This window comes from Pseudomonas sp. 02C 26 (assembly GCF_002843585.1).
Lineage (GTDB): Bacteria > Pseudomonadota > Gammaproteobacteria > Pseudomonadales > Pseudomonadaceae > Aquipseudomonas > Aquipseudomonas shirazensis.
The window spans coordinates 5158836-5272805 of sequence record NZ_CP025262.1; the positions used below are offsets into that span (position 1 = coordinate 5158836).

A 113970-nucleotide genomic window follows, 5' to 3' on the forward strand; every position below is an offset into this window, starting at 1 on the left:
GAGCAGCAACAGTACGGCCGTGACCAGTAGTGCACCCAGCCGATGGCTGATATGAATCGCCGTGCGCGCATCACTGTCGAGCTGGCCACCGAGGTAATTGGGGCCGACATGCTGAGTCAGGTGAAAGCCATTGCTGAAGTCAGCCGCAGGCCACCACTGGCCATGGCAAGTCGGCAGGTCGATGCAGGCGACGGCGGCATAGTTGGCACTGACCCAACCGCCCAGAGCGACTTGGCCAATCACGGTCAGCAGCCCCAGCGCGGCGACTCGGCGCAGGCTCAACGGCAGTTTCGGCAATGGCGCAAAGGCCCGGGATAGACGCAGTGATAGCAGCAACAGCAGGCTCAACGTAGTGAAGCCGCCAAGCAGGTGCGCTGTGACCACCTGCGGCCACAGCTTCAAGGTCACCGTCCACATACCAAACGCCGCTTGCGCCAGCACCACCCCCAGCAACAGCAGTGGCAGACGGTAGGGCTGGCCGTCACGGGCGTGCCGGCGCAGCGCCTGCAACGCCAGCCAGGCAATCACCAGCGCCAGGCCACCGGCAAAGTAGCGATGGACCATCTCGGCCCAGCCCTTGGCTGCTTCAACGGGATGCTCAGGGAAGTGCAGCTCGGCATGGGCCAGCTGCGCGTCGCTTTTGGGCACGCTGATAAAGCCGTAGCAACCGGGCCAGTCCGGGCAGCCGAGACCAGCATGGGTCAGCCGGGTATAGGCGCCCAGCAGTACCACCACCAGCGCCAGCAAGGTTGCGAACACAGCGAGGCGATAGCCGGGTCTGGCCATGGCAGAGCTCCTATCCGATGTTGGACAGCTTGAGCAGATGACGCAGGTCGTCGAGCACGTGCTTGCCCTTGACCGTGGCGTCGTAGCGCAGCACCAGGTTGCCGTGGGGGTCGACGATCCACAGTTGCGGCCCCGGCTCGTTGACGTGCTCGCCGTAGCGCTGCAGGTCCAGCGAATAACGCTGCAACTGCGGGTACTCGCGGGTGAGCAGCTGCTGGTAATCGCTGCTCAGTGGCTGCGCAGCCGCCAGCGCATGGCTGGCGCGGCTGGCATCGCGGCCCAGGCCGATCTGGATCTGCCGCGCCAGGTACACAAGGTTCTGACAGGGCTGATCACACGCCGCCGGTGCGCTGACCAGCAGTTGCCAGCGCTGCTCCTGCGCCGGGATACCAATGTCGGCCCGGCTCAGGCCGTTGCCGATCATTGCACCGTGATAACTGCGGCCGTCCGGCACCCAGAACTTGAACTTGTACATGCTGGTGGCAAGGATCATCGGGCCGAGGGTGACCAGCAAGATCAGCAACAGCTGCCAGCGTCCGCGGCTGCGGGGCTTGCGGCCTTCAGGCACGTCCAGTGGACTCGTGGCGGCGCTCATGGTGATGCTCCTTGTTGTTATGCCAGCCGAAGTACAGGTACAGCAGCACCAATGCCGCCGCCAGGGCGAACCACTGCACGGCGTAGCCCAGGTGCTTTTCCGGGCCCATGGCGACTATCGGCCAGTCCAGCCGGTAGCTGGCTGGCCCGCCGAGCAGGCGCAGTTCGTGGCCATAACCGTCACGCCCCAACTGCTGCCAGAGCGCAGCGGGGTCGATGGCAGTGAGCAGGTGCGGCCACTGCCCGCCGACCGGGTCCGGGTGCAGTTGGAAGGCCGCGCCGGGGGCGATGTAGACCAGCGCCTGCAGCGCCAGCGTTTGCGAAGGGGTATCGAAGCGCGCCGGCACACGCCGATCGGGCCAGGGCAGCCAGCCGCGATTGATCAACATCCAGTGGCCGCTGGCCTGATCGAGAAACGGTTGCAGCAGCTCGACGCCGACCTGGCCGTCGCGCAGGCGGTTGTCCAGCAGCACGCTGTGATTGGCGTCAAAGTGGCCAAACAGCTGCACCCGATGAAAAGCCGGATCGGCCAGCGACTGCAGCTCGGCCAGCGCCAGCGGCGCTTCGACCTGGCGTTCGGCGTAGGTCGCCAGCAGTTCGCGCTTCTGCTCGGCGCGGCTCAGTTGCCAGCAACCCAGCGCGATCAACCCCGGCAGCAGTGCAAGCACCACCAGAGTCGGCACCAGCCCGGGGCGAAACGGCTTCACCTTGGGCCACGCTGTGCGAACGCTATACTTGCCTGCATCACCAAGCCCCCCGGGGAGTGCCGCCATGCTCAAGGCCGCCATTGTTTTGCTGTTGTTGGCCACTGTTGCCAGCCTGTTCAGTGGCCTGGTGTTTCTGGTCAAGGACGACCAAGACTCGACCCGCCTGCTCAAGGCCCTGACCGTGCGCGTCAGCCTCGCAGCGCTGACCATCGGTCTGATCGCCTGGGGCTTCATGAGCGGGCAACTGGTCTCCCACGCGCCCTTCTAATTGCATCCCACGCGCCCTGTGTAGGAGCGGCCTTGTGTCGCGATTGGGGCGCGCAGCGGCCCCATAAATCGTGCAGCCACCACAGATCGCCGGGCCCGCTACGCGCGCCTATCGCGACACAAGGCCGCTCCTACAGGGTCCGCGCAAGCCGTTACAGCACATAAACAAATACAAACAAGCCAACCCAAACCACGTCTACAAAATGCCAATACCAACTGGCCGCCTCGAAACCGAAATGCTGGTTGGCATCAAAATGCCCACGCAGCACGCGCACGAACATCACGATCAAAATCACCGTCCCCAAGGTCACGTGCGCGCCGTGGAACCCGGTCAGCATGAAGAACGTCGCACCATAGATCCCCGAGCCCAACGTCAGCCCCAGATGCACATAAGCTTCGTAGTACTCGTAGGCCTGCAATGCCAGAAACGACAGCCCCAGCAGGATGGTCAGTCCCAGCCACAACTTCAGCGGCCCGCGATGGCCTTTGCGTAATGCGTGGTGGGCGATGGTAATGGTCACACTCGAGCTGACCAGCAGCAGGGTGTTGATCAACGGCAGGTGCCAAGGGTCGATGACATCCTTGGGCGGCGGAAACAGCTTCGGGTCCGGTGTGTGCAAAAGCGGCCAGGCAAACTCGAAGTTCGGCCAGAGCATGTGCGCCACACCCTTGGCGCCGTCACCGCCCAACCACGGCCCGGCCAGCACGCGCACATAGAACAGCGCGCCAAAGAAAGCCAGAAAGAACATCACCTCGGAGAAGATGAACCAGCCCATACCCCAGCGGAACGAGCGGTTCATTTGCGCGCTGTACAGCCCCGCCTTGTTCTCCCTGATCACCGCACCGAACCAGCCGAACAGCATGTAGGCCAGGCACAGCGCACCGAAGAAAAAGATCAGCGGCCCGTGCGAATCCGGGTGGCCGGCCTTCAGATCATTGAACCAGGTGCCCAGGCCGAACACCGTGACGAACATGCCGATGGTGGCGATGATCGGCCATTTGCTCTGCGCCGGGACGTAGTAGTGATCGTGATGTGCCATTGCTGTTCTCCTTCCCTCAGCGGGCGCGCTGGACGCCCTCGGTGCTCAACTGGGCAACCGGCGGGTGGCGAGCGGTGATGTCGAACAAGGTGTAGGCCAGAGTCAGGTGCTTGACGTTGCCCGGCAGGTCGCGGTCGACGATGAACCGCACCGGCATCTCAATGCGCTCACCCGGCTGCAGCACCTGCTGGGTAAAGCAGAAGCATTCGGTCTTGTGGAAATACGCCGCCGCCTCGGCCGGCGTGATGCTCGGTACCGCCTGAGCGCTCATCGGCTTGTCGGTCGGGTTGTGCGCCACAAAGATCATCTGGTTGACCGCGCCCGGGTTGACCTCGACCTGGTCGGCACGCGAGTAGAAGTCCCAGCTCATGTCACCAGCATTGGTCGACATGAACTGCACCCGCACCGTGCGCGAAGGGTCGCTGACCTGGCTGCCTTCATATTGCCCGCCGGTCTTGCCATTGATGCCGAACGCCTTGCACATCACGTCGTACAGCGGCACCAGGGCAAAGCCGAAGGCAAACATCACCACCGTCAGCAGTAGCAGGCGGCGCACCAGGCGTTTCAGTGGCAGGCTGGTCATGGCAAGGCCCTATTTCACTTCCGGCGGCGTCTGGAAGGTGTGGTACGGCGCCGGCGATGGCACCGACCACTCCAGCCCTTCGGCGCCATCCCACGGTTTGGCCGGCGCTGGCCGGCCTCCACGGATGGTCTTGATGACGATGAACAAGAAGAAGATCTGCGTAGCGCCGAACAGGAATGCACCAATCGACGAGACCATGTTGAAGTCGGCGAACTGCAGGTTGTAGTCGGGGATGCGCCGGGGCATGCCGGCCAGGCCAACGAAGTGCATCGGGAAGAAGGCCAGGTTCATGCCGATGAACGACAGCCAAAAGTGCAGCTTGCCGAGGGTTTCGTCGTACATGTGGCCAGTCCATTTCGGCAGCCAGTAGTAGGCCGACGCGAAGATGCCAAAGATCGCCCCAGGCACCAGCACATAGTGGAAGTGCGCCACCACGAAGTAGGTGTCGTGGTACTGGAAGTCCGCCGGGGCAATCGCCAGCATCAGCCCGGAGAAACCGCCGATGGTGAACAGGATGACAAAGGCAATGGCGAACAGCATCGGCGTCTCGAAGGTCAGCGAGCCTTCCCACATGGTGCTGACCCAGTTGAACACCTTGACCCCGGTCGGCACCGCAATCAGCATCGTCGCGTACATGAAGAACAGCTCGCCCACCACCGGGATGCCGACCACGAACATGTGGTGCGCCCAGACAATGAACGACAGAAACGCGATCGCCCCGGTGGCGTACACCATCGAGGTGTAGCCAAACAGCGGCTTGCGTGAAAACGCCGGGATGATCGAGCTGACTGCGCCGAACGCCGGCAGGATCATGATGTACACCTCGGGGTGGCCGAAGAACCAGAACACATGCTGGAACAACACCGGATCACCACCGCCGGCCGCGCTGAAGAAGCTGGTGCCGAAGTGAATATCCATCAGCATCATCGTCACCACCCCGGCCAGCACCGGCATCACGGCGATCAGCAGGAAGGCGGTGATCAGCCAGGTCCAGACGAACAGCGGCATTTTCATCAGGGTCATGCCCGGCGCGCGCAGGTTGAGAATGGTCGCGATCACGTTGATCGCGCCCATGATCGAGCTGACGCCCATCAGGTGGATAGCAAAGATGAAGAAGGTCACGCTGGCCGGCGCATAGGTGGTGGATAACGGCGCGTAGAAGGTCCAGCCGAAGTTGGGCCCGCCACCGGCGCTGAACAGGGTCGATACCAACAGCAGAAACGCCGCCGGCAGCAGCCAGAAACTGAAGTTGTTCATCCGCGGCAGGGCCATGTCCGGGGCGCCGATCATCAATGGGATCATCCAGTTGGCCAGGCCGACAAACGCCGGCATCACCGCGCCGAATACCATGATCAGGCCGTGCATGGTGGTCATCTGGTTGAAGAAAGCCGGTTCGACGATCTGCAGCCCCGGCTGGAACAGCTCGGCGCGAATGACCATGGCGAACGAGCCGCCGAGCAGGAACATGCAGAAGCTGAACCACAGGTACATCGTGCCGATGTCCTTGTGGTTGGTGGTCAACACCCAGCGCATCAAGCCCTTGGCCGGGCCGTGGGCATGGTCGTGGCCATGCTCGTCGATCACTGCACTCATGTCCTGTCTCCTGCCAGCCACTGGCTGCGGCGCAATTTACGGCTCATTTGGCTTCTGCCTGCTTGAGCGCGAGCACGTCTTTAGGCGTGACCATGTCGCCTTTGTTGTTGCCCCAGGCGTTGCGCTCATAGGTGACCACGGCGGCGATATCGACTTCCGAGAGCTGTTTGCCAAACGCGGCCATGGCCGTGCCGGGCTTGCCGTGGAAGACAATGCCCAAGTGGCCTTCGATAGGCCCGGTAGCGATTTTCGAGCCCTTGAGTGCCGGGAACATTGGCGGCAAGCCCTGGCCCTCGGCCTGGTGACAGGCGACGCAAGTGGTGTGATAGACCTTGTCGCCGCGCTCGACCAGCTCTTGCAGGGTCCATTCCTTGCTGGTCAGCTCTTTGAGCTTGGCCGCTTCGGCCTTGCGCTCGCCCAGCCAGGTGTCGTAATCGGCCTGCGACTTGACCTCGACCACCACCGGCATGAAGCCGTGGTCCTTGCCGCACAGCTCGGTACACTGGCCGCGGTAGATGCCGGGTTCCTCGACCCGGGTCCAGGCTTCGTTGACGAAGCCGGGGATGGCGTCACGCTTGACCGCAAAGGCCGGTACCCACCAGGAGTGGATCACGTCGGCGGCCGTGACCAGAAAACGCACCTTGGCGCCCACCGGGATCACCAGCGGCTGGTCGACCTCGAGCAGGTAATGCTCGTCCTTGGGCGCCTTGTTGTTGATCTGTTCCGCGGGGGTGGCAAGGTTGCTGAAGAACTCGACATCCTGCCCCAGGTATTTGTAATGCCACTTCCACTGGTATCCGGTGACCTGGATATCGATATCCGATTCACTGGCGTCGTAGATTTCGATCAGGGTCTTGGTGGCAGGGATGGCCATGACGATGAGGATCAGCAGCGGCACCACGGTCCACATGATCTCGACCCAGGTGTGCTCGTGGAAGTGCGCGGCCTGCTGGCCGGTTGAGCGGCGGTGGATCACCATCGACCAGAACATCGCGCCAAACACCACGATGCCGATAACGACGCAGATCCAGAAGATGATCATGTGCAGGTCGAACACTGCGTGGGAGACTTCGGTAGCCCCGGGCGCCATGTTGACGGTCCATGCGCCATGCGCCTGACCGATAACCGACCACAACAGAAGGCCCATCCAGACATGTGGATGTCGCATCATTGCGGGTTCCCCTTATCATTCTTGTAATCCCGGAGGCATAGACCTTGGGCAAGGGGGGGCGGCGGTCAAGACAGCCTGCTTCGACGACCGAGCTCCTCTGCAAACTGCAGGTGGGCCTCATCAACCAATCACGTTCAACCCGAGTATAGACAGCGCTCTAGGCCACGCAACGCGGCCTATGAAAACATCGTCACAAAGCCACAAAAGCCAGCAAACCCGCGCCATTGCTGGGTCATGGCATAATGATGGCATGGCTATATTCTTGAGCTCGCACACGTTTGCGTTGCTTATAACAAATGCGTCTTAGGCATCCGGTATACCGAGCTAACTTAGAGCTTTCCGTAAGTACTGTCTTCCGTTTGTCACCCAATGTCCCTGGAGTTGTCATGAACATCGCCGCTGTACGCGAGCAGATCAAACAAGCCCATCAACATGAGAGCCAGAGCGGCCAATTGAAACAGCGCCTCGAAGCGCAACTGCCGCACCTGCATCCGTCCATCCAACTCCCTGAGAAAGATGCTCAGGGCACCCTGGCGCGCTTTGTTGGCGCTTATATCGATGAGGTTCCAGAGCTACTCGAAGCTGCCCATGCGGTCGCGCTCGAAGCTGGCATCGAGTCGCAGATCAAACCGGTATTGAAGATCGCCGAAGCCTATTTCATGCAACCGCCCAGCGTCATGCAAGGGCATGTCGGCCTCGATTGCCTGCTCGATGAAGCCTACCTGGCCCATCGTCTGGTAGAAGAGGTCAACGATCTGTACATCAAGCACTTCGGGCAGCCGCTGATTCCGGCGGACACCACCGTGGCCAACCTGATCGCCCATCAACTGATCGGCGAAGAGTTTGCCAACCAACTGGATGAAGTGGTGCATCACTCGGTCGACGAGATGCTCGACGACGACAGCTTCGCCCTGGAATCGGTCGAAGCCTACCGCGCCACGCTGAGCAGCCCGGCGACCGGTGAAGCCTGGAAACGCTGGCCGTGCCTGTCGCGCCAGCTGGGGGTCGAGCTCGGCCAACCGGCTTGAGCTGACGCAGTGTGAACCGGCCGGTCGCGGGCAACCCGCGACCGGCCAATACTGTTTAGGTGCAGTGCCCGCTCAGGCACCCACGCCCGCCGTGGTCCGCAGCCGCCCCTCGATCCGCCGCTTCAAGCGCCACTGCTCGATCTTCAAGCGTGAGCCCTTGGCGGCATTGCTGCGCCCCCAGTCTTCCAGCAGTTCCAGGCACGAGTGGTCGATGTAGCTCAGGTTGCCCAGCGGCACATGCAGGGTCGTGCCCGCAGGCACCTGCTCAAGTACCTGGGTCAGGGCCGGCACCTTGAGGAAGGTGGCCGCGCCGCTCAGGCGCAACTCCATATGCCCAGGCTTGGCCAGGTCGACCAGATTGATTTTCAGCCGGGCCGCCTTGAACGCCAGCTTCAACAGAGTCAAGGCAAAGCCCAGCAAGACCCCGGTCAGCAGGTCGGTGAAGATGATCGCCAGCGCTGTTGCGGCATAGGTGAACATCGGCATCCGGCCATATCGGCCAAGGCTGCGAAACGCCTTGAAATCAACCAGCTTGATCCCGGTATACACCAGCACCCCGGCCAGGCTCGCCACCGGAATCTGCTGCAGCACGCTGCTCAGCACTACCACAAAGCCCAGCAGCCAGACACCATGCAGGATCGCCGAAGCGCGAGTCTGCGCGCCGGCCTGGACGTTGGCCGAGCTGCGCACGATCACCCCGGTCATCGGCAGCGCACCGAGCACGCCGCAGAGCATGTTGCCGATGCCTTGCGCCGAAAGCTCCTTGTCGAAGTCCGAGCGCTGCCCGCTGTGCATGCGGTCTACCGCTGCAGCAGACAGCAGCGTTTCAGCACTGGCGATGAAGGCCAGGGCAAAGGCGGCGACCAGCAAGGTCGGGTCGGCCAGCTTCAGCAGGTCATCCGGGCGCAGCCAGTCGATCGCTTCGGACAGGTCCGCCGGCACCACCACGCGGTTGACCGGCAGTGCCAGCCACATGGCGATTGCGGTCATGCTTGCCACACCGAGCAGCGCGCCCGGCACAAAGCGCAGCCGCTGCGGCCGGAAGCGCTCCCAGGCCCACATCATGGCGATGGTGCCCAAGCCAAGCGCACCGGCCTGCCAGCCATTCCCCGCGTTTTCCAGCGGCAGCGCTGCCAGCAGCGTTTCGGGGAAGGCCAGCAGGTTGTTCAGGCCCGAAGGCTGCGGCGCGGTGTCGAACATCACATGCACCTGCGACAGCACAATCAGCACGCCAATCCCGGCGAGCATGCCGTACACCACCGCCGGTGCCGTAACCCGAAACCAGCAGCCCAAACGAAAACGCCCGGCCAATAGCTGCAGCAAGCCCGCCAGCAGCAGAATCGGCCCAAGCATGGCCATGCCATGCTGGCGCACCAGCTCGAACACCAGCACCGCCAGGCCCGCCGCCGGGCCACTGACCTGCAGCGGCGAACCGGCAATGAAGCCGACCACGATGCCGCCGATAATGCCGGTAATCAGCCCCTTGGCAGGCGGCATGCCGGATGCGATGGCGATACCCATACAAAGGGGCAGGGCCACCAGAAACACCACCACTGAAGCCAGTAATTCTCGCGGCAACGCCGCCTTGATCTGTGTTTTGTTCACCGTATTTCTCCTTTCTAGACACATGGTCGGTCCGCTGGCCATGGGCACAATGGGCCCCTGACAGGCGCGCAGGCGCCCGCCGCCAGCGCAGATGCCGGCAACTCGGTCAGGGAAATTCAAGGCAGCCGAAGGCCGCACCGCGCCCCTTAGGGTGCGCGGTCGGCTATCAAGGTTTTGCGGGTGTCAGGGTCGCTTAGTAGCGGCCTCTCGGCGTGGCGCTCGGGATCGGCTGGCCAGCCTCCAACGGCAGGAAGCTGTCGCTGACGGCGTCATAGGCTTCGATCCGGCTGGTCTCGATGTCGTAAATCCAACCGTGGATGTGCAACTGGCCAGCGGCCAGGCGCGAAGCGACCGACGGGTGCGTGCGCAGGTGCTGCAGCTGGGCGATGACGTTTTCTTTGGTCACGACCTGCATGGTCTCGTGCTCGCTGCCGCACGAGCAGTTGTCTTCAACCACGGTGCGGGCGACTTCGGCGTGGCGCAGCCAGGCCTTTACGGTCGGCATCTTTTCCAGCGAAGCGGGGTTGAGCACCGCACGCATGGCGCCGCAGTCGGAGTGGCCACAGATGATGATGTGGTGCACACCGAGGGCCAGCACGGCGTACTCGATGGCTGTCGAAACACCACCGTTCATCTGGCCATAAGGCGGGACCACGTTACCGACGTTACGGGTCACGAACAGGTCGCCTGGCGAGCTCTGGGTGATCAGTTCGGGAACAATCCGTGAGTCGGCACAGGTAATGAACATAGCGCGTGGGGTTTGCGCTGTGGCGAGCTTCTTGAACAGCTCTTGCTGCTCTGGAAACACATCGTGATGAAACTTCAGGAAGCCGTCGACGATATGCTTAAGGGCGGCATCGGCGCTTTCGGCCGGGACAGCAGCCGGGGCGGCTTTGGATGGGTCCTTGATGGGCATGATTCATCCTCTAGACGGTGTGGGTAAGTTCCATATTACCGGTTAAAGATTCTGGCTATGCGGGGAATTAGATGACACGCACGGGCCATGAATCACAGTCGGTGTGGACTGATTTCCTACGCTACCGGGGAAAACTTAACTGAAACTTAATTTGAAGGCTCTAGAACGGGCGTTCCAGCTTCATTTGGCGGGACTTTGATAATAGCAAAAAAACATCAGAGGCCAAGGGTCATTAGTAAAAATATTGTGCAGTATTAGTTGGGCTGAAGGGTAACTGCCTGGGCTCAAAACAGTGCCATCTGCCCGCCGGGCCGACAGAACGCCGAGCAGTCCAGCGTTTGCGCCTCGCGGCCGGCAAAATCCAGCCGGCGCATGGCCCGAGAGAAGCGCTGCTGCAACAATTCGGCAAACACTCCTTCACCGCGCATGCGGCTGCCGAACCGGCTGTCGTAAAGTTCGCCGCCGCGGCTCTGGCGGATCAGGCTGAGCACGTGCGCGGCGCGCTGCGGGTAATGATCCTGCAACCACTGTTCGAACAACGGCGCTACTTCCAACGGCAAACGCAACATCATGTACGCCGCACTTTGCGCTCCGGCCTCCTTGGCCGCTTCAAGCAGATGCTCCAGCTCGCTGTCGTTGATCATCGGGATCATCGGCGAGCACAGCACGCCGACCGGGATACCCGCTGCGCGCATCACCCGGATCGCCCGCAGGCGTGCCTTGGGCGCTGCCGCACGCGGCTCGAGCACACGTTTGAGCTCATCATCGAGGGTGGTCAGGCTGATCATTACCCGCACCAGGCGCTGCTGAGCCAGCTCGGTGAGCAGGTCGAGGTCACGCAGAATCAACGAGCCTTTGGTGACGATGGTGACCGGATGGCGAAAGCGCAGCAGTACCTCCAGCAAGCGCCGGGTCAGCAACTGCTCACGCTCGATGGGCTGGTACGGGTCGGTGTTGGAGCCAAGGTTGATCGGTGCACAGACATATCCCGGCTTGCTCAGCTGTTGTTCGAGCACTTCGGCAGCGTTGGTCTTGGCAATCAGCTTGGTTTCGAAATCCAGCCCTGGGGACAAATCCCAGTAAGCATGGCTGGGCCGCGCATAGCAGTAGATGCAGCCGTGCTCGCAACCGCGATAGGGGTTGATCGAACGGTCGAAGGGCAGGTCGGGGGAGGTGTTGCGGGTGATGATGGTCTTGGCGGTTTCGCTGCGGATCTCGGTGCCCTGGGTGAGCGGCACCTCTTGATACCAGCCGTCATCCTCCGCCACCGATACGCTTGGCGCAAATCGGTTGTGAGGATTGTCGGCGGTGCCACGACCGCGCACAGGAGAGACTGACATGGGCATATCCGGGGCACTGTTTTTATATACAGTACTCCGATTGGGCGGCCAATGCCATGACCGCCCGGCGTCTGCTGCAATCAGCCATATCTGCGCAAATAGGCGTTCAATGAAGGAGGCCGTCCCAGGTAGGCCTGCAACGAAGCACTCAGCGAGCGTTTGCCAGCCTGGGCGAGCAGTTCCTCGAGGACGCACTGCGCCGGAGGCTGCTGACCTGGAGGTGCAGTCAGATAATGCTCGAACGCATCGAGCGCATAGGCCTCGGCCAATTTATAACCGAAATAGCTCGCCTCGTAGCCCGTGACCAAGTAGTCAAAACTTTCAATGAACGCCTCTTCATCATGCATCGTCAGCAGGCCGGTTCGCCGAGTAGCAGTCATTGCCAGCTGACGCAGATCACGATGAGCGGTAACTTCACAATGCGCGACAAAGTCAAACAGCGACAGCCTCAGCTGCTGTGCCTGGGACACTGCTTGCCAGCTGCTGCGGCTGTGCAGCCAGTTCTGAACCTGCTGCAAAGACGCTTGTTGACCCGTTTGCACATGGCGCGACAAGACCTGCAAAGTACTTGCGGACCAGCACCATTGCTCGAAGAACTTGCCGACGAATTCGCATCCATCTACGCCCAGCGCATCGATTGCCACGCGGTTCAACCGGCGGTGCGGGTTGCCCGCCAGGATCTGATGCAGCGCGTGGCCAAACTCATGCAGCAATTTGCACAGGTCTTCGTGGGTCAGCATCGGCTCAGCCTGCCCATCACCTGGCTCCAGGCAGCATGAGATCATGGCCACCGGCAGGGTTGTGTGGTTATCCACATGTCGCGGGCGCATTGGATAAAAGTATGGCCAGGGTGCCTTCAGCGGGCGGGCGAACAAATCCAGATAGATATAGCCAAGCTGTTCGCCGTCGATGTAGAAATGCAGCGCCTGCACCTTGCTGTCCCAACTGTGAACGTTGATGGACGTCGCCCGGATGCCAAACTCCCGCTCCAGCAATTGATAGATACCCCTGAGGGTCTCTTGCAGCGGGAAGTAGGCAGCCATGATTTGCTCCGCATCGGTGCCGTCTGTACGCCTGGCCTGCTGGGCAAAATACGCCAGATCCCATGCGCCAAGTTCATCGATACCCTGCTCACGAGCAAGATGGGCGAGCAGGTGGAGCTCTTCCTTGGCCTTGATCTGAGCCCGCTGCACTAGTTGAGCAAGCAACGCCTCGACCTCAACAACCGAGTCGTCATGATTGACCCAGGCGGCCATCGACGCTGCGTTATCCCACCCCAGCAGCTGCGCACGCTCTTGGCGTAGACGCAGCAGCGCTTGCAGCACCGGGGCGTTGTCCAGTCCGGGGTCGCCCAGCGACGACGCTAGGCTTGCAGCGGCTCGGTAGACCTTTTCGCGCAGAGCCCGATCGTCGGCATAAGCCAGAATCGTGGTAACGGTGGTTTCCCGCAGATCGAGCTGCCAATGGCCGCCATCGTCAGCCAATGCGTCAAGTGCAGCATCAGGCAGCCCAGCCAGTGCAGCTCTTTCTGTCAGCGTACAGGTCCAGCTACCACGAGCAGTATCCAGGTTCGCCAAAAACTGTTGTTCGAGCGCGCTGATTGCCGCGTCGGTTTTCTGCAACTGCTCAAGCTCGGCCGGCGCCAGCGCACTTCCAGCCGGATGAAACTGGCGCAGAATCTGCGCGAGTATCAGGCGTTGATCGGCATTGGTCGCTTCGGTTTCCAGCCTGCGGTAGGCGTCGAGCAACTGCTTGTTACCGAGCTTGGTGCGAGTCCAAGTCTGCAGAAGTTGATCACAAGCATCCACTGCAGCGGCCCATTCACTGCTCACGCTAGCCATCGGCGTCAGGGCATGGAACGTATCATCGAGCTGCTGATCAAGCAGTTCGATCGGCAATACGAATGTGTCCCAGGCGGGGCTTGCAGCATGATCTCGAACGAGATCCTCCAACACGGTACCGCTATGCTCGAACAGTTCTTTGAAAGCAGGTTCGAGTTGCCCAACATCCAGTTTGGAATAGTCGAGCAAATCGCAATTGTCCATCAGTGCAAAAGCAGCGGTCATCAGAGGCCCCAGGAATTAACGGTAAGGACCGTTACCCTAAGTGCCAGCTGCCGTGTGCAACGCAGCCATGATTACCACCCGCAGCTACGGACGCTCGCGAAGAGCGTCCGCCGTGCGCTTACTCGCTGGGCTTTTTCAACTTCGGGTTGGGGAAAAACTGCACAGTCTGCACCTTGACCGGCTCAGCCTTGACCGCCTGTTGATTGACCCGCGTGCCCAGCTCCTTGGGCACCGACAGGCCTTGCTCGTTGAGCGTATCGGTAAACCCGCAGGCGACGCACTCTCGGTGCGGGACGCCATCTTCGCTCCACATGGTCAAGCGATCCGGCTCGCTGCACGCCGGGCAGACCGCCCCGGCGATAAAGCGTTTTTTGGTCTTGCTCACAGGCACCTCACTCATGCCGCTGCATCCTCGCTCAAGCCGCAGTGACGCAGCAGAGCATCGATCGACGGCTCGCGGCCACGGAAGTCGACAAACAGTACCATCGGCTCACGCGAACCACCGCGGGCGAGGATCGCCTCACGGAAGGCGCGGCCAGTTTCGGCATTGAGTACGCCTTCTTCTTCGAAGCGCGAGAAGGCATCAGCCGACAGCACTTCGGCCCATTTATAGCTGTAGTAACCGGCAGCGTAACCGCCGGCAAAGATGTGTGCGAAGCTGTTCGGGAAGCGGTTGTAGGCCGGCGGACGCATAACCGTGACTTCATCACGCACGCCTTCCAGCACCTCCAGCGCGCTGCGACCGTCGCCGTGGGTGGCGTGCAGCTCGAAATCGAACAGCGAGAACTCGAGCTGGCGCACCATCATCATGCCGGACTGGAAGTTCTTCGCTGCGAGCATCTTGTCGAGCAGGTCCTGCGGCAGTGGCTCGGCGGTCTCGAAGTGGCCCGAGATCAACGCCAGGCCCTCGGGCTCCCAGCACCAGTTTTCCATGAACTGACTTGGCAGCTCGACCGCATCCCAAGCCACACCGTTGATGCCGGATACGCCGGCATGCTCGATGCGGGTCAGCAGGTGATGCAGGCCGTGGCCGAATTCGTGGAACAGAGTGGTGACTTCATCGTGGGTCAGCAGCGCCGGCTTGCCAGGCGCGGCCGGGGTGAAGTTGCACACCAGGTTGGCCACCGGGCTCTGCAGGCTGCCAGCCTCGGTACGACGGCGGTCGCGCGCGCCGTCCATCCAGGCACCGCCACGCTTGTTGGCGCGTGCATAGAGGTCGAAGAAGAAGCGCCCGACGTGCTCGCCGTTCTCCTTGATCTCGAACAGGCGCACGTCCGGGTGCCAGCTGTCGAAGCCCTTGAGTTCGGCGATTTCGATGCCGTACAGGCGCTGGACGATGGCGAACAGGCCAGACAGCACCTTGTCGATCGGGAAGTAGGCACGCAGGGTTTCCTGCGAAACGCTGTAGCGCTGCTCGCGCAGCTTCTCGCCGAAGTAACCGACGTCCCAGCTGGCCAGTTCAGGGCAGCCTTGCTCGGCAGCGTAGGCCTTGAGCTGTGCCAGGTCCTGCGCGGCAAACGGCTTGCTGCGCTTGGCCAGGTCCCGCAGGAAGCTCAGCACCTGGTCGCTGGACTCGGCCATCTTGGTCGCCAGGCTCAGCTCGGCGAAGTTCGGGTAACCGAGCAGCTGCGCCAGCTCCTGACGCAGGTCGAGGATCTCGTTCATGACCGGGCCGTTGTCGAACTGGCCGGCGTTCGGGCCTTGGTCCGAAGCGCGGGTGCAGTAAGCGGCGTACAGTTCTTCACGCAGGGCGCGGTCGTTGGCGTAGGTCATCACCGCGTAGTAGCTGGGGAATTCCAGGGTGATCAGCCAGCCATCGAGGCCCTTGGCTTGCGCAGCGGCAGCCATCTGCGCCTTGGCCGATTCGGTCAGGCCGGCGAGGGCGGCTTCGTCGCTGACGTGCTTGCTCCAGGCCTGGGTGGCGTCGAGCAATTGGTTGGAAAAGCGGCTGCCCAGCTCGCTGAGCTTGCTCTGCACTTCAGCATAGCGCTGCTGTTTGTCCGCCGGCAGGTCGATACCCGACAGGCGGAAGTCACGCAGGGCGTGCTCGAGGATGGTCTTTTGGGCGACGTCGAAGGTCGCCGACTCGGGGCTGTTGGCCAGGGCTTCATAGGCCTGGAACAGCTCGCGGTTCTGGCCCATCTCGGTGGAGTAGGCGCTCAAGGCCGGCAGGCACGACTCATAGGCCTCGCGCAGCTCGGCGCTGTTGCACACCGCATTGAGGTGGCTGACCGGGCTCCAGGCCGCGCCGAGGCGGTCGTTGAGTTCGTCCATCGCCAGCACCAGGCCAGCCCAGGTAGGGTGCTGGCCCTGGCTTTTGAGAATTTCAGCGATGGCTTTACGGTTATCGGCAAGGATCTGTTCGATCGCCGGCAACACGTGTTCGGCACGGATTGCCGAGAAGGGCGGCAGATCGTAGGACTGCAGAAGCGGGTTGTTCGCACTCACGGTTTGGATACCTTGGCAGGAGAAACATGGGACCATCTTAATTACAATCGACGCCGTCCGCAGCAGGCAGCCCGCCTATTGGCATTCAAGAGAGGCGCTATCATGGCCATTCGTAGCTTTCAGCAACACACTCCGATAGTTGGACCCCGGGCCTTTGTCGACCGTTCGGCGGTGGTGCTGGGCGACGTGCAGATCGGCGAGGACAGCTCGGTATGGCCGCTGACCGTGGTGCGCGGCGACATGCACCGCATCCGCATCGGTGCGCGCACCAGCGTGCAGGACGGCAGCGTGCTGCACATCACCCATGCCGGCCCGTTCAACCCGGACGGCTTCCCACTGATCATCGGCGACGAGGTGACCATCGGTCACAAAGTCATGCTGCATGGCTGCACCCTGGGCAATCGCATCCTGGTCGGCATGGGCAGCACCATCATGGATGGCGCGGTGGTCGAGGACGAGGTGATCATCGGCGCCGGCAGCCTGGTGCCGCCGGGCAAGCGCCTGCAAAGCGGTTACCTGTATGTCGGCAGCCCGGTCAAACAGGCGCGGGCACTGACTGACAAGGAGCGGGCGTTTTTCCCGTACAGTGCCGCCAACTACGTCAAGCTCAAGGACCTGCACCTGGCCGAAGGCTACGACCGCCCGGAATGACGCCTTCGCGGCGCCCATCCGCACAACCGAGAGACTCCATGCACCAGCAGACCATTCTTTTCGACCTGGACGGCACCCTGACCGACCCGCGTCTGGGCATTACCCGTTCGATCCAGTACGCCCTGGCCAAACTGGGCATCGACGAGCCGGACCTGACCCGCCTCGAACACTTCATCGGCCCGCCCTTGCTGCAGGCCTTCATGCAGTTCTACGAGTTCGACGAGGCCAAGGCCTGGCAGGCGGTGAACTTCTACCGCGAGCGCTTCAAGGTCACCGGGCTCTATGAAAACAGCGTGTATGCCGGCGTGCCCGAGCTGCTCCAAGCGCTCAACGAGCAAGGCCGCACGCTGTATGTAGCCACCTCGAAGCCGTGGGAATTTGCCCGCGAAATTGCCCGCCACTTTGCCTTCGACCATCACTTCAAGGTGATCTACGGCAGCGAGCTGGATGGCACCCGCACCAACAAGGTCGAGCTGATCGCCCACCTGCTCGAGCAGGAAGGCCTCGACCCGGCGCATACCCTGATGATCGGTGACCGCAAGCACGACCTGATCGGCGCGCGCAGCAACGGCGTGCAGGCCGTGGCGGTGGGCTACGGCTTCGGCAGCCGCGAAGAGCTGACGGCAGAAGCGCCAGCCTTCCATTTCGAAACGCTGGCTGAACTTCATCAGGCGTTTATCAGGGCCTGATCGGCTTCGCCGACGGCTGCGCAAGCTTGTCCAGCTCAGCTTTACGCTGTGCCAGGGGCAGCTTGCCCAGCTGTTCAACCGCCTGATAGAACCGCGGCCAATCCCCGCCGACCTGCTGGAACAATGCCGCAAAGGCCGGCACCCATTGGTCATAAAGGCCGAAGGGCAACAGCTTGGCATTGCTCATTGGTGCGTAGATCCAGGCGTCATAGCGTTTGTCGCCCGCCCATTGACCATCGCGCAGCTGCCGGTACTCGGCGCGCAGACGGGCAAACTCGGCTTGCTTGGCCGCTCGCTTGGCGGCATCGGACAGTTGCCCCGCGTAGAGCTGCTGCAATCGCTCACGGCTATCGAGCACCAACTGAATGAACTGCTCGCGTTGCCGTGAAGTGTCTTCGCCAACCGCTGCAAGGCCACGGGCGGCGCGCCATTGCCGCGTGCCTTGCTGCTCGACAAAAGTGGCAAAGGACTCGTTGAACTCGGTGTCATCCTTCACGTAAAAGCGCTGGTGTGCCAGCTCGTGAAAGATCAACGAAGCCAGCCGCTCGTCACCCCAGCCAAGCATCGACGACAGCAGCGGGTCATCGAACCAGCCCAAGGTCGAGTAGGCTTCGACACCGCCGACATACACGTCCAGCCCTTGCTGGCGCATCAACGCCGCCGCACCGCGCGCTGCGCCTTGGCGGTAGTAACCGCGATAGGCCACGCAGCCGGCAATCGGGAAGCAGTGGGTGATCGGCTGCAGCGACAGCTCAGGCGTGGCGAACACATTCCATACCACGTACGGCCGGCCCAGATCGGCATACACCCGGTAGCTGCGGTTATCCGGCAGCTTCAGCACATCGCTGGCAAACACTCGGGCCCTCTCGGCGTGCTCAAGCCGCTCGCGCAACACCGGATCTGTCGCCGGGTCGCGCAGCAGCTGCTCGACCGGCTGGCGCGCACGCAGCAACTGCAATTGGCCCGCGGCCAGTTGGCTGTAGTAACTCACGCTGCTGCAACCGCTCAGCAGAACAAGCGCCAGTACGGGAACCAAAGGTGAGAAAACGCGGTCGAGTGCCCCAAGGCCTGAGCGCTGACTAAAAAGATCGTAAAGCATCGCCGCTGTTCATCTCGCTCAAGGTTGTGCAAAGCCACAGACTATCTCGCCAAGAGGGAGTATCGCCATGCGTGCACCGATAGCCATCGGCGCCTTACTGCTGTTGTCGGGTTGCTCGACCCTGCCCGATGCCGACCCGAGCAAAGCCTGGGTCGACCTCGAACCGAGCGATGACACGGCGCTGCACGCCGTGCAGGTCGACGAGCGCGACTGGCAAGACAACCGTTACTTCGAGGTCGAGCCCGGCAAGCATGAGCTGACCGTGCGCTATCAATTCCCGGTAGCGCCGAGCAACATTGGCCCGGTGGCCGAGCCGCTCTGGCGGGACTGTCAGCTGAATGTCGACTTCAAGGACTTCAATGCTGGCCAGCGCTACAGCCTGCAAGCAGGCAGCATCGGCTTCAGGCCATGGCTGAAACTCTACGATGAGCGACAAAAGCTGGTAGGCCAGGGTGAACCGGCGGGCTGCCAACGCAGCTGATGGCGACGATTGGCGCTATGCTCAAGGCTTGTAACCTGCAAGTCGGAGTTCCACCATGCGCCAGCCCATGATGCTGATCGCCCTGAGTACACTTGGGGCCTGCGCCAGCCCCTTGCCCCCCGTTGACCCAAAACAGGCGTGGGTCGACCTCTACACCATGACCCCCGGTAAGGTGATCATGGCTGACCGCCTCGATGGCAAGCGCCTCGACGACGGCCGCTACTTTCAGGTACCCCCCGGCCAACACGAGCTGAGAGTGCGTTTTGACTATGAGCTCAGTGGCGGGCTGTTCACTACTGACCCCACCCAGCGCACCTGCTACCTGACCGTACGTTTCGACAACTTCGAAGCCGGCCAGCGCTATCGCCTGGAGGCCAGGGCACCAGCCATGCAGCCGCAGGTGTACCTCTACGACACCAGTCGCAAAGTGTTGGTAGATGAGCCCAGCGACGTGTTTTGCATCCCGTAACGAAAATGGGGCTGCTCGAGTCCGAGCAGCCCCATGGCATCAACCGTTACTGATCATTCTTTTGATAAATGATCTTCTTGCTGCCACCTTCACAGCTGCCCACCACCATGTTCTGGTCGGTGACCTCACTGTTGGCAACAATCTCCAGGGTGTAGGAGGCTACGCCTCGGGCCTGGATCTTCGCTTCGATTTCAGCTTTGAGCTCTTCGCAGGGCTTCACTGCAGCTAACGCAGAGGTAGCGAGCAGCGAAGCCAGCAGGGCGATTGCAACGCGAATCATGGGACAGCTCCTGGAGCGGCAGGCCAACTGCCGACAATCCTTAGACTACAACAAACCGCCCCAGTTGCGCCGCCTCAGCCCTCCAGTGTGGCGTTGAGGCTGATTTGCGCATTGAGCACTTTCGACACCGGGCAACCGGCCTTGGCCTTGTTGGCGATCTCGGTGAACTGCTCTTGGCTGGCACCTGGCACCTTGGCCTTGAGGATCAGGTGCACGGCGGTGATGGCGAAGCCGTCGTCCTGCTTGTCGAGGGTGACCTCGGCGGTGGTGTCGATGCGCTCTGCGGTCAGGCCAGCCTCACCGAGCATCATCGACAGTGCCATCGAGAAGCAGCCGGCGTGGGCAGCGCCGATCAGTTCTTCAGGATTGGTGCCGGGGGTGTCTTCAAAGCGGGTATTGAAGCCATAAGGGTTCTGCTTGAGCGCGCCGCTCTCGGTGGACAGCATGCCTTTGCCATCCTTCAGACCACCTTGCCATACCGCTGATGCTGTCTTTTTCATGGTGTCCCCTGAACATTTGCTTGCGTGTAGGTAAAGATTGAGAGGACACCACCTACGGCAAGTTCAGAACAATCCGCAGGCAAACATTGAATACATCGAATCTGCCCATACAGAGTCTACAAGGCTAACGCCCTTTACTTTTTTGCGGAGGCAGCGATGACGCAGTTGCGTGATCTGAAGATTTCAACCCTCGACCTGGTCCCGGTACGCGCCGACGCCGGCCCAGCCCAATCCCTGCACAATTCACTGGACCTGGCGCGCCACGTCGAGCGCTTTGGCTACAACCGCTTCTGGGTGGCTGAACACCACAACATGGACGGCATCGCCAGCTCGGCCACCTCGGTGCTGCTCGGCTACCTGGCCGGCGGCACCTCGACCATCCGTGTCGGCGCCGGCGGGGTGATGCTGCCCAACCACGCACCACTGGTGATCGCCGAGCAGTTCGGCACCCTGGCCAGCCTCTATCCCGGCCGTATCGACCTTGGCCTGGGGCGTGCGCCCGGCTCTGACCAGATGACCGCCCGCGCCCTGCGCCGCGAGCGCTCGGGCAGCGCAGACGACTTCCCAGATGATGTCGAAGAACTGGTGCGCTACCTCGGCCCACGCACGCCTGATCAAAAAGTGATCGCCGTGCCGGGGTATGACACCGAGGTGCCGATCTGGCTGCTCGGTTCCAGCCTGTTCAGCGCCCAGCTGGCTGGCATACGCGGCTTGCCTTACGCCTTTGCCTCGCACTTTGCGCCGCGCTACATGCATGAGGCGATTCGCACCTACCGTAATCACTTCAAGCCGTCGACGGTGCTCGACAAGCCCTATGTGATGCTCGGCGTGCCGATGGTGGTCGCTGATACCGACGAGACAGCCGAGTATCTGGCGACCTCGGTATATCAACGCATCCTCGCACTGATGCGTGGCCAGAGCCTGATGCAGCGTCCACCGGTGAGCACCATGGACGGCCTGTGGCTGCCCCATGAGCGCGAAGCGGTGATGAGTTTCCTGGGTCTGGCGATGATCGGCAGCCCGCAGAAGGTGCGGGCCAAGGTCGAGGTGCTGCTGGAGCAGACCGGTGCTGATGAGCTGATCTTCACCTGTGACCTTTACGAGCACGCCGACCGCATCCGGTCGTACGAACTGCTCGCGCAGGCGCTCCAGGGCGACTGAGTGCAGATGCGATTGGGGCTGCTTAGCGGCCCCAATTGGCCATTACGCAGGCAATATTACTTGCGCGTGTAGACGATTTCCTTGGTGCCGCCCTCGCAAGAGCCCACCACTTTGCCCGCTGGATCACCCTTGTCGATGATCTCCAGCGTGTAACCGCTCACCCCTTTGGCATCCAGCTTCGCCGCAATCTCTGCCTTGAGCTCCTCGCACGGTTTGCCTGCGGCCATGGCACCACCGGCCAGCATCAGCAAACCCATCGCCATCAGTAGCTTGTTCATCGATCGCTCTCCTTGTTCAGATCAATCAAACAGGGCGCAACGCGCGCCCCTGAACTGTATTACCCCATCCCGCACGGACACTCTAGCCCGGTAGTGTTTCAGCTCTCGGCAATACGGAAGCCAACCTTCAAGGTGACCTGGAAGTGCGCGACCTTGCCATTCTCGATATGGCCGCGGGTTTCGGTGACTTCGAACCATTCCAGATGCTTGAGGCTCTTGCCGGCCTCGGCGATAGCGTTGTTGATGGCGTCCTCTACACTGGTCGTGGAAGACCCAACCAGCTCGATTTTCTTGTACGTACGATGCTCAGACATTAGCGCGTTCCTCGAGTGATTACCGCAGATGAGCCTAGCAGTGCAGGCCTGATTTACCTGCGAGCGGTCAATTCGAGAAAAAGTTCGATCGCACTTTTGCCGCGCGGCACAGTCGCACTAGTTACTGCCACTTACCATTGCGAAGGAGAGTCAACATGGCCCGCAACACCCTGCGTAAGACATCGCTGCAAAGCATGGAAGCCGAGATCGAGAGCCTCCTCAACACCCTCGAGACGCTCAAGAATGACGCCTCCGAAGAATCGCAAAAGTCCCTCAAGGCCATTCGCGGCAACGCCGAAAACGCCCTGAAACACTCGCGCAGCGTCATCAGCGACGCCTATGACGAGGTCAAGACCCGCACCCGTCAAACCGGCATCGCTACCCGTGACTACGCCCAAGAGCACCCATGGACTGCCGCCGGCGTTGCCGTTGGCGCACTGGGCCTGCTGGCGGCTTACCTACTGACCAAACGCAACTAAGCCATCTGCTCCAGCTCGCGGCGCAGCCACTGCGCCAGTTGCTCGGCGCGCCCATCTGCGGCGCGCCGCGGCACCCACAGCGCCAGCGCGGCGTTGGTGGGCGAGAACCCCCAGGGTGCAATCAAACGCCCGGCACGCAAGTCGTCCGCTACCAACGGTTGCGGTGCAATCGCCACGCCCAGGCCTGCCACGGCCGCCTCCAGCAAATAATACAAATGCTCGAACGCCTGCCCCAGCTGTAGCTCGCCCGTGCTCAGCCCATGCTGCGCCGCCCAGGTAGGCCAGGCTTGTGGTCGCGAGGTGGTGTGCAGCAACGCTTGCTGCAGCAATGCTGCGGCTGGAGCGTTGCGCAGGCTCTGCGAACCGGCAAAGTGCGGGCTGAGCACCGGGCCGATGCGTTCTGCAGCCAGGACATGGACCTGCATATCTGCCGGCCACGGCGGCTCGGCGTACACCAGCAGCGCATCCAGCCCCGGCCGGCGCGGATCCAGGTCGCCTTCACCCGCCGACAGGTGCAGGCGCAGCGCCGGCAGCTCGGCATTCAGTCGCCCAAGCCTGGGGATAAACCAGCGCGCGAGCAGGCTGCCCGAGCAGCCCAGCACGAACGGCGCTTCGCTGACATCCCGGCTCAGCTCGGCACACACGCCGCGCAGGCGGTCGAAGGCATCGACACTGGCATCGCGCAGGCGCACGCCGGCATCTGTGAGTTTGACGCCACGCCCATCCTTGACGAACAACGCCACCCCAAGATGCTCTTCCAGCACCTTGATCTGCCGGCTGACCGCGCCGTGGGTCACGTGCAGCTGTTCGGCGGCCTGGCTGACGCTGTTCAGCCGGGCGGTCGCTTCAAATGCCCGCAGAGCATTCAGGGGAGGGAGGTCGTGGCGCATAACCCGTGAGATTTCCTGACATGTTTGCGCAATCTTATCGGTTTTCAGCCGGACGCAGTGAAGTTAGAGTAAAGCCCATCAGTCATCCATATCGCCTTGGAGCGCTCCATGACCCAGACCCAATTCCGCGCTGGCCCCGACGCCGACGGCCTGTTCGGCTCGTTCGGTGGCCGCTACGTGGCAGAAACCCTGATGCCGCTGGTGCTGGACCTGGCCCGCGAATACGAAGCGGCCAAGGCCGACCCGGCGTTCATCGAGCAGCTGGCGTACTTCCAACGTGATTACATCGGCCGGCCCAACCCGCTGTACTTCGCCGAGCGCCTGACCGAGCACTGCGGCGGCGCGCAGATCTACTTCAAGCGCGAAGAGCTCAACCACACCGGCGCGCACAAGGTGAACAACTGCATCGGCCAGGTACTGCTGGCCAAGCGCATGGGCAAAAAACGCCTGATCGCCGAAACCGGCGCCGGCATGCACGGTGTTGCGACTGCCACTGTGGCTGCCCGTTTCGGCCTGCCGTGCGTGATCTACATGGGCGCCACCGACATCGAGCGCCAGCAAGCCAACGTGTTCCGCATGAAGCTGCTGGGCGCCGAGATCGTTCCGGTTACCTCCGGCACCGGCACCCTCAAAGACGCCATGAATGAAGCGCTGCGCGACTGGGTCACCAACGTCGACGATACCTTCTACCTGATCGGCACCGTTGCTGGCCCGCACCCCTATCCTGCGATGGTGCGCGACTTCCAGTCGATCATCGGCAAGGAAACTCGCGCCCAGATGCAGGAAAAACAAGGCCGTCTGCCAGACAGTCTGGTGGCCTGCGTCGGTGGTGGCTCCAACGCCATGGGCCTGTTCCACGAATTCCTCGATGACGCCAGCGTGCAGATCATCGGCGTTGAAGCCGGCGGCCATGGCGTCGACACCGACAAGCACGCCGCCAGCCTCAACGGCGGCGTACCGGGCGTGCTGCACGGCAACCGCACCTACCTGCTGCAGGACGGCGACGGTCAGATCACCGATGCCCACTCGATTTCGGCAGGCCTGGACTACCCCGGCATTGGCCCGGAGCATGCCTTCCTGCACGAAGTGAAGCGGGTCGAGTACGTCAGCATCACCGACGACGAAGCGATCGATGCGTTCCACGCCACGTGCCGTCTGGAAGGCATCATCCCGGCGCTGGAAACTGCCCACGCCCTGGCTGAAGCCATCAAGCGCGCGCCGACCCTGCCTAGCGACCACTTGATGGTGGTGTGCCTGTCCGGCCGTGGCGACAAAGACATGCAAACCGTGATGAACCACATGGCCGCCCAGGAGAAACAGGCATGAGCCGTCTCGAACAACGCTTTGCCGACCTCAAGGCCGAAGGCCGCTCGGCGCTGGTCACTTTCATCACTGCCGGCGACCCTGGCTACGACACCTCACTGGCCATCCTCAAGGGCCTGCCAGCCGCCGGTGCCGACGTGATCGAGCTGGGCATGCCGTTCACCGACCCGATGGCTGACGGCGTGGCGATCCAACTGGCGACCTTGCGCGCCCTGGACGCCGGCCAGACCCTGGCAAAAACCTTGCAGATGGTTCGCGAGTTCCGCGTCGACAACCAGACCACGCCAATCGTGCTGATGGGTTACTACAATCCGATCCACCGCTTTGGCGTAGAGAAGTTTGTTGCCGAGGCCAACGAGGCTGGCGTTGACGGCTTGATCATCGTCGACCTGCCGCCTGAACATGACGCCGAGCTGGCTACCCCGGCGCAGGTAGCAGGCATCGACTTCATTCGCCTGACCACACCGACCACCGACGATGCGCGCCTGCCGCGCGTGCTCGAGCGCAGCTCGGGGTTCGTCTACTACGTTTCGGTGGCCGGCGTCACCGGTGCCGGTTCTGCTACCAGCGAGCACGTCAGCGAGGCGCTGGCGCGTCTGCGTCGCCATACTGACCTGCCGATCAGCGTCGGCTTTGGTATCCGCACCCCTGAGCAAGCAGCGGCGATCGCGCGCCTGGCTGAAGGTGTGGTGGTTGGCTCGGCGCTGGTCGACAAGATCGCCAACGCCAGCAGCAACGAGCAGGCCGTCAACGATGTGCTGAGCCTGTGCTCGGCGCTGGCTGAAGGCGTACGCTCGGCTCGTCGCTGAGTTGACCTGGGCCACTCGCGCTGCTGCAGCGCGGCTGGCCCTGCTTCACTCCTCGAAGATCGACAGGTCCAACGGTCGTAAAGCGCCCATCCAGATCGCATGATCACGGTGATCGGCCAGCTCATCGCCAGTCAGCGGGTGCAGAAACACCACCAGCCCGCGCCGATATAACGCCAACCACGGCAGCACCACGCCCACCACCTCCGGCGCAAACGCCAGCTGGCAGCTCCAGTCCGGGTGCGGCCCTACTGGCTTCTGATGCATGCGCCCCATGCTCACGGGAAACAGCCGTGTCGCCTCCTCGCACAGCTCCCGCGCCTGCTCCATGCTCTGCGCGTCGTAATAGACGTGCGCGTGGTAACCCTTGATTCTCTGCACGATAGCTCCTGATTACGCTTCCACCGCCACCGCCGGCAAGGCAGTGATGCAATGAAAAGATAGCCGAGACCGCAGAGCAGCCCAACCTCTTAACGGTTGCGCTCTTGCTCCAGCCAATCCACAAACCGCTCGATCAACGCCCCACGGCGCTTGCGCGGCGGTAATACCACGTAATACCCGCGGTCCGAGCGCAAACTCCCCGCCAATGGCCGGCACAACAACCCTTGTTCCACCAGCCCGTCCACCAAATGCCCCCAGCCAATCGCCACGCCTTGCCCGGCAATCGCCGCCTGAATCAGCAGCGTGTAGTTATCAAAGCGCAATTGCCCAGCCGGCGCTGGGCTGGACACGCCAAAGCCGCGAAACACCCCCGCCCAGTCAAACCAGCGGCTGGCCTGCTCGCCCTTCAAATGCAGCAACGGCAACCGTTGCAAAGCCGAGGCTGACAAGGGTTTGCCATCAGTCATCCGCGGGCTGCACACCGGGAAAACCTCCTCATCGAACAACCAGCGGCTCTCCCCCTGATGGAAACGCCCATCGCCGAACAGCACCGCCACGTCGATGTCAGGGCGCAACATGCCCTGACTACGTTCACCGGTCACCAGGCTTACATCCACCTGTGGATAAGCCTCATGAAAGCGCTGCAGCCGCGGCATCAGCCAGAATGCTGCGAAGGCAAAGTCAGTGGCCACCTGCAGCACCTCGCGTTGGCCGCGGCCGCTGGCCTGGGCGATGCCGTCATCCATCGCCTGCAGGCCCTGGTGCACCTGTTCGAACAACAACTGGCCGGCTTCGGTGAGCTCAATGCCCCGATAAATACGGTCGAACAGGCGCGTGCCAAGGGTTGCTTCCAGGCGCTTTACCTGCTGACTGACTGCCGGCTGGGTAGTGCCAAGCTCCAATGCAGCGGGGGTAAAGCCACGCAGGCGCGCGGCCGCTTCGAACACGCGCAAGGTATCCAGCGACAGCGCGGCAAGGTGCTCAAACATAAGCTCAGCTAATCCCAGTCATTGCCCGCCATGGGCTTTACCCATGTTATCGGAAGTCGCATCTTGAAAGGCACGCGGATCGCATAACCTTCGACAATGGAAGCCAACATGACGCGCCCGAATATCCTGTTCATCATGGCCGACCAAATGGCCGCACCCCTGCTGCCAATCTATGCCCCTTCGCCTGTGCAGATGCCTCATCTGAGCCGGCTGGCGGAACAGGCGGTAGTGTTCGATTCAGCCTACTGCAACAGCCCATTGTGCGCGCCGTCCCGCTTCACGCTGGTCAGCGGCCAACTGCCCAGTCGCATCGGCGCCTACGACAATGCTGCCGATTTTCCCGCCGATGTACCGACCTATGCGCACTACCTGCGCCGCTTGGGTTACCGCACTGCGCTGTCAGGCAAAATGCACTTCTGCGGCCCAGACCAGCTGCACGGTTACGAAGAGCGGCTGACCAGCGACATCTACCCAGCCGACTATGGCTGGGCGGTGAACTGGGACGAACCGCACGTGCGTCCGAGCTGGTTCCACAACATGTCTTCGGTGCTGCAGGCGGGGCCGTGCGTGCGCACCAACCAGCTGGATTTCGACGAAGAGGTGGTGTTCAAAGCGCGCCAGTACTTGTACGACCATGTGCGCGAGAACGATGGGCGACCGTTCTGCCTGACGGTGTCCATGACCCACCCGCACGACCCCTACACCATCCCCAAGCGATATTGGGACCGCTATGAGGGTGTAGATATTCCGATGCCCACCGGGCTCAGTCAGGCAGAACAGGACCCCCACTCACAGCGCCTGCTGAAGGTTTATGACCTGTGGGACAAGCCGCTACCTGTGGATAAAATTCGCGATGCCCGCCGAGCCTACTTTGGCGCCTGCAGCTACATCGACGACAACATCGGCCAGCTGCTGCAGACCCTAGAGGAGTGCAACCTGGCCGACGACACCTTGATCGTGTTCTCCGGCGACCACGGCGACATGCTGGGCGAGCGAGGCCTCTGGTACAAGATGCACTGGTTCGAGATGTCGGCGCGGGTTCCGCTGCTGATCCATGCGCCCCGGCGCTTTGCTGCAAGCCGGGTGAGCGCCTCGGTATCAACCTGTGATCTGCTGCCGACATTGGTAGAGCTGGCCGGTGGCGCTGTGGATAAAGACCTGCACCTTGACGGCCGCTCACTGCTCGGCCATCTGCAAGGGCAGGGCGGTCACGACGAAGTGATCGGCGAATACATGGCTGAGGGCACGGTCGGCCCACTGATGATGATCCGCCGCGGACCACACAAGTTCGTGTACAGCGAAGACGACCCCTGTCTACTCTATGACCTGAGCCGCGACCCGCACGAGCGGGAGAACCTCACGGGCAGCCCGGACCACCAGGCGCTGCTGCAGGCGTTTATCGATGAAGCACAAGAGCGCTGGGATGTCGCCAGCCTGCGCCAGCAGGTACTGGCCAGCCAGCGCCGCCGCCGGCTGGTCGGCGCAGCGCTCGCCATCGGCAAGCTGAACAGCTGGGACCATCAACCCTGGGTAGATGCCAGCCAACAGTACATGCGCAACCACATCGATCTCGACGACCTCGAGCGCAAGGCACGTTATCCACAGCCCGCACCCCTGGATTGAGAAGAGAGGCCGCCATGCACATGTTCTCCACCGCCGTACTTGCCCTGGCTCTGGGCGTTGCCACAGCCAACGCAGCCGACAGCGACGCGCAATGCAGCACCGTAAAACTAGCCGACCCTGGCTGGAGTGATATTGCCTCGACCAACGCAGTAGCCCGGCTGCTGCTGGAAAGCCTGGGCTACCAGGTAAAAGTAGATAGTCTGGCCGTGCCGATCATCTACGGCGGCCTCAAGGATGGGAGGGTCGACGCCTTTCTTGGCAACTGGATGCCGGCGCACCAGAGCTTCCATGACAAGTTCGTCGCCAACGGCGATGTCCAGCAGCTGTCACGCAACCTGGAAGGAACCGAGTTCACCCTGGCAGTGCCCGACTACGTGTGGAACGCCGGGGTCAAGAGCTTCGCTGACCTGCAGAAACACGCCGACCAGTTCGACCACAAGCTGTACGGTATCGGCTCCGGCGCCCCAGCCAATCTCTCGTTGAAAGAAATCATCGACAAGAATGAATTCAACCTTGGCCAGTGGAAGCTGGTGGAATCCAGCGAGCAGGCGATGCTGGCCCAGGTCGATCGGGCGATCAAGAAACAGCAGTTCATCACCTTTCTTGGCTGGACCCCGCACCCGATGAACGTGAAACTGAAGATGCATTACCTGACCGGCGGGGAGAAGTGGTTCGGCAGCAAAGGCGAGGTATACACGCTGACCCGCAAGGGTTATCCACAAGCGTGCCCGAATGCGGCGAAGCTGCTGGGGAATCTCAAGTTCACACTGGACATGGAAAACAGCATCATGGCCCAGGTTGTGGATAACAAGATCAGCTTCGATCAAGCGGCCAAGGCATGGGTGAGAGCGCACCCCGAATCGCTGGACGAATGGTTGCTCGGCGTGACCACCAAAGCCGATAGCAATGCGCTTGAGGCAGTCAAAGCCAAGCTCTGAACGACCCCAAAGAACTGGGGCTAGGCGCTATAGCCGGGATGCCCCACTGCGATGAATCTCGGCGAAATCTAAGGATTGTGGACAACTCATGCACCGCCTCAGTCACCTGCTGCCTTTCCTCAAGTGGCTGCCCCGGCAAACGCCGCGCAGTATGCGCCAGGACCTGCTGGTCGGCCTGAGCGGTGCCATCCTCGCCTTGCCGCAATCCATCGCCTACGCGCTGATCGCTGGCCTGCCGGCCGAGTACGGCCTGTACGCGGCCATCGTGCCGGTGATCATCGCCTGTCTGTGGGGATCTTCGTGGCACCTGATCTGCGGCCCGACCGCGGCCATCTCGATCGTGCTGTATGCCAGTGTCAGCCCGCTGGCCGTCAGTGGCAGCAGCGACTACATCAGCCTGATCCTGCTGCTGACGTTTCTAGCCGGCGCCTTCCAACTGGTGCTCGGACTGGTGCGCTTTGGCGCACTGGTCAATTTTGTCTCGCACTCGGTGGTGCTCGGCTTCACCCTTGGTGCGGCTGTGGTCATTGCCCTGGGGCAACTGCCAAACCTGCTCGGCATCGAACTGGTGAGCCAGGCCACCGCGCTGAAAACCCTGCAGGATCTGCTCAGTCACGCTGGCGAAATCGACCTGCCAGCGCTGACGCTGGGCTTGGCGACGTTGCTGCTTGGCCTGCTGCTGAAGCTTTGGCGGCCGCGCTGGCCGAGCCTGTTGATAAGTCTGCTGCTGGTCAGCCTGATCGCCTGGTTGCTGCCGCAATGGTTTGGCCAGGTGGCGCGGGTGCCGGCGTTCAGCGGCCAGCTACCACCCTTGAGCCCGTTGCCATTGCTGGATTTCGAACTGATCCTGCACTTGCTGCCAAGCGCCGTGGCGGTGGGCATGCTCGGCTTGGTCACCAGCCTGTCGATTGCCCGCTCGCTGGCGTCGCGCTCCGAGCAAATGATCGATGCCAATCAGGAAATCCGCGCCCAAGGCCTGTCGAACATGGTCGGCAGCGTATTCTCCGGTTACCTCTCGTCCGGCTCATTCACCCGCTCGGGCTTGAGCTACGATGCGGGCGCACGTTCGCCGCTGGCCGGGGTGTTTTCCGCGCTGTGGTTGGCGCTGTTCGCAGTGACCGGCGCCGGCCTGATTGCGCACCTGCCGATCCCGGCCATGGCCGGCAGCATTTTGCTGATCTGCTGGGGTTTGATCGATGTGCGCGGCATCCGCGCGCTGTTTCGGGTCAGCCGCGCCGAGTTTCTGGTGATGGCCCTGACCGCTATGGCAACGCTGCTGCTGGAGCTGCAGACCGCGATCTATGCCGGCGTACTGGCCTCGCTGTTCTTCTACCTCAAGCGCACCTCACAGCCCCGCGTGCTGCAAAGCCGCGAAGGCGAGACAGATGTACTGCGGGTGGGTGGGTCGATCTTCTTTGGCGCAGCGCACTACCTGCAAGTGCGCCTGCAACGCTGCCAAGGGCCGCATGTACTGATCGATGCGCGGCAGGTCAACTTTATCGACTATTCGGGCGTTGACATGCTCCACCGTGAAGCACGGAGGCTGATGCGTAATGGCGGTAGCCTGACGCTGCACCGCGCGCGGCCACAGGTAGTCGAGGAATTGCAGAAGCTGGAAGGGGCGCAGGCGTGTCCAATACGCTTTGAGGATTGATTGGGACTTTCGGATGCTGGGGGCGCTTTGCGCCCCTTTCGCGACACAAGGCCGCTCCTACAGGGGACCGCGTCAGACTGGCTGGACACGGTAGGTGTAGGAGCGGCCTTGTGTCGCGAAAGGGCTGCAAAGCAGCCCCGACATTCTCAAACCCCACACAATTTGAGACCCTGCCCGATCCCCGGCCTAGGCCTCAGCCCCGCGCCAACTGGCGACGCAGCTCATCCAGTACTGGCGCTGTATCCGGCCGCACCCCACGCCAGATGAAGAACGCCTCGGCCGCCTGCTCGGCGAGCATGCCCAGGCCATCGAGTACCTTGGCTGCCTGCAGGCGAGTCGCCCACTGGCAAAACGGGGTCGGCTCCTTGCCGTACATCATGTCGTAGCACACGGTGCGGCCAGCTTCGACCAGGCTGTCGGCAATCGGCGGCATCTGCCCGGCAAGGCTGGCCGAGGTGGCGTTGATGATCACGTCTACCGGCTCGCTGAGCCAGGCAAAACCACTGGCCACCACCGGCCCCAGCGCATCGAACTCATGCGCCAGCTGCTCGGCCTTTTCTTCCGTCCGGTTAGCGATCACCAGCGCCTGCGGGTTATGCGCCAGAATCGGCTCGAGTACACCGCGCACTGCGCCGCCCGCACCAAGGATGAGGATGCGCTTGCCCTTGAGCTCGACCCCGGCGTTTTGCGTGAGGTCGCGCACCAGACCGGCGCCGTCGGTGTTGTCACCTTGCAGGCTGCCGTCGGCCAGCTTGGTCAGGGTGTTGACCGCGCCGGCGCGCTGGGCACGCTCGGTGAGACTGTCGCACAGGCGGTAGGCTTCTTCCTTGAACGGCACGGTGACGTTGGCACCCTGGCCCTGCTTGAAGAAGCCGCGAGCGCAGTCGCTGAACTCGTCCAGCGGCGCCAGCAGGGTGTTGTATTCGATGTGCTGGCCGGTCTGATCGGCAAACAGGCGGTGGATCAGCGGCGACTTGCTGTGGCCGATCGGGTTGCCGAAAACGACGTATTGGTCCATGGCGCTTCCTCGGTTATCCACAGGGCTTACTGGCCAAGCCAGTCGCGGTCTTGCAGGTAGTAGTCGGTCAGGCGCGCTTCTTCGCTGCCTGGCGCCGGCTTCCAGTCATAGCCCCAGCGCACTTGCGGCGGCAGCGACATCAGGATCGACTCGGTACGCCCACCCGATTGCAGGCCGAACAAGGTGCCACGGTCGTATACCAGGTTGAACTCGACATAGCGCCCACGGCGGTACTCCTGGAATTCGCGCTGCTCAGCGGTATAAGGCGTGGCCTTGCGCCGCTGCACGATCGGCAGGTAGGCGTCGATATAGGCATCGCCGATCGCCCGAATGAAGGCGAAGCAGGTGTCGAAGTCCCACTCGTTGAGGTCATCGAAGAACAGCCCACCAATGCCACGCGGCTCGCCGCGGTGCTTGAGGTGGAAGTAGCGGTCGCACCAGGCTTTGTAACGCGGGTAGACGTCGGCGCCGAACGGCGCGCAGGCCTGCTCGGCGACGCGGTGCCAGTGCACGCAGTCTTCCTCGTTGCCGTAGTAGGGGGTGAGGTCAAAGCCGCCGCCAAACCACCAGACTGCCTCTTCGCCTTCTTTTTCGGCGATGAAAAACCGCACATTGGCGTGCGAAGTCGGCACATGCGGGTTATGCGGGTGGATCACCAGCGACACCCCCAGCGCCTCGAAGCCGCGCCCGGCCAGCTCTGGCCGGTGAGCACTGGCCGACGGCGGCAGGCCGCTGCCGAACACGTGGGAGAAGTTGACCCCGCCTTTTTCGATCAGCGCGCCATCCCCGATCACCCGCGTGCGCCCGCCGCCACCGGCTTCGCGCACCCACGCGTCCTCGACGAAGCGGGCGCCGCCGTCTTCGCGTTCGAGGGCAGAGCAGATGCGGTCTTGCAGGTCGAGCAGATAGGCCTTCACGGCCTCGGTGCGGCTGGTCATGGGGGGTCACCTGGGAGGAGCAGGGAAGAATTCGCCGCGTAGCATACCACCGGCAACCGGCGCGTCGCAGTTGACGGCAGTCAAGCAAAGGCGTCCGATAGAAGGCCTGCATCCAATCCGACAACAGGAGTGCGAGATGGCCCAGCGTATCCAGTTCAGCCAGCATGGCGGCCCCGAAGTACTGCAACTGGTCGAGTTCGACCCGGCCCCACCCGGCCCTCAGCAGGTTCGTGTGCGCAACCAGGCGATTGGCCTGAACTTCATCGACACGTATTTCCGCAGCGGCCTGTACCCACCGCCAGCACTGCCCTCGGGCCTGGGCACCGAAGGTGCCGGCATCGTCGATGCGGTCGGCGAAGGTGTCACCCGGCTCAAGGTCGGCGACCGCGTCGCCTACGTCGGCGGCCCGCTGGGCGCCTACAGCCAAGTGCACACGCTGCCCGAAGCCAACCTGGTCAAACTGCCCGACAGCATCAGCTTCGAGCAGGCTGCCGCAGTGATGCTCAAAGGCCTGACCGTGCAGTACCTGCTCAAACAGACCTACGCCGTGCAGCCGGGCGAAGTGATCCTGTTCCACGCCGCAGCTGGTGGGGTTGGCTCGCTGGCGTGCCAGTGGGCTAAAGCGCTGGGCGCCAAGCTGATCGGCACGGTCAGCTCGGCGGAAAAAGCCGAGCGGGCCAAGGCCCTCGGCGCCTGGGAGACTATCGACTACAGCCACGAAGACGTCGCCAAGCGCGTGCTTGAGCTGACTGACGGCAAAAAGGTTGCGGTGGTATACGACGGCGTTGGCGCCGATACCTGGCTGACCTCGCTGGACTGCCTACAGCCACGCGGCTTGATGGTCAGCTTCGGCAACGCCTCCGGCGCGGTCAGTGGCGTCAACCTGGGCATTCTGGCGCAGAAGGGTTCGCTTTACGTGACCCGGCCGACCTTGGCCACTTACGCCAACAACGCCGAAAACACCCAGGCCATGGCCGATGACCTGTTCGCCATGATCGCCAGCGGCCAGCTGACGGTGGATATCCAGCAACGCTACCCGCTCAGCGAAGCGGCCAAGGCGCAGAGCGAGCTGTCGGCGCGGCGCACGGTCGGCTCGACGGTGCTGTTGCCCTGAGCTGCGGGGCCGCTATGCGGCCCTTCGCGGGTAAACCCGCTCCCACAGGATTATGAGCTGCCGCTCAGCCTGGTATCCGGCAGGTACACCCCTTTACAGCGATCACGCTCAACTCCCTGTGGGAGCGGGTTCACCCGCGAAGGGCCGCGGAGCGGCCCCAATACAGCCAGCACCGGGCGTCAGGTCAACGACATCCTCTTGCTCAATGTCCCGGATTCGAAGCTGTCGAGTAAAGACTCAACCACACCCTCAGCCGCTTCCACCGCGTGCAGGTTGGCCCAGTACAGGCCACGGCCTTCTTCGCGCATGTGTTCCATGGCTTGCATGCCGGTTTCATAGGCACAGCGCAGGTGCAGCGCTACGTGGACCAGAGCGTCTTCGATGGAGATGTTTGGGTTTACTGAGAAAAGCGGAGGATGGCCGGCTTCGCAGCGGCCGAAGGGGTGGGCGGTGGTGGAGGGTAAGGGTGGATCTGGGACGATTTTCTTGGCCACTGGAAAATGCTCCTAAGCTTTACCGCTTCAATTCACTACCACGTGAATTGGGTGGCGGCGATACGCGAGGTGGTAGACCCGGGCATTTTCCAATCCAGGCAGGCTCGAAAGCCTCCCGCGCACAGCCGCCATAGACTGTCATGGAAAAAAAGCACCTGGGCTACCACACCCGATCGCAGAATTATTCAGCGACGATGTGAAGCCTAGAGGCATGAGTTCCCACTGAGAAGGTGATGGCATACGACAGCGTGCGTAGGATATTTCGCTGAATGCGATCCGCACAGCCTTTTGGTAAAAATCAGAAATATCCTGCACATGACTGAGTAATGCTGGGCAACAGTCTGCGGACTCACGAATTCGGTACCAGCCAGAAATACTGGGGCGCTACGCTCCGTTGGTTCGGCCGTACTGCTGCCCTGAGTGATTGGGGCCGGCTAACGGCCCCAACGTCCTGCACAGCGGGTGTCAGGTGAGAGACATGCGCTTGTCCAGGGTGCCAGCCTCGAAGTTGTCGAGCAGCGACTCGACCACACCTTCAGCCGCTTCCACTGCATGGAGGTTGGCCCAGAACAGGCCGCGGCCTTCTTCGCGCATATGCTCCATGGCTTGCAGGCCGGTTTCGTAGGCACAGCGCAGGTGCAGTGCGACGTTGACCAGAGCGTCTTCGATGGGGATGTTTGGGTTTACCGAGTAAAGCGGAGGATGGCCGGCTTCGCAGCGACCGAAGGGGTGACTCGTGGTTAGTGGGAGAGGCGGATCAGGTACAAGCTTCTTGGTCATGGGGTTTTCTCTAATCAATCGCCGCTACAACTCGTTACCACGCGAATTGGTGGCAGCTATACGCAGGGTGGTAAACCGGAGAGATACCCCAAGACCCGGCAGGCTAAAAGCCTCCCGCGCACAGCTGCCATGACTGACATGGGGAATCATCATCTCCGGGTTACCACACCCGATCGCTGAGTTATTCAGCGACGATGTGAAGCCTAGAGGCATGAGTTCCCACTGAGAAGGTGATGGCATTCTACAGCGTGCGTAGGATATTTCGCCGAATACGATCCGCACAGCCTTTTGGTAAAAATCAGAAATATCCTGCACATGACTGAGTAATGCTGGGCAACAGTCTGCGGACTTACGAATTCGGTATCAGCCAGAAATGCTGGGGGCGCTACGCACCCCTTTCGCGACGCAAGGCCGCTCCTACGGGGACCGCGTCTGACCTGCTTACGCGGTCCCTGTAGGAGCGGCCTTGCGTCGCGAAAGGGCTGCAAAGCAGCCCCGGCAGACTCGAGCCAGACGCTCACCCCGCCCGCACCACCTCGCCAGTGGCCAGATCACTAATCACACTCGGATTCTTCCGCCCGCCCAACAACCCGCCCAGCACCAGATCCAGATCTCCCCGGAAATACTGCTCCACCCGCAAGCGACTCTTCGCTGCCGGCCGTCCACCGGGGTTGGCCGAGGTGGAAATCAGCGGCCCAACTAACGCGCAAAGCTCGCGCACCTGTGGATGATCGCTGACGCGCAGGGCAACGGTGTCGTGCTGGCCGGTGACCCACTCCGGCAACATGCCCTGATGCGGTACCAGCCAGGTGTTTGGGCCAGGCCAGGTGTCGGCCATGCGCTTGATCCAGTCTTCGGGGAAGTCTTCGAACAGGAAGTCGAACTGCTCGATGCTGTCTGCCACCAGAATCAGGCCTTTATCCACAGGCCGCGACTTGAGCGCGAGCAGGCGGTACACCGCGTCTTCGTTCCAGGGGTCGCAGCCCAGACCCCAGACTGCTTCGGTCGGGTAGGCAATCACCGCGCCCGCGCGAATTTCCCGTGCGGCTTGCTGCACACGCCAACTGCTGACCATTGTTGTTACTCCGAATTACGCTGACCTGCAGTTTACTCAGCCAGACCGCGCAAACCAACGCCCAGCTTGATTGCTGACGCGGCCTTCCAGCTCCAACTCGGTCAGGCTGGCGAGCACCTGCGCCAGCGCCTGCCCGCTGCTGCGGGCCAGCCCTTCGCTGGTTTGCGGTGCAGCGTGGAGCAAGGCGAGCAGGGGGTGGGCGGGTTTATCCACAGCCACCGGCGGCAGGTTTTGCCAACCGCGCAGGCTGTCGAGGATCTGCTCGACGCTTTCCACCAGCAGCGCGCCATCACGAATCAACTGGTGGCAGCCCTTGGCGCCGGGGTGATGGATCGAGCCTGGGATGGCGTACACCTCGCGGCCTTGCTCGGCCGCCAGACGGGCGCTGATCAGCGAGCCGCTGGCGGTACCGGCCTCGACTACCAGCACACCGAGCGACAAACCACTGATGATCCGGTTGCGACGGGGGAAGTTGCCAGGCAGTGGTCCGGCGTCCAGCGGGAACTCTGAAACCACTGCGCTACCACGCTCGATCATCTCCTGCGCGAGGGCTTTATGGCGCTGTGGATAAAGTTTTTCAAGACCCGTGCCAAGCACCCCGATTGTGCTGCCTTGAGCGTCCAGCGCAGCCCGATGAGCGGCGCCGTCTACGCCCAGCGCCAGGCCGCTGGTGATGGTAAAACCGGCGCGGGCGAGGCAGCGCGAAAAAGCCGCGGCGTTGTCCAGCGCCGGCGGCGAAGCGCGCCTGCTACCGACGACAGCCAGCTGCGGGCGCTCGAGTATTTCAACGTTGCCGGCCACAAACAGCAGCGGCGGGGCATCGTCGATTTCGCCCAGCAGAGGCGGGTAGCCAGGCTGGTCCCACATCAGCAAATGCTGGCCCGGACGCTCTACCCAGGCCATTGCAGCGCTGGCACCATCGCGCACTTCTGGGCTGCGCCGAGCCTCGCAGGCAGCGGCAGTCAGCCCCAGCGTGCGCCAGGCAGTTGCCGGTGCACTGAGCGCCGAGGAGGCGCTGCCAAACGCCTCAATCAGTGTCAGAAAACGCCGCAGACCGACGTCAGGCAAGCGATGCAGGCGCAGCCGCGCCTCTAATTCAGCAGGTGGACAGTCAGACGAAAGGGGAACGGGCATGGCTGATCATCCTTGATCGACAAAGGGTCATGCAGATGGCACAACCTGTGGATAACTGTGTTGATAAGAGTTTTATAACCTGTCAACAGATTCGGCTATAAGCGCCGTTCTGAAACCCTAGCTGACCTTTGCTACGTGCTGAATCGTGCGTTTGCCTTTATTATGTGTGTTCAGTTTTCAACCGACCGCACAGTGACTGCCTGACCCCTATGGCCATTTTGAACATTCTCGAATTCCCGGACCCGCGCCTGCGTACCATTGCCAAACCGGTGACGGTGTTTGACGACGCCTTGCGCCAGCTGATCGACGACATGTTTGAAACCATGTACGAAGCGCCTGGCATCGGCCTGGCCGCGACGCAGGTCAACGTCCACCTGCGCCTGGTAGTGATGGACCTGAGCGAAGATCGCAGCGAGCCACGGGTGTTCATCAACCCCGAGCTCGAAGAGCTGACCGACGACATGGGCCAGTACCAGGAAGGTTGCCTGTCGGTGCCGGGCTTCTACGAAAACGTCGATCGCCCTCTGCGCATCCGGGTCAAAGCCCAGGATCGCGATGGCAAGCCGTACGAGATGGAGGCCGAAGGCCTGCTCGCGGTGTGCGTGCAGCACGAGCTGGACCACCTCAACGGCAAGCTGTTTGTCGACTACCTGTCGCAGCTCAAACGTGACCGGATCAAGAAGAAGCTGGAAAAGCAGCACCGCCAGAACGCCTGATCCCCCACCTTGCAGAAGGCTTGCTCCGGCAAGCCTTTTTCTATTTCAAGCGAGAACTCCATGCGCATCGTCTTCGCGGGCACCCCTGAGTTTGCCGCCGAACACCTCAAAGCCCTGCTCGACAGCCCTTACCAGGTGGTTGCGGTGTACACCCAGCCCGACCGCCCGGCCGGCCGTGGGCAAAAGCTCATGCCGAGCCCGGTCAAGCAGTTGGCCGTGGCCCATGACATCCCTGTGCTGCAACCGCCGACCCTGCGCAATGCCGAGGCCCAGGCCGAACTGGCCGCGCTGGCGCCGGACCTGCTGGTGGTGGTTGCCTACGGTTTGATCCTGCCGCAGGCGGTGCTGGATATCCCGCGCCTGGGCTGCATCAACAGCCATGCCTCGCTGCTGCCACGCTGGCGCGGTGCGGCGCCGATCCAGCGCGCCGTCGAAGCCGGCGATGCCGAGAGCGGCGTCACCGTGATGCGCATGGAGGCGGGCCTGGACACCGGGCCGATGCTGCTCAAGGTCACTACTCCAATCAGTGCCAGCGACACCGGCGGCAGCCTGCACGACCGCCTTGCCGAAATGGGCCCGCCTGCCGTGCTCGAGGCGATTGCCGGGCTGGCCGCTGGCACCTTGCAGGGCGAAGTGCAGGATGACGCCCTGGCCACTTATGCACACAAGCTGAACAAAGAAGAAGCGCGCATCGACTGGAGCCGCCCGGCAGTTGAGCTGGAGCGTCTGGTACGCGCCTTCAACCCATGGCCGGTGTGCCACACCAGCCTCGATGGCGAAAGCGTGAAGGTCCTCGAAGCGAAGTTGTCCACAGGCAGCGGCGCACCCGGCCAGATCCTCAGCGCCAGCAAGGACGGCCTGGTCGTCGCCTGCGGTGAGCAGGCACTGAGCCTGACCCGCCTGCAACTGCCAGGCGGCAAGGCGCTGAACTTCAGCGACCTGTTCAACAGCCGCCGCGAGAAGTTCGCTGACGGCAAGGTGCTTGGCCAATGAACCCACGTCTGGCTGCTACCCGCGCCCTCGCTGCTGTACTCAGCGGCAAGGCTTCGCTGAACAGTTCGTTGCCAACGCAACTGGACAAGGTCGAGGAACGCGACCGTGGCCTGACCCAGGACCTCGCCTTCGGCACCGCCCGCTGGCAGCCACGCCTGGAGCTGCTGGCCGCGCAGTTGCTGCAAAAGCCGTTCAAGGCGGCCGACAGTGATGTGCAGGCGCTACTGCTGGTGGGCTTGTACCAGCTGTTCTACACGCGAATCCCGGCGCATGCCGCCATCGGCGAAACCGTGGGCTGCGCCGACAAGCTGAAAAAGCCGTGGGCCAAGGCCCTGCTCAATGCCGTGCTGCGCCGCGCCCAGCGCGAGGGCGAAGAACTGCTCGCCAGCATGGAGCGCGACCCGGTGGTACGCACCGCCCACCCGCGCTGGCTGCAGAAGTCGCTCAAGGCGTTCTGGCCCGAGCAGTGGGAAGCCATCTGCGCCGCCAACAATGCTCATCCGCCGATGATCCTGCGGGTCAACCGCCGCCATCACAGCCGCGACGCCTACCTGGCCTTGCTTGGCGAAGCCGGTATCGCTGCCGCTGCTTGCCAGTACAGCCGCGACGGCATCGTGCTCGCGGCTGCCTGCGACGTGCGTGGCCTACCAGGCTTTGCCGAAGGCTGGATCAGCGTGCAGGACGAGGCGGCGCAACTGGCCGCCGACCTGCTCGAACTGGCCCCCGGCCAACGCGTGCTGGATGCCTGCTGCGCACCGGGCGGCAAGACCTGCCACCTGCTCGAAGCCGAGCAGGGCCTGGCCGAAGTGGTGGCGATCGACCTGGAAGCCAAGCGCCTGGTCCGCGTGCGCGAGAACTTGGCGCGCCTGCAACTGGACGCCAAGCTGATCGCCTGCGATGCCCGCGACACCGCCAACTGGTGGGACGGCAAGACCTTCCAGCGCATACTGCTCGACGCACCGTGCTCGGCGACTGGAGTGATCCGCCGTCATCCGGACATCAAGTTGACCCGTCAGGCTGATGACATCCCAGCCCTGGCCACGTTGCAGGGCGAGTTGCTCGATGCGCTGTGGCCCACCCTGGAAGTCGGCGGCATGCTGCTGTACGCCACCTGCTCGAGCCTGCCGACCGAAAACACTGAAGTGATCGAGGCGTTTCTGGCCCGTACGCCAGGCGCCCGTGAACTGGACCTGGCCACCGAGGCCGGCCTGCGCCAGCCGCACGGGCGCCAGTTGCTGGCTCAGGAAGGCGGCCACGACGGCTTCTACTATGCCAAGCTGATCAAGATTGCCGCCTCGCGCGGATAAAACACCAGGTTAGGAGTAGTGGATGAAGATCATCATCCTTGGCGCAGGGCAGGTAGGCGGCACGCTGGCAGAACACCTGGCCAGCGAAGCCAATGACATCACTGTGGTCGACACTGATGGCGACCGCCTGCGCGACCTTGGCGACCGCCTTGATATCCGCACCGTGCAGGGCCGTGGCTCGCTGCCGACGGTGCTGCGCCAAGCCGGCGCCGACGACGCCGACATGCTGGTGGCGGTGACCAACAGCGACGAGACCAACATGGTCGCCTGCCAGGTCGCCTACTCGCTGTTCCACACCCCGACCAAGATCGCTCGGGTGCGCGAATCGGCGTACCTGACTCGGGAAGAAATGTTCCACAACGACCATATCCCGGTCGACGTGCTGATCAGTCCCGAACAGGTGGTGACCAACTACATCAAGCGCCTGATCGAGCACCCCGGCGCACTGCAGGTGATCGACTTCGCCGACGGCAAAGCCCAGTTGGTGGCGGTCAAGGCCTACTACGGCGGCCCGCTGGTGGGCCAGCAGTTGCGCCAGATCCGCGCGCACATGCCCAATGTCGACACCCGCGTGGCGGCGATCTTCCGCCGTGACCGGCCGATCAAGCCGCAGGGCGATACCGTCATTGAAGCCGATGACGAGGTTTTTTTCATCGCCGCGAAGAAGGACATCCGTGCGGTCATGGGCGAGTTGCGCCGCATCGACGAGACCAACAAGCGTGTGGTCATCGCCGGGGGCGGGCAGATCGGCGAGCGCCTGGCTGAAGCGATCGAGAGCCGCTACCAGGTCAAGATCATCGAGATGAACGCGGCCCGTTGCCGTTACCTGTCCGACACCCTGGAAAGCACCGTGGTGTTGCAGGGCAGCGCCTCGGACAAGGACCTGATGCTGGAAGAGAACATCGCCGACGCCGATATCTTCCTGGCCCTGACCAACGACGACGAGGCCAACATCATGTCGTCGCTGCTGGCCAAGCGCCTAGGTGCGCGCAAGGTGATGACCATCATCAACAACCCGGCCTATGTCGACCTGGTGCAGGGCGGCGATATCGACATCGCCATCAGCCCGCAGTTGGCGACTATCGGCACCTTGCTTGCCCACGTGCGCCGCGGCGATATCGTCAGCGTGCACTCGCTGCGCCGCGGTGCGGCCGAGGCGATCGAGGCGGTGGCGCATGGTGACGCCAAGTCGAGCAAGGTGATTGGCAAGGCCATCGCCGACATCGACCTGCCGCCGGGCACCACCATTGGCGCGATCATTCGTGCCGAGCAGGTGCTGATCGCCCACGACAACACGGTGCTGGAAACCGGCGACCACGTGATTCTGTTCGTTGTGGATAAAAAGCATATCCGCGACGTCGAGAAGCTGTTCCACGTAGGCTTGAGCTTTTTCTAAGGAGGCACCGCAATGCGCGAATCGCTGCAGAAGATGCTCGACAAGGGTGTGGATAACTCACTGTTGCGCTTCGGCCTGGGCAAGGCCTGGCTGGATGAGGGCAACGGCGCCGAGGCGGCGGTGCATCTGGCCCGCTGCGTCGAGCAGGACCCGAAGTATTCGGCGGCGTGGAAGCTGTTGGGCAAGGCTTATCAGCTGAGCGGTGATCTGGCCGCGGCGCGGCAGGCTTGGGAGCAGGGGTCTGCGGCGGCGCAGGCGCATGGCGACAAGCAGGCCGAGAAAGAGATGGCGGTGTTTTTGAAGAAATTGAACAAAGCCTGAGATTGCCGGGGCTGCTGCGCAGCCCTTTCGCGACACAAGGCCGCTCCTACAGTTGACCGCGTCCCTCTGTAGGAGCGGCCTCGCGTCGCGAAAGGGGCGCGAAGCGCCCCCAAAATCTCAATACCAGCGCTGTTCCCCAGCCGGACGCTTCTTGAAGCGCTTCATGCTCCACATGTACTGGCTCGGATACTCGCGCACATAACGCTCGACCACCTTGCTCATGGCCGCCGCCGACACCGTTACATCGGTGCTGTACATCTCCTCGGGCGCCGCCTCGAGAATTACCCTGAAGCCGGAGCCATCCGGCAGCCGCAGCGCATGCAGGAACACCCCGACCGCCTTGCCGCCTGCCAGCATGTTCGGCACAAATTTGCTGGTCAGCGCCTGGGTGCCGAGGAACGGTACAAATACCCCAGCCGACTCGGCCGGCTCCGGGTCAGCCGGAATCCCCACCTGGCCACCACGGCGCACTTCCTTGATCACGCTGAGGATGCCTTCCTTGGTCGACGGCGCCACACGGTTGCCCATCTGCACACGCTGCTCGCGAAGCAGGTCATCGACGGCCTTGAGCTTGGGCGGGCGGTAGAAAATGATCGGTTTGCACTGGCTGCAGTAGAAGTGGTTGAGCACTTCCCAGTTGCCCAGGTGGCTGGTAATGCCGACCACACCCTTGCCTGAGGCCAGCGCGGCCTCCAGCACTTCCAGGCCCTGCACTTCGTGGACGAGGTCCAGCGAACGCTGGGGCGGCCAGATCCAGGCGCAGGCGCTTTCGACAAACGACTTGCCGATATCGCGCAGGGCGCGGCCGACCAACTGCTCGCGCTCGGCCGGGTCCATCTCCGGAAAACACTTGGCCAGGTTGATCCGCACCACGTTGCGCGAACCGTTGGGTATCTTCCACATCAGCCAGCCAATGCCGGCGCCAACCCGTTGCACCGCGCTCCAGGGCAGCTTGGCAAACAGGCGCAGCACCCCGACCATCAGGGCGCCCTTGAACTTTTCCACAGGCGAATTCCTTATTTCAGCAAGCGCGCATTGTACCTGCTCAGCGCGCCAAGGCGGCGTAGCGATCGCAGTCGGTGGTGTGGTCCATGACCATCCCGGTGGCCTGCATGAACGCGTAGCAGATAGTCGGACCAACGAACGTGAAGCCGGCTTTCTGCAACGCCTTGCTCATCGCCTTGGCCTCGTCGGTGACTGCCGGCATCTCGCTACGGTCGATGAAGTGGTTGATCTTCGGCGTGCCGCCGACAAACGACCAGAGCCACTCGGCCGGGTTATCCACAGCCAGCCAGGCCTTGGCATTACGCCGCGCCGCGTTGAGTTTGAGGCGGTTGCGGATGATCCCGGCATCGAGCATCAATTCCTCGATGCGCTCATCGCTCATCTGCGCCAGTTGCACCGGGTCAAAGTCATACATGACCTGGCGATAGCGCTCGCGCTTGCGCAATACGGTGATCCAGGACAGCCCGGCCTGGAACCCTTCGAGCAAAAGCATCTCGAACAGCAACGCCGGATCGCGCTGCGGCGTTCCCCACTCCTGGTCGTGGTAGGCCTGGTACAACGGATCGTCGGTACACCAAAAGCAGCGTGGCATAAGGCTCCAATCAGTAGAGGGCGAGGCGAATCGGGTTATACTCCCGCTCTTTACATCCGCATCCCCAGATACAGGTGAATTTCGTGAGCCAGCCTACGCCAGCCGTGCGTACCTTCCAAGACCTCATCCTCGCCCTGCAGAAGTACTGGGCTGAGCAAGGTTGTGTGGTACTTCAGCCCTACGATATGGAAGTAGGCGCCGGCACTTTCCACACCGCGACCTTTTTGCGCGCCGTCGGCCCAGAAACCTGGAACGCCGCCTACGTGCAGCCAAGCCGTCGGCCTGCCGACGGACGGTATGGTGAAAACCCCAACCGCCTGCAGCATTACTACCAGTTCCAGGTGGTCCTCAAGCCTAACCCGGCCAACTTCCAGGAACTGTACCTGGGCTCGCTGAAAGCGATCGGCCTCGACCCGCTGGTGCACGATGTGCGCTTCGTCGAAGACAACTGGGAATCGCCGACCCTCGGCGCCTGGGGTCTGGGTTGGGAAATCTGGCTGAACGGCATGGAAGTGACTCAGTTCACCTACTTCCAGCAAGTCGGCGGTCTGGAGTGCTACCCGGTCACCGGCGAAATCACCTACGGCCTCGAGCGCCTGGCGATGTACCTGCAGGGCGTTGATTCGGTGTACGACCTGGTCTGGGCTGACGGCCCGTTCGGTGTGGTCACCTATGGCGACGTGTTCCACCAGAACGAAGTGGAGCAATCGACCTACAACTTCGAGCACGCCAACGTCGACAAACTGTTCGAGCTGTTCGACTTCTACGAAAGCGAAGCCAACCGCCTGATCAAGCTCGACCTGCCGCTGCCGACCTATGAAATGGTCCTGAAGGCGTCGCACACCTTCAACCTGCTCGACGCCCGCCGCGCCATCTCGGTGACCGAGCGCCAGCGTTACATCCTGCGCGTACGTACGCTGGCTCGCGACGTGGCGCAAAGCTACCTGCAAGCCCGTGCCCGCATGGGCTTCCCGATGGCGACCCCTGAACTGCGTGACGAAGTGTTGGCTAAGCTGGAGGCTGCACAATGAGTGCTCAAGATTTTCTGGTTGAACTGGGCACCGAAGAGCTGCCACCCAAAGCCCTCGCCAGCCTCGGTGACGCGTTTTTGGCCGGTATCGAAAAAGGCCTGCAGGCCGCTGGCCTGAACTACGCCGGCAAGAGCGTGTATGCCGCGCCGCGCCGCCTGGCAGTGCTGATTCGTCAGCTCGACGTGCAGCAGCCTGACCGCTCCATCAACGTCGATGGCCCGCCCATGCAGGCCGCGTTCAACGCCGAAGGCCAGCCAACTCAGGCGGCCCTGGGCTTTGCCAAGAAGTGCGGCGTCGACCTCAGCGAGATCGACCAGAGCGGCGCCAAACTGCGCTTCTCGCAGCACATCCCGGGCAAGGCTACTGCCAGCCTGCTGCCGACCATCGTCGAAGATTCGCTCAACGACCTGCCGATTCCCAAGCGCATGCGCTGGGCGGCCAGCCGTGAAGAATTCGTGCGGCCAACCCAATGGCTGGTGATGCTGCTCGGTGAGCAGGTGGTTGATTGCACCATCCTCAAGCAGCAAGCCGGTCGCGAGTCGCGTGGGCACCGTTTCCACCACCCGGAAAACGTGGTTATCAGCGCGCCTGCCAACTACGCCGAAGACCTGCGCAAAGCCTACGTGCTGGCCGATTTTGCCGAGCGCCGCGACTTGATCGCCAAGCGCACCGCAGAGCTCGCCCTGCAGCAGGAAGGCACGGCCATCGTGCCGCCGGCGCTGCTCGATGAAGTGACTGCGCTGGTCGAATGGCCGGTGCCGCTGGTGTGCTCGTTCGAGGAACGCTTCCTTGAAGTGCCGCAAGAAGCGCTGATCACTACCATGCAGGACAATCAGAAGTACTTCTGCCTGCTCGACAGCGACGGCAAGTTGCTGCCGCGCTTCATTACCGTGGCCAACGTCGAGAGCCGTGACCCGCAGCAGATCGTGCTCGGTAACGAAAAGGTCGTGCGTCCGCGCCTGACCGACGCCGAGTTCTTCTTCAAGCAGGACAAGAAGCAGCCGCTGGCGACCTTCAACGAGCGCTTGAAGAACGTGGTGTTCCAGGCCCAGCTGGGCAGCGTCTACGACAAAGCCGAGCGCGTCTCGAAGCTGGCCGCCTACATCGCCCCACGCATCGGCGGCGACGCCCAGCGTGCGGCGCGTGCCGGCTTGCTGTCCAAGTGTGACCTGGCCACCGAAATGGTCGGCGAGTTCCCGGAAATGCAAGGCGTTGCCGGCTACTACTACGCCATGAACGACGGCGAGCCGGAAGACGTCGCCCTGGCCCTGAACGAGCAGTACATGCCGCGCGGTGCTGGCGCGGAACTGCCGCAGACCCTCACCGGTGCTGCCGTGGCCATTGCCGACAAGCTCGACACCCTGGTCGGTATCTTCGGCATCGGCATGCTGCCAACCGGCAGCAAAGACCCGTACGCCCTGCGTCGCGCTGCCCTCGGCGTGCTGCGCATTCTGATCGACAAGCAGCTGGACCTGGACCTGACCGACGCCGTGAGCTTCGCCGTCAACCAGTTCGGTAGCAAGATCAAGCCAGCCGGGCTGTCCGAGCAGGTCCTGGAGTTCATCTTCGACCGCCTGCGTGCACGTTATGAAGACGAAGGCATTGACGTCGGTACCTACCTGTCGGTACGTGCCCTCAAGCCAGGCTCGGCGCTGGACTTCGACCAACGCGTACAGGCCGTGCAGGCATTCCGCCAACTGCCTGAAGCCGGGGCCCTGGCCGCGGTCAACAAGCGTGTGTCGAACCTGCTGAGCAAGGCTGAGGGTGCGATCTCCGAGCAAGTCGAGCCGAAGTATTTCGACAATGCCAACGAGTTCTCGCTGTACTCGGCGATCCAGCAGGCCGACCAGGCTGTGCAACCGATGGCCGCGGCCCGTCAGTACCGTGAGTCGCTGGCCCGCCTGGCAGCGCTGCGTGACCCGGTCGACGCCTTCTTCGAGGCAGTGATGGTCAACGCCGAAGATGCCAAGGTCCGTGCCAACCGCTACGCCCTGCTCAGCCGCCTGCGCGGTCTGTTCCTGGGTGTGGCCGACATCTCGTTGCTGGGGTAAGCCTTGAAACTGCTGATTCTCGATCGTGACGGGGTGATCAATCACGACTCCGACGCCTACATCAAGTCGCTGGAGGAGTGGATCCCCATTGCCGGCGCGATTGAGGCCATCGCGCAGTTGAGCAAAGCGGGCTGGACGGTGGCGGTGGCCACCAACCAGTCCGGCATTGCCCGGGGCTACTATTCGCTGGACACCCTCGAGGCCATGCACACGCGCTTGCGCGAGCTGGTGGCCGAGCAGGGTGGCGAACTGGGCCTCGTCGTGTACTGCCCGCATGGTCCGGACGAGGGCTGCGCCTGTCGCAAACCGAAGCCAGGCATGCTCGAGGCAATCGCTGCCCATTACCAGGCAGAGCTGCCTGGCGTATGGTTCGTCGGCGACAGTAAAGGTGACCTGGAGGCCGCCCTGGCCGTCGGAGCACAACCGGTGTTGGTGAAAACCGGCAAAGGTGAGCGCACCCTGAGCAAGGGCGTCGCTGCAAGCACGCTGATTTTTGACGATCTGGCCGCTGTCGCCAGAGCACTTATCTAGACTGTACGCCGCCTGGCGCACAGTTCATTAGGCGGGCACGACCCGCAACGGTACATGCCACTATGTCGATCCTGCAGGCGATCAGAATCTTTCTTTTTTACCTGCTGCTGGGCACCAGCTCGTTGCTTTGGTGCACCTTGAGCTTCTTCATCGCGCCGTTTCTGCCGTTTCAAAAGCGCTACCGCTTCATCAACGTCTACTGGTGCCGTTTTGCCGTGCGCCTGACCGAGGTGATGCTGGGTATCCGCTACAAGATCACCGGCGCGGAGAACGTGCCAGCGACCCCGTGCGTGATTCTGTCCAATCACCAGAGCACCTGGGAAACGTTCTTCCTGTCGGCGTACTTCCAACCGCTGAGCCAGGTACTCAAGCGTGAGCTGCTGTATGTGCCGTTCTTTGGCTGGGCCATGGCCATGCTGCGGCCGATCGCGATCGACCGCGACAATCCCAAGGAAGCCTTGCGCCACGTTGCCAAGAAGGGCGATGAGCTGCTCAAGCAAGGCGTGTGGGTATTGATCTTCCCTGAGGGTACCCGTGTCCCGTATGGGCAGATCGGCAAGTTCTCCCGTGGCGGTACGGCCTTGGCGGTGAACGCAGGCCTGCCGGTGCTGCCGATTGCGCATAACGCCGGCCGTTACTGGCCGAAGTCTGGCTGGGGCAAGCAGGCGGGGGTGATCGAGGTGGTGATTGGCGAGCCGATGTATGCCGAAGGCAGCGGGCCGCGGGCCATTGCTGACCTGAATAACCGCGCTGAGGCGTGGAATCAGGAGACCCAGCGGGCGCTGGGTGCGCTGCCTCCAGTGGCTGAAAGCAGCGCCGCAGACAGCTTGGAAAATTGTGGATAACTTGTGAGCAACTTTTCAAATGATGCTTAGAGATTGACTATAAGTAATTGAAATTTATAGTTATTTATCTATGTGACAGTTTTTCGAAAACCGTGCATAAGTTTTTTCGTGATTGAAAACGGGGGCTGCTGTGCAGCCCCCGGCTGTTTCAGATCAGACCTTGTCCAGGTCCACATCCTTGGTCTCTTTCAAACAGAATATCCCCACCACCAGGCTCACCCCGGTTATCAACACCGGGTACCACAGCCCATAGAAAATATCCCCGGTATACACCACCAGCGCGAACGATACGGTCGGCAGGAACCCACCGAACCAGCCGTTACCAATGTGGTACGGCAGGGACATCGAGGTATAGCGGATCCGCGTCGGGAACAGCTCGACCATCACCGCCGCCAGCGGGCCATAGGTCATGGTCGCGATCAGGATCATCGCCACAATCAGCGCCACCACCATGAACTCGTTGACCTGCGCAGGATCGGCCTTGGCCGGATACCCCGCCTGGGTAATCGCCGCACGCATTGCCGCTTCATCGAAGCCGGTGATGGCCGTGTCGCCGATGTTCACCACGACATCACTGCCAGTCGCAGCAGCAGAGCTGTACGGCAGGCCCTGCTTGACCAGGAAGGTCTTGACCTTGTCGCACGGGCTGTCGAAACGCGCTTTGCCGACCGGGTCGAACTGGAAGGTGCAGCTGGCTGGGTCAGCCATCACCACGATGGGCGACTGACGGCTGGCGGCGTCGATCTGTGGGTTGGCGTAATGGCTCAGGGCCTTAAACAGCGGGAAGTACAGGACGGTTGCCAGCAGCAGGCCAACCATCAGGATCGGCTTGCGGCCAATGCGGTCAGACAGCCAACCGAAGAACACGAAGAACGGCGCGCCGATCACCACGCTGATGATCAGCAGAGTGTTGGCCTGGGCCGGGTCCATCTTGAGCATCTGGGTCATGAAGAACAGCACATAGAATTGCGCCGTGTAGAAGGTTACTGCCTGACCGGCGTTGATGCTGAACAGTGCCGTCAGAACGATCTTGAGGTTGCTCCAATTGGTGAACGACTCACGAATCGGCGACTTGCTCAGCTTGCCCTGCGCCTTCATTTTCACGAAGGCTGGCGACTCGTGCATGCTCATGCGGATCCAGGTGGAAATCCCCAACAGCACAATCGACAGCAGGAACGGCAGGCGCCAGCCCCAGGTTTCAAACTCATCACCGCTGATGTAGCGGCTACCCAGTACCACCAGCAACGACAGCAGCAGGCCCAAGGTCGCGGTCGACTGGATGAAGCCGGTATGGAAACCGCGCTTGCCGGGCGGTGCGTGCTCGGCCACGTAAGTTGCCGCGCCACCGTACTCGCCGCCCAACGCCAGGCCTTGGAGCATGCGCAGAATCACCAGGATGATCGGCGCCGCGATACCAATGCTGGCATAGGTAGGCAACAGCCCGACCGCGAAGGTCGACAAGCCCATCAACACGATGGTGACCAGGAAGGTGTATTTACGCCCGATCATGTCGCCCAGGCGGCCGAACACCAGCGCGCCGAACGGCCTGACCAAGAAGCCCGCAGCGAATGCCATCAGGGCGAAGATGAACGCCGTGGTGTCGTTGACCCCCGCAAAGAACTGCTTGCTGATCACCGCCGCCAGAGCGCCGTACAAAAAAAAGTCATACCACTCGAAAACCGTCCCGAGGGATGACGCGAAAATGATCTTTCTTTCCTCGCGACGGCTGGTAGGGCTCGCCGCTGCTCCCTGCTCTTGAATGTAATCAGACATCGTTGCTGTCCTCGGCCCGCAGGCCACAGTGATTATTCTTGTTGTTCCACTGCCGGCAGGCCCTGATCACCAGCCGCCGCTTGTTGCACGCACCTGGTCAGGGCGTCGGTATTGCGCTTGCGTCGCTGAGGTAGGTTTGGGTTGCAGCTCCTTTGAGAATCAGTTGCGCCGCTTTCTCGGCGATCATCAGTGTCGGTGAACAGGTATTGCCGGAAACAATCTGCGGCATGATCGAGGCGTCAGCTACGCGCAGACCCGGGATGCCGTGCACACGCAGTTGATGGTCGACCACATCGAACGCGCCGCTGCCCATGCGGCAGGTGCCGACCGGGTGGAAGATGGTGGTGCCGATCTTGCTCGCAGCCTCAAACAGCTCTTCTTCAGTGTTGAGCGCAGCGCCCGGCAGGTACTCGACCGGGTCGAAGGCGGCGAGGGCAGGGGCCTGGACGATGCGCCGGGTCATGCGAATGGCATCGGCGGCAACCCGCAGGTCTTGCGGGTCGCTCAGATAGTTAGGGTTGATCACAGGCTCGGCATGCAGATCGGCCGAGCGAATATCGATGCGCCCGCGGCTGGCGGGGCGCAGGTTGCACACCGACGCGGTGAACGCCGGGAAGCGATGCAGCGGCTCACCGAAGCGCTCCAGTGACAGCGGCTGGACGTGATACTGCAGGTTGGCGCTGGCCTGCTCGGGGCTGGAGCGAACGAATGCACCGAGCTGGCTGGGCGCCATCGCCAGCGGGCCGCTGCGGTCGTATAGATAGCGCAGGCCCATGCCCATCTTGCCCCATAGGCTGTTGGCCATCTGGTTCAAGGTACGGGTGTTGCGGATCTGGTAGATCAGGCGCAGCTGCAGATGGTCCTGCAGGTTGCCGCCCACACCAGGCATGTCATGGCGTACGCCGATGCCGAGATCTTCAAGCAGCTTGCGCGGGCCGATGCCGGAACGTTGGAGGATACCCGGTGAACCGACCGAGCCTGCGCAGAGGATAATCTCCCGCCGCGCCTGAAACTCGTGCCACTCACCCTGCCAGCGAGCTTTGACCGCCGTAGCACGGGTATTGTCGAGCAGCACCTGGTCAACTTCGACGCCAGTGAGCAGAGTCAGGTTGGGCCGCTTGAGGATTGGCCGCAGAAAGGCTTTGGCCGCATTCCAGCGTACGCCGCTGCGCTGGTTGACCTGAAAGTATCCACAGCCTTGGTTGTCGCCGGTATTGAAGTCATCGACCTTGCCAATCCCGCTCTGCTCGGCGGCATCGCGGAAGGCGTCGAGGATCGGCCAGCTGTAGCGCTGCTGTTCGACCCGCCATTCGCCGTCGGCGCCGTGGCTGTCGCTGCTGCCGGCATAGTGATTCTCGCTGGCCTTGAACAGCGGCAGCACGTCTTTCCAGGCCCAGCCGTCGTTGCCTTGTTCAGCCCAGCGATCATAGTCGCTGGCCTGGCCGCGCATGTAGATCATGCCGTTGATCGACGAGCAGCCGCCGAGCACCTTGCCGCGCGGATAACCTAGGCTGCGGCCGCCAAGGCCCGCTTGCGCCTCGGTCTTGAAGCACCAGTCGGTGCGCGGGTTACCGATGCAATAGAGGTAACCGACCGGGATGTGAATCCATGGATAGTTATCGCGCCCACCCGCTTCGAGCAGCAGCACCCGGCAGGATGGATCGGCGGACAAACGGTTGGCCAGCAAACATCCGGCTGGGCCAGCGCCTACAACGACATAGTCGTAGGCAGAATCGGCTGATGGCATGTGCGACCTCGGGCCTGATTATTATTCTTGTCGCTTTTGATCTTAGTGCGTAATTTCGCTAAGGAAACACGAGTTTTCGCTCAACCGCTGTGCGTTTTAGCACAGCCAATATCAGCCGTTTCCTAAGTAACCTGACAGCCGCTCACAGTTATGCACAGGGATAAGCATGTTCGACTGGAATGATCTGAGGTTCTTTCTCGAGTTGCAGCGCAGCGGCCGTCTGCTGACTGCAGCCAAGCGCTTGAACACCACCCACAGCACGGTGGCGCGGCATATCGAGGGCATCGAAAAGAGCCTGGGCACAGCGCTGTTCGTTCAACATGCACAGGGTTACGAGCTGACGCCGTCTGGCCAGGCACTGCTCAAGCATGCCGAAGCGATGGAGAACGTCGCGCTGTTGGCGCAGGAAGAGATCACCCAGGCGATAACGCCGCTGGGCAAGATCCGCCTGGGCGTCACCGAAGGCATCGGCATCATGTTCTTCACCCCACGCATGCGCGCCTTGTTCGAGCGCTATCCGGGCCTGGAAGTCGAACTGGTGGCGGTGCCGCGCTTCGTCAGCATCCTCAACCGCGAGGCAGAAATCAGCATTCATCTGGAACGGCCCAATGCCGACCTGTTGATAACTCGCAAGCTCACTGACTATCGGCTGGCGCTCTACGCCAGCCCCGAGTACCTCGAACGCTCACCGGCGCTGAACAGTCGTGAGGATCTGGCCCGTCACAGCTGGATTGGCTACGTCGACGATCTGCTGTTCAGCCAGGAGCTGCTGTTTCTCAACAGTTTCTGCCGTGCGCCGAATGTGATCTTTCGCAGCACCAGCGTCATCGCTCAGCAGCAGGCCGCACGCGCCGGCTTGGGCATCGCTGTGCTGCCCAACTACATGGCCAGGCACGATCCACAGCTGCGCCGGGTGCTGCCCAGCGAAACCATCCAGCGCAGCTACTGGATCTGCACCCGGCGCGAGTTGCACAAGTCAGTGCGCCTGCGGGTAGTCTGGGATTACCTGCTGGCGCTGTGTGCAGCAGAGCAGGCCGAACTGCTAGCCGAGTAGGCCCTTGCTCGCCAGCAGCAGCGCTGCGCCGATGCCGACCACGGCAAACACCTGCTGCAAGCGCGGCCCGGCCAATTTGCCGGCCAGTGGGCGCGCCAGTAGCAGGCCCATCACCGCACCTACCGCGAAGGGTGCACCTACCTGCCAGTGCATCACCCCGGCGACGCTGGCGCTGACTACGCTGCCGCAGGCAACCAGCGCAATCACCGCCAACGAGGTGGCAACAATGCTCTTCATCTCCAGGTTGGTATAACGGCTGAGCGCCGGAATGATGACGAAGCCGCCACCGACGCCCAACAGTCCCGACAGTAAACCTGCTACACCACCAGTAACGGCTAGGGCGCGGGCGCAGGGCAGGGTCCAGCGCAGCCGCCCCTTCATAGGGTTGAGTACACAGGGCATGATCAGCCGCTCGCCACACGGCGGCTCACCACGTAACTCGCGCGCCGCCTTGCGCCAGATGCGCAGGCAGGCATGGATCAGCACCGCGGCGAACACCAACGCCAGCGGTGCGTTGGGCAACCGATGAGCGAGCATCAAACCGAAAGGTGTTGCGCAGATACCGATCAACGCAATGAACAACGCCGCGCGATAACGCACCAGGCCCTGGCGCAACCCGAGCAGCGCACCGACTGACGCCGCCAGGCCGACTGCCAAAAGGCCAACTGGCGCCGCCTCGACCATATTCAAACCCAGCCCGAATACCAATAACGGCACTGCCAGAATGCCTCCGCCAGCACCGGTCAACGCCAGTACCGCTCCGATGATCGCGCCCAGCGCTGCACCCAGCACTTCGATCACGATTGCTTCTCGGTGCCGGCAGGTTGCGGCCGCGCCAGCCATTCACGGCCTTTGAGCATCCCATGCCAATACAGCGCAGGGAGCAGCTTCACCTTGAGTAGCCAGGCCAGCCGAGTAGGCTGCCGGCCGTCGAGCAACCACTGCGCAAAGCTGGGTGCCAGCGTACCGCCGTATTTGAATTCAGCCAGGACGATCTTGCCGCGCTCCACGGTCAACGGGCATGAACCGTAACCGTCATAGTGCGCGAGGGTGGGCGACCGGCCGAGCGCTACCAGCACGTTGTTGGCCACCACCGGCGCCTGCTTGCGCGCAGCCGCGGCAGTCTTGGCGTTACTGGTATTGATCGCATCACCCAGGCCGTGCACGTTGGCGAACTGCCGATGGCGCAGAGTGAACGGATCGACATCCAGCCAGCCCGCGCCATCCGCCAGCGGGCTGCTGCGGATGAACTCGGGCGCTACTTGCGGCGGCACCACGTGCAACATGTCGAAGGGCTCGACTCGCGTCTGCGTGCTGCCATCGGCCAGGCTGTGGATAAACGTCGCGCGCTTGCCCGGACCATCTACTGCCACCAGGCGGTGTGAATAGTTGAGATCCACCGCGTACTTGTCGATGTAGGCCATCAATGCGGGCACGTAGTCAGCAACGCCAAAAAGTACCGGACCCGAATTGTAGAAGCTGGCCTTGATGGCACCCAGGCGCTCACGCCGCAGCCAGTGATCACACGAAAGGTACAACGCCTTCTGTGGGGCGCCCGCACACTTGATGGGCATCGGGGGTTGGGTGAAGAGGGCGCGGCCTTGCTTCAGATTCTGGACCAATTGCCAGGTGTAAGGTGCCAGGTCATAACGGTAGTTGGAGGTCACACCGTTGCGCCCGAGGGTTTCCGTGAGGCCCTCGATTGCCTGCCAGTCGAGAGTCAGGCCGGGGCAGACCACCAGCTGTTCGTAACTGATGATGCGGCCGTCCTCCACAACCACGCTTTGCGCTGCGGGATCAAAACTAATCACCCGCGCTTTTATAAATCGCACGCCTTTGGGGATGGCGCTGACCATGCTGCGCGCGGTGCTGGCAGCGCTGAATACACCAGCGCCGACCAGGGTCCAGCCGGGTTGGTAGTAGTGCACCTCAGCCGGGTCGATCAACGCAATATCGAGCGTTGGATCACGCTTGAACAAACTGGCGGCGGTAGCAATCCCCGCAGCACCAGCGCCGACGATCACCACCTTGTGATGGTCGATGCGCGTGCTATTGGCTGTGGATGGCAAGGCAGGCATGCGGGTATTCCTTTTCGATCTTGGTATGGGGACTAGGCCGGCGACGTTCAGAGCTGGTTCAGCGGGATTTTCAGGTAACGCACGCCGTTGCTCTCCGGTTCAGGCAACTGCCCGCTGCGCATGTTGACCTGGACGGCGGGCAGGATCAGTACCGGCATATCCAGGGTGGCGTCACGCGCTTCGCGCATGGCGACGAACTCGTCCTCGCTGATGTCCTGACGGATATGAATATTGCTGGCGCGCTGCTCGGCCACGGTGGTGACAAAACGCAGGGCGCGACCCTCGGGCAGGTAGTCATGGCACATGAACAGTTGGCTGTGGTCGGGGAAGGCGAGCAAACGCCGGATCGAGCGATACAGCGTGCGTGCGTCGGCACCGGGAAAATCGCATCGGGCAGTGCCGTAGTCAGGCATGAACAAGGTATCACCGACAAACACCGCCTTCTCGCCAGCATCCTCGACCACGTAGCTCATGCACGCCGGGGTGTGCCCTGGGGTGTGTAGCGCACGGGCCCGCAGATTGCCGATCATCAGCACGTATTCGTCTTCCAGCAACACGTCGAACTGGCTGCCGTCGCGGGCGAAACCGGGTTCGGCGTTGAACAGTGCTGCGAAGGTCTTCTGCACCTGGGTGATGTGCGAACCGATGGCAACCTGGCCGCCAAGCTTGGCTTTCAGATAGGCAGCAGCCGACAAGTGATCGGCGTGCACATGAGTTTCCAGAATCCATTGCACACTGGCGCCGAGCGCCTCGACCCGAGCGATCAGCTTGTCCGCCGAGCTGTGGCTGGTGCGTCCCGACTTGGGGTCGTAGTCGAGCACGCTGTCGATCAGCGCGCACTTGAGGGTCTGGCGGTCCATCACCAGGTAGCTGATGGTCGAAGTGGCCTCGTCGAACAGGCCCTCTACATGGATGTTGTTGCCGATGATCATCACACTCTCCAGATATCTGCAGCGCCTTGTTAGGCTTAGGCAGTAACCCAGGGTTTATCAAGATGCATGCCAGGGTTCCAATGAGGCGTTATGGCCCACCTGTCCGCAGTGCTACAGCTATCGCAGCGGTGTCTTCCTTACGATTCGCTGGCAGCACTGCCAGTGGTTGGCAGTCGACTGTCAGCCAATGGCAGTCACTGGCAGTCCTTGCTACGCTCGCCAGGTACCCGCAACCGGTTCTGGTCATGTCTGCGCTTTCCGCTTCTCATCCAGCCATCTTCGGCCTGGTGTCCTACCTTGAGCACGATGTGCACCCGTCGATCGTGCTCGACACCGACTACAACATCCTTGCGGCCAATGCTGCCTACCGGCGTCAGTTCGGCATCAATGACAGTGCACCGCTGGGCGAGAAATGTCATCGCGTCTCTCATCACTACGCGGTGCCCTGTGATCAGGCCGGCGAGCACTGCCCGATGCGCAAAGCCTGGGACAGCAAAGTGCCGGAGCGGGTCCTGCACATTCATCACACCCCACGCGGGCCCGAGCATGTCGACGTCGAGTTGCGGCCAATCCTCGATGAGCAGGGCAGGGTGATTGCTTTCGTCGAGCGCCTTAACACCGTGACCCTGGCTGCCGCCCAGCCAAAACAGCAAGGGCTGGTTGGCCGCGCGCCGGCGTTCCAGGCGGCGCTGGCCAGCTTGCAACGCGCCGCGCCGGCGCAGATTCCGGTGTTGCTGCAAGGCGAATCCGGCACGGGCAAGGAGTTGTTCGCCCGTGCCCTGCACCTGGGCAGCCCGCGCGCGACCGGCCCGCTGGTGGTGGTCGACTGCACCGGGCTCAATGACAGCCTGTTCGAGAGTGAGCTGTTCGGCTATGAGAAAGGCGCGTTCACTGGCGCGACCCAGCGCAAGATCGGTCTCGCCGAAGCGGCCCATGGCGGCACGCTGTTCCTCGACGAAATCGGTGAAGTGCCGCTGACCATGCAGGTCAAGTTGTTGCGACTGATCGAGTCGGGCAGCTTCCGCCCGGTGGGCAGTTTGCGCACCGTGCACTCAGACTTTCGCTTGATTTCGGCTACCCACAAGCCGCTCAAAGAGATGGTGGCAGCAGGTACCTTTCGCGAGGACCTGTACTACCGAATCAGCGGTTTTCCGATTCGCTTGCCAGCGCTACGTGAACGAGTAGAAGACCTGCCAATGCTGGCGCAGAGCTTGTTACAGCGCATGGCTGGCGCCCATACCATTACGCTGACGCCTGAAGCGCAAGCGCGCCTGAGCTTGCATGCCTTCCCGGGCAATATCCGCGAGCTGCGCAATATCCTCGAACGCGCGCGATTGTTTGCCGATGACGGGCTGATCCGCCCAGAGCATTTGCCTGAGGACCTGGCCCCCGCCAGCTCGACTGTATCGATACGAGACTCGCGTAATTCGCTAGCCGACCTCGCGCAGTTGGTGGAGCAGTTCCAAGGGCCGCGCAGCGAGCTGGCGCAGGTACTGGGCATCAGTGAACGCACGCTGTATCGCCGGCTACGTGAGCTTGGGCTTTGAGAGGGTCGAATGCGCTGCTGTTCCACGTGGAACATGCCTGCGCAGGGACGTCGGATTTTGCACACTATGTCGCGATCAGCCGCGCCGACGACGCCTAGAGACCACCCACAGTCGCGCAGGCGTCAGCGCTGTAATTTATCTTTGCTACGGTCTCAGTTCTCATTGCAAGGGGGCGTACCGTCATGAAGCTCGTACCAAAAGTGTTGGCTGCCGCGATCTGTCTCGGCCTAGCCAGCCAGGTGTGCGCGACTGAACTCAAGCACTGGCCAGAGCCTGCTGCCAAACAACTCGATGCCATGATCGCCGCGAATGCCAACAAGGGTAACTACGCGGTTTTCGACATGGACAACACCAGCTACCGCTTCGACCTTGAGGAGGCGCTGCTGCCGTTCATGGAAAACAAAGGGCTGATTACCCGCGATACACTGGACCCTTCCCTCAAGCTCATCCCCTTCAAAGACACTGCTGACCATAAAGAAAGTCTGTTCAGCTACTACTACCGCCTCTGTGAACTGGATGACATGGTTTGCTACCCATGGGTAGCGCAGGTGTTTTCGGGCTTCACCCTCCAAGAGCTGAAGGGTTACGTAGATGAGTTGATGGCTTCCACGAAGCCAGTGCCGGCCACCTACTACGATGGCGACACGGTAAAAACTACCGAAGTCCAACCGCCCAAAGTCTTCACTGGCCAGACTGAGCTGTACAACAAGCTCATGGAAAACGGCATTGAGGTCTATGTGATCACTGCTGCGTCCGAGGAGCTGGTACGCATGGTCGCCTCTGATCCCAAGTATGGCTACAACGTCAAACCGGAAAATGTAATCGGTGTGACCACGCTGCTGAAAGATCGCACAACCGGTGCGCTGACCACAGCACGCAAGCAGATCAGCGCAGGCAAGTACGACGAGAAAGCCAACCTCGGTCTTGAGTTGACTCCTTACCTCTGGACGCCGGCTACCTGGATGGCCGGCAAGCATGCGGCGATTCTGACCTACATCGACCAGTGGAAAAAACCGGTACTGGCCGGTGGCGACACACCCACCAGTGACGGCTACATGCTGTTCCACGGGGTTGATGTCAGCAAAGGTGGCATTCACCTGTGGATAAACCGGAAGGACAAATACATGACTCAACTCGACGGCATGATAAAAGCCAACGCCACTGCTCAGGCCAAGCAAGGCTTACCGGTGACGGCTGACAAGAACTGGGTGATCGTGAAGCCGGACGACATTCAATAAGAGGTAGTCCGCTGACAGCAGTGAAATACTGAAAAAACAAAAAGCCCGCGAATGCGGGCTTTTTGTTGATCGGCGGGCCCAGGCTTGAGCAGCACCGGTCATTTACGGCAGATCAGAAGTCCAGGTTGGACACCGACAGCGCGTTGTTCTCGATGAACTCACGACGAGGTTCCACTGCGTCGCCCATCAAGGTATTGAAGATCTGATCAGCAGCGATCGCATCTTCGATGGTGACCTTGAGCATGCGGCGAACCGCTGGGTCCATAGTGGTCTCCCAGAGCTGATCCGGGTTCATCTCGCCCAGACCTTTGTAGCGCTGGATGGTGTGACGCTTGGCAGTCTCGTTCATCAGCCAGTCGAGGGCTTCCTTGAACTCGCTGACTGCCTTGCGCCGTTCGCCACGTTGCACGTAAGCGCCTTCACCGAACAGGGTGCTGATCTTGCCACCCAGGTTAACCACAGTGCGGTAGTCGTTGCTGCCGAAGAAGTCACGGTTGAAGGTGATGTAGCTTGCTAGGCCGTGGGAGGTGATTTCCACTTCCGGCAGCCAAACGTTGCGCTCTTTGTCTTCACGCAGGCTGGCGTTGTAGGCCAGGCCCGACTTCTGGTTGCTGTGCAGGCGAGCCTGGAAGGTTTTCAACCAAGCCTGCATGTGAGCGTGGTCACCCAACTGCTCCAGGGTGATTTCATCCATGTAGATGAAGTGCTCGGTCAGCTCCTGCGGATACAGGCGCGACAGACGCTTGAGGGTCTTCATCACACTGCGGAATTCTTGGACCAGACTTTCCAGCTGTACGCCGGAAACTGCTGGCGCCGATTCGTCCAGGTGCAGGCTGGCATCATCCAGAGCCGACTGGGTCATGTACTCTTCCATGGCCTCGTCGTCTTTGATGTACTGCTCCTGCTTGCCGCGCTTGACCTTGTACAGCGGTGGCTGAGCGATGTAGATGTAGCCGCGCTCGACCAGCTCCGGCAGCTGACGGAAGAAGAAGGTCAGCAGCAGGGTACGGATGTGCGAACCGTCGACGTCGGCATCGGTCATGATGATGATGTTGTGGTAACGCAGCTTGGCGATGTTGTACTCGTCGCGGCCGATACCACAGCCCAGCGCGGTGATCAGCGTACCGACTTCCTGGGACGAGATCATCTTGTCGAAGCGGGCTTTCTCAACGTTGAGGATCTTACCCTTCAACGGCAGGATCGCCTGGGTACGACGGTTACGGCCTTGCTTGGCCGAACCACCTGCGGAGTCACCCTCCACCAGGTACAGTTCAGACAGGGCAGGGTCCTTCTCCTGGCAGTCAGCCAGTTTCCCCGGCAGGCCAGCGATGTCCAGTGCACCTTTACGGCGAGTCATCTCACGCGCTTTACGCGCAGCTTCACGAGCACGGGCAGCGTCGATCATCTTGCCGACCACAGCCTTGGCTTCGTTGGGGTTTTCCAACAGGAAGTCAGAGAAGAACTTGTTCATCTCTTGTTCGACGGCGGTTTTCACCTCCGACGAGACCAGCTTGTCTTTGGTCTGCGAGCTGAACTTCGGATCCGGTACCTTCACCGAGATGATCGCGGTCAGGCCTTCCCGGGCGTCGTCACCCGTGGTTGCAACCTTGTTCTTCTTGGCCAGGCCTTCTTGCTCGATGTAAGCATTCAGGCTGCGGGTCAACGAAGAACGGAAGCCGACCAGGTGAGTACCACCATCGCGCTGCGGAATGTTGTTGGTGAAGCACAACAGGTTTTCGTTGAAGCTGTCGTTCCACTGCAGGGCAACTTCAACACCGACGCCATCTTCACGCTGGGTGCTGAAGTGGAAGACCTGGCTGTTGACCGGCGTCTTGTTGGTGTTCAGATACTCGACAAATGCGCGCAGGCCGCCTTCATATTTGAAGAGCTCTTCTTTGCCACTGCGCTCATCCTTCAACAGAATGCCAACACCCGAGTTCAGGAACGACAACTCGCGAATACGCTTGGCCAGAATGTCCCAGCTGAAGTGGATATTCTTGAAGGTGTCAGCAGACGGCTTGAAGTGGATATGGGTACCGGTGCTGTCGCTTTCGCCAACAACCGCCATAGGCGCTTGCGGTACGCCGTGGACGTAAGTCTGTTCCCAGACCTTGCCACTACGGCGTACGGTCAGAATGAGTTGCTCAGAAAGGGCGTTCACTACCGAAACGCCAACACCGTGCAGACCGCCGGATACTTTGTACGAGTTGTCGTCGAACTTACCGCCGGCGTGCAGCACAGTCATGATGACTTCAGCAGCTGAGACGCCTTCTTCTTTATGGACGTCGACCGGAATACCACGGCCGTTGTCTCGGACGCTAATGGATTCGTCCGGATGGATGATGACGGTGATGTCATCGCAGTGACCGGCGAGGGCTTCGTCGATCGAGTTGTCGACCACCTCGAAGACCATGTGGTGCAGGCCGCTGCCATCATCGGTGTCGCCGATATACATGCCGGGACGTTTGCGTACGGCATCAAGCCCTTTCAGCACTTTAATGCTGGACGAGTCGTACGTTTGATTTTCGCTCATGCCTTCACTCCCGATGGTCGTGGGTCTGGGTGATACGGCCCTGTTCCACGTGGAACAAAGCAACTGGCGTTTCCGTCTGCCAGCCTTCCCTCAGTAATTCGTGATCTACACAGGTGATGAACACCTGGCAGCGTAATTCTTCAAGCAAGCGGCACAGTGCGCGGCGATGCTGCTCGTCCAGCTCAGACGGCAGGTCATCTACGAGATAGATACAAAGACCGCGGCGAGCCTGGCTAACCAGATGACCTTGGGCGATGCGCAATGCGCACACCACAAGTTTCTGTTGCCCACGGGACAAGATATCCGCAGCGTTGTTTGCACCAATACGCAGGCGCAAATCTGCACGTTGCGGACCGGCCTGGGTATGGCCAATCTGCTGATCGCGTTGAAGAGAAGTGGCGAGGACCTCGTTAAGTTCCCGGTCCTTGTCCCAGCCGCGATAGTAGCTCAAGGTCAATCCGTCCAGCTCGACCAGTTCGCTCAGGGTACGCTCGAAGACGGGCTTCAAGGCCTTGATGTAGGTGCGACGGTATTCATCTATCTCCGCGCTCGCCAGGCACAATTCTCGATCCCAGGCGGCTTGCGAAGCAGCGTCAAGTGTACCATGCCGCAACCATGAGTTCCGCTGCCGCAGCGCCTTCTGCAAGCGCTGCCAAGCACCGAGGAAACGTGGTTCCACGTGGAACACTCCCCAGTCGAGAAACTGCCGACGTATTTTCGGAGCGCCCTCGAGCAGACGAAAGCTGTCCGGGTTGATCAATTGCAGCGGCAGTAGCTCGGCAAGCTGCGCAGCACTGCGAGCGTTCTGCCCATCGATGCGAATGGTGAAGTCGCCCTGGCGCTCGCGTGATACACCCAGGTTGCTGGTGCCACCTTCGGCCAGTTGCACTTCACCAAAGACGGTACAGGTCGGCTGCTCGTACTGGATAACCGGCGTCAGTCGGGTGCTGCGAAATGATCGAGCCAGACCCAGAAGGTACACGGCTTCAAGCACGCTGGTCTTGCCGCTGCCGTTGGCGCCGTAAAGGATGTTGATGCGGGGGGAGGGCGTGAGGGTCACTGGGTGCAGGTTGCGCACCGCAGTGACCATGATACGTCGTAGGGACATTCGCTCAGCTACAGATCACAGGCGCATCGGCATGACGACGTAGGACGAGTCATCGTTGCCAGCTTCCTGCAGCAGGGCACTGCTGTTGGAGTCGGATAGAATCAGACGAACCTGTTCTGTGGTCATTACGCCCAGCACGTCCAGCAAGTAGCTGACGTTGAAGCCGATCTCCAGCGCGCTGCCGTTATAGTCGACGCTGATTTCTTCCTCAGCTTCTTCCTGCTCAGGGTTGTTGGCCTGGATTTTCAGTTGGCCGGCGGCCAACTGCAGGCGAATCCCGCGGTACTTCTCGTTGGACAGAATCGCAGTACGGCTGAAAGCTTCACGCAATGCCTGACGATCACCCACCACCAGCTTGTCACCGCCTTTAGGCAGCACACGCTCGTAGTCTGGGAACTTGCCGTCTACCAGCTTGGAGGTAAAGGTGAATTCACCGGTGGTAGCGCGGATATGGTGCTGGCCGAGTACGATACTGACCATGCCTTCTGGATCGGTCAGCAAACGCGCCAGCTCCAGGATACCTTTGCGTGGCACGATCACCTGGTGCCGGTCAGCTTGCTCGATTCCTGCGGTCATCGAGCACATAGCCAGGCGATGGCCGTCAGTAGCAACGGCGCGCAGGGTGCCTGGGGACACTTCAAGCAGCATACCGTTGAGGTAGTAGCGCACGTCCTGCTGAGCCATGGCGAAGCTGGTGCGCTCGATCAGACGGCGCAGGCGGCTCTGCTCCAGGTCGCAGGTCAGCGAGCCTGGGCCTTCTTCAACAGTCGGGAAGTCATTGGCGGGCAGCGTCGACAGGGTGAAGCGGCTGCGACCGGCTTTAACCAGCAGCTTCTGCTCATCAACCTTGATGTCGATCAGCGCGTCACTTGGCAAGCTCTTGCAGATGTCCATCAGCTTACGTGCCGGGACAGTGATTTCGCCTGGCTCGGCTGGTTCTTCCAGCTGCACGCGACCAACCAGTTCGACTTCCAGGTCGGTACCGGTCAACGACAGCTGCTGGCCTTGTACGACCAACAGGACGTTGGACAGGACCGGCAAGGTCTGGCGACGCTCGACGACACCTGCGACCAGTTGCAGGGGTTTCAACAGGGCTTCGCGTTGAATGGTGAAATGCATGGTCTAGTCCCTTGCCTTCAAAATGGCTGCGCCGGCGATCATCATGTCGTCAGCGTCCGCAGCAGGTTCTTGTAGTCCTCGCGGATGTCCGCATCGGATTCTTTCAGTTCGTTGATCTTGCGGCAGGCGTGCAGCACGGTGGTGTGGTCGCGGCCGCCAAACATATCGCCAATCTCAGGCAAGCTGTGGTTGGTCAGCTCTTTGGACAACGCCATAGCTACCTGACGCGGACGCGCTACCGAGCGCGATCGACGCTTGGACAGCAGATCGGAGATCTTGATCTTGTAGTACTCAGCGACGGTGCGCTGAATGTTATCCACACTGACCAATTTATCCTGCAGCGCCAGCAAGTCCTTCAGCGACTCGCGGATCAGCTCGATGGTGATATCGCGGCCCATGAAGTGCGAGTGAGCGATGACCCGCTTCAGCGCGCCCTCCAGCTCACGCACGTTGGAACGAATACGCTGGGCAATGAAGAAGGCTGCGTCATGCGGCAAATCCACCTTGGCCTGGTCGGCCTTCTTCATCAGGATCGCAACGCGGGTCTCGAGTTCTGGCGGCTCGACTGCAACAGTCAAACCCCAGCCGAAGCGCGATTTCAGACGCTCTTCAAGGCCTTCGATTTCCTTCGGATAGCGGTCGCTGGTCAAAATCACCTGCTGACCGCCTTCAAGCAAGGCGTTGAAGGTGTGGAAAAACTCTTCCTGCGAACGCTCCTTGCGGGCGAAGAACTGAATGTCATCGATCAGCAGCGCATCGACTGAGCGGTAGAAGCGCTTGAACTCGTTGATGGCATTGAGCTGCAGCGCCTTGACCATGTCGGCCACGAAGCGCTCGGAATGCAGGTACACCACCTTGGCATTCGGGTTCTTCTTCAGCAGGTGGTTACCCACAGCGTGCATCAAGTGAGTTTTCCCCAGGCCTACACCGCCATACAGAAAGAGCGGGTTGTAACCATGCTTGGGGTTATCCGCCACCTGCCACGCAGCCGCACGGGCAAGTTGGTTGGATTTACCTTCCACAAACGTATCGAAGGTGAACGTGCGGTTCAGATAGCTGGTGTGCTTGAGCGCACCTTCTACCTGCACAGTGCGCTGTTCAGTGCGCCCAGGTGCAGTTGGCTGCACGGGCGTATCGCCGCCCATCGAGTCAAAGCTGTGGCGCGAAGTCGGCTCTTCGACTTCGTTGACCATTACCGGCTCGATCGATTTGGCCGCAGTGCGCTCTTCAGACGGAGCCGCAGGTGCAGGCTGCTGAGACTGTGCAATCGCTGCCGCCGCAGCACTGACCGGGGCGTTGGGAGCTGCGCGTGCTGCAGAACTGCGGCGGCTGCCTATCAACAAGGACAGCGCCGGTGCGATGCCGCTGCCGTGCTCACCCAGCAGCTCAAGCAGCCGGCCCAGGTACTTTTCATTGACCCAGTCGAGGACGAAGCGATTAGGCGCGTATACGCGCAGCTCGTCGCCTTCGGCTTCGACCTGTAGTGGACGGATCCAGGTGTTGAATTGCTGGGCAGGCAGTTCGTCGCGCAGAAGCTCCACGCACTGCTGCCAAAGTTCCACTGACACGGATATCCCCTGAGTTGAAAGCCGGATGAGGCAAAAAGCAAACCGCCATTGTACCGGGCGGGTGAGTACTTATCCACATAAGAGCGGCATGGATAGCGTGCCAAAGCAGCCAATTCATGTCCGAAAAGCCATCTTAAACCCTGAATAAGCTCTGTGGATAACCCCGCATAAGGGCTATGCACAACCCTGGGTTGAAGCCTGTGGATAAAACCCCTGTGGATAAACAGCCATTCGATCCACAGGTTTCGACCATGCGCAGCACAAGCGCAGCACCTGTTTCTGACAGAGTCTACGATCTCTGTACATAGCATGGATAAAGGGCTGCGTAATGTTATCCACAGAAAAGGCTGTGTATAAGATCTATAAGTTATTCAGAAAAGCTTTATATATGCCTCTTTTATATTTTCATATTGAGCGTGTCTGTGAAAAGCGCTCAGACCGATGACACACTCGGTCCAGCACCACCTCATCCACCTCGCCGATGAAAAAAGTGCTGCCATCCATAAGGAAAGGCTGGTTGGAAATTGACCTATTGGCTTGCTTTCTCTAGAATCGCCGATCTCTTAAAACGGGGGCCATTCCGGCCCGTGTCGTCGAACCCAGGTAACACGCCATGAAACGTACTTTCCAACCAAGCACCATCAAGCGCGCGCGCACCCACGGCTTCCGTGCCCGTATGGCCACCAAGAACGGTCGTGCAGTACTGTCGCGTCGTCGCGCCAAAGGCCGTAAGCGTCTGGCCGTTTGATTTTTCGGCACAGGTGGTGAGTCAGGACTTCAGTCGGGATAAGCGACTGCTTACAGCCCGGCACTTCAAAGCGGTCTTCGACTCGCCAACTGGCAAGGTTCCAGGCAAAAGCCTGCTTATCCTTGCCCGCGAGAACGGCCTCGATCACCCGCGCCTCGGCTTGGTGATCGGCAAGAAGAGCGTCAAGCTTGCCGTTCAACGCAATCGCCTCAAACGTTTGATGCGTGATTCCTTTCGTCTGAATCAGCAGAGTCTTGCTGGGCTGGACATTGTGATCGTCGCGCGCAAAGGCTTGGGCGAGGTAGAAAACCCAGAATTGCACCAACACTTTGGCAAACTCTGGAAGCGCCTGGCTCGCAGTCGGCCCTCTCCAGCGGTAACTGCCGATCCTGCAGGGGTAGACAGTCCAGATGCGTAAACTGGCCCTCGTTCCGATCCAGTTTTACCGTTACGCCATTAGTCCTCTGATGGCCAGCCACTGTCGTTTCTACCCCAGCTGCTCCTGTTACGCCTACGAAGCCATTGAAAACCATGGCCTCTTGCGTGGCGGGTGGCTAGCCGTTCGTCGCCTGGGGCGTTGTAATCCGTGGAACGACGGCGGTTTCGATCCCGTCCCACCCGCTCCCTCCTCCCGAACTTCTTCGATAGCCGAGTAATCATGGATATTAAACGCACGATCCTGATCGTCGCCCTGGCAATCGTGGCCTACGTGCTGGTCCTTAAATGGAACCAGGACTACGGTCAGGCTGCTCTGCCGACTCAGCATACTGCTGCCAGCAACGCTGCACCGGCTTTGCCGGACACCGTACCGGCTGGTAACAACGACGGCGCCAGCGCCGACGTGCCGAGCGCCAATGCTGATGCCAGCCCGGCCGAACTGGCTCCAGTGGCCGTCAGCAAGGACCTGATCCGCGTCAAGACCGACGTCCTTGATCTGGCTATCGACCCGGTCGGTGGTGACATCGTCCAGCTGAACCTGCCGCAATTCCCGCGTCGTCAGGATCATCCGGATATCCCGTTCCAGCTGTTTGACAACGGCAATGAGCGCACCTACCTGGCCCAAAGCGGCCTGACCGGCGCCAATGGCCCGGACGCCCGCGCCACCGGTCGCCCTGTATATGCCGCCGAGCAGAAGAGCTTCCAGCTGGCCGATGGCCAGGAACAACTGGTCGTCGACCTGAAGTTCAGCGAGAACGGCGTCAACTACATCAAGCGCTTCAGCTTCAAGCGCGGCGAGTACGATCTGACCGTCAGCTACCTGATCGACAACCAGAGCGGCCAGGCCTGGTCGGGCAACATGTTTGCTCAGCTCAAGCGTGATGCCAGCTCCGATCCATCGTCGAGCACCGCGACCGGTACCGCGACCTACCTGGGCGCTGCCCTGTGGACGCCGTCCGAGCCGTACAAGAAAGTGTCGATGAAAGACATCGACAAGGGCAGCCTGAAAGAAACCGTATCCGGTGGCTGGGTTGCCTGGCTGCAGCACTACTTCGTAACTGCCTGGATTCCGGCCAAGTCGGACAACAACGTCCTGCAGACCCGGAAAGACAGCCAAGGCAACTACATCATCGGCTACACCGGCCCGGCGCTCAGCGTGCCTGCTGGTGGCAAGGTCGAAACCAGCGCCATGCTGTACGCCGGTCCGAAGATTCAGTCCAAGCTCAAGGAGTTGTCCCCAGGCCTGGAACTGACCGTCGACTACGGCTTCCTGTGGTTCATTGCCCAGCCGATCTTCTGGCTGCTGCAACATATCCACAGCCTGCTGGGTAACTGGGGCTGGTCGATCATCGTCCTGACGATGCTGATCAAAGGTCTGTTCTTCCCGCTGTCGGCTGCCAGCTACCGTTCGATGGCGCGCATGCGTGCCGTATCGCCGAAACTGGCCGCGCTGAAGGAACGCTTCGGTGACGATCGCCAGAAGATGTCCCAGGCGATGATGGAGCTGTACAAGAAAGAGAAGATCAACCCGCTCGGTGGCTGCTTGCCGATCCTGGTGCAGATGCCGGTGTTCCTGGCCCTGTACTGGGTTCTGCTGGAAAGCGTAGAGATGCGCCAGGCACCATGGATGCTGTGGATTACCGACCTGTCGATCAAGGATCCGTTCTTCATCCTGCCGATCATCATGGGCGCGACCATGTTCATTCAGCAGCGCCTGAACCCAACCCCGCCGGATCCGATGCAGGCGAAGGTCATGAAAATGATGCCAATCATCTTCACCTTCTTCTTCCTGTGGTTCCCAGCTGGTCTGGTGCTGTACTGGGTTGTGAACAACTGCCTGTCGATTTCGCAGCAGTGGTACATCACTCGCCGTATCGAAGCAGCCTCCAAAAGTGCTGCCGCCTAACAGGCTGATACGCTAGCCTGTGAATAAAAACGCCCCCTCGTGGGGCGTTTTTGCTATCTGTGTAATGAATTTGTGGAGAGGCTTGCGAGCATGAACCCTGTGCGTGAAACCATCGCCGCGATTGCCACCGCCCAAGGCCGCGGTGGGGTTGGCATCGTCCGGCTGTCCGGTCCATTGGCGAGCGAGGCCGGGCTGGCCATTACCGGCCGCAGCCTGAAACCACGTTATGCACACTACGGCCCGTTCCGCGACCAGGACGGCCTGGTGCTCGACGAGGGCATCGCGTTGTTCTTCCCCGGGCCGAACTCGTTCACCGGCGAAGACGTGCTCGAGCTGCAGGGCCACGGCGGCCCGGTGGTATTGGACATGCTCTTGCAGCGTTGCCTGCAGTTGGGCAGCCGCCTGGCGCGTCCGGGTGAATTCAGTGAGCGGGCTTTTCTCAACGACAAACTCGACCTGGCCCAGGCAGAAGCCATCGCCGACCTGATCGAGGCCAGCTCGACTCAGGCTGCGCGAAATGCACTGCGGTCACTGCAGGGCGAGTTTTCCAAACGTGTGCACAGCCTGACCGAAGCATTGATTGCCTTGCGCATCTACGTCGAGGCGGCGATCGATTTTCCCGAAGAGGAGATCGATTTCCTCGCCGATGGCCACGTACTGGGCATGCTCGATGAGGTTCGCACTGCGTTATCCACAGTGCAGAAGGAAGCAGGCCAGGGCGCATTGCTGCGTGACGGCATGAACGTGGTGATCGCCGGCCGGCCCAATGCCGGCAAGTCGAGCCTGCTCAACCGGCTGGCCGGGCGCGAAGCGGCGATCGTAACTGAAATCGCCGGCACCACCCGGGACATCCTGCGTGAACATATCCACATCGATGGCATGCCGTTGCACGTTGTGGATACCGCAGGCCTGCGCGATACCGATGACCATGTGGAAAAGATCGGGGTGGAACGTGCGTTGAAGGCAATCAGCGAAGCTGACCGTGTGCTGCTCGTCGTCGACAGTACCGCGCCGGAAGCGGCAGATCCCTTCGCTTTGTGGCCCGAATTTCTCGACCAACGGCCAGATCCGGGTAAAGTCACCCTGATTCGCAACAAGGCCGACCTCAGTGGTGAAGCGGTTGCAGTTGAACAATGCGCCGATGGTCACGTCACCATCACGCTTAGCGCCAAGGGCGATGACACCGGCTTGGAGCTGCTGCGCGAGCACCTGAAAGCCTGCATGGGTTATCAACAGACCTCCGAAAGCAGCTTCAGCGCGCGTCGGCGCCACCTGGAGGCGCTGAACATCGCAAGTACGCATCTGGAGCACGGTCGTGCTCAGCTCACGCTGGCGGGCGCGGGAGAGCTGCTGGCCGAGGATCTGCGCATGGCGCAGCAGGCACTCGGCGAAATTACCGGTGCGTTCAGCTCGGACGACCTGCTCGGGCGCATCTTCTCCAGCTTCTGTATCGGTAAATAATCCACAAATCTGTCGCCGACGGGCCTGAGCGCAGGCCTTTCGGCCCATGACAGCGGCAGCACACTGGACGCAATGTCCGGTTTTACTCCCTCCTTTGTAAAAAATCCCTAATCCGTGGCTGCTGATTTTGATCAACAGGCTCGTTCTCTGCGTCTAAGCTCTGTGGATAAGCCGCCCTTAGCTCAGTTGATAACCATGCTTTTTTTCTGAGGATAAATCCGCCTGTGGGTAACATGGCATTCTATCCACAGGCTCAAAGGGCTTATCCAGAGCCCTCATAGGCACATGGACACAGGGTTTAATTCCTCTGTACATACCATGAATTCTGGCCTGTAGCGTTCTATCCACAGATAATGGCCTGCATAGAAATAAACATAAAAACAAAGCTTTTAAATATTTTCCTTTTTAATTTCTGTTATCCCGTTCATCCACAGGCTGGTCAAAATTTGCGCAGACGGTTTCTTTAGAAGGCAGGAAGTCGCATACTTGTCCGCTTAATTTTTCTATTCGCGAAACAGGCACGAGGTGCGTGGTGGATTTCCCTTCCCGTTTTGAAGTGATCGTCATCGGCGGCGGCCATGCCGGTACCGAGGCTGCGCTTGCGTCTGCACGCATGGGTGTAAAAACCCTGTTGCTGACCCACAACGTGGAAACCCTCGGTCACATGAGCTGCAACCCAGCTATCGGTGGCATCGGCAAGAGCCATCTGGTCAAAGAGATCGATGCGCTCGGCGGCGCCATGGCGTTGGCCACCGACAAAAGCGGTATCCAGTTCCGTGTTCTGAACAACCGCAAAGGTCCAGCTGTACGGGCAACCCGTGCCCAGGCCGACCGCGCTATCTACAAGGCGGTGGTACGCGAGATTCTCGAGAACCAGCCCAACCTGTGGATTTTCCAGCAGTCCTGTGACGACCTGATCGTCGAGCAGGACCAGGTCAAGGGCGTGGTTACACAAATGGGTCTGCGCTTTTTCGCGGATTCAGTGGTGTTGACCAGTGGCACCTTCCTCGGCGGGCTTATCCACATCGGCATGCAGAACTACAGCGGTGGTCGCGCCGGTGACCCGCCTTCCAATGCCTTGGCCCAACGCATGCGTGAACTGCCGCTGCGTGTCGGTCGCCTGAAAACCGGTACACCGCCACGCATCGACGGCCGCTCGGTGGATTTCTCGGTAATGACCGAGCAGCCGGGTGATACACCGATTCCAGTGATGTCGTTCATGGGCAACGCGCAGATGCATCCGCGTCAGGTCAGCTGCTGGATTACCCATACCAACGCCCGCACCCACGAGATCATTGCCTCGAACCTGGATCGCTCGCCGATGTATTCGGGCGTGATCGAAGGCGTCGGCCCGCGTTACTGCCCGTCGATCGAAGACAAGATCCACCGCTTTGCCGACAAGGACAGCCACCAGGTATTCATCGAGCCGGAAGGCCTGACTACCCACGAGCTGTACCCCAACGGCATTTCCACTTCGTTGCCGTTCGATGTGCAACTGGAGCTGGTGCGCTCGATCCGTGGTATGGAAAACGCCCACATCGTGCGCCCCGGCTATGCCATCGAGTACGACTACTTCGACCCGCGTGATCTCAAGTACAGCCTCGAGACCAAGGTCATCGGCGGCTTGTTCTTCGCCGGTCAGATCAACGGCACCACCGGTTACGAAGAGGCCGGTGCACAAGGTTTGCTCGCCGGGACCAACGCTGCGCTGCGCGCGCAGGGCCGTGACAGCTGGTGCCCGCGGCGCGACGAGGCCTACCTCGGGGTGCTGGTCGATGACCTGATTACCCTCGGCACCCAGGAGCCGTACCGCATGTTCACTTCACGTGCCGAGTACCGCCTGATCCTGCGCGAAGACAACGCCGACCTGCGCCTGACCGAGAAGGGCCGTGAGCTCGGCTTGATCGACGATCAGCGTTGGGCCGCGTTCTGCACCAAGCGCGAAGGCATCGAACGTGAAGAACAGCGCCTGAAATCCACCTGGGTGCGCCCTAATACTGCGCAAGGCCAAGCCATTGTGGATAAGTTCGGCACGCCGCTGAGTCACGAGTACAGCCTGCTCAACCTGCTGGCCCGCCCAGAAATCGACTATGTCGGCCTGATCGAGGCTACCGGGGGCGAAATCCTCGATGCACAGGTTGCCGAGCAGGTCGAAATAAAGACCAAGTACGCCGGCTACATTGACCGCCAGCAGGAAGAAATCGCCCGCCTGCGCGCCAGTGAAGACACCCAGTTGCCTGTGGATATCGACTACACGACGATTTCCGGGCTGTCCAAAGAGATCCAGAGCAAGCTTGGCCAGACCCGTCCAGAGACTCTCGGCCAGGCTTCGCGTATCCCCGGCGTCACGCCGGCGGCGATTTCGCTGTTGTTGATCCACCTGAAAAAACGCGGCGCTGGCCGCGAATTGGAGCAAAGCGCTTGAGTTCTTCGGTCACCCCGCAGCACGCAGAAGAGTTGTCCACAGGCGCGCGCCAGCTCGGCGTCGCCCTGAGTGAGCAGCAGCACCAGCAATTGCTGGGTTATCTGGCCCTGTTGATAAAATGGAACAAGGCCTACAACCTCACCGCAGTGCGCGATCCTGATGAAATGGTTTCGCGGCATTTGCTCGACAGCCTCAGCGTGATGCCGTTTATCCATAGCCACGCGCAAAGCTGGCTCGATGTTGGCAGCGGTGGTGGCATGCCCGGTATCCCGTTGGCGATTCTGCACCCGCACAAGCAAGTGACCCTGCTCGACAGCAACGGCAAGAAAACCCGCTTTCTGACCCAGGTGAAGCTGGAGCTCAAGCTCGACAACCTGCAGGTTATCCACAGCCGGGTCGAGGAGTATCAACCGGCGCAGCCGTTTGCCGGGATCATCTCCCGAGCGTTCAGCAGCATGGAGAACTTCACCGGCTGGACGCGCCACCTCGGTGACACGCAGACGCACTGGCTTGCAATGAAAGGGCTGCATCCTGCCGACGAACTGGTAGCATTGCCCGCAGACTTCACAGTCGAAAGCGAGCAGGCCCTGACCGTTCCGGGTTGTCAGGGCCAGCGTCATCTGCTGATACTGCGCCGCAAGGCATGACTGGGAACACACGCAACAATGGCTAAGGTATTCGCAATTGCGAACCAGAAGGGTGGTGTGGGTAAAACCACCACCTGCATCAATCTCGCCGCATCGCTGGCTGCGACCAAGCGTCGTGTGCTGCTGATCGACCTCGATCCGCAGGGCAACGCGACCATGGGCAGCGGGGTCGACAAGCATGAGCTCGAGCATTCGGTCTATGACCTGCTGATTGGCGAATGCGACCTGGCCCAGGCGATGCACTACTCCGAGCACGGTGGCTATCAGCTGCTGCCGGCCAACCGCGACCTGACCGCCGCGGAAGTCGTCCTGCTGGAAATGCAGGTCAAGGAGAGCCGCCTGCTCAATGCGCTGGCGCCGATCCGCGACAACTACGATTTCATCCTGATCGACTGCCCGCCGTCGTTGTCGATGCTGACGCTCAATGCGCTGGTAGCCTCCGATGGCGTGATCATCCCGATGCAGTGCGAGTACTACGCATTGGAAGGTCTCAGCGACCTTGTGGATAACATCAAGCGCATCGCCGCCAAGCTGAACCCGCAGCTGAGGATCGAGGGTCTGCTACGGACGATGTTCGATCCGCGCCTGAGCCTGAACAATGACGTCTCGGCGCAGCTCAAGCAGCACTTCGGCGACCAGCTCTACGACACCGTGATCCCGCGCAACATTCGCCTGGCCGAAGCGCCAAGCTTCGGCATGCCGGCGCTGGCCTACGACAAGCAATCGCGTGGCGCGCAGGCTTATCTGGCCCTGGCCGGCGAGCTGGTCCGCCGCCAACGTCGGCCATCACGCACTGCACAAACAACTTAAGGAATCCGCATGGCCGTTAAGAAACGAGGTCTCGGACGTGGGTTGGATGCACTGCTCAGTGGTCCTTCCGTCAGCTCGCTCGAGGAGCAGGCTGTCAAGATCGACCAGAAAGAACTGCAACACCTGCCGGTCGAGCTGATCCAGCGTGGCAAGTACCAGCCACGCCGTGACATGGACCCGGAGGCGCTGGAAGAGCTGGCCGCCTCGATCCGTATCCAGGGCGTGATGCAGCCGATCGTGGTCCGTCCGATCGCTGATGACCGCTTCGAGATCATCGCCGGTGAACGCCGCTGGCGGGCGACTCAGCTGGCTGGCCTCGACACCATCCCGGCGATGGTCCGCGATGTGCCCGATGAAACCGCCATTGCCATGGCACTGATCGAGAACATCCAGCGTGAAGACCTCAACCCGCTGGAAGAGGCGATCGCCCTGCAACGGCTGCAGCAGGAGTTTGAACTGACTCAGCAGCAGGTTGCCGATGCGGTCGGCAAGTCGCGGGTGACCGTGGCCAACCTGCTGCGCCTGATCTCGTTGCCGGAGGCGATCAAGACCATGCTCGCTCATGGTGATCTGGAGATGGGCCATGCGCGTGCTTTGCTCGGTCTTGAAGAGAATCGGCAGGAAGAGGGGGCGCGTCATGTTGTCGCACGTGGCCTGACCGTGCGCCAAACCGAGGCACTGGTACGCCAGTGGTTGAGCGGTAAACCTGATCCGGTAGAACCGAACAAACCTGATCCGGACATCGCTCGCCTTGAACAGCGTCTGGCAGAGCGGCTGGGCTCCGCAGTGCAGATTCGCCATGGCAACAAGGGCAAAGGCCAGCTGGTAATCCGTTATAACTCGCTAGATGAGTTGCAGGGTGTGCTTGCTCACATCCGCTGAAACAATTCCTGTTGTAGCGCGTAGTCGGAAATCACTACCCAAGAGTTGAATAGGGGTTAAACCACCCCTATACTCTGCGCGCATTTTGTCGGCACAAATTATGCCAAGTCGATGCTGACTTGAGGGTCGACATTCGAGGAGTAGTGGTGATGGAAACCCGCACGCCAAACCGCTTGCCTTTCCATCGCTGGGCGGTTTTTCCGGTGCTGCTGACGCAATGTGTCGTTGTCCTGCTGGCAACTTTGGTGTTGTGGCAGTGGAAGGGTGCAGTCAGTGGATATTCAGGCCTCTGTGGAGGACTGATTGCCTGGTTGCCCAATGTGTATTTTGCCTGGAAGGCTTTTCGCTTTAGCGGAGCCCGGGCAGCGCAGGCCATCGTCAAGTCGTTCTACGCAGGCGAGGCAGGCAAATTGATTTTGACGGCAGTGCTGTTTGCACTGACCTTCGCAGGAGTGAAGCCATTGGCGCCGTTAGCAGTCTTCGGCGTCTTCATGCTGACCCAACTGGTCAGCTGGTTCGCGCCCCTGCTAATGAATAAAAGACTTTCGAGACCTAAGGGCGTTTGAGGCAACCATGGCAGCAGAAACCGCTTCGGGCTATATCCAGCACCACTTGCAGAACCTGACCTACGGTCAACTACCAGACGGCAGCTGGGGCTTGGCCCATTCGGCTGCTGAAGCCAAGGCTATGGGTTTCTGGGCATTCCACCTGGACACCCTGGGCTGGTCGGTTGCACTGGGTCTGATCTTCCTGTTCATCTTCCGCATGGCAGCCAAGAAGGCCACTTCCGGCCAACCTGGCGGTCTGCAGAACTTCGTCGAAGTGATGGTCGATTTCGTTCACGGCAGCGTGAAGGACTCGTTCCACGGTCGTAGCCCGGTGATTGCACCGCTGGCGCTGACTATCTTCGTCTGGGTATTCCTGATGAACGCCATCGACCTGGTACCGGTTGACTGGATCCCGCAACTGGCGATCCTGATCTCGGGCGACCCGCACATCCCGTTCCGCGCTGTGTCGACTACCGACCCTAACGCTACTCTGGGCATGGCCCTGAGCGTGTTCGCGCTGATCATCTTCTACAGCATCAAGGTCAAGGGCATCGGCGGCTTCATCGGCGAACTGACCCTGCATCCGTTCGGCAGCAAGAACGTCTTCGTTCAGGCGCTGCTGATCCCGGTCAACTTCCTGCTGGAATTCGTTACCCTGATCGCCAAGCCGATCTCGCTGGCCCTGCGACTGTTCGGCAACATGTATGCCGGCGAGCTGGTGTTCATCCTGATCGCGGTGATGTTCGGCAGCGGCCTGCTCTGGCTCAGCGGCCTGGGCGTGGTGCTGCAATGGGCGTGGGCTGTGTTCCACATCCTGATCATCACACTGCAAGCATTCATCTTCATGATGCTGACCATCGTCTACCTGTCGATGGCGCACGAAGATAACCATTAAGACCGCCTGGCGTGTCTGATAGCCTTCCCCGCCTGGCTGGGGGGAGGGCTGAAAAAGTCCGCAAGGGCAGCTGTACCAAACGATTCGTTTTACCGCTTCAAACTAAAAAACCTAACCAATACGACGTAAAAGTCGGGAGGAAAGATGGAAACTGTAGTTGGTCTTACCGCTATTGCTGTTGCTCTGCTGATCGGTCTGGGCGCACTGGGCACCGCCATTGGTTTCGGCCTGCTGGGCGGCAAGTTCCTCGAAGGTGCTGCTCGTCAGCCTGAGATGGTTCCAATGCTGCAGGTCAAAATGTTCATCGTTGCCGGTCTGCTCGACGCCGTAACCATGATCGGTGTTGGTATTGCTCTGTTCTTCACCTTCGCAAACCCGTTCGTTGGTCAACTCGCTGGCTAATCATCTCGTCCTACGAGTTGATGGCTGGTGATGAACAAAGACCGAGCGAGGTGTTGGCGTGAACATTAATGCAACCCTGATTGGCCAATCCGTTGCCTTCTTGATTTTTGTTGTTTTCTGCATGAAGTACGTTTGGCCTCCGGTCATCGCTGCTCTGCAAGAACGTCAAAAGAAGATTGCCGATGGTTTGGACGCTGCCAACCGCGCAGCTCGCGACCTGGAGCTGGCCCAAGAGAAAGCGGGTCAGCAACTGCGTGAAGCTAAAGCACAGGCAGCTGAAATCATTGAGCAGGCCAAGAAACGCGCTGCTCAGCTTGTCGAGGAAGCCCGTGACCAGGCCCGCGTCGAAGCTGACCGTGTGAAGGCTCAGGCTCAGGCCGAGATCGAACAGGAACTGAACAGCGTCAAAGACGCCCTGCGTGCCCAAGTGGGTGCCCTGGCTGTTGGCGGTGCTGAGAAGATCCTTGGGGCCACAATCGATCAAAACGCGCATGCGGAGCTGGTTAACAAACTGGCCGCTGAAATTTAAGCGAGGGCGATCATGGCAGAACTGACCACGTTGGCCCGACCTTACGCTAAGGCTGCCTTTGAGCATGCCCAGGCCCATCAGCAACTGGCCAATTGGTCAGCCATGCTCGGCCTGGCTGCTGCTGTGTCGCAAGACGACACCATGCAGCGCCTGCTCAAGGCCCCGCGACTGACGAGCGCACAAAAGGCCGCCACGTTCATTGACGTGTGCGGTGACAAGTTTGATGCACAGGCACAGAATTTCATTCATGTTGCCGCGGAAAATGGCCGTCTCCTGCTCCTGCCGGAAATTGCCGACCTGTTCGAGCTGTACAAGGCCGAACTGGAAAAATCCGTGGACGTGGAAGTCACCAGTGCTTTTGCGTTGAACCAAGAACAGCAAGACAAACTCGCCAAGGTTCTCAGTGCACGGCTCGGCCAGGAAGTTCGCCTGCACGCGTCAGAGGATGCCAGCCTGATCGGCGGCGTCCTCATCCGCGCCGGCGACCTGGTAATCGATGGCTCTGTTCGCGGCAAAATCGCGAAACTGGCCGAAGCATTGAAATCTTGAGTTTGAAGGGGCAGCAGAGCAATGCAGCAACTCAATCCTTCCGAAATAAGTGAAATCATCAAGGGCCGCATCGATAACCTCGATGTAGCCTCTCAAGCCCGCAACGAAGGTACCGTCGTCAGCGTTTCTGACGGTATCGTGCGGATTCACGGTCTGGCCGACGTTATGTACGGCGAAATGATCGAGTTTCCGGGTGGCGTGTACGGCATGGCCCTGAACCTGGAGCAAGACTCCGTAGGTGCAGTGGTCCTGGGTGCCTATGACACCCTCGCCGAAGGCATGAGCGCCAAGTGCACCGGCCGCATCCTCGAAGTTCCGGTTGGTAAGGAACTGCTGGGTCGCGTTGTCGACGCACTGGGCAACCCAATTGATGGCAAGGGCCCGCTGGGCAACACCGAGACCGATGCGGTCGAGAAAGTTGCTCCAGGCGTAATCTGGCGTAAGTCGGTAGACCAGCCTGTACAGACTGGCTACAAATCCGTCGACGCCATGATCCCTGTCGGCCGTGGCCAGCGTGAGCTGATCATCGGTGACCGTCAGATCGGTAAAACCGCAATGGCCATCGACGCCATCATCAACCAGAAAGACTCCGGTATTTTCTGTGTTTATGTTGCTGTCGGCCAGAAGCGTTCGACCGTTGCCAACATCGTTCGCAAGCTGGAAGAAAACGGCGCCCTGGCCAACACCATCGTGGTGGTTGCCAGTGCTTCGGAATCCGCCGCACTGCAGTTCCTGGCACCTTATGCCGGCTGCACCATGGGCGAGTTCTTCCGTGACCGCGGCGAAGACGCACTGATCGTCTACGATGACCTGTCCAAGCAGGCTGTTGCCTACCGTCAGATCTCCCTGTTGCTGCGCCGTCCACCAGGTCGCGAAGCATACCCAGGCGACGTGTTCTATCTCCACTCCCGTCTGCTGGAGCGTGCATCGCGCGTTTCCGAAGAGTACGTAGAGAAGTTCACCAACGGCGCAGTGACCGGCAAAACCGGCTCCCTGACCGCGCTGCCGATCATCGAAACCCAGGCTGGCGACGTTTCCGCGTTCGTTCCGACCAACGTGATCTCGATCACCGACGGTCAGATCTTCCTGGAATCGGCCATGTTCAACTCGGGCATCCGCCCTGCAGTGAACGCCGGTGTTTCGGTATCCCGCGTAGGTGGTGCCGCTCAGACCAAGATCATCAAGAAGCTCTCCGGTGGCATCCGTACCGCCCTGGCTCAGTACCGTGAACTGGCTGCATTCGCCCAGTTCGCATCTGACCTGGACGAAGCCACCCGCAAGCAGCTCGAGCACGGTCAACGTGTAACCGAGCTGATGAAGCAGAAGCAATACGCTCCAATGTCCATCGCGGACATGGCGCTGTCGCTGTATGCCGCTGAGCGTGGGTTCCTGACCGACGTTGAAATCGCCAAGGTTGGCAGCTTCGAACAAGCGCTGATCGCCTACTTCAACCGTGATCACGCCGATTTGATGGCCAAGATCAACGTGAAGGGTGACTTCAACGACGAAATCGATTCGGGCATCAAAGCCGGTATCGAGAAGTTCAAGGCCACCCAAACCTGGTAAGCCGCGGCGGGGGCTTCGGCCCCCGCTTGCTAACCTGATAGGTGATACATGGCAGGCGCAAAAGAGATTCGCAGTAAGATTGCGAGCATCAAAAGCACGCAAAAGATTACCAGCGCCATGGAAAAAGTGGCGGTCAGCAAAATGCGCAGGGCTCAAATGCGCATGGCTGCTAGCCGTCCCTATGCGGAGCGTATCCGCCAGGTGATCGGTCATCTGGCCAACGCCAACCCGGAATACCGCCACCCGTTCATGATCGAACGTGCCGTAAAGCGCGTCGGTTATATCGTGGTGAGCAGTGACCGTGGTCTGTGCGGTGGCTTGAATACCAACCTGTTCAAGGCCCTGGTCAAGGACATGAACGCCAATCGCGAGCAGGGTGTTGAAATCGACCTGTGCGTGATCGGTAGCAAGGGTGCGACTTTCTTCCGCATCTTTGGCGGCAACGTGGTAGCTGCAATCAGCCATCTGGGCGAAGAACCGTCGATCAATGATCTGATCGGTTCCGTCAAGGTCATGCTGGACGCCTACCTGGATGGCCGTATCGACCGCCTTTCGGTGGTATCGAACAAGTTCATCAATACCATGACGCAAAGTCCGACGGTCGAGCAGTTGGTACCGTTGGTGGCAACCCCGGATCAAGAACTCAAGCACCACTGGGACTACCTCTACGAACCCGATGCCAAAGAGCTGCTGGACGGCTTGATGGTGCGTTACGTGGAGTCGCAGGTCTACCAGGCGGTGGTCGAGAACAACGCGGCCGAACAGGCTGCCCGGATGATCGCCATGAAAAACGCCACAGACAACGCCGGTGACCTGATCAGCGACCTCCAGCTGATCTACAACAAGGCGCGTCAGGCTGCGATCACCCAGGAGATCTCGGAAATCGTCGGCGGCGCTGCCGCGGTTTAACGGTTCAAAAATTCAGAGGATCCAGCTATGAGTAGCGGACGTATCGTTCAGATCATCGGCGCCGTCATCGACGTGGAATTCCCACGTGACGGCGTACCGAGTGTTTACAACGCGCTGAAAGTTCAAGGCGCGGAAACCACCCTGGAAGTTCAGCAGCAGCTGGGCGACGGCGTGGTTCGTACTATTGCGATGGGCTCGACCGAAGGCTTGAAGCGCGGTCTGGCTGTAGTCGACAGCGGCGCTGCCATCTCTGTCCCGGTCGGTAAAGCGACCCTGGGCCGGATCATGGACGTGCTCGGCAACCCGATCGACGAAGCTGGCCCGATCGGCGAAGAAGAGCGTTGGGGTATTCACCGCGACGCACCTTCCTTCGCTGACCAGGCAGGCGGCAACGACCTGCTCGAAACCGGCATCAAGGTTATCGATCTGGTTTGCCCGTTCGCCAAGGGTGGTAAGGTTGGTCTGTTCGGTGGTGCCGGTGTCGGCAAGACCGTAAACATGATGGAACTGATCCGTAACATCGCCATCGAGCACAGCGGTTATTCCGTGTTCGCCGGTGTGGGTGAGCGTACTCGTGAGGGTAACGACTTCTACCACGAGATGAAGGACTCCAACGTTCTCGACAAAGTAGCCTTGGTCTACGGTCAGATGAACGAGCCACCAGGCAACCGTCTGCGCGTAGCGCTGACCGGCCTGACCATGGCCGAGAAGTTCCGTGACGAAGGTAACGACGTTCTGCTGTTCGTCGACAACATCTATCGTTACACCTTGGCCGGTACTGAAGTATCCGCACTGCTGGGCCGTATGCCTTCGGCAGTAGGTTACCAGCCGACCCTGGCTGAAGAGATGGGCGTACTGCAAGAGCGCATCACTTCGACCAAGGAAGGTTCGATCACCTCGATCCAGGCTGTATACGTGCCTGCGGACGACTTGACCGACCCGTCGCCAGCGACCACCTTCGCCCACTTGGACGCCACCGTCGTTCTGTCCCGTGACATCGCCTCCCTGGGTATCTACCCAGCGGTCGATCCACTCGACTCGACTTCGCGCCAGCTGGACCCGAACGTGATCGGCAACGAGCACTACGATACCGCTCGCGGCGTTCAGTACGTGCTGCAGCGCTACAAAGAGCTGAAGGACATCATTGCGATTCTGGGTATGGACGAACTGTCCGAAACAGACAAGCAGCTGGTATCCCGCGCTCGTAAGATTCAGCGCTTCTTGTCCCAGCCGTTCTTCGTGGCCGAAGTCTTCACCGGTTCTCCAGGCAAATACGTTTCCCTGAAAGACACCATCGCAGGCTTCAGCGGCATCCTCAAAGGTGACTACGACCACCTGCCAGAACAAGCGTTCTACATGGTCGGCAGCATCGAAGAAGCTGTTGAGAAAGCCAAGAAACTGTAATCCCGGTGCCCCGCAAGGGGCGCCAATCAGGTTGAGGCAAGCAGATGGCTATGACAGTCCATTGCGATATCGTCAGCGCAGAAGGAGAGATTTTCTCCGGTCTGGTCGAGATGGTAGTTGCGCACGGTAACCTGGGTGATCTTGGTATCGCTCCGGGCCACGCGCCGCTGATCACCAATCTCAAGCCAGGCCCGATCACGCTGACCAAGCAGGGTGGCACCCAAGAGGTGTTCTACATCTCTGGTGGTTTCCTCGAGGTCCAGCCGAACATGGTCAAGGTGCTTGCCGATACCGTGCAACGTGCTGGCGACCTGGACGAAGCTCAGGCCCAAGCAGCCCTCAAGGCTGCCGAGAACGCCCTGAACAGCAAAAGCGCTGATTTCGACTACGGCGCTGCTGCCGCGCGTCTGGCCGAGGCCGCAGCTCAGCTGCGTACCGTCCAGCAGATGCGCAAAGGGAAGTAATCGGCCCTGGCCGACGCTTCCGTTGCGATTGAGTAAAAGGGTAGCCTCGGCTACCCTTTTTCTTTTTCCGAAATTTCTCTTCGGTCACAGCGCTGACCGCCCCGGATTGGTAGCCAGTCAATGTCACTCGATATCGTTATTCTCGCCGCAGGCCAGGGCACCCGCATGCGTTCGGCACTGCCTAAAGTGCTGCACCCGGTAGCCGGCAACTCCATGCTCGGCCATGTTATCCACAGCGCGCGCCAGCTCAAGCCGCAAGGCATTCATGTAGTCATCGGCCACGGTGCCGAGATGGTTCGTGAACGCCTGGCAGCAGACGACCTCAACTTCGTCCTGCAAGACAAGCAACTGGGCACCGGCCATGCCGTCGCCCAGGCCATCCCGGCGCTGACCGCTGACACCGTGCTGGTGCTGTACGGCGATGTGCCGCTGATTGAAGTGGAAACCCTGCAGCGCCTGCTGGCCCAGGTCAGCCCACAGCAATTGGGCCTGCTCACCGTCAACCTGGAAGACCCGACCGGATATGGCCGCATCGTCCGCGATGCTCAGGGCCAGGTTGCCGCGATCGTCGAACACAAGGATGCCAGCGAGGCACAGAAGGCGATCACCGAGGGCAACACCGGAATCCTGGCCATGCCGGCTGCGCGCCTGAGCGACTGGATGAGCCGTTTGTCCAACAACAATGCCCAGGGCGAGTACTACCTCACCGACGTCATTGCCATGGCTGTGGCAGACGGCCTGGTGGTCGCTACCGAGCAGCCGCACGATGCCATGGAAGTGCAGGGCGCCAACGACCGCCGCCAGTTGTCCGAGCTCGAGCGTCATTACCAGCTGCGCGAAGGTCGCCGCCTGATGGCGCTGGGCGTGACCCTGCGTGATCCGGCCCGCTTCGATGTGCGCGGCGAGGTGACAGTCGGCCGGGATGTGCTGATCGACGTCAACGTGATTCTCGAAGGCAAGGTGGTGATCGAGGATGACGTGCAGATCGGCCCCAACTGTGTGATCAAGAACAGCACCTTGCGCAAGGGTGCTGTGGTCAAGGCCAACAGCCATATCGAAGGTGCGGTGCTGGGCGAGGGCAGCGATGCTGGCCCGTTTGCGCGCCTGCGCCCGGGCAGCGTGCTGGATGCCAAAGCGCATGTGGGTAACTTTGTTGAGCTGAAGAACGCTCATCTGGGCGAGGGTGCCAAAGTCGGTCACCTGACCTACCTGGGCGATGCTGAGGTCGGTGCACGCACCAATATTGGCGCCGGCACCATCACCTGCAACTACGATGGCGCCAACAAATTCAAGACAGTGCTGGGCGCGGACGTCTTTATCGGCTCGAACAACTCGCTGGTCGCGCCTGTGGATATCCTGGACGGCGCCACTACCGCGGCCGGTTCGACCATCAATCAAAACGTCGAGGCCGGTCAGCTGGCAGTCGCGCGTAGCCGTCAGCGCAATATCGACGGCTGGAAGCGCCCAGTGAAAATCACCAAGAACTGATTTATCCACAGCCGTTAATCACAAAGCCGACTTATGTGAGTAAGTCGGCTTTCTGATTTCAACAGGTGACAATCCGTTTCGAAAGTTACCCACAGGCGCAAGAGCGCTTGACGAAGAGACCGAGTTAGGTTTTGATTGGCCTACTTATCTTTCGAATCGAAACTTAACCTGTCATGTCGAAACGAAACACCCCCCAGCGCCGTCATAACATCCTTGCCCTGCTCAGCGAGCAAGGCGAGGTGAGTGTGGATAACCTGGCCAAGCGTTTCGAAACCTCCGAGGTGACCATCCGCAAGGATCTGGCTGCGCTCGAAAGCAATGGCCTGCTGCTGCGTCGCTATGGCGGCGCGGTACCGGTACCGCAGGAGCTGCTGGCCGAAGCTGTGCAACCCGTATCCCTTTACAAGCAGGCCATCGCTCGCGCCGCCGTGGAGCGGATCCGCGAGCACGCCCGGATCATCATCGACAGCGGCAGTACCACCGCCGCCATGATCCCCGAGCTGGGCCGCCAGCCCGGCCTGGTGGTGATGACCAACTCGCTCAACGTAGCCCGCGCCATCAGTGACCTTGAACACGAGCCGGTGCTGTTGATGACCGGAGGCACCTGGGACCCGCATTCGGAGTCGTTCCAGGGCCAGGTCGCCGAGCAGGTACTACGCTCGTACGATTTCGACCAGTTGTTCATCGGCGCCGATGGCATCGACCTGCAGCGTGGCACCACCACCTTCAACGAGCTGCTCGGTTTGAGCCGCGTGATGGCCGAAGTTGCCCGCGAAGTGATCGTGATGGTCGAGTCGGACAAGGTCGGACGCAAGATCCCTAACCTGGAGCTGCCGTGGAGCAGCATCAGTACCCTTATTACAGACGAGCGCCTGCCCATGGCGGCGCGCGAAGCATTCAAAGCCCGCGGCATTAACCTGATCTGCGCCGCGATCAGCCAGGAGCAATAATATGTGTGGAATCGTTGGTGCCGTTGCTGAACGTAATATCACGACCATTCTGATCGAAGGCCTCAAGCGCCTCGAGTACCGTGGCTACGACAGCGCTGGCCTGGCTGTGCTGACCGAGAACGGCGCGCTGCAACGCCGCCGCCGCATCGGCAAGGTCAGCGAGCTGGATGCCGCCGTCGCCGCCGAGCCCCTTGCCGGCAAGCTGGGCATTGCCCACACCCGCTGGGCCACCCACGGCGCGCCTACCGAGCAGAATGCCCACCCGCATTTCTCCAGCGATGAACTGGCGGTGGTGCACAACGGCATCATCGAAAACCACGAAGAGCTGCGCGAAGAGCTCAAAGGCCTGGGTTACGTGTTTGCCTCGCAGACCGACACCGAAGTCATCGTCCACCTGATTCATCACAACCTGAAAAGCACACCAGACCTGGCCGACGCCCTCAAGGCTGCGGTCAAGCGCCTGCATGGTGCCTACGGCTTGGCGCTGATCAGCATCAAGCAGCCGGACCGCCTGGTCGCCGCACGCAGCGGCAGCCCGCTGGTGATCGGCCTCGGCCACGGCGAAAACTTCCTCGCCTCCGACCAGTTGGCCCTGCGCCAGGTCACCGACCGCTTCATGTACCTGGAGGAGGGCGACATCGCCGAAATCCGCCGCGACCAGATCACCATCTGGGATCAGGCCGGCGCACAGGTGCAACGCGAAACCGTGCAGTACCACGAAGGCGCTGAAGCAGCCGACAAAGGCACTTATCGCCACTTCATGCTCAAGGAAATCCACGAGCAGCCAGCGGTGGTGCAGCGCACTCTCGAAGGCCGCCTGGGCGGTGACCATGTGCTGGTGCAAGCCTTCGGCCCACAAGCCGCCGAGCTGTTCGCCAAAGTACGCAATGTGCAGATCGTTGCCTGCGGCACCAGCTACCACGCCGGTATGGTCGCCCGTTACTGGCTGGAAAGCCTGGCCGGCATCCCTTGCCAGGTCGAAGTCGCCAGCGAGTTCCGCTACCGCAAGGTCGTGGTGCAGCCAGACACCCTGTTCGTGTCGATTTCCCAGTCGGGCGAAACTGCCGACACCTTGGCCGCCCTGCGCAACGCCAAGGAGCTCGGCTTCCTCGGCAGCCTGGCCATCTGCAACGTCGGCATCAGCTCGCTGGTGCGCGAGTCCGACCTGACCTTGCTGACCCTGGCTGGCCCGGAAATCGGCGTTGCCTCGACCAAGGCCTTCACCACCCAGCTGGTCTCGCTGATGCTGCTCACCCTGGCCCTCGGCCGCGTGCGTGGCACCCTTGACGCCGGTGTAGAAGCAGAGCTGGTCGAAGAGCTGCGCCGCCTGCCGACTCGCCTGGGCGAAGCGCTGGCGATGGACGGCGTGGTCGAGAAGATCGCCGAGCTGTTCGCCGACAAGCACCACACCCTGTTCCTCGGCCGCGGCGCGCAGTACCCGGTAGCGATGGAAGGTGCGCTCAAGCTCAAGGAAATCTCCTACATCCACGCTGAAGCCTACCCAGCTGGCGAGCTCAAGCACGGCCCGCTGGCGCTGGTAGACGCCGACATGCCGGTAGTCACCGTCGCGCCGAACAACGAACTGCTGGAGAAGCTCAAGTCCAACCTGCAGGAAGTCCGCGCCCGCGGTGGTGAGCTGGTGGTGTTTGCCGATGAGCACGCCGGCATGAGCAATGCAGAAGGCATCCACGTGATCAACGTGCCGCACATCGCCGACGCGCTGGCGCCGATCCTCTACACCATCCCGCTGCAGTTGCTGTCGTACTACGTGGCGGTGTTGAAGGGGACTGATGTCGACCAGCCGCGGAACTTGGCTAAGTCGGTTACGGTGGAGTGATGTGAAGCTGGGAGGGCGGTTGGTTGGCCATGCAATATGGCTGACGCGAGATAAACGCCCTCCCGGATACACCACTCGCCCGCGATCCAGAGTAGATCTGTACGCCGCCAGCGGATAGTTAGTGGGAACACAACCGGGGCGACAAGGCTGCTCCGGTTGCGATTGGCTCGCAGCCTGAGCCCTTGCCTTCATCGCTACAACTGCGGGCATGTTGCCGCCGACACCGATCTCACCGCCATCTTCGCCCCCCCCCACGGTGATATGCCGGCTACTTGCCTTTCCCCAGCGCTCACTCATCTATTCGAAAATTCAGCAGTTGCTGCTTGAATGTAGAGAACGATCGTTCTACATTTAATCCATGGGCAGACCAACGATAGATCATCGAGACCAGATCCTCGCAACCGCCGAAAAACTCATTTACCAGAACGGTATTCATGCAACAGGCATGGATCTACTGGTGAAGACCTCTGGCGTGTCCCGCAAGGGCATCTACAACCATTTCGCTACCAAGGATGAGGTGGCCGCTGCGGCGCTGAGTGCGCGCGATGTGCGATGGATGCAATGGTTTAGAACAGAGTGCGACAAAGCGGCTACGCCGTATGACCGTGTGCTTACTATGTTCTCTGTTTTAAAGGGCTGGTTCGAATCCGAGGGTTTTTGTGGCTGTGCCTTCATCAATACAGCAGGCGAGGTTGGGAATCCCGATGATCCCATCCGCCAGATCGCAAAGCTGCACAAGCAAAAGCTCCTGGACTACACGCTTGAACTGACCGAGCAATTGAACACCGAGCAACCGTTGGTGTTAGCCAGGCAGCTACTGGTGTTGATGGAAGGCGCAATCACCATGGCGCGAGTCATGGGTGATCATCACGCTGCTGATGATGCAAAGGACGTTGCGCGGATGTTGCTGAAAGAGTTCACGCCCTAACGCTTGAGCTGCAGAGAAAAAACTCAAACTTATCTATCCTGCTCGACTGGAGTCACGACCATGTCCAATGCCCAAACTCGCCCGCCACTTCCTCCTTTCACTCGCGAAACAGCGATTGAAAAAGTTCGACTGGCTGAAGACGGTTGGAACAGCCGGGATGCCGAGAAAGTCTCGCTCGCTTATACGCTGGATACCAAATGGCGTAACCGCGCTGAATTTGCCGCCAATCGCGAAGAAGCCAAAGGCTTTCTCACCCGCAAGTGGAAAAAAGAACTCGATTATCGCCTGATCAAGGAGCTCTGGGCCTTTACCGATAATCGCATCGCCGTTCGCTACGCGTATGAGTGGCATGATGACTCAGGTAACTGGTTCCGCTCCTACGGTAACGAGAACTGGGAGTTCGAATCGGATGGCCTGATGCATCGTCGTTTCGCCAGCATTAACGACATGCCTATCAAGGAAAGCGAGCGCAAGTTCCACTGGCCACTGGGCCGCCGCCCGGATGATCACCCAGGTCTGACCGAGCTTGGCCTGTAAAGCATCTAAACCTCCCGGCGTTGCAGCCGGAATTCCTTCGGCGTCAGCCCGGTAGCCCGCTTGAAGAAGCGCGAAAAGTAAGCCTGTTCGGCAAAGCCCAGACTGTCGGCCACCTGGCCGATGGTCATTGAGGTGTAGACCAGGTTGCGCTTGGCCTCGAGGATCACCCGCTGGTTGACCAGTTGCAGCGCAGACTGGCCGGCAAGTTGCCGACACAGCGCATTGAGGTGGGCAGTGCTGACGCCGATCTGCCGGGCGTAGTCATCAATCTGCTGGTGTTCCCGGAAGTGCTTTTCTATCAGCTGCGCCAGATGATCAAGGTGCTGCATCCCGCGCTCACGGGGTTTCGCGATGTGCTGAGCACGCTCGCGAGCACGCCGTGAGATCCATACCAGCAGGGCACACAGCAGCGACTGCAACATCAAGTCGCGCTCCGGTCGGCGCAATACGTATTCCTCGGTCAACTGGGCGAACAACTGCTCCAGGTAGGCTCGGTCTTCGCCAGCCAGGTAGCAGTGTGCCTCAGCCATTGGCTTGCCTTCGAGCAGCGGCGCAAAGCGGTCGAGTACCGGCTTGGCCAGGCTGATCACATAGCCTTGGATGTCCTCGGAAAAGCGAAACCCGTGAATGCTCATCACCGGAACGATCTGTAAGGCACCACCGCTCACTTGCTGTTCGACATCTTCGACCAGGACTCGGGCCTGCCCGGCCTGCACGTAGAGCAATTGCGCCAGATCGCCGTGGCGGTGGGTCTTGATTTCCCAGTCATGCAGACGACTGCGCTCAGGAATCGACTCGCAGTGGATCAGATCTGGCGTCGGCCAGGACGTCTCGCCGTAGAGCTTGAAAACCGGGATACCATTCACGTTCGCCATTGCCGATATCCGCAGATCCTCGAAAAGTCCTAAAAATAAAACAGAAAGTGCCTTCTTATGGAACCTCCATCTGCGAAAAATACAGAACGACTAATCGTAACCCTGAGCCCCGGCTCATGAGGATAAGAACAATGAAGACTCAAATTGCCATTATCGGGGCGGGTCCGTCTGGACTGCTGCTCGGCCAACTGCTGCAAAACGCCGGTATCGACAACGTGATCATCGAGCGCCAGAGCCCTGACTATGTCCTCGGCCGGATCCGCGCCGGCGTGCTTGAGCAAGGTATGGTTGATCTGCTGCGCGAGGCGGGTGTTGGTGCACGGATGGATCAGGAAGGGCTGGTGCACGATGGTTTCGAGCTGGCCTTCAATGGTCGTGTCGAGCACATCAACCTGCGCGAACTGACTGGCGGCAAGACCGTGATGATCTATGGCCAGACCGAGGTTACCCGTGACCTCATGCAGGCTCGCCGGCAAAGTGGTGCGCCTACCTACTACGACGCCAGCGATGTGCAATTGCACGAGTTGAAGGGCGACAAGCCTTACGTCACGTTCATCCAGGACGGTAACCAGGTGCGCCTCGACTGCGACCTGATCGCCGGCTGCGATGGCTATCACGGCGTTTCCCGCAAATCGATCCCGGACGGCGTGCTCAAGGAATTTGAGCGGGTGTATCCGTTCGGTTGGCTGGGCGTTCTGGCCGATACGCCGCCGGTCAACGAAGAACTGATCTACGCCAGCCACGAGCGCGGCTTTGCCCTGTGCAGCATGCGCTCGCCCACGCGCACTCGTTACTACGTGCAGGTCGCCAGCGATGAAAAGGTCGAGGACTGGTCGGATCAGCGCTTCTGGGACGAACTCAAGAGCCGTTTGCCCGAAGCCGTTGCCGCCAAGCTGATTACCGGCCCCTCCATCGAGAAAAGCATCGCGCCGCTGCGCAGCTTCGTGGTCGAGCCAATGCAGTATGGCCACCTGTTCCTGGTCGGGGATGCCGCCCACATCGTCCCGCCTACCGGCGCCAAGGGCTTGAACCTGGCCGCCAGCGACGTCAGCACCCTTTACCGAATCCTGCTCAGGTACTACCACGAAGGCCGCCAGGACCTGCTCGAGCGTTACTCGCAGATCTGCCTGCGCCGAGTCTGGAAGGCCGAACGCTTCTCTTGGTGGATGACCTCGGTGTTGCATCAATTCCCGGGCACCGACGCCTTCAGCCAACGCATGCAGCAGACCGAACTGGAATACTTCGTGAGCTCGGAAGCCGGGCGTAAAACCATTGCGGAGAACTATGTTGGCTTGCCGTACGAGGCGGTGGAGTGAATGATGGTCGCCACTCCTATACCCTCGGCAATCCAGCCAGCCATTGCAGCGGAACACTGACATGCACGGGATGACCCCAGAAGTACTCGCCGATCTTGCTCCCGAAGGAACGCTGCGAGTTGCGATCAACTACGGCAATCCGGTCCTCGCCCAGCAGGGCGCTGATGGCACACCCTTGGGCGTGTCCGTTGCCTTGGCCAAAGCGCTGGCCGCTGAACTCGGTGTCGAATTGCAGATAACCGGCTTCGACGCCGCCGGCAAGGTGTTTGCGGCGTTGGACCAAGACCTGTGGCGTGTTGCGTTCCTGGCGATCGAGCCGGTGCGGGCCGCTCAGATCGATTTCACCGAGCCCTATGTGCTCATCGAAGGTACTTATCTGGTCAAGCGTGATTCAGCCTGGCAGCACGTGGACGAGCTCGATCAGGCTCAAACCCGTATCGCTGTGAGCAAGGGCGCGGCCTATGATCTGTATCTGTCCCGTACCCTGCAGCATGCGCAGTTGGAGCGTGCAGACACGTCCCCTGCCGCCGTGGATCTGTTCATCGCCAATGGGCTGGATGCCGCTGCAGGGGTGCGTCAGCCGCTGGAGCAGTTTGCCTTGGGTAACCCTGAGTACCGGGTAATGGACGGCGCGTTTACCGCTATTCGCCAGGCCATGGCAGTGCCACGCGGCAGGGATGCCGGCGCTGCATACGTTCGCGGGTTCATCGAGCGACGCCTGGCGCAAGGCTTTGTTCGTGGGGCGTTGTTGGCGAGCGGTCAGGCCGACGTCAGCGCGCCTCGCTGACCCTGGCCGACCAGCGTCAGCTCCCTGGCTGAGTAGCTGTACTACCCTGTTGCGAAGACGTCCGAACATCACACGGGGGACTCTTCATGCAAGCGCAACTTCCACCCGCACTGCAGCAGCTGCATTTACCCTTGCGTCTCAAGCTTTGGGATGGCAATCAGTTCGATCTGGGGCCTAGCCCTCAGGTCACCATCCTGATCAAGGAACCGCAACTGATCAGCCAGCTCAGCCACCCCAGCATGGGTGAGCTGGGCACTGCGTTCGTTGAAGGCAAGCTGGAGTTGGAAGGCGACATCGGCGAGGCGATCCGGGTCTGCGATGAGCTCAGCGATGCCTTGCTGGTGGGGCAGCAGGACACCGCACCGGTACGCTCCGCGCACGACAAGCACACCGATGCGCAGGCCATCTCCTACCACTACGATGTGTCCAATGAGTTCTACCAGCTGTGGCTGGACCAGGACATGGCCTACTCGTGCGCCTACTTCAAGGAGCCGGACAACACCCTCGATCAGGCCCAGCAAGACAAGTTCGACCACCTGTGTCGCAAGCTACGCCTGCAGCAGGACGACTACCTGCTGGACGTCGGCTGTGGCTGGGGCGGGCTGGCGCGTTTCGCTGCGCGTGAGTATGGCGCCAAGGTGTTCGGCATCACCTTGAGCAAGGAGCAGCTCAAGCTGGCGCGCCAGCGGGTCAAGGAGGAGGGGCTGACCAAGCGGGTCGATCTGCAGATCCTCGACTATCGCGATCTGCCGCAGGACGGACGCTTCGACAAGGTGGTCAGTGTCGGCATGTTCGAGCATGTCGGCCATGCCAACCTCGACCTGTATTGCCAGACGTTGTTCGGCGCCGTGCGTGAGGGTGGGGTGGTGATGAATCATGGCATCACGGCGCGGCATGTGGATGGCCGACCGGTGGGCAGAGGGGCGGGCGCGTTCATCGACCGTTACGTGTTCCCCAATGGCGAGCTGCCGCACCTGTCGATGATCAGTAGCAGCATCTGCACCGCCGGGCTCGAGGTGGTGGATGTCGAGAGCCTGCGCTTGCATTACGCGAGGACCCTGCATCAGTGGAGTGAAAACCTCGAGCACCAGCTGCACCGGGCAGCGGCGATAGTGCCGGCCAAGACTCTGCGTATCTGGCGGCTGTATCTGGCGGGGTGTGCCTATGCCTTCAGCAAGGGCTGGATCAACCTGCACCAGATCCTCGCGGTCAAACCCTATGCCGATGGCCACCACGATCTGCCATGGACGCGCGAAGATCTGTATCGCTGAGCGCCCTCAGAGCACTGGAGATATCAGCCGAGCGATACGCATCCCAAGCTGTTGCAGGCGATGGGTATCGCGGCTGTCCTCGGCAGTGATCTCCTTGGCGTGGGAGAAGTCCTCCTGCAACATCGCCTCGACCTGATCGGCAAACGCCCGGTCAACGGTCAGCAGGGTGATTTCGAAATTCAGCCTGAACGAGCGGTTGTCCAGGTTGGCGCTGCCAATGGCGCTGACCTCATCGTCAACCAACACCACCTTCTGATGCAGGAAGCCTGGCTGGTAGCGGAACATGCGTACGCCGGCGCGCACCGCTTCGAAGGCAAACAGGCTGGAAGCAGCATAGACCACGCGGTGGTCCGGTCGCGCCGGAATCAGCACGCGCACGTCCACGCCGCGCATCACGGCCAGGCGTAATGCGGCAAACACGGCTTCGTCGGGGATGAAGTAGGGCGTGGTTATCCACACCCGGTGCACCGCCGAATGGATAGCCTCGACGAAGAACAGCGAGCAGGTTTCCTGGGGATCAGCCGGGCCGCTCGCCAGCAGCTGGCAGAGCACGCCGTTGTCCGGGTAGTTGTCCTGCAGAATCAGCGGCGACAGCTCGCGCGTTGCCCAGTACCAGTCCTCGGCAAATGACTCCTGCAGGCAGGCCACGGCCGGGCCGTTGATCTGGACATGGGTATCGCGCCAAGGGGACAGCTGCGGGTTGCCGCCCAGGTATTCATCGCCGACGTTATGCCCACCGATAAAGCCGACTTCACCATCGGCCACGACGATCTTGCGGTGGTTGCGGAAGTTGACCTGAAAGCGGTTGAACCAGCCGCCACGGGTGGCGAAAGCCTTTACCTGCACACCGCCATCGCGCAGCGCTTTCACGTAGCTGGCAGGCAGCGCATGGCTGCCGATGCGGTCGTAGAGGACGAAAACCTGCACACCCTCGCCAGCCTTGCGCAACAGCAACTGCTGTAGCTCGCGGCCGATGATGTCGTCGTGGATGATGAAAAACTGGATCAGCACCGCTTGCCGCGCTTTGTCGATCGCAGCAAAGATCGCGTCAAAGGTAGCCCGGCCATTGATCAGCAGCTTGACCTGGTTGTTCGCCAGGCACGGCATGCGACCCAGCTTGGGCATGGCGCGCAGGGCCTTGTAACTGTCCGACTCGCGCGCCGCCAATGCTTCTTCAACCCATGGCCGCCAGTTCAGGTTGGCCATCGCCACGTGCATTTCCTGGTTGGCCTGACGGCGCGCCTTGATATAGGCGTTGAACGAGCGGGCGCCGAAGACTAGATAAGGGATCAATGCCAGATATGGGATGAACAGCAACGGCATCGCCCAAGCAATTGCGCCCTGGGCAGTGCGCACGGTGAGCACGGCATGCAGAGCAGCTACCATCCCCAATAAATGAGTGAAGCCAATCACGTAACCGAAGAAATAGGGGCTGTGGTAATCCATGTGCATCCTGCTTGCTGAGAACACTACTGATAACAGACCACGGGTCTAGTGTAGCGTGCAACCGACTGACAAATTTGACGTCTAAGCTGAGTCCGGCCAGTTGCCCGGTTATGCCAAGGAGCATTTATTGATGAACATCCGCCTGCCCCTGTTCGCCCTGGTCGTGGGTCTGACCAGCCCGTTGGTCCACGCACAAATGCTCCAGCCTGGGCTGTGGGAGCTGACCACCAGCGACATGCAGGTCGATGGCAAAGCGCTGCCCGACATGGGCTTCATGCTTGGTCAGCTGAAGAACCTGCCGCCTGAGCAACGGGCGATGATGGAAGGCGTGCTGGCTAAGCAAGGTATTACCGTTGGTGGCAATGGCGTGCGCTCGTGCCTGACACCGGAGCAGGTCAAGACCGACGATATTCCGCTGCAGGACCCCAAGTCCGGCTGCACCCAGAAGATCACTGACCGCACCGGCAAGGTCTGGAAGTTTGAATTCAGCTGCCCGAAAGCGCAGGGTCAGGGTGAAGCGACGTTCCTCAGTGACCGCGAATTCACCACCAAGGTCAACGGCACCTTCAATGCCTCGGGTGTGGAACAGAAGGGCAGCATGAATACCCGCGCGCTGTGGCTGGGTAGCGACTGTGGCACGGTCAAACCACGGGTGGGCGGCTAAGCGCTATTGTTACAACCGGCTGCCCCAGCAGCCGGTTGCTGTTTCACCAGCGCCATTCGCTGACGGCTACCGCATCGTGCGCATGCAGGCTCTCTGCGTGCTCGACCTTTACGCTGAATCCATTTGCCCAAGGCAGCGCCTGCATCGCTACATGCAGGCGGCGGGCAGCATCTTCGCAGAACATCAGGTTCTGCCCATTGGCTAAAGCAAAGGCCTGCTCATCGGCGCGCTTCACTGCTGTCTGAACCGCAGTGCCCAATGCTGCCTCCGTGCTATCTATCAGCACTCTTAAAGGCATTGTGTCGTCGCTCGTGGCTAACCTCACCTTGATGTGTGCTTCGCTGCGCTGGCTGTGCGGTGTGGCGACGATGCCTTCACTGCTGCCAAGCCAGGCCAGCACTGCCTCTTGCTGCAGTTCCACACCAGCGAAATCATCCAGGAACTGCTGCTGAATGAGCTGACGCGCCAGCGCAGCGGAACATGGGCATGTCGAGGAATAGGCAATCCGCACAAATAGTTCCACGTGGAACATTTCGTTTTTGATCGACGCATCAACGGTTACTGGATAGCTCTTCCAGCCGGCTAGCGAGCTGATCAACGCAGGTCGATTGACCAGATAATCAAAACTCAGACTGCAATGAGCGGCCGTAGACAGGCCTTCGTGGGTGTCGAGGAACTCGCTGAGCAGGCGGCGCAAGACAAGAGGCGACAGTTCGTCCTGCTCAAGGCTTTGCAATGCCAGGTACAAGCGCGACATGTGGATACCGCGCGAGCGTCCATCAACCAGATTGACGCCTGCGCTGGCGCGAGCACTCACCCGGTGCCCCTCGATGGTCACGGGCAGCGCGATGCCTTGCATGCCGACCCAATCCAGCGGCAGGGCCTGTGCATCCATCTGTGCAGCAATATCGGGCAGGATCATGGGTGGCTTCCGGGAGAGATTATTCGCAGGACGGGTTGGCCAAATTGTATTGTTATAATATAACATTAAGCAAATGCATCGTTTTGAATGCGTTCGCCTGATGAGGTTTGCCATGTCCACCCGTCTCCCCGTCACCGTGCTGTCTGGCTTTCTTGGCGCAGGCAAAAGCACCTTGCTCAATCATGTGCTGCGCAACCGCGATAACCTGCGCGTCGCCGTCATCGTCAACGACATGAGCGAAATCAACATCGATGCCAGCGAAGTACAGCGCAACGTCAGCCTCAACCGCGCCGAGGAAAAACTGATCGAGATGAGCAACGGCTGCATCTGCTGCACCCTGCGCGAAGACCTGCTCGAAGAAGTGGCCCGGCTGGCCGAGGACGGCCGCTTCGATTACCTGCTGATCGAGTCGACCGGCATCTCCGAACCACTACCCGTCGCCGAGACCTTCACCTTCCGCGATGAACAAGGTCGGAGCCTGTCTGACCTGGCCCGGCTCGACACCATGGTGACCGTGGTCGACGGGTTGAATTTTCTGCGCGACTACCAGGCCGCAGATACCTTGGCCAGCCGCGGTGAGACGCTGGGCGAAGACGATGAGCGTTCGATCAGTGACCTGCTGATCGAGCAGATCGAGTTCGCCGATGTGCTGCTGCTGAGCAAGATCGACCTGATCGGCCAGGACCAGCGCAACGAGCTGATGGCGATCCTGCGTAGCCTCAATGCCCGCGCGCAAATCGTGCCGATGGTGATGGGCCAAGTGCCGCTGGCGCAGATTCTCGACACCGGGCTGTTCGACTTCGAGCAGGCAGCGCAGGCACCCGGCTGGCTGCAGGAGCTGCGCGGCGAGCACGTACCAGAGACCGAGGAATACGGCATCGCCGCAAGTTCCTGGCAGGCGCGTCGGCCACTGCACCCGCAGCGGTTCTTCGACTTTATCCACACGCCATGGACCAACGGCCGACTGCTGCGCTCGAAAGGCTTCTTCTGGCTTGCCAGCAAGTATCAGGAGGCGGGTAGTTGGTCGCAGGCGGGCGGCATGATGCGCTACAGCTATGCGGGGCGCTGGTGGTGTTTTGTGCCGGAGGACCAGTGGCCGCAGGACGACGCCAGCAAGGCTGCGATCCTGGGTCACTGGAGTGAGGAAGCCGGTGATTGCCGTCAGGAACTGGTATTCATCGGGCAGAACATCGACTTTGCACAGTTATCCACAGCGCTGGATGCGTGCCTATTAACCGATGAGGAGATGGCCGCTGGTTCTGACGCGTGGCTGAAATTTTCAGACCCGTTCGGCGCTTGGCATGAGGATATGGCAGCGTAAAACGATGCCTGTGGATAACCTCGCGATACGCAGGCTGGCCTTGACTGCCTGAGCCGGCGGGGCATAGTGGACGCTTCCGGTTACGGGGCCGCTTTGCCTCGCTCTGCGCAGATCCATCGACATGCTCAAGAACATCCCCACCCACATTGTTGCCGGCCCTCTAGGCGCCGGCAAGACCAGCCTGATTGGCCATTTGCTTGCGCAAAGGCCTGCCAATGAGCGCTGGGCAGTGCTGGTCAACGAGTTTGGTCAGATTGGCCTGGACGCTGCGCTGTTGCACCGTGACGAAGACGGCGTTGCCATCGCTGAGGTTGCCGGTGGCTGCTTGTGCTGCGTCAATGGCGTGCCGTTTCAGGTTGGGCTGGGTCGGCTGCTGCGCAAAGCTCGCCCGGACCGGCTGTTTATTGAGCCGTCCGGCCTGGGTCATCCGTTGCAGCTGTTGCAGCAGCTAAGCCAGGCGCCCTGGGTCGGCATACTGCAGTTGCAGCCACTGATGATGGTACTGGATGCGTCAGCATTGGTCAGGGGAGAGCGCTTGGCAGAGGCGCAGCAACAAGCGCTGGCGGCAGCGGAGGTGTTGATAATCAACAAGGCCGACGCTGTGGATAACCCTCAGCGGCTGGCGATGACCGCGCAGTTATCGGGCAAACCCGCTTTCTGGACCGAACAAGGACGGCTGGCGATTGCAGAACTTTTACAGTTTTCCACAGGCCCGACCCATGCTGTGACGGTTGCGCCGTTGCCTGAGGACAACTATCTCCAGCCAGCCGCCTCATTGTGGACAAGTAGCGACAAGCCATTGTTTGCCGCTAAAAAAGGCGAAGGTGGTTGGAGCTGTGGCTGGCGCTGGCATCCATCCCAATGCTTCGAACGAGGCCGCATCGAGCATTTTCTGAGCACCACGGCCTGGCTCAGAGCCAAAGGAGTTATCCACAGCACAACTGGCTGGCAGTCGTTCAACGGGCTAGCTGACGGCGCCTTGAGTTGGCAGCGCAGCGAATGGCGCAAGGATTCACGGCTGGAGCTGATCTTCGAGCAAGAGCAGCCTATGGGTGCGCTGCAGCAGGCCATGGCCGACTGCCGTATTCAGCGCTGATCATTGCTCCAGCGGTTGTGCTCCTGGCGCCACTGCTGCATCTCGATCACGTTGTCGCTGCGCGGCGCCGGTTTGATTTCGAACGGATAGGGCGCCAGTTCGATCTGCATGGTGTGTGCACCAAACTGTGTGACCGTACCCGGATGGCGCTGCTCGCCCGTCACGGTGAACTCGAAGTTGTAGATCCGCGCCAGGCGCTTGCGGCCGTTGGCGTCGCGGACAAAGCCAATACGCTTGAGCGCTACGGCCTCGTCCAGCAGCTCCAGGTCGAGTTTGGCGCAATGCTGTTTGACCCGCTCGAGGGCTTTCTCGCGCAGCCCGTGGTTATGCCACAGCCAGGCGCCGCCGCTGGCCAGCAGCATCAGGATGAAGAGGTTCTCCAGGGTCAACATTTGCATATGCTCCAAACAGGTAGATCCAGCTTAACTGCGTCCCTGGCCTGTCGTACAGGTGGCAATCGGGTTCATACTGCGCGACGTTCTTATCTTGAAATCAGTTTTGGAAACCTCTGCATGAAACGCACGCCGCACTTGCTCGCGATCCAATCCCATGTGGTCTTCGGCCACGCCGGAAACAGCGCCGCGGTGTTTCCCATGCAGCGCATAGGCGTGAATGTCTGGCCGCTGAACACGGTGCAGTTCTCCAACCATACTCAGTATGGCCAGTGGGCCGGAGAAGTGCTTGCTCCAGCGCAAATTCCTGCGTTGGTGGAAGGCATTGCCAACATCGGCGAGCTGGGCAACTGCGATGCGGTGTTGTCCGGGTATCTGGGCAGCGCCGAGCAGGGCCGGGCGATTCTGGCTGGCGTCGAGCGGATCAAGGCGGTCAACCCAAAGGCGCTGTATCTGTGCGACCCGGTCATGGGCCATGCCGAGAAGGGCTGCAGCGTGCCGGCCGAGGTCAGCGAGTTCCTTCTGCAACAGGCCGCGGCCAAGGCCGATATTCTCTGCCCTAACCAGCTTGAGCTGGACAGCTTCAGCGGGCGCAAGGCGCAGTCGCTGGAAGATTGCGTGGCCATGGCGCGCAACCTGCTCGCCCGCGGGCCGCAGGTTGTGCTGGTCAAGCACTTGAGCTATCCCGGCCGCGCCGAAGATTCTTTCGAAATGCTGCTGGTAACCGGCGAAGACTGCTGGCACCTGCGCCGGCCGCTGCTGTGCTTCCCACGCCAGCCGGTTGGCGTCGGTGACCTCACCTCAGGGCTGTTCCTGGCTCGCGTGCTGCTGGGCGACAGCTGGCTGCAAGCGTTTGAATACACCGCAGCGGCTGTCCATGAGGTGCTGCTGGAAACCCAAGCCTGCGCCAGCTACGAACTGCAGCTGGTGCGAGCCCAGGATCGCATTGCCCATCCGCGGGTGCGTTTCGAAGCGCAGCGCCTGAGCGTTTAAATCGAGTCGGTTTTCAGGTCCTGGTAGCGTTTTTCCAGCTCCTGACGGATCTGCCGGCGCTGTTTTCCTTGGAGGAAGCGGCGTTTTTCTTCGCTGCTTTGCGGTAGGCGCGCCGGGACCGGGACTGGCCGGCGATTGTCATCCACCGCCACCATGGTGAAGAAGCAGCTGTTGGAGTGGCGAACGGAGCGCTCACGAATGTTCTCGGTCACCACTTTGATGCCGACTTCCATCGACGTATTGCCGGTGTAGTTGACCGATGCCATGAACGTCACCAGCTCACCGACATGCACAGGCTCGCGGAACACTACCTGATCGACCGACAGGGTCACTACATACGTCCCCGCATAACGGCTGGCGCACGCATAGGCCACCTCGTCGAGGTATTTGAGCAAGGTGCCGCCGTGTACGTTGCCGGAGAAGTTGGCCATGTCCGGGGTCATCAGGACGGTCATAGTCAGCTGGGCGTTTCCAGGTTCCATAGAGTGCTCACGGTGAGGTTGCGCTGAATCGGGGCCGGTATCTGCAGACACTTCTTGGTACCCCTGTTGAATTTCCGATCTAGATACGGGACGCCGCAGAGCGCTCCGTCGTCACGCGCATGGGCCGTCAGCGGTGTTGTGCACCACACCCGGGCAGCGGTCACAGCTCGCATCACAAAACGTGCAGCAGCACATCAACCGATCTGTTTCTGCATATTGCGCAGACGTTTTGCGTCCGGGCGCGATGGTAACCTGAGTCGGCCCATGCAACATGGGCTTTCCCGCTTTAATCACAGTATGTACTTGCTGCCCGCTCAGGCTCGCCTCAGCGGAGGAGCGGTCTGCTCTGGCACCGTGAACAAGGAGTAGCACGCCATGCATGCCATAAGCTTCATCCAGGATCTTGCCGTAATCATGTTGGTGGCGGGCGTGGTCACCATCCTCTTTCATCGGTTGAAACAGCCGGTGGTCCTGGGTTACATCGTTGCCGGCTTTATCATCGGCCCGCACACCCCGCCATTTGGCCTCATTCACGACGAAGACACGATCAAGACCCTGGCCGAGCTTGGGGTGATCTTCCTGATGTTCTGCCTGGGCCTTGAGTTCAGCCTGCGCAAGTTGTTCAAGGTGGGTGCCACGGCATTCATCGCGGCCTTCCTGGAAATCGTCCTGATGATCTGGATCGGTTTCGAAATCGGCCGCTGGTTTGGTTGGAACACCATGGACTCGCTGTTCCTCGGCGCGATCCTGGCGATTTCCTCGACCACCATCATAGTAAAAGCCCTCAATGACCTGAAGATGAAGAACGAGCGCTTCGCGCAGCTGATCTTCGGCGTGCTGATCGTCGAGGACATCCTCGGTATCGGCATCATCGCCTTGCTCTCGGGTATCGCCGTCAGCGGCTCGGTAAGCTCTGGCGAAGTCTTCTCCACAGTCGGCAAGCTGTCGCTGTTCATGATCGTGGCGTTGGTCATCGGCATTCTGCTGGTGCCGCGGCTGCTGGCCTACGTGGCCAAGTTCGAAAGCAACGAGATGCTCCTGATCACCGTGCTGGGGCTCTGCTTCGGCTTCTGCCTGCTGGTGGTCAAGCTCGAGTACAGCATGGTCCTCGGTGCCTTCCTGATCGGTGCGATCATGGCCGAGTCGCGGCAACTGCTGAAGATCGAACGCTTGATCGAGCCGGTACGCGACATGTTCAGCGCGATCTTCTTTGTGGCCATCGGCCTGATGATCGACCCGCAGGTGCTGGTCGACTACGCCTGGCCGATTGTGGTGATCACCTTTGCCGTGGTGCTGGGCAAGATGCTCTCGTGCGGCATGGGTGCGTTCATTGCCGGCAACGATGGGCGTACCTCGCTGCGGGTCGGCATGGGCCTGTCGCAGATTGGCGAGTTCTCGTTCATCATCGCCGCGCTGGGCATGACCTTGCAGGTCACCAGCGACTTCCTCTATCCGGTGGCGGTAGCGGTCTCGGCGATTACTACCTTGCTTACGCCGTATCTGATTCGGGCGGCTGATCCGCTGTCGATCAAGCTCGGCCAGATCATGCCCAGCCGGTTGTCGCGGGTGCTGTCGCTGTATGGCGAATGGCTACGCAGCATTCAGCCGCAAGGTGAGGGCGCCATGCTCGCGGCGATGATCCGGCGCATCCTGCTGCAGGTTGGGGTCAACCTGGCGTTGGTGATCGCGATCTTCTTTACCGGGGGCTACTTTGCCGAGCGGATCGGCCTGTGGCTGAGCGAGTGGCTGGGCGATGTCAGCCAGCAGAAGGCGCTGATCTGGGGCGCCGCGCTGTTGCTGTCGCTGCCGTTCCTGATTGCGGCGTACCGCAAGCTCAAGGCGCTGTCGATGCTATTGGCGGAGATGGGGGTCAAGCCAGAGATGGCCGGGCGGCATACGCAGCGGGTCCGGCGGGTGATCGCCGAGGTTATCCCGTTGTTGTCACTGCTGGTGATCTTCCTGCTGCTGTCGGCGTTGTCGGCGAGTATCTTGCCGACCAACGAGCTGCTGCTGGTGATCGTGGTGGTTGCTGCGGTGGTTGTCGCGGTGCTGTGGCGTTGGTTCATCCGCGTGCACACGCGGATGCAGATCGCTCTGCTCGAAACCCTGGAAAACAACCGCGATCAGGCCCACTGACATTCAACGCAATCGCGGTGCAGAGTGCGCCGCGATTGCGTTGAGCCGGATCAGCTTTCCAGCCAGACGTCGCGCGCCCAGTGCCAGACCGATTCCCAGCTTTCTTCGGTGACCAGCTCTTCTTCGCCCGACCACAGCACCACGGTGCCGTCTTCTTCGACGCAGTAGTAGTTCTCGCCATCCTGACAGATCGGGATCAGCTCGCGTGGTACGCCGGCATCCCAGGCGTTGGCAGCAACTTCCGGCAGATAGGTGTGTGACTGTGGGTCGGTGACGGTGACCGGCTCCAGGCTGCCGTAGATCACATCGCTGACTGTCAGCAGATATTCCTTGAATACGAACGGAATATTGATGAACAGCTGCTCCTCGACTTCGACCAACTGATCTTCGTCAGGAAGCTCCAGGGGCACCGGCACCGGCTCATTGGCTTCACGCAGTTGTTCGATCACTTCTTCCACGGTTCACATCCTCTCGCTTGATGACAACGCTGCGGGTTATACCCTAGTAGGGCGCTCTGGCAAAAGCAAAAACCCCGGGCAAGCCCGGGGTTTTTTATGCAGCAAGCCTGGATCAGCCGTTTTGGCGGATACCGGCGACCAGCCAAGGCTGGTTGTCGCCTTGGGCGCGCTCCATGTGCCAGCTTTCGCTGAACGCCTCGCCCTGGTCGAAACGCGAGGTTTTCGACACACCGCTGAAGGTCAGGGTGGCGATAGTCTTGTCGGCGCGATCTTCGACACCGTCCAACTGTACTTCGAGGTTGTCGATGTAGGTGGACTGGAAGCCATCACCCAGATCAGCGCGCTCGCGCTTGAGGAAGGCAAGCAGTTGCGGGGTCACGAACTCGGAGATCTTGTCCATCTCGTTGGCGTCCCAGTGCTGCTGCAGCGTCTGGAAGTGGCTGCGCGCGGCGTTCAGGAAGCTTTGCTCGTTGAACCAGGCGGGTGCGTTGATCGCAGGTGCGGCAGCAACTGGTGCTGCAGAACCACCGAAGATCGACGGCTGCGCTGCTTGCTGGTTGTAAGCCTCACGCTGGAACGGTGCGTGGCCGGCAGCAGCAACTTGTGGTTGTTGCTTGCGGCGACGCGCAGCGATGAAGCGGAACACCAGGAAGGCGATCAGGCCCATGATTAGGAAATCCATGATCTGCATGCCCTGGAAACCGTCACCCATGAACATGGAGGCCAGCAGACCACCGGCGGCCAGGCCAGCGAGTGGGCCCAACCAGCGCGAAGCACCGCTGGCGGCGGCCGGCGCACGACCTGCAGCATTTGGCGCGGCAGCTGGAGTGTTTGGCGTAGCCTGGCGAGTCTGGTGCATAGGCGCGGCGCCCGAGCTCTTGCCGCCGCCGAAGCGTTTGGCATTGGCGTCCAGGCTCAGCGTCAGGCCGAGGCACAGCGCCAGGGCGATGCTAAGAAAACGTTGCATAAGTGGGATATCCCCTGATTGTGGATTGCACGCGCGTCATGTTGCACATGTTGTAGCAGACATGACCAGCAGCATAATGTTTCGAGCTTTTGCCTGAACGGTCATTCAGCAACCGCTCAGGCATCCGCGTTGGCTTAGATGGCCTCGAGCTTGGCGTAACCGAGCATCAGCCACTTGCTGCCCTCGGCGAAATTCACCTGCACCCGTGCCTGGGCGCCAGAGCCCTCGAAGTTGAGGATCACGCCCTCACCAAACACCGAGTGCTGCACGCGCTGGCCAAGGTTGAACGAGGTCTGCGGGATGTTGGCATTGGCAAAGATACTGCTGGCCGGCGCCTGCGAGCCGCCGAACGGGCGGCTGACCGAGTTCGACAGGCGCACTTCCTGCACCAGCCCAGCGGGGATTTCGCGGACGAAGCGCGAGACCTTGTTGTAGGTCTCGCTGCCATACAGACGACGCGTCTCGGCGTAGGTCATGAACAGCTGGCGCATGGCCCGGGTGATGCCGACATATGCCAGACGGCGCTCTTCGGCCAGGCGGCCAGGTTCTTCCAGGCTCATCTTGTGCGGGAACAGGCCTTCTTCCAGGCCGACCAGGAACACGTAGGGGAATTCCAGGCCCTTGGCGCTGTGCAGGGTCATCAATTGCACGCTGTCTTCGTGTTCATCAGCCTGCGACTCACCGGCTTCCAGCGAGGCGTGGCCGAGGAAGGCCGACAGCGGCGACAGGTCGGCGTCTTCGTCGCTGCTTTCGAAGTTACGCGCAGCGCTGACCAGTTCCTCAAGGTTTTCTACCCGTGCCTGGCCCTTTTCACCTTTTTCTTCCTGGTGATAGATGATCAGCCCGGACTGCTCGATGACAGTCTGGGTCAGGACGTGCAGTGGCATTTCGACGGCTTTGGCCGCCAGCCCTTCGATCAACTCGATAAAGGCACCCAGCGCACTCGCGGCGCGGCCTTTGAGGCCTTTGGCGGCGATCAGCTGGCACATCGCTTCCCACATCGACAGCTGCGCATGGCGAGCGTGGTCGCGGATCGCTTCAACCGTCTTTTCGCCGATGCCACGCGGTGGCACGTTGATCACCCGCTCCAGCGCAGCGTCGTTGCCACGGCCCTCGAGCAGGCGCAGGTAGGCCATGGCGTTCTTGATTTCGGCACGCTCGAAGAAGCGTTGGCCGCCGTAGATCCGATAAGGGATGCGTTCGCGCAGCAGGGCCTCTTCAAGCACCCGCGATTGGGCGTTGGAGCGATAGAGGATGGCGATGTCGCTGCGCGCATGGCCTTGCTTGATCACGCTCTCGATCGACTCGACTACATAACGTGCCTCGTCGTGCTCGTTGTAGGCGGCGTACAAGGTCAGCGGCTCGCCTTCACCGACATCGGTCCACAGCTCTTTGCCGAGACGGTCGGTGTTGTTGGCGATCAGGGCGTTGGCGGCCTTGAGGATGCCGCCGGTGGAGCGGTAGTTCTGCTCCAGGCGGATCATCTCGGCGTCGGGGAAGTCTTCGGTGTACTGATGGATGTTCTCGATCTTGGCACCGCGCCAGCCATAGATCGACTGGTCGTCGTCGCCCACCGCCATCAGGCTGTCGCCGCCTTTGGCGAGCAGGCGCAACCAGGCGTACTGCACGGCGTTGGTGTCCTGGAACTCATCCACCAACAGGTGGCGGAAGCGCCGCTGGTAGTGCTCGAGCAGGCCCGGGTTGTCGCGCCACAGGTCCAGCGCACGCAGCAGCAGTTCGGAGAAGTCGATCACGCCGGCGCGTTCGCAAGCTTGCTCGTAAGCTTCATAGACGCTGCGCATGGTCGCCAGGAACAGATCGCCGCCCGCTTGAATGTGCTGCGGGCGCAGGCCTTCATCCTTCTGCCCGTTGATGAACCACTGGGCCTGGCGCACCGGCCAGCGCTGCTCATCCAGGCCCAGCTCGCGCATCACCCGTTTGACCAGGCGCTGCTGGTCATCGCTGTCGAGAATCTGGAAGTTCTGCGCCAGCTTGGCTTCCTGCCAGTGTGCCCGCAACAAGCGGTGGGCCAGGCCGTGGAAGGTACCCACCCACATGCCGGCGGGGCTGATCCCCATCAGTTGCTCGATCCGCTGGCGCATTTCGGCGGCAGCCTTGTTGGTGAAGGTCACCGACAGGATCGAGTGCGGCGAGGCCTGTTCGACCTGGATCAACCAGGCGATACGGTGCACCAGCACGCGGGTTTTACCGGAACCGGCGCCAGCAAGCACCAGTTGACGCCCGACCTTGGCCGCTACGGCCTGGCGTTGGGCATCGTTGAGGGAATTCAGCAGGAGGGAGAGGTCGTCTGTGCGCATCCGGCCATTCTAGGTTGCTGTGGGGGGAGGGGGCAAATCTCTACTGTATAAATATTCACCTCAGGCGCCAGCCGTTCATCGGTTCTGTGATGTCGATCCGCCGGTATGGGCACTGGATGACATAGAGCAGTTTGGCCTGCGCCTTCGCTTGTGTAAGATCCGGGCAACTTTTTGTCGCCAGCCAATAACAAGAAAATGACATGACTCAGGATTGCACGGCGGTCGGCGTATTGCCGCAGATGTCGAGGAATGTGCGCAGGCAATTCGCCACTCAGCTTTCCATCGAGCGCACCCGGCTGCTGTATCAAGGCTCGCTGCTGCCTACACTATTGATGCTGTTCAACGGCCTGCTTTGCGCGTGGCTGCTGTGGAGCCCTGGACGCTATCTGCTGCTGGGCACCTGGCTGATCTGGTTGCTGGCGCTGGCGGGGCTGCGCCTGGTGCAGGTCACCGCGTTCGACGCCGCACCGACCCAGCGCCAGGCCAGCCTGAGCTGGCGGCGGATGTTTCTGCTGGGCTCGGCGTTCAGTGGCCTGACCCTGGCCAGCGCAGCGATTGCCCTGGTGCCGGTGGCCAATTTCGTCCAGCAGGCCTGGGTGTTCGGCTTGCTTGGGGTAGCGGCGTTGTCTGCCAGCGTGTCCTATGCCGTCAGCCTGCCGGCGTTTCTCAGTTTCGCCTTGCCCTGCCTGCTGCCGCCGATTGCCTTCCTGTTCTACTTCGACGCCGGCCAGCAACGCGGCTGGGGTTGGTTGGGGCTGATTCTGCTGGGGGCGCTGATGGTGGTCGCCTGGCAGGTGCATCGATTGGTCGATCGCAGCCTGTTACGGCGCTTTCAGAATCAGGCGCTGAACGAAGACCTGCAGCGCATCTACGCGCAAAAGGCGCTTGAAGAACAGCAACGTTTGGCGTCGTCTGTATTTGAAGCCTGCAACGACGGTATCGTGGTGCTCACGGCCGACTTCACCTTGCTTGCCGTCAACCAGGCCTACTGCCAGATGACCGGCTACTCCATTGCCGAGCTGCTCGCCCGCCAGTTGCTCGAGCTGCCCTGCAGCAGCGACGCCCGACGTTATCAGCAGTCCATGGAGCATGCCCTGGCCCAGCACGGCCAATGGCAAGGCGAGCTGGTCGAAGCCCGCCGCAATGGCGAGTTGTATCCGCAGTGGCTGCAACTCACAGCCGTGCGCGGAGCGTCTGGCAAGCTCAACAATATCGTCGGCTTTTTCACCGATCTGTCGGCGCGGCGCGCGTCTGAAGAGCGGCTGCGCTACCTCGCTCACTATGACGAGCTGACCGGCCTGGCCAACCGGGCGCTGTTCCGTTTGCGCGTACATGAGGCCGGCCAGCGCGCGCGGCTGAACGGGCGCAGCCTGGCCTTGCTGCACATCGACGTTGATCGCTTCAAATTGCTCAATGAAAGCCTCGGCCACGAGCTGGCCGACCAGTTGCTGAAAAAGATCGCCCAGCGGATCGCCAATGCCGTGCCCGAAGCCGACACCGTGGCGCGGCTGTCGGGCGACGAGTTTGCCGTGCTGTTCGACGGCTACAGCAACCTGTCCAGCCTCGTCCGGGTGACCACCCGCTTGCTCGACAAGCTGCGCGTGCCGTTGCGCCAGGATGATCATGAGGTGGTGATCAGTGCCTCGGTGGGCATCAGCCTGTTGTCTGACGCGGCGTTCGATGGCAATACCCTGATCAGCCAGGCGGACATGGCCAAGCGTCACGCCAAGCACCTGGGCGGTGACAACTTCCAGTTCTACACCGAGAGCCTTCGCGCCAGCACCCTGGAGCGCCTGCAGCTGGAGATTCAGCTGCGCAAGGCCATCGATGAGGGTCAGCTGTGCGTCTATTACCAACCCAAACTGTGCCTGCGCAGCGGCAAGCTGCATGCGGCCGAGGCATTGGTGCGGTGGCAGCATCCGCAACTGGGCATGGTCCCGCCCAGCGCGTTCATTGGCCTGGCCGAAGAAACCGGGTTGATCGCGCCGATGGGCGAGTTCGTTCTGCGCCAGGCCTGCCGGCAGGCGTGCCAGTGGCTGCGTGAGGGCGTGCAGGTTCGCGTCTCGGTCAACCTGTCGGTCTATCAGCTGCGCCAAGGCAAGCTGGTCAGCCTGGTGCGCCAGGTATTGGAAGAAACCGGGCTGGCGCCAGAGCAACTGGAGCTTGAGCTGACTGAAAGCCAGCTGCTGGATAGCGTCGAGCACATCATCGCCATCTTCGAGCAGTTGCATGCGCTGGGGGTCAAACTGGCGATCGATGACTTCGGCACGGGCTATTCATCACTGAGTTACCTGAAGCGCTTGCCGGTGGACTACGTGAAGATCGATCAGACCTTCATCAGCGGGCTGCACGAGGGCAGTCAGGACGCCGCGATCACCCGTGCGATCATCGTCATGGCCAATAGTCTCGGTTTGAAGGTCGTGGCCGAGGGTGTCGAGACCCAGGAGCAACTGGACGTGCTCACAGCCCAGGGTTGTGATGAGGCGCAAGGCTATCTGATCAGCAAGCCGGTGGATGCGGCAGCCTTTATAGGGTTGCTGAGCAACCCGGCCGCCGCCAAGGCTTAGCTGTACCAGTGCCTGCCGTGGCGGCTGAGCAAGCTGTTGGCCAGCTCTGGCCCATTGCTGCCGGCATGGTATGGCCGCGGGGCCTGGAAGTGCTCTTCCCAACCCTGCAGGATCGGGTCGATCCAGGCCCAGGCGGCTTCGACCTCATCGCGGCGCATGAATAGCGTCGAGTCGCCGTCGAGCACGTCCAGCAGCAAGCGCTCGTAAGCTTCCCAGCGGCGGGTCTGGCCGAACGCCTGAGCGAGGTTGAGGTTCAGCTCGACCGGCTCCAGACGCATGCCTTTGCCCGGGGTCTTGGTCATCATGCGCAGGCTGATGCGCTCATCGGGCTGGAGCTGGATCAGCAATTGATTGACCTGACCGCCGCTGAACAGCTCGTGCGGCACCGGCTTGAACTGGATGACGATCTGCGACGAGCGCCGCGCCATGCGCTTGCCGGTGCGCAGGTAGAACGGCACCCCGGCCCAACGCCAGTTGTCGATCTGCGCCTGAACGGCGACGAAGGTCTCGGTATCGCTGTCGTTGTCGACGTCTTTCTCGAAATAGTACGCCGGCACTTCCTGGCCGCCGATATGCCCGGCGCTGTACTGGCCGCGCACGGTCTTGTCCTGCACGTCCTGGCCGCTGATGGGCTTGAGCGCGCGCAGAATCTTCACCTTCTCGTCGCGCACGGCCTCGGCCTCGAACTGCGCCGGCGGCTCCATGGCGACCAGGCAGAGCAACTGCAGCAGGTGGTTCTGCAGCATGTCGCGGGTGGCGCCGGCCCGGTCGTAGTAGCCGCCGCGGCTCTCGACACCGAGGGTCTCACACACGCTGATCTGCACATGATCGACCTGGCCATTGCGCCACACCGGCTCCAGCAGGGCATTGGCAAAGCGCAGCGCCATCAGGTTCTGCACGGTCTCTTTGCCCAGGTAGTGATCGATGCGAAACACCTGCGATTCGGCGAACACTTCACCGATGGCCTGGTTGATCGCGGTAGCCGACTGCAGCGAGTGGCCGATGGGTTTTTCCAGCACGATGCGCGCTTCGTGGTCGGCTAATCCGGCGATGCGCAGGTGGGTGGCGATCGGTACGAACAGGTGCGGCGCGGTGGCCAGATAGAACACTCGGGTCAGCCCGCCAGGCTCGCCCAGATAGCGTGCCAGGCGACCGAAGTCAGCACTCTGCGAGGCGTCCATGGCGAAGTAGTCGAGCCGCGCGCAGAAGCGTCGCCACACCTCTTCATCGAAGTCGTTGCGGGCGATCTGCACCCGGCAATGGCGTTCGGCGAGCTTGAGGAAGTCGTCGCGGTGCAGGTTGCGCCGTGCCAGCGCGATGATCCGTACGGCATTGTGCAGGCGCGCCTCGCGGTACAGGTGATAGAGCGCTGGCAGCAGTTTGTGCAGGGCCAGATCACCGGTGCCGCCAAAGACCAGAATGTCGCAAGGAATCGTCAAGCCACCACTCTCCACGTTCGTTTAACTGGGCGCTTTGCCGGTCATGTAGTATAACTACAAGAAAGCTACATCCCCGGCCAGTCGATCATAACCGAGTCCAGCCCGTGAATCTGTTGCACCATATCGCCCAATCGCGCCACTTGCTGCGTAAATCGGAACTGAAAGTAGCCGACCATGTGCTGCTGGACCCCGCTGCCGTCATGCACAGCTCGATGGCCGACCTTGCCCACAACGTCGGTATCAGCGAGCCGACCATAGTGAGGTTTTGCCGGGCGATTGGCTGTTCAGGGTTTCAGGATCTGAAGCTGAAACTGGCGCAGAGCCTGGCTGCTGGCGCCAGTTTTGGTCAGTTCGCGATCCACGAAGACGACTCGGTTGCCGACTACAGCCTGAAGATTTTCGACACCACCCTGCATACCCTGATGGAGGTGCGCGAGCAGCTCGATCCGGAGGCCTTGCAGCGTGCTGTGGCAGCCATGGCCCAGGCCCAGCGGGTTGAGTTCTACGGCTTTGGTGCATCTGGCGCGGTCGCGGCCGACGCCCAGCACAAGTTCTTCCGCCTGCTGCTCAGCGCGGCGGCGTATTCCGACCCGCACATGCAGGCGATGTCGGCGGTAACCCTCAAGCCCGGTGACGTGGCGGTGTGCATCTCGCAGTCAGGGCGCTCCAAGGACTTGCTGATCACGGCCAATCTGGTCCGTGAGAGCGGCGCCAACCTGATCACCCTGTGCCCAAGCCAGACACCGTTGGCCGAGTTATCCACAGTCAATCTGGCCATCGACGTGCACGAAGACACCGAGATCTACACCCCGCTTACCTCGCGGATTGCCCACCTGGTGGTGATCGACGTGCTGGCCATGGGCGTGGCCATGGCGCGCGGGCCGAGCCTGGTCAACCATCTCAAGAGCGTCAAGCGCAGCCTGCGCAGCCTGCGCCTGTCGCCCAAGTCGATCAAGGCCATGGACGACTGACCAAAAAAGTTAATCGAGCTGTCACCTCACGGTAAACCAGCTCGGTCAGTCTGAAGCTCCCCGCACTCGCTCAGGGAGACAGGCATGACTCGTGACTTCGATGGCTCGTTTCAACCCAACGCCAAAGCGCGCAAACAACAGCAGAAGGATCAGCGCCGGATGGAATTCCGCCGGGCGATCGAAAGCTATTCCGAGCAACGGCAACTGCTGCGCGAAATCGCCGATTATTCCGAACTGAGGGATATCACAGTGTGGCAGGTACTGCCGGGGGCGTCGCCGAAAAACGCTCCACAAGCCCACTGATCAACGCACGTTCGCTGCGGATGAACGCCAGAAACGCCAGGGCAACCGGCGACTGACGCTTGGCTTTGGCCTGCACTACACACCAGCTGCGGTACAGCGGCAGCTCTTCCACTGGCAGCTCCTTGAGCTTGCCAGTGGCCAGTTCCAGGCGCAACGCATGGCGGGTCAGCAGGGCAATCCCGAGGCCGGCGCTGACACACTCGCGCTGCGCTTCTGCCGAGGCTACCTCGAGGGTCTGGGTGAAGTGCACGCGCTTGTCCTTGAAGTATTCTTCACAGGCTTTGCGCGTACCCGAGCCCTGTTCGCGGATCAGCAGGGTATGCGGCTCGAGGTCTTGCAGGCGCAGCGTGTCGAGCTTGCACAGCGGGTGATCCGGTGGTGCCACGGCAACGATCGGGTTGTTCAGAAACGGCAGAAACTCAAGGCCCATGTCCTGCGGCACCATTGACATGATGATCAAGTCGTCGCGGTTGTCCGACAGGCGCCGAATCACCTGCGCCCGGTTGACCACGGTGAGGGTCAGGTTGACCTCGGGGTGACGCTCCTTGAAGGCCGCAAACAAGTGCGGCACGAAGTACTTGGCACTGGACTCGACGGCCAGTTTCAGCTGCCCCTGCAGCGAGCCCTGCATGTCCGACAGTTGCATGTCGAGGTTTTCCAGGCGGCCGAAGATGTCGCGGCTGGCGCGCTGCAACGCCTCGGCGGCTTCGGTCAGGTACAGCTTCTTGCCGACATACTCGAACAACGGCTGGCCAACCAGCTCTTCCAGCTGGCGGATCTGTAGACTTACGGCGGGTTGCGTCAACGACATCTCTTCGGCAGCGCGACTGTAAGAGCGCAAATCGCACACCTCATTGAAGATCTGCAACTGACGCAATGTCATACGCATCAATGACTTACGCATTTATCCCCACCGTTTTGCAAAACCTTGTTACCGAACTATAAGCTTTTGCTAATGCTGCCCCTAACAAATATTGATTTTTGTTTATCGTGCGCTGGCGCTAGGGTGAATGTGCGACTGGCCAGCAGCGTCTGGCCGCGCCGAGCGGTAGAACCGGCTCGTATGTTCCAACGGCTTTGGGAAGAATCCAGTGATAAAAAAAATCCTGATCGCCAACCGGGGTGAAATTGCAGTTCGGATCGTGCGTGCCTGCGCTGAAATGGGCATTCGTTCGGTGGCGATCTATTCCGACGCCGACCGCCACGCGCTGCACGTCAAGCGTGCAGATGAGGCCCACAGCATCGGTGCCGAGCCACTGGCTGGCTACCTGAACCCGCGCAAGCTGGTCAACCTGGCGGTCGAGACCGGCTGTGATGCATTGCATCCTGGCTATGGTTTCCTCTCCGAGAACGCTGAGCTGGCGGAGATCTGCGCCGAGCGTGGGATCAAGTTCATCGGCCCGTCGGCGGATGTGATTCGGCGCATGGGCGACAAGACCGAAGCGCGCCGGACCATGATTCAGGCAGGTGTCCCGGTCACCCCCGGCACCGAGGGTAACGTGGCGGATATCCACGAGGCGCTCAACGAAGGTGAGCGCATTGGCTACCCGGTCATGCTCAAGGCAACCTCCGGTGGTGGCGGCCGTGGTATCCGTCGCTGCAACAGCCGCGAAGAGCTCGAGCAGGCATTTCCCCGGGTGATCTCCGAAGCCACCAAGGCCTTTGGCTCGGCTGAAGTGTTCCTGGAAAAGTGCATCGTCAACCCCAAGCACATCGAGGCGCAGATCCTCGGCGACAGCTTTGGCAATGTGGTGCACCTGTTCGAGCGTGACTGCTCGATCCAGCGCCGCAACCAGAAGCTCATCGAAATTGCCCCCAGCCCGCAGCTGACCCCGGAGCAACGCGCCTACATTGGCGATCTGGCGGTGCGCGCGGCCAAGGCGGTCGACTACGAGAACGCCGGTACCGTGGAGTTTCTGCTCGCCGATGGCGAGGTGTACTTCATGGAGATGAACACCCGGGTCCAGGTCGAACACACCATCACCGAAGAAATCACCGGTATCGATGTGGTCCGCGAGCAGATCCGCATCGCCTCCGGCCTGCCGTTGTCGGTCAAGCAGGAAGACATCCAGCATCGCGGCTACGCGTTGCAGTTCCGCATCAACGCCGAAGACCCGAAAAACAACTTCCTGCCAAGCTTTGGCAAGATCACCCGTTACTACGCCCCGGGCGGCCCGGGCGTGCGCACCGATACGGCGATCTACACCGGCTACACCATCCCGCCGTACTACGACTCGATGTGCCTGAAGTTGGTGGTCTGGGCACTGACCTGGGAAGAAGCCATGGACCGCGGCCTGCGCGCCCTGGACGACATGCGCCTACAGGGGGTCAAGACCACCGCCGCGTACTACCAGGAAATCCTGCGTAACCCGGAATTCCGTAGCGGCCAGTTCAATACCAGCTTCGTTGAAAGCCACCCTGAACTGACCAACTACTCGATCAAGCGCAAACCCGAAGAGCTGGCCCTGGCCATCGCCGCCGCCATCGCCGCCCACGCAGGCCTGTGAGGAATACAACAATGTCCAAGAAAATCCACGTAACCGACACAATCCTGCGCGACGCCCACCAGTCCCTGCTGGCCACGCGCATGCGCACCGAAGACATGCTGCCGATCTGCGAAAAGCTCGACAAGGTCGGCTACTGGTCACTGGAAGTGTGGGGCGGCGCAACCTTCGACGCCTGCGTGCGCTTCCTCAAGGAAGACCCGTGGGAGCGCCTGCGCCAGCTGCGTGCGGCCTTGCCCAATACTCGTCTGCAAATGCTCCTGCGCGGGCAGAACCTGCTCGGCTATCGCCATTACAGCGATGACGTGGTCAAGGCCTTCGTGGCCAAGGCAGCGGTCAACGGCATCGACGTGTTCCGCATCTTCGACGCCATGAACGACGTGCGTAACCTGCGTGTGGCGATCGAAGCGGTCAAGGCTGCCGGCAAGCATGCTCAGGGTACCATTGCCTACACCGTCAGCCCGGTGCACACCATCGACGCATTCGTGGCCCAGGCCAAGCAGATGGAAGCCATGGGTTGTGACTCGGTGGCAATCAAGGACATGGCCGGCCTGCTGACGCCGTTCGCCACTGGCGAACTGGTCAAAGCGCTCAAGGCCGAGCAGTCGCTGCCGGTGTTCATCCACTCCCATGACACCGCTGGCCTGGCCGCGATGTGCCAGCTCAAGGCTGTGGAAAACGGCGCTGACCATATCGACACGGCAATCTCCAGCTTCGCCTGGGGCACCAGCCATCCGGGTACCGAGTCGATGGTTGCCGCGCTCAAGGGCAGCGAGTTCGACACTGGCCTGGACCTGCAACTGCTGCAGGAAATCGGCCTGTACTTCTACGCTGTGCGCAAGAAGTACCACCAGTTCGAAAGCGAATTCACCGCGGTCGACACCCGTGTGCAGGTCAACCAGGTCCCTGGCGGGATGATTTCCAACCTGGCCAACCAGCTCAAGGAGCAGGGCGCCCTCAACCGCATGAACGAAGTGCTGGCAGAGATCCCGCGGGTTCGTGAAGACCTCGGCTTCCCACCGCTGGTGACCCCGACCTCGCAGATCGTCGGTACTCAGGCGTTCTTCAACGTACTCGCCGGCGAGCGCTACAAGACCATCACCAACGAGGTCAAACTGTACCTGCAAGGCGGTTACGGCAAGGCTCCGGGTGTGGTCAACGAACAGCTGCGCCGCCAGGCCATCGGTAGCGAAGAAGTCATCGACGTACGCCCGGCCGATCTGCTCAAGCCC

Annotated in this window: 110 protein-coding genes (2 of these 110 running past the window's edge); 62 read left to right on the forward strand and 48 right to left on the reverse strand. The window is 61.0% G+C overall.

Going from position 1 to position 113970, the window contains the following annotated elements; translation table 11 throughout:
* The 3 genes in view from CXQ80_RS23495 to CXQ80_RS23505 are tightly spaced (at most 10 nt apart) and all read right to left on the reverse strand, a layout consistent with a single transcriptional unit that may run on beyond the window.
* Window positions 1-786, reverse strand: partial view of a heme A synthase gene (locus CXQ80_RS23495; protein ID WP_101322720.1) — the 5' portion only. It extends 282 nt beyond the left edge of the window; 786 of the gene's 1068 nt are visible here — the first part of the coding sequence; its start codon is at window positions 784-786; its stop codon lies beyond the left edge, outside the window.
* A gap of 10 nt (window positions 787-796) precedes the next feature.
* Window positions 797-1381, reverse strand: coding sequence for a hypothetical protein (locus CXQ80_RS23500; protein ID WP_101322721.1), 585 nt, complete (start codon window positions 1379-1381; stop codon window positions 797-799).
* Window positions 1347-2087, reverse strand: coding sequence for an SURF1 family protein (locus CXQ80_RS23505; protein WP_101322722.1), 741 nt, complete (start codon window positions 2085-2087; stop codon window positions 1347-1349). The genes CXQ80_RS23500 and CXQ80_RS23505 overlap by 35 nt, the downstream gene beginning before the upstream one ends.
* 64 nt (window positions 2088-2151) lie before the next feature.
* Here CXQ80_RS23505 and CXQ80_RS23510 point away from each other — a divergent pair, with 64 nt between their 5' ends.
* Window positions 2152-2355 (forward strand): twin transmembrane helix small protein, encoded by a 204-nt coding sequence (locus tag CXQ80_RS23510; protein WP_101322723.1) that lies wholly within the window; start codon window positions 2152-2154, stop codon window positions 2353-2355.
* A 151-nt stretch (window positions 2356-2506) separates the two neighbouring features.
* On the opposite strand, the gene CXQ80_RS23515 is transcribed toward CXQ80_RS23510, so the two are convergent.
* The 4 genes from CXQ80_RS23515 to coxB are packed head-to-tail and all read right to left on the reverse strand — an operon-like array spanning window position 2507 to window position 6741.
* Window positions 2507-3394 carry a cytochrome c oxidase subunit 3 gene (locus CXQ80_RS23515; RefSeq protein ID WP_101322724.1) on the reverse strand — a complete coding sequence of 296 codons (888 nt, stop codon included), beginning with the start codon at window positions 3392-3394 and terminating at the stop codon, window positions 2507-2509.
* 16 nt (window positions 3395-3410) lie between these two features.
* Window positions 3411-3977, reverse strand: a complete 567-nt coding sequence (locus tag CXQ80_RS23520; RefSeq protein ID WP_101322725.1) for a cytochrome c oxidase assembly protein — start codon at window positions 3975-3977, stop codon at window positions 3411-3413.
* Window positions 3978-3986: 9 nt separating this feature from the next.
* On the reverse strand, window positions 3987-5570 hold the full coding sequence (gene ctaD, locus CXQ80_RS23525; RefSeq protein ID WP_101322726.1) for a cytochrome c oxidase subunit I: 1584 nt from the start codon (window positions 5568-5570) through the stop codon (window positions 3987-3989).
* Window positions 5571-5613: 43 nt separating this feature from the next.
* Complete coding sequence (gene coxB / locus CXQ80_RS23530) at window positions 5614-6741, reverse strand: cytochrome c oxidase subunit II (protein ID WP_101322727.1); 1128 nt, start codon at window positions 6739-6741, stop codon at window positions 5614-5616.
* Window positions 6742-7127: 386 nt separating this feature from the next.
* Here coxB and CXQ80_RS23535 point away from each other — a divergent pair, with 386 nt between their 5' ends.
* Window positions 7128-7769, forward strand: coding sequence for a hypothetical protein (locus tag CXQ80_RS23535; RefSeq protein ID WP_101322728.1), 642 nt, complete (start codon window positions 7128-7130; stop codon window positions 7767-7769).
* Window positions 7770-7841: 72 nt separating this feature from the next.
* Here CXQ80_RS23535 and CXQ80_RS23540 read toward each other — a convergent pair whose 3' ends face one another.
* From CXQ80_RS23540 to prlC, 6 genes are all read right to left on the reverse strand, one after another.
* Window positions 7842-9374, reverse strand: coding sequence for a SulP family inorganic anion transporter (locus tag CXQ80_RS23540; RefSeq protein WP_101322729.1), 1533 nt, complete (start codon window positions 9372-9374; stop codon window positions 7842-7844).
* A gap of 193 nt (window positions 9375-9567) precedes the next feature.
* Window positions 9568-10290 (reverse strand): carbonic anhydrase, encoded by a 723-nt coding sequence (locus CXQ80_RS23545; protein WP_101322730.1) that lies wholly within the window; start codon window positions 10288-10290, stop codon window positions 9568-9570.
* A 284-nt stretch (window positions 10291-10574) separates the two neighbouring features.
* Entirely contained in the window at window positions 10575-11630 is a 1056-nt protein-coding gene (locus CXQ80_RS23550) for a PA0069 family radical SAM protein (protein ID WP_101322731.1), read from the reverse strand.
* A gap of 80 nt (window positions 11631-11710) precedes the next feature.
* Window positions 11711-13696, reverse strand: coding sequence for a M3 family metallopeptidase (locus CXQ80_RS23555; RefSeq protein WP_101322732.1), 1986 nt, complete (start codon window positions 13694-13696; stop codon window positions 11711-11713).
* A 118-nt stretch (window positions 13697-13814) separates the two neighbouring features.
* Window positions 13815-14096, reverse strand: coding sequence for a YheV family putative zinc ribbon protein (locus tag CXQ80_RS23560; protein WP_101322733.1), 282 nt, complete (start codon window positions 14094-14096; stop codon window positions 13815-13817).
* On the reverse strand, window positions 14093-16144 hold the full coding sequence (gene prlC / locus CXQ80_RS23565) for an oligopeptidase A (protein WP_150572338.1): 2052 nt from the start codon (window positions 16142-16144) through the stop codon (window positions 14093-14095). Before prlC ends, CXQ80_RS23560 begins: the two co-directional genes overlap by 4 nt.
* Before the next feature lie 102 nt (window positions 16145-16246).
* On the opposite strand from prlC, the gene CXQ80_RS23570 reads away from it, so the two are divergent.
* Entirely contained in the window at window positions 16247-16795 is a 549-nt protein-coding gene (locus CXQ80_RS23570) for a gamma carbonic anhydrase family protein (RefSeq protein WP_101322735.1), read from the forward strand.
* A 38-nt stretch (window positions 16796-16833) separates the two neighbouring features.
* Window positions 16834-17484, forward strand: coding sequence for an HAD family hydrolase (locus tag CXQ80_RS23575; RefSeq protein WP_101322736.1), 651 nt, complete (start codon window positions 16834-16836; stop codon window positions 17482-17484).
* On the opposite strand, the gene CXQ80_RS23580 is transcribed toward CXQ80_RS23575, so the two are convergent.
* A complete protein-coding gene (locus tag CXQ80_RS23580) occupies window positions 17474-18583 on the reverse strand; it encodes an aminopeptidase (RefSeq protein WP_101322737.1) in 1110 nt (369 codons plus the stop codon). The two genes, CXQ80_RS23575 and CXQ80_RS23580, sit on opposite strands and share 11 nt — an antisense overlap.
* A gap of 67 nt (window positions 18584-18650) precedes the next feature.
* On the opposite strand from CXQ80_RS23580, the gene CXQ80_RS23585 reads away from it, so the two are divergent.
* Both CXQ80_RS23585 and CXQ80_RS23590 read left to right on the forward strand, forming a co-directional pair.
* Complete coding sequence (locus tag CXQ80_RS23585) at window positions 18651-19064, forward strand: hypothetical protein (RefSeq protein WP_101322738.1); 414 nt, start codon at window positions 18651-18653, stop codon at window positions 19062-19064.
* 55 nt (window positions 19065-19119) lie between these two features.
* On the forward strand, window positions 19120-19533 hold the full coding sequence (locus CXQ80_RS23590) for a hypothetical protein (protein ID WP_101322739.1): 414 nt from the start codon (window positions 19120-19122) through the stop codon (window positions 19531-19533).
* Between the two features lie 46 nt (window positions 19534-19579).
* Here the strand turns inward: CXQ80_RS23590 and CXQ80_RS23595 are convergent, their stop codons facing one another.
* Window positions 19580-19813, reverse strand: a complete 234-nt coding sequence (locus CXQ80_RS23595; RefSeq protein ID WP_101322740.1) for a DUF1161 domain-containing protein — start codon at window positions 19811-19813, stop codon at window positions 19580-19582.
* A 74-nt stretch (window positions 19814-19887) separates the two neighbouring features.
* Window positions 19888-20313: an OsmC family protein gene (locus CXQ80_RS23600; protein WP_101322741.1), complete on the reverse strand. Its 426-nt coding sequence runs from the start codon at window positions 20311-20313 to the stop codon at window positions 19888-19890.
* Between the two features lie 156 nt (window positions 20314-20469).
* Here CXQ80_RS23600 and CXQ80_RS23605 point away from each other — a divergent pair, with 156 nt between their 5' ends.
* A complete protein-coding gene (locus tag CXQ80_RS23605; protein WP_101322742.1) occupies window positions 20470-21474 on the forward strand; it encodes an LLM class flavin-dependent oxidoreductase in 1005 nt (334 codons plus the stop codon).
* A gap of 56 nt (window positions 21475-21530) precedes the next feature.
* Here CXQ80_RS23605 and CXQ80_RS23610 read toward each other — a convergent pair whose 3' ends face one another.
* Both CXQ80_RS23610 and CXQ80_RS23615 read right to left on the reverse strand, forming a co-directional pair.
* Window positions 21531-21752 (reverse strand): DUF1161 domain-containing protein, encoded by a 222-nt coding sequence (locus tag CXQ80_RS23610; protein WP_101322743.1) that lies wholly within the window; start codon window positions 21750-21752, stop codon window positions 21531-21533.
* Between the two features lie 98 nt (window positions 21753-21850).
* Entirely contained in the window at window positions 21851-22066 is a 216-nt protein-coding gene (locus CXQ80_RS23615) for a dodecin (RefSeq protein WP_101322744.1), read from the reverse strand.
* Window positions 22067-22221: 155 nt separating this feature from the next.
* Between CXQ80_RS23615 and CXQ80_RS23620 the strand changes: the two genes are divergently transcribed.
* Window positions 22222-22545, forward strand: a complete 324-nt coding sequence (locus CXQ80_RS23620; RefSeq protein ID WP_101322745.1) for a YqjD family protein — start codon at window positions 22222-22224, stop codon at window positions 22543-22545.
* Here the strand turns inward: CXQ80_RS23620 and CXQ80_RS23625 are convergent.
* Window positions 22542-23435, reverse strand: coding sequence for a LysR family transcriptional regulator (locus CXQ80_RS23625; RefSeq protein WP_101322746.1), 894 nt, complete (start codon window positions 23433-23435; stop codon window positions 22542-22544). The two genes, CXQ80_RS23620 and CXQ80_RS23625, sit on opposite strands and share 4 nt — an antisense overlap.
* Before the next feature lie 108 nt (window positions 23436-23543).
* Between CXQ80_RS23625 and trpB the strand changes: the two genes are divergently transcribed.
* Window positions 23544-24761: a tryptophan synthase subunit beta gene (gene trpB, locus CXQ80_RS23630; protein WP_101322747.1), complete on the forward strand. Its 1218-nt coding sequence runs from the start codon at window positions 23544-23546 to the stop codon at window positions 24759-24761.
* A complete protein-coding gene (trpA, locus tag CXQ80_RS23635) occupies window positions 24758-25567 on the forward strand; it encodes a tryptophan synthase subunit alpha (RefSeq protein ID WP_101322748.1) in 810 nt (269 codons plus the stop codon). The genes trpB and trpA overlap by 4 nt, the downstream gene beginning before the upstream one ends.
* A gap of 45 nt (window positions 25568-25612) precedes the next feature.
* Here trpA and CXQ80_RS23640 read toward each other — a convergent pair whose 3' ends face one another.
* Window positions 25613-25945, reverse strand: coding sequence for a DOPA 4,5-dioxygenase family protein (locus CXQ80_RS23640; RefSeq protein WP_101322749.1), 333 nt, complete (start codon window positions 25943-25945; stop codon window positions 25613-25615).
* 89 nt (window positions 25946-26034) lie between these two features.
* Window positions 26035-26934, reverse strand: coding sequence for a LysR family transcriptional regulator (locus CXQ80_RS23645; RefSeq protein WP_101322750.1), 900 nt, complete (start codon window positions 26932-26934; stop codon window positions 26035-26037).
* Window positions 26935-27042: 108 nt separating this feature from the next.
* Here CXQ80_RS23645 and betC point away from each other — a divergent pair, with 108 nt between their 5' ends.
* The 3 genes from betC to CXQ80_RS23660 all read left to right on the forward strand — a co-directional run bounded on the left by betC (window position 27043) and on the right by CXQ80_RS23660 (window position 31149).
* On the forward strand, window positions 27043-28557 hold the full coding sequence (gene betC, locus CXQ80_RS23650; protein WP_101322751.1) for a choline-sulfatase: 1515 nt from the start codon (window positions 27043-27045) through the stop codon (window positions 28555-28557).
* 14 nt (window positions 28558-28571) lie between these two features.
* Window positions 28572-29495 (forward strand): choline ABC transporter substrate-binding protein, encoded by a 924-nt coding sequence (choX, locus tag CXQ80_RS23655; RefSeq protein ID WP_101322752.1) that lies wholly within the window; start codon window positions 28572-28574, stop codon window positions 29493-29495.
* Window positions 29496-29583: 88 nt separating this feature from the next.
* Window positions 29584-31149 carry a SulP family inorganic anion transporter gene (locus tag CXQ80_RS23660; RefSeq protein WP_101322753.1) on the forward strand — a complete coding sequence of 522 codons (1566 nt, stop codon included), beginning with the start codon at window positions 29584-29586 and terminating at the stop codon, window positions 31147-31149.
* Between the two features lie 193 nt (window positions 31150-31342).
* On the opposite strand, the gene aroE is transcribed toward CXQ80_RS23660, so the two are convergent.
* Both aroE and hemF read right to left on the reverse strand, forming a co-directional pair.
* Window positions 31343-32167, reverse strand: coding sequence for a shikimate dehydrogenase (gene aroE, locus CXQ80_RS23665; protein WP_101322754.1), 825 nt, complete (start codon window positions 32165-32167; stop codon window positions 31343-31345).
* 26 nt (window positions 32168-32193) lie between these two features.
* Window positions 32194-33105, reverse strand: a complete 912-nt coding sequence (gene hemF, locus CXQ80_RS23670) for an oxygen-dependent coproporphyrinogen oxidase (RefSeq protein WP_101322755.1) — start codon at window positions 33103-33105, stop codon at window positions 32194-32196.
* Window positions 33106-33241: 136 nt separating this feature from the next.
* Between hemF and CXQ80_RS23675 the strand changes: the two genes are divergently transcribed.
* The gene (locus CXQ80_RS23675; protein ID WP_101322756.1) at window positions 33242-34219 is read left to right on the forward strand and encodes an NADPH:quinone reductase; all 978 of its coding nucleotides are present in this window, start codon (window positions 33242-33244) and stop codon (window positions 34217-34219) included.
* Between the two features lie 179 nt (window positions 34220-34398).
* Here the strand turns inward: CXQ80_RS23675 and CXQ80_RS23680 are convergent, their stop codons facing one another.
* The 4 genes from CXQ80_RS23680 to dprA all read right to left on the reverse strand — a co-directional run bounded on the left by CXQ80_RS23680 (window position 34399) and on the right by dprA (window position 37702).
* Window positions 34399-34713: a DUF3077 domain-containing protein gene (locus CXQ80_RS23680; protein ID WP_101322757.1), complete on the reverse strand. Its 315-nt coding sequence runs from the start codon at window positions 34711-34713 to the stop codon at window positions 34399-34401.
* 465 nt (window positions 34714-35178) lie between these two features.
* The gene (locus CXQ80_RS23685) at window positions 35179-35493 is read right to left on the reverse strand and encodes a DUF3077 domain-containing protein (protein ID WP_101322758.1); all 315 of its coding nucleotides are present in this window, start codon (window positions 35491-35493) and stop codon (window positions 35179-35181) included.
* A gap of 517 nt (window positions 35494-36010) precedes the next feature.
* On the reverse strand, window positions 36011-36568 hold the full coding sequence (locus CXQ80_RS23690) for an L-threonylcarbamoyladenylate synthase (RefSeq protein WP_101322759.1): 558 nt from the start codon (window positions 36566-36568) through the stop codon (window positions 36011-36013).
* 36 nt (window positions 36569-36604) lie between these two features.
* A complete protein-coding gene (dprA, locus tag CXQ80_RS23695) occupies window positions 36605-37702 on the reverse strand; it encodes a DNA-processing protein DprA (RefSeq protein WP_101322760.1) in 1098 nt (365 codons plus the stop codon).
* A 209-nt stretch (window positions 37703-37911) separates the two neighbouring features.
* On the opposite strand from dprA, the gene def reads away from it, so the two are divergent.
* Genes def through CXQ80_RS23720 form a run of 5 tightly spaced genes read left to right on the forward strand, consistent with a single transcriptional unit; the run spans window position 37912 to window position 42435 of the window.
* The gene (gene def, locus CXQ80_RS23700) at window positions 37912-38418 is read left to right on the forward strand and encodes a peptide deformylase (protein WP_101322761.1); all 507 of its coding nucleotides are present in this window, start codon (window positions 37912-37914) and stop codon (window positions 38416-38418) included.
* 60 nt (window positions 38419-38478) lie between these two features.
* Entirely contained in the window at window positions 38479-39411 is a 933-nt protein-coding gene (gene fmt / locus CXQ80_RS23705) for a methionyl-tRNA formyltransferase (RefSeq protein ID WP_101322762.1), read from the forward strand.
* Window positions 39408-40718, forward strand: coding sequence for a 16S rRNA (cytosine(967)-C(5))-methyltransferase RsmB (gene rsmB, locus CXQ80_RS23710; RefSeq protein WP_101322763.1), 1311 nt, complete (start codon window positions 39408-39410; stop codon window positions 40716-40718). Before fmt ends, rsmB begins: the two co-directional genes overlap by 4 nt.
* 22 nt (window positions 40719-40740) lie before the next feature.
* Complete coding sequence (gene trkA / locus CXQ80_RS23715; protein ID WP_101322764.1) at window positions 40741-42114, forward strand: Trk system potassium transporter TrkA; 1374 nt, start codon at window positions 40741-40743, stop codon at window positions 42112-42114.
* A gap of 12 nt (window positions 42115-42126) precedes the next feature.
* The gene (locus tag CXQ80_RS23720; RefSeq protein ID WP_101322765.1) at window positions 42127-42435 is read left to right on the forward strand and encodes a tetratricopeptide repeat protein; all 309 of its coding nucleotides are present in this window, start codon (window positions 42127-42129) and stop codon (window positions 42433-42435) included.
* 117 nt (window positions 42436-42552) lie between these two features.
* On the opposite strand, the gene CXQ80_RS23725 is transcribed toward CXQ80_RS23720, so the two are convergent.
* Window positions 42553-43440: a lysophospholipid acyltransferase gene (locus tag CXQ80_RS23725; RefSeq protein WP_101322766.1), complete on the reverse strand. Its 888-nt coding sequence runs from the start codon at window positions 43438-43440 to the stop codon at window positions 42553-42555.
* Between the two features lie 40 nt (window positions 43441-43480).
* Window positions 43481-44032: a DNA-3-methyladenine glycosylase I gene (locus tag CXQ80_RS23730; protein ID WP_101322767.1), complete on the reverse strand. Its 552-nt coding sequence runs from the start codon at window positions 44030-44032 to the stop codon at window positions 43481-43483.
* An 83-nt stretch (window positions 44033-44115) separates the two neighbouring features.
* Between CXQ80_RS23730 and glyQ the strand changes: the two genes are divergently transcribed.
* The 4 genes from glyQ (at window position 44116) to CXQ80_RS23750 (ending at window position 48490) form a co-directional block, all read left to right on the forward strand.
* Window positions 44116-45063, forward strand: coding sequence for a glycine--tRNA ligase subunit alpha (glyQ, locus tag CXQ80_RS23735; protein WP_101322768.1), 948 nt, complete (start codon window positions 44116-44118; stop codon window positions 45061-45063).
* The gene (glyS, locus tag CXQ80_RS23740; RefSeq protein WP_101322769.1) at window positions 45060-47114 is read left to right on the forward strand and encodes a glycine--tRNA ligase subunit beta; all 2055 of its coding nucleotides are present in this window, start codon (window positions 45060-45062) and stop codon (window positions 47112-47114) included. The genes glyQ and glyS overlap by 4 nt, the downstream gene beginning before the upstream one ends.
* Before the next feature lie 3 nt (window positions 47115-47117).
* Window positions 47118-47645 (forward strand): D-glycero-beta-D-manno-heptose 1,7-bisphosphate 7-phosphatase, encoded by a 528-nt coding sequence (gmhB, locus tag CXQ80_RS23745; RefSeq protein ID WP_101322770.1) that lies wholly within the window; start codon window positions 47118-47120, stop codon window positions 47643-47645.
* Window positions 47646-47707: 62 nt separating this feature from the next.
* Window positions 47708-48490, forward strand: a complete 783-nt coding sequence (locus CXQ80_RS23750) for a 1-acyl-sn-glycerol-3-phosphate acyltransferase (protein ID WP_101322771.1) — start codon at window positions 47708-47710, stop codon at window positions 48488-48490.
* A gap of 153 nt (window positions 48491-48643) precedes the next feature.
* Here the strand turns inward: CXQ80_RS23750 and CXQ80_RS23755 are convergent, their stop codons facing one another.
* Both CXQ80_RS23755 and CXQ80_RS23760 read right to left on the reverse strand, forming a co-directional pair.
* Entirely contained in the window at window positions 48644-50263 is a 1620-nt protein-coding gene (locus CXQ80_RS23755) for an MFS transporter (protein WP_101322772.1), read from the reverse strand.
* Between the two features lie 97 nt (window positions 50264-50360).
* Window positions 50361-52010, reverse strand: a complete 1650-nt coding sequence (locus CXQ80_RS23760) for a GMC family oxidoreductase (RefSeq protein WP_101322773.1) — start codon at window positions 52008-52010, stop codon at window positions 50361-50363.
* 166 nt (window positions 52011-52176) lie between these two features.
* Between CXQ80_RS23760 and CXQ80_RS23765 the strand changes: the two genes are divergently transcribed.
* The gene (locus CXQ80_RS23765; protein ID WP_101322774.1) at window positions 52177-53064 is read left to right on the forward strand and encodes a LysR family transcriptional regulator; all 888 of its coding nucleotides are present in this window, start codon (window positions 52177-52179) and stop codon (window positions 53062-53064) included.
* On the opposite strand, the gene CXQ80_RS23770 is transcribed toward CXQ80_RS23765, so the two are convergent.
* Genes CXQ80_RS23770 through CXQ80_RS23780 form a run of 3 tightly spaced genes read right to left on the reverse strand, consistent with a single transcriptional unit; the run spans window position 53053 to window position 56074 of the window.
* The gene (locus tag CXQ80_RS23770; protein WP_101322775.1) at window positions 53053-53907 is read right to left on the reverse strand and encodes a sulfite exporter TauE/SafE family protein; all 855 of its coding nucleotides are present in this window, start codon (window positions 53905-53907) and stop codon (window positions 53053-53055) included. The two genes, CXQ80_RS23765 and CXQ80_RS23770, sit on opposite strands and share 12 nt — an antisense overlap.
* The gene (locus CXQ80_RS23775) at window positions 53862-55142 is read right to left on the reverse strand and encodes an FAD/NAD(P)-binding oxidoreductase (protein WP_101322776.1); all 1281 of its coding nucleotides are present in this window, start codon (window positions 55140-55142) and stop codon (window positions 53862-53864) included. Before CXQ80_RS23775 ends, CXQ80_RS23770 begins: the two co-directional genes overlap by 46 nt.
* Window positions 55143-55189: 47 nt before the next feature.
* The gene (locus CXQ80_RS23780; RefSeq protein ID WP_101322777.1) at window positions 55190-56074 is read right to left on the reverse strand and encodes an MBL fold metallo-hydrolase; all 885 of its coding nucleotides are present in this window, start codon (window positions 56072-56074) and stop codon (window positions 55190-55192) included.
* Window positions 56075-56319: 245 nt separating this feature from the next.
* Between CXQ80_RS23780 and CXQ80_RS23785 the strand changes: the two genes are divergently transcribed.
* Together CXQ80_RS23785 and CXQ80_RS23790 are read left to right on the forward strand one after the other, a co-directional pair.
* Window positions 56320-57621 (forward strand): sigma-54-dependent Fis family transcriptional regulator, encoded by a 1302-nt coding sequence (locus tag CXQ80_RS23785; RefSeq protein WP_101322778.1) that lies wholly within the window; start codon window positions 56320-56322, stop codon window positions 57619-57621.
* Window positions 57622-57803: 182 nt separating this feature from the next.
* Window positions 57804-58859, forward strand: coding sequence for a phosphorylcholine phosphatase (locus tag CXQ80_RS23790; protein WP_101322779.1), 1056 nt, complete (start codon window positions 57804-57806; stop codon window positions 58857-58859).
* 112 nt (window positions 58860-58971) lie between these two features.
* Here CXQ80_RS23790 and gyrB read toward each other — a convergent pair whose 3' ends face one another.
* From gyrB to dnaA, 4 genes are read right to left on the reverse strand one after another with little or no spacing between them, the layout of a single operon-like run.
* Complete coding sequence (gene gyrB, locus CXQ80_RS23795) at window positions 58972-61392, reverse strand: DNA topoisomerase (ATP-hydrolyzing) subunit B (RefSeq protein WP_101322780.1); 2421 nt, start codon at window positions 61390-61392, stop codon at window positions 58972-58974.
* A 4-nt stretch (window positions 61393-61396) separates the two neighbouring features.
* Window positions 61397-62500 carry a DNA replication/repair protein RecF gene (recF, locus tag CXQ80_RS23800; protein WP_101322781.1) on the reverse strand — a complete coding sequence of 368 codons (1104 nt, stop codon included), beginning with the start codon at window positions 62498-62500 and terminating at the stop codon, window positions 61397-61399.
* A 15-nt stretch (window positions 62501-62515) separates the two neighbouring features.
* On the reverse strand, window positions 62516-63619 hold the full coding sequence (gene dnaN / locus CXQ80_RS23805) for a DNA polymerase III subunit beta (RefSeq protein ID WP_101322782.1): 1104 nt from the start codon (window positions 63617-63619) through the stop codon (window positions 62516-62518).
* Between the two features lie 41 nt (window positions 63620-63660).
* Window positions 63661-65187, reverse strand: coding sequence for a chromosomal replication initiator protein DnaA (gene dnaA / locus CXQ80_RS23810; protein ID WP_101322783.1), 1527 nt, complete (start codon window positions 65185-65187; stop codon window positions 63661-63663).
* A gap of 613 nt (window positions 65188-65800) precedes the next feature.
* Between dnaA and rpmH the strand changes: the two genes are divergently transcribed.
* The 23 genes from rpmH (at window position 65801) to CXQ80_RS23925 (ending at window position 87510) form a co-directional block, all read left to right on the forward strand.
* Window positions 65801-65935 carry a 50S ribosomal protein L34 gene (rpmH, locus tag CXQ80_RS23815; RefSeq protein ID WP_002551315.1) on the forward strand — a complete coding sequence of 45 codons (135 nt, stop codon included), beginning with the start codon at window positions 65801-65803 and terminating at the stop codon, window positions 65933-65935.
* Window positions 65936-65948: 13 nt separating this feature from the next.
* Window positions 65949-66353, forward strand: coding sequence for a ribonuclease P protein component (rnpA, locus tag CXQ80_RS23820; protein WP_101322784.1), 405 nt, complete (start codon window positions 65949-65951; stop codon window positions 66351-66353).
* On the forward strand, window positions 66346-66591 hold the full coding sequence (yidD, locus tag CXQ80_RS23825) for a membrane protein insertion efficiency factor YidD (protein ID WP_101322785.1): 246 nt from the start codon (window positions 66346-66348) through the stop codon (window positions 66589-66591). The genes rnpA and yidD overlap by 8 nt, the downstream gene beginning before the upstream one ends.
* A 2-nt stretch (window positions 66592-66593) precedes the next feature.
* Window positions 66594-68279, forward strand: a complete 1686-nt coding sequence (gene yidC, locus CXQ80_RS23830; RefSeq protein ID WP_101322786.1) for a membrane protein insertase YidC — start codon at window positions 66594-66596, stop codon at window positions 68277-68279.
* A 90-nt stretch (window positions 68280-68369) separates the two neighbouring features.
* Complete coding sequence (gene mnmE / locus CXQ80_RS23835) at window positions 68370-69740, forward strand: tRNA uridine-5-carboxymethylaminomethyl(34) synthesis GTPase MnmE (protein ID WP_101322787.1); 1371 nt, start codon at window positions 68370-68372, stop codon at window positions 69738-69740.
* Between the two features lie 532 nt (window positions 69741-70272).
* Window positions 70273-72165 carry a tRNA uridine-5-carboxymethylaminomethyl(34) synthesis enzyme MnmG gene (gene mnmG, locus CXQ80_RS23840; RefSeq protein ID WP_101322788.1) on the forward strand — a complete coding sequence of 631 codons (1893 nt, stop codon included), beginning with the start codon at window positions 70273-70275 and terminating at the stop codon, window positions 72163-72165.
* Window positions 72162-72812, forward strand: a complete 651-nt coding sequence (rsmG, locus tag CXQ80_RS23845) for a 16S rRNA (guanine(527)-N(7))-methyltransferase RsmG (protein WP_101322789.1) — start codon at window positions 72162-72164, stop codon at window positions 72810-72812. Before mnmG ends, rsmG begins: the two co-directional genes overlap by 4 nt.
* A gap of 18 nt (window positions 72813-72830) precedes the next feature.
* Window positions 72831-73622 carry a ParA family protein gene (locus CXQ80_RS23850; RefSeq protein WP_101322790.1) on the forward strand — a complete coding sequence of 264 codons (792 nt, stop codon included), beginning with the start codon at window positions 72831-72833 and terminating at the stop codon, window positions 73620-73622.
* 9 nt (window positions 73623-73631) lie between these two features.
* Window positions 73632-74504, forward strand: coding sequence for a ParB/RepB/Spo0J family partition protein (locus CXQ80_RS23855; protein ID WP_101322791.1), 873 nt, complete (start codon window positions 73632-73634; stop codon window positions 74502-74504).
* 149 nt (window positions 74505-74653) lie between these two features.
* Complete coding sequence (locus CXQ80_RS23860) at window positions 74654-75070, forward strand: F0F1 ATP synthase subunit I (RefSeq protein WP_101322792.1); 417 nt, start codon at window positions 74654-74656, stop codon at window positions 75068-75070.
* A gap of 7 nt (window positions 75071-75077) precedes the next feature.
* Complete coding sequence (gene atpB, locus CXQ80_RS23865; RefSeq protein WP_101322793.1) at window positions 75078-75947, forward strand: F0F1 ATP synthase subunit A; 870 nt, start codon at window positions 75078-75080, stop codon at window positions 75945-75947.
* Between the two features lie 144 nt (window positions 75948-76091).
* On the forward strand, window positions 76092-76349 hold the full coding sequence (gene atpE, locus CXQ80_RS23870; RefSeq protein ID WP_002555987.1) for a F0F1 ATP synthase subunit C: 258 nt from the start codon (window positions 76092-76094) through the stop codon (window positions 76347-76349).
* A gap of 58 nt (window positions 76350-76407) precedes the next feature.
* Window positions 76408-76878: a F0F1 ATP synthase subunit B gene (locus CXQ80_RS23875; protein ID WP_101322794.1), complete on the forward strand. Its 471-nt coding sequence runs from the start codon at window positions 76408-76410 to the stop codon at window positions 76876-76878.
* A 12-nt stretch (window positions 76879-76890) separates the two neighbouring features.
* Window positions 76891-77427, forward strand: coding sequence for a F0F1 ATP synthase subunit delta (locus CXQ80_RS23880; protein WP_101322795.1), 537 nt, complete (start codon window positions 76891-76893; stop codon window positions 77425-77427).
* A 21-nt stretch (window positions 77428-77448) separates the two neighbouring features.
* Window positions 77449-78993: a F0F1 ATP synthase subunit alpha gene (gene atpA, locus CXQ80_RS23885; RefSeq protein ID WP_101322796.1), complete on the forward strand. Its 1545-nt coding sequence runs from the start codon at window positions 77449-77451 to the stop codon at window positions 78991-78993.
* A gap of 48 nt (window positions 78994-79041) precedes the next feature.
* Window positions 79042-79902: a F0F1 ATP synthase subunit gamma gene (gene atpG / locus CXQ80_RS23890; protein ID WP_101322797.1), complete on the forward strand. Its 861-nt coding sequence runs from the start codon at window positions 79042-79044 to the stop codon at window positions 79900-79902.
* Window positions 79903-79929: 27 nt separating this feature from the next.
* Complete coding sequence (gene atpD / locus CXQ80_RS23895; RefSeq protein WP_101322798.1) at window positions 79930-81306, forward strand: F0F1 ATP synthase subunit beta; 1377 nt, start codon at window positions 79930-79932, stop codon at window positions 81304-81306.
* Between the two features lie 44 nt (window positions 81307-81350).
* The gene (locus CXQ80_RS23900) at window positions 81351-81770 is read left to right on the forward strand and encodes a F0F1 ATP synthase subunit epsilon (RefSeq protein ID WP_101322799.1); all 420 of its coding nucleotides are present in this window, start codon (window positions 81351-81353) and stop codon (window positions 81768-81770) included.
* A 120-nt stretch (window positions 81771-81890) separates the two neighbouring features.
* Window positions 81891-83258, forward strand: coding sequence for a bifunctional UDP-N-acetylglucosamine diphosphorylase/glucosamine-1-phosphate N-acetyltransferase GlmU (gene glmU, locus CXQ80_RS23905; protein ID WP_101322800.1), 1368 nt, complete (start codon window positions 81891-81893; stop codon window positions 83256-83258).
* A gap of 173 nt (window positions 83259-83431) precedes the next feature.
* Entirely contained in the window at window positions 83432-84208 is a 777-nt protein-coding gene (locus CXQ80_RS23910) for a DeoR/GlpR family DNA-binding transcription regulator (protein WP_101322801.1), read from the forward strand.
* 1 nt (window position 84209) lies between these two features.
* Entirely contained in the window at window positions 84210-86045 is a 1836-nt protein-coding gene (gene glmS, locus CXQ80_RS23915) for a glutamine--fructose-6-phosphate transaminase (isomerizing) (RefSeq protein WP_101322802.1), read from the forward strand.
* A 358-nt stretch (window positions 86046-86403) separates the two neighbouring features.
* Entirely contained in the window at window positions 86404-86973 is a 570-nt protein-coding gene (locus CXQ80_RS23920; RefSeq protein WP_101322803.1) for a TetR/AcrR family transcriptional regulator, read from the forward strand.
* Window positions 86974-87033: 60 nt separating this feature from the next.
* Window positions 87034-87510: a nuclear transport factor 2 family protein gene (locus CXQ80_RS23925; RefSeq protein ID WP_101322804.1), complete on the forward strand. Its 477-nt coding sequence runs from the start codon at window positions 87034-87036 to the stop codon at window positions 87508-87510.
* Between the two features lie 5 nt (window positions 87511-87515).
* On the opposite strand, the gene CXQ80_RS23930 is transcribed toward CXQ80_RS23925, so the two are convergent.
* The gene (locus CXQ80_RS23930; RefSeq protein WP_101322805.1) at window positions 87516-88385 is read right to left on the reverse strand and encodes a helix-turn-helix domain-containing protein; all 870 of its coding nucleotides are present in this window, start codon (window positions 88383-88385) and stop codon (window positions 87516-87518) included.
* A gap of 131 nt (window positions 88386-88516) precedes the next feature.
* Here CXQ80_RS23930 and pobA point away from each other — a divergent pair, with 131 nt between their 5' ends.
* The 3 genes from pobA to cfaB all read left to right on the forward strand — a co-directional run bounded on the left by pobA (window position 88517) and on the right by cfaB (window position 91759).
* The gene (pobA, locus tag CXQ80_RS23935; RefSeq protein WP_101322806.1) at window positions 88517-89701 is read left to right on the forward strand and encodes a 4-hydroxybenzoate 3-monooxygenase; all 1185 of its coding nucleotides are present in this window, start codon (window positions 88517-88519) and stop codon (window positions 89699-89701) included.
* A gap of 61 nt (window positions 89702-89762) precedes the next feature.
* Window positions 89763-90488, forward strand: coding sequence for a transporter substrate-binding domain-containing protein (locus CXQ80_RS23940; protein ID WP_101322807.1), 726 nt, complete (start codon window positions 89763-89765; stop codon window positions 90486-90488).
* Window positions 90489-90574: 86 nt separating this feature from the next.
* Window positions 90575-91759, forward strand: coding sequence for a C17 cyclopropane fatty acid synthase CfaB (gene cfaB / locus CXQ80_RS23945; RefSeq protein WP_101322808.1), 1185 nt, complete (start codon window positions 90575-90577; stop codon window positions 91757-91759).
* Window positions 91760-91765: 6 nt separating this feature from the next.
* Here the strand turns inward: cfaB and cls are convergent, their stop codons facing one another.
* Window positions 91766-93205, reverse strand: a complete 1440-nt coding sequence (cls, locus tag CXQ80_RS23950) for a cardiolipin synthase (protein ID WP_101322809.1) — start codon at window positions 93203-93205, stop codon at window positions 91766-91768.
* Between the two features lie 130 nt (window positions 93206-93335).
* On the opposite strand from cls, the gene CXQ80_RS23955 reads away from it, so the two are divergent.
* Window positions 93336-93869: a DUF3617 domain-containing protein gene (locus tag CXQ80_RS23955; RefSeq protein ID WP_101322810.1), complete on the forward strand. Its 534-nt coding sequence runs from the start codon at window positions 93336-93338 to the stop codon at window positions 93867-93869.
* Window positions 93870-93912: 43 nt separating this feature from the next.
* Here the strand turns inward: CXQ80_RS23955 and folE2 are convergent, their stop codons facing one another.
* Entirely contained in the window at window positions 93913-94791 is an 879-nt protein-coding gene (gene folE2 / locus CXQ80_RS23960; RefSeq protein WP_101322811.1) for a GTP cyclohydrolase FolE2, read from the reverse strand.
* A 112-nt stretch (window positions 94792-94903) separates the two neighbouring features.
* Here folE2 and zigA point away from each other — a divergent pair, with 112 nt between their 5' ends.
* Both zigA and CXQ80_RS23970 read left to right on the forward strand, forming a co-directional pair.
* Window positions 94904-96112, forward strand: coding sequence for a zinc metallochaperone GTPase ZigA (gene zigA / locus CXQ80_RS23965; RefSeq protein ID WP_101322812.1), 1209 nt, complete (start codon window positions 94904-94906; stop codon window positions 96110-96112).
* Window positions 96113-96233: 121 nt separating this feature from the next.
* Window positions 96234-97208, forward strand: coding sequence for a GTP-binding protein (locus CXQ80_RS23970; RefSeq protein WP_101322813.1), 975 nt, complete (start codon window positions 96234-96236; stop codon window positions 97206-97208).
* Here CXQ80_RS23970 and CXQ80_RS23975 read toward each other — a convergent pair.
* Window positions 97199-97600: a DUF3301 domain-containing protein gene (locus tag CXQ80_RS23975; RefSeq protein ID WP_101322814.1), complete on the reverse strand. Its 402-nt coding sequence runs from the start codon at window positions 97598-97600 to the stop codon at window positions 97199-97201. The two genes, CXQ80_RS23970 and CXQ80_RS23975, sit on opposite strands and share 10 nt — an antisense overlap.
* Window positions 97601-97720: 120 nt before the next feature.
* On the opposite strand from CXQ80_RS23975, the gene pdxY reads away from it, so the two are divergent.
* Window positions 97721-98593 carry a pyridoxal kinase PdxY gene (pdxY, locus tag CXQ80_RS23980; RefSeq protein WP_101322815.1) on the forward strand — a complete coding sequence of 291 codons (873 nt, stop codon included), beginning with the start codon at window positions 97721-97723 and terminating at the stop codon, window positions 98591-98593.
* On the opposite strand, the gene CXQ80_RS23985 is transcribed toward pdxY, so the two are convergent.
* A complete protein-coding gene (locus tag CXQ80_RS23985) occupies window positions 98590-99075 on the reverse strand; it encodes an acyl-CoA thioesterase (protein ID WP_101322816.1) in 486 nt (161 codons plus the stop codon). The genes pdxY and CXQ80_RS23985 overlap by 4 nt on opposite strands.
* A 375-nt stretch (window positions 99076-99450) precedes the next feature.
* Here CXQ80_RS23985 and CXQ80_RS23995 point away from each other — a divergent pair, with 375 nt between their 5' ends.
* Window positions 99451-101211, forward strand: coding sequence for a cation:proton antiporter (locus tag CXQ80_RS23995; RefSeq protein ID WP_101322818.1), 1761 nt, complete (start codon window positions 99451-99453; stop codon window positions 101209-101211).
* Between the two features lie 50 nt (window positions 101212-101261).
* Here the strand turns inward: CXQ80_RS23995 and CXQ80_RS24000 are convergent, their stop codons facing one another.
* The 3 genes from CXQ80_RS24000 to uvrD all read right to left on the reverse strand — a co-directional run bounded on the left by CXQ80_RS24000 (window position 101262) and on the right by uvrD (window position 104954).
* Window positions 101262-101669, reverse strand: coding sequence for an SMI1/KNR4 family protein (locus CXQ80_RS24000; RefSeq protein ID WP_101322819.1), 408 nt, complete (start codon window positions 101667-101669; stop codon window positions 101262-101264).
* 112 nt (window positions 101670-101781) lie between these two features.
* On the reverse strand, window positions 101782-102636 hold the full coding sequence (locus tag CXQ80_RS24005) for a Tim44 domain-containing protein (protein ID WP_101322820.1): 855 nt from the start codon (window positions 102634-102636) through the stop codon (window positions 101782-101784).
* A 134-nt stretch (window positions 102637-102770) separates the two neighbouring features.
* Entirely contained in the window at window positions 102771-104954 is a 2184-nt protein-coding gene (gene uvrD / locus CXQ80_RS24010) for a DNA helicase II (protein WP_101322821.1), read from the reverse strand.
* 200 nt (window positions 104955-105154) lie between these two features.
* Here uvrD and CXQ80_RS24015 point away from each other — a divergent pair, with 200 nt between their 5' ends.
* Window positions 105155-107521, forward strand: a complete 2367-nt coding sequence (locus CXQ80_RS24015) for a bifunctional diguanylate cyclase/phosphodiesterase (RefSeq protein WP_101322822.1) — start codon at window positions 105155-105157, stop codon at window positions 107519-107521.
* On the opposite strand, the gene zwf is transcribed toward CXQ80_RS24015, so the two are convergent.
* Window positions 107518-108960: a glucose-6-phosphate dehydrogenase gene (gene zwf / locus CXQ80_RS24020; RefSeq protein WP_101322823.1), complete on the reverse strand. Its 1443-nt coding sequence runs from the start codon at window positions 108958-108960 to the stop codon at window positions 107518-107520. The genes CXQ80_RS24015 and zwf overlap by 4 nt on opposite strands.
* Before the next feature lie 104 nt (window positions 108961-109064).
* On the opposite strand from zwf, the gene hexR reads away from it, so the two are divergent.
* Both hexR and CXQ80_RS24030 read left to right on the forward strand, forming a co-directional pair.
* Window positions 109065-109931: a transcriptional regulator HexR gene (hexR, locus tag CXQ80_RS24025; RefSeq protein ID WP_101322824.1), complete on the forward strand. Its 867-nt coding sequence runs from the start codon at window positions 109065-109067 to the stop codon at window positions 109929-109931.
* An 84-nt stretch (window positions 109932-110015) separates the two neighbouring features.
* Window positions 110016-110234, forward strand: a complete 219-nt coding sequence (locus CXQ80_RS24030) for a PA3496 family putative envelope integrity protein (RefSeq protein ID WP_101322825.1) — start codon at window positions 110016-110018, stop codon at window positions 110232-110234.
* Here the strand turns inward: CXQ80_RS24030 and CXQ80_RS24035 are convergent.
* A complete protein-coding gene (locus tag CXQ80_RS24035; protein WP_178080854.1) occupies window positions 110176-111123 on the reverse strand; it encodes a LysR family transcriptional regulator in 948 nt (315 codons plus the stop codon). The two genes, CXQ80_RS24030 and CXQ80_RS24035, sit on opposite strands and share 59 nt — an antisense overlap.
* A gap of 202 nt (window positions 111124-111325) precedes the next feature.
* On the opposite strand from CXQ80_RS24035, the gene CXQ80_RS24040 reads away from it, so the two are divergent.
* Window positions 111326-112741 carry an acetyl-CoA carboxylase biotin carboxylase subunit gene (locus CXQ80_RS24040; protein ID WP_101322827.1) on the forward strand — a complete coding sequence of 472 codons (1416 nt, stop codon included), beginning with the start codon at window positions 111326-111328 and terminating at the stop codon, window positions 112739-112741.
* 11 nt (window positions 112742-112752) lie between these two features.
* Window positions 112753-113970, forward strand: the 5' portion of a protein-coding gene (gene oadA, locus CXQ80_RS24045; RefSeq protein WP_101322828.1) for a sodium-extruding oxaloacetate decarboxylase subunit alpha. 591 nt of this gene lie beyond the right edge of the window; only the first 1218 of its 1809 coding nucleotides appear in the window; it begins with the start codon at window positions 112753-112755; the stop codon falls past the right edge of the window.

Coding starts and splice junctions, on each gene's coding strand:
- CXQ80_RS23500 (WP_101322721.1), bottom strand. CDS start 1,381: ATGAGCGCCGCCACGAGTCCACTGGACGTGCCTGAAGGCCGCAAGCCC.
- CXQ80_RS23510 (WP_101322723.1), top strand. CDS start 2,152: ATGCTCAAGGCCGCCATTGTTTTGCTGTTGTTGGCCACTGTTGCCAGC.
- CXQ80_RS23515 (WP_101322724.1), bottom strand. CDS start 3,394: ATGGCACATCACGATCACTACTACGTCCCGGCGCAGAGCAAATGGCCG.
- CXQ80_RS23520 (WP_101322725.1), bottom strand. CDS start 3,977: ATGACCAGCCTGCCACTGAAACGCCTGGTGCGCCGCCTGCTACTGCTG.
- ctaD (WP_101322726.1), bottom strand. CDS start 5,570: ATGAGTGCAGTGATCGACGAGCATGGCCACGACCATGCCCACGGCCCG.
- coxB (WP_101322727.1), bottom strand. CDS start 6,741: ATGATGCGACATCCACATGTCTGGATGGGCCTTCTGTTGTGGTCGGTT.
- CXQ80_RS23535 (WP_101322728.1), top strand. CDS start 7,128: ATGAACATCGCCGCTGTACGCGAGCAGATCAAACAAGCCCATCAACAT.
- CXQ80_RS23545 (WP_101322730.1), bottom strand. CDS start 10,290: ATGCCCATCAAGGACCCATCCAAAGCCGCCCCGGCTGCTGTCCCGGCC.
- CXQ80_RS23550 (WP_101322731.1), bottom strand. CDS start 11,630: ATGTCAGTCTCTCCTGTGCGCGGTCGTGGCACCGCCGACAATCCTCAC.
- CXQ80_RS23555 (WP_101322732.1), bottom strand. CDS start 13,696: ATGACCGCTGCTTTTGCACTGATGGACAATTGCGATTTGCTCGACTAT.
- CXQ80_RS23560 (WP_101322733.1), bottom strand. CDS start 14,096: ATGAGTGAGGTGCCTGTGAGCAAGACCAAAAAACGCTTTATCGCCGGG.
- CXQ80_RS23570 (WP_101322735.1), top strand. CDS start 16,247: ATGGCCATTCGTAGCTTTCAGCAACACACTCCGATAGTTGGACCCCGG.
- CXQ80_RS23575 (WP_101322736.1), top strand. CDS start 16,834: ATGCACCAGCAGACCATTCTTTTCGACCTGGACGGCACCCTGACCGAC.
- CXQ80_RS23580 (WP_101322737.1), bottom strand. CDS start 18,583: ATGCTTTACGATCTTTTTAGTCAGCGCTCAGGCCTTGGGGCACTCGAC.
- CXQ80_RS23585 (WP_101322738.1), top strand. CDS start 18,651: ATGCGTGCACCGATAGCCATCGGCGCCTTACTGCTGTTGTCGGGTTGC.
- CXQ80_RS23590 (WP_101322739.1), top strand. CDS start 19,120: ATGCGCCAGCCCATGATGCTGATCGCCCTGAGTACACTTGGGGCCTGC.
- CXQ80_RS23595 (WP_101322740.1), bottom strand. CDS start 19,813: ATGATTCGCGTTGCAATCGCCCTGCTGGCTTCGCTGCTCGCTACCTCT.
- CXQ80_RS23600 (WP_101322741.1), bottom strand. CDS start 20,313: ATGAAAAAGACAGCATCAGCGGTATGGCAAGGTGGTCTGAAGGATGGC.
- CXQ80_RS23605 (WP_101322742.1), top strand. CDS start 20,470: ATGACGCAGTTGCGTGATCTGAAGATTTCAACCCTCGACCTGGTCCCG.
- CXQ80_RS23610 (WP_101322743.1), bottom strand. CDS start 21,752: ATGAACAAGCTACTGATGGCGATGGGTTTGCTGATGCTGGCCGGTGGT.
- CXQ80_RS23615 (WP_101322744.1), bottom strand. CDS start 22,066: ATGTCTGAGCATCGTACGTACAAGAAAATCGAGCTGGTTGGGTCTTCC.
- CXQ80_RS23620 (WP_101322745.1), top strand. CDS start 22,222: ATGGCCCGCAACACCCTGCGTAAGACATCGCTGCAAAGCATGGAAGCC.
- CXQ80_RS23625 (WP_101322746.1), bottom strand. CDS start 23,435: ATGCGCCACGACCTCCCTCCCCTGAATGCTCTGCGGGCATTTGAAGCG.
- trpB (WP_101322747.1), top strand. CDS start 23,544: ATGACCCAGACCCAATTCCGCGCTGGCCCCGACGCCGACGGCCTGTTC.
- trpA (WP_101322748.1), top strand. CDS start 24,758: ATGAGCCGTCTCGAACAACGCTTTGCCGACCTCAAGGCCGAAGGCCGC.
- CXQ80_RS23645 (WP_101322750.1), bottom strand. CDS start 26,934: ATGTTTGAGCACCTTGCCGCGCTGTCGCTGGATACCTTGCGCGTGTTC.
- betC (WP_101322751.1), top strand. CDS start 27,043: ATGACGCGCCCGAATATCCTGTTCATCATGGCCGACCAAATGGCCGCA.
- choX (WP_101322752.1), top strand. CDS start 28,572: ATGCACATGTTCTCCACCGCCGTACTTGCCCTGGCTCTGGGCGTTGCC.
- CXQ80_RS23660 (WP_101322753.1), top strand. CDS start 29,584: ATGCACCGCCTCAGTCACCTGCTGCCTTTCCTCAAGTGGCTGCCCCGG.
- aroE (WP_101322754.1), bottom strand. CDS start 32,167: ATGGACCAATACGTCGTTTTCGGCAACCCGATCGGCCACAGCAAGTCG.
- hemF (WP_101322755.1), bottom strand. CDS start 33,105: ATGACCAGCCGCACCGAGGCCGTGAAGGCCTATCTGCTCGACCTGCAA.
- CXQ80_RS23675 (WP_101322756.1), top strand. CDS start 33,242: ATGGCCCAGCGTATCCAGTTCAGCCAGCATGGCGGCCCCGAAGTACTG.
- CXQ80_RS23685 (WP_101322758.1), bottom strand. CDS start 35,493: ATGACCAAGAAGCTTGTACCTGATCCGCCTCTCCCACTAACCACGAGT.
- CXQ80_RS23690 (WP_101322759.1), bottom strand. CDS start 36,568: ATGGTCAGCAGTTGGCGTGTGCAGCAAGCCGCACGGGAAATTCGCGCG.
- dprA (WP_101322760.1), bottom strand. CDS start 37,702: ATGCCCGTTCCCCTTTCGTCTGACTGTCCACCTGCTGAATTAGAGGCG.
- def (WP_101322761.1), top strand. CDS start 37,912: ATGGCCATTTTGAACATTCTCGAATTCCCGGACCCGCGCCTGCGTACC.
- fmt (WP_101322762.1), top strand. CDS start 38,479: ATGCGCATCGTCTTCGCGGGCACCCCTGAGTTTGCCGCCGAACACCTC.
- rsmB (WP_101322763.1), top strand. CDS start 39,408: ATGAACCCACGTCTGGCTGCTACCCGCGCCCTCGCTGCTGTACTCAGC.
- trkA (WP_101322764.1), top strand. CDS start 40,741: ATGAAGATCATCATCCTTGGCGCAGGGCAGGTAGGCGGCACGCTGGCA.
- CXQ80_RS23720 (WP_101322765.1), top strand. CDS start 42,127: ATGCGCGAATCGCTGCAGAAGATGCTCGACAAGGGTGTGGATAACTCA.
- CXQ80_RS23730 (WP_101322767.1), bottom strand. CDS start 44,032: ATGCCACGCTGCTTTTGGTGTACCGACGATCCGTTGTACCAGGCCTAC.
- glyS (WP_101322769.1), top strand. CDS start 45,060: ATGAGTGCTCAAGATTTTCTGGTTGAACTGGGCACCGAAGAGCTGCCA.
- CXQ80_RS23750 (WP_101322771.1), top strand. CDS start 47,708: ATGTCGATCCTGCAGGCGATCAGAATCTTTCTTTTTTACCTGCTGCTG.
- CXQ80_RS23755 (WP_101322772.1), bottom strand. CDS start 50,263: ATGTCTGATTACATTCAAGAGCAGGGAGCAGCGGCGAGCCCTACCAGC.
- CXQ80_RS23760 (WP_101322773.1), bottom strand. CDS start 52,010: ATGCCATCAGCCGATTCTGCCTACGACTATGTCGTTGTAGGCGCTGGC.
- CXQ80_RS23765 (WP_101322774.1), top strand. CDS start 52,177: ATGTTCGACTGGAATGATCTGAGGTTCTTTCTCGAGTTGCAGCGCAGC.
- CXQ80_RS23770 (WP_101322775.1), bottom strand. CDS start 53,907: ATGGCTGGCGCGGCCGCAACCTGCCGGCACCGAGAAGCAATCGTGATC.
- CXQ80_RS23775 (WP_101322776.1), bottom strand. CDS start 55,142: ATGCCTGCCTTGCCATCCACAGCCAATAGCACGCGCATCGACCATCAC.
- CXQ80_RS23780 (WP_101322777.1), bottom strand. CDS start 56,074: ATGATCATCGGCAACAACATCCATGTAGAGGGCCTGTTCGACGAGGCC.
- CXQ80_RS23785 (WP_101322778.1), top strand. CDS start 56,320: ATGTCTGCGCTTTCCGCTTCTCATCCAGCCATCTTCGGCCTGGTGTCC.
- CXQ80_RS23790 (WP_101322779.1), top strand. CDS start 57,804: ATGAAGCTCGTACCAAAAGTGTTGGCTGCCGCGATCTGTCTCGGCCTA.
- gyrB (WP_101322780.1), bottom strand. CDS start 61,392: ATGAGCGAAAATCAAACGTACGACTCGTCCAGCATTAAAGTGCTGAAA.
- recF (WP_101322781.1), bottom strand. CDS start 62,500: ATGTCCCTACGACGTATCATGGTCACTGCGGTGCGCAACCTGCACCCA.
- dnaN (WP_101322782.1), bottom strand. CDS start 63,619: ATGCATTTCACCATTCAACGCGAAGCCCTGTTGAAACCCCTGCAACTG.
- rpmH (WP_002551315.1), top strand. CDS start 65,801: ATGAAACGTACTTTCCAACCAAGCACCATCAAGCGCGCGCGCACCCAC.
- yidD (WP_101322785.1), top strand. CDS start 66,346: ATGCGTAAACTGGCCCTCGTTCCGATCCAGTTTTACCGTTACGCCATT.
- yidC (WP_101322786.1), top strand. CDS start 66,594: ATGGATATTAAACGCACGATCCTGATCGTCGCCCTGGCAATCGTGGCC.
- mnmE (WP_101322787.1), top strand. CDS start 68,370: ATGAACCCTGTGCGTGAAACCATCGCCGCGATTGCCACCGCCCAAGGC.
- CXQ80_RS23850 (WP_101322790.1), top strand. CDS start 72,831: ATGGCTAAGGTATTCGCAATTGCGAACCAGAAGGGTGGTGTGGGTAAA.
- CXQ80_RS23855 (WP_101322791.1), top strand. CDS start 73,632: ATGGCCGTTAAGAAACGAGGTCTCGGACGTGGGTTGGATGCACTGCTC.
- CXQ80_RS23860 (WP_101322792.1), top strand. CDS start 74,654: ATGGAAACCCGCACGCCAAACCGCTTGCCTTTCCATCGCTGGGCGGTT.
- atpB (WP_101322793.1), top strand. CDS start 75,078: ATGGCAGCAGAAACCGCTTCGGGCTATATCCAGCACCACTTGCAGAAC.
- atpE (WP_002555987.1), top strand. CDS start 76,092: ATGGAAACTGTAGTTGGTCTTACCGCTATTGCTGTTGCTCTGCTGATC.
- CXQ80_RS23880 (WP_101322795.1), top strand. CDS start 76,891: ATGGCAGAACTGACCACGTTGGCCCGACCTTACGCTAAGGCTGCCTTT.
- atpA (WP_101322796.1), top strand. CDS start 77,449: ATGCAGCAACTCAATCCTTCCGAAATAAGTGAAATCATCAAGGGCCGC.
- atpG (WP_101322797.1), top strand. CDS start 79,042: ATGGCAGGCGCAAAAGAGATTCGCAGTAAGATTGCGAGCATCAAAAGC.
- atpD (WP_101322798.1), top strand. CDS start 79,930: ATGAGTAGCGGACGTATCGTTCAGATCATCGGCGCCGTCATCGACGTG.
- CXQ80_RS23900 (WP_101322799.1), top strand. CDS start 81,351: ATGGCTATGACAGTCCATTGCGATATCGTCAGCGCAGAAGGAGAGATT.
- glmU (WP_101322800.1), top strand. CDS start 81,891: ATGTCACTCGATATCGTTATTCTCGCCGCAGGCCAGGGCACCCGCATG.
- CXQ80_RS23910 (WP_101322801.1), top strand. CDS start 83,432: ATGTCGAAACGAAACACCCCCCAGCGCCGTCATAACATCCTTGCCCTG.
- glmS (WP_101322802.1), top strand. CDS start 84,210: ATGTGTGGAATCGTTGGTGCCGTTGCTGAACGTAATATCACGACCATT.
- CXQ80_RS23920 (WP_101322803.1), top strand. CDS start 86,404: ATGGGCAGACCAACGATAGATCATCGAGACCAGATCCTCGCAACCGCC.
- CXQ80_RS23925 (WP_101322804.1), top strand. CDS start 87,034: ATGTCCAATGCCCAAACTCGCCCGCCACTTCCTCCTTTCACTCGCGAA.
- CXQ80_RS23930 (WP_101322805.1), bottom strand. CDS start 88,385: ATGGCGAACGTGAATGGTATCCCGGTTTTCAAGCTCTACGGCGAGACG.
- pobA (WP_101322806.1), top strand. CDS start 88,517: ATGAAGACTCAAATTGCCATTATCGGGGCGGGTCCGTCTGGACTGCTG.
- CXQ80_RS23940 (WP_101322807.1), top strand. CDS start 89,763: ATGCACGGGATGACCCCAGAAGTACTCGCCGATCTTGCTCCCGAAGGA.
- cfaB (WP_101322808.1), top strand. CDS start 90,575: ATGCAAGCGCAACTTCCACCCGCACTGCAGCAGCTGCATTTACCCTTG.
- cls (WP_101322809.1), bottom strand. CDS start 93,205: ATGGATTACCACAGCCCCTATTTCTTCGGTTACGTGATTGGCTTCACT.
- CXQ80_RS23955 (WP_101322810.1), top strand. CDS start 93,336: ATGAACATCCGCCTGCCCCTGTTCGCCCTGGTCGTGGGTCTGACCAGC.
- folE2 (WP_101322811.1), bottom strand. CDS start 94,791: ATGATCCTGCCCGATATTGCTGCACAGATGGATGCACAGGCCCTGCCG.
- zigA (WP_101322812.1), top strand. CDS start 94,904: ATGTCCACCCGTCTCCCCGTCACCGTGCTGTCTGGCTTTCTTGGCGCA.
- CXQ80_RS23970 (WP_101322813.1), top strand. CDS start 96,234: ATGCTCAAGAACATCCCCACCCACATTGTTGCCGGCCCTCTAGGCGCC.
- CXQ80_RS23975 (WP_101322814.1), bottom strand. CDS start 97,600: ATGTTGACCCTGGAGAACCTCTTCATCCTGATGCTGCTGGCCAGCGGC.
- pdxY (WP_101322815.1), top strand. CDS start 97,721: ATGAAACGCACGCCGCACTTGCTCGCGATCCAATCCCATGTGGTCTTC.
- CXQ80_RS23985 (WP_101322816.1), bottom strand. CDS start 99,075: ATGGAACCTGGAAACGCCCAGCTGACTATGACCGTCCTGATGACCCCG.
- CXQ80_RS23995 (WP_101322818.1), top strand. CDS start 99,451: ATGCATGCCATAAGCTTCATCCAGGATCTTGCCGTAATCATGTTGGTG.
- CXQ80_RS24005 (WP_101322820.1), bottom strand. CDS start 102,636: ATGCAACGTTTTCTTAGCATCGCCCTGGCGCTGTGCCTCGGCCTGACG.
- uvrD (WP_101322821.1), bottom strand. CDS start 104,954: ATGCGCACAGACGACCTCTCCCTCCTGCTGAATTCCCTCAACGATGCC.
- CXQ80_RS24015 (WP_101322822.1), top strand. CDS start 105,155: ATGACTCAGGATTGCACGGCGGTCGGCGTATTGCCGCAGATGTCGAGG.
- CXQ80_RS24030 (WP_101322825.1), top strand. CDS start 110,016: ATGACTCGTGACTTCGATGGCTCGTTTCAACCCAACGCCAAAGCGCGC.
- CXQ80_RS24035 (WP_178080854.1), bottom strand. CDS start 111,123: ATGCGTATGACATTGCGTCAGTTGCAGATCTTCAATGAGGTGTGCGAT.